The organism is Streptomyces sp. NPDC048479, assembly GCF_040651435.1.
GTDB lineage: Bacteria > Actinomycetota > Actinomycetes > Streptomycetales > Streptomycetaceae > Streptomyces.
In genome coordinates this window covers 1-113755 of sequence record NZ_JBEZKA010000006.1, presented here as the reverse complement: position 1 = coordinate 113755, position 113755 = coordinate 1, and the positions used below count along the sequence as shown (strand labels likewise).

General features: G+C 69.7%; 101 protein-coding genes, 1 tRNA gene and 5 pseudogenes (1 of these 107 cut by a window edge). 56 read left to right on the top strand and 51 right to left on the bottom strand.

What is annotated here, in order from left to right; all coding sequences use genetic code 11:
* Both nrtL and AB0D12_RS11915 read right to left on the bottom strand, forming a co-directional pair.
* Positions 1 to 945 carry the 5' portion of an ArgS-related anticodon-binding protein NrtL gene (nrtL, locus tag AB0D12_RS11920; RefSeq protein ID WP_362680015.1) on the bottom strand. 99 nt of this gene lie to the left of the window's left edge, so the window shows 945 of its 1044 coding nt (coding positions 1-945); its start codon is at positions 943 to 945; the stop codon falls past the left edge of the window.
* Positions 946 to 1001: 56 nt separating this feature from the next.
* Complete coding sequence (locus AB0D12_RS11915) at positions 1002 to 1427, bottom strand: response regulator (protein ID WP_362680562.1); 426 nt, start codon at positions 1425 to 1427, stop codon at positions 1002 to 1004.
* 218 nt (positions 1428 to 1645) lie between these two features.
* Here AB0D12_RS11915 and AB0D12_RS11910 point away from each other — a divergent pair.
* Positions 1646 to 1717: transfer RNA gene (locus AB0D12_RS11910), tRNA-Arg, on the top strand.
* Positions 1718 to 1927: 210 nt separating this feature from the next.
* On the opposite strand, the gene AB0D12_RS11905 is transcribed toward AB0D12_RS11910, so the two are convergent.
* The 12 genes from AB0D12_RS11905 to AB0D12_RS11850 all read right to left on the bottom strand — a co-directional run bounded on the left by AB0D12_RS11905 (position 1928) and on the right by AB0D12_RS11850 (position 10370).
* Positions 1928 to 3301 carry a site-specific integrase gene (locus tag AB0D12_RS11905; protein WP_362680012.1) on the bottom strand — a complete coding sequence of 458 codons (1374 nt, stop codon included), beginning with the start codon at positions 3299 to 3301 and terminating at the stop codon, positions 1928 to 1930.
* Positions 3298 to 3468 (bottom strand): helix-turn-helix domain-containing protein, encoded by a 171-nt coding sequence (locus AB0D12_RS11900; RefSeq protein ID WP_362680559.1) that lies wholly within the window; start codon positions 3466 to 3468, stop codon positions 3298 to 3300. The genes AB0D12_RS11905 and AB0D12_RS11900 overlap by 4 nt, the downstream gene beginning before the upstream one ends.
* A gap of 11 nt (positions 3469 to 3479) precedes the next feature.
* The gene (gene repSA, locus AB0D12_RS11895) at positions 3480 to 4850 is read right to left on the bottom strand and encodes a replication initiator protein RepSA (RefSeq protein ID WP_362680009.1); all 1371 of its coding nucleotides are present in this window, start codon (positions 4848 to 4850) and stop codon (positions 3480 to 3482) included.
* Complete coding sequence (locus AB0D12_RS11890) at positions 4843 to 5280, bottom strand: ASCH domain-containing protein (RefSeq protein WP_362680006.1); 438 nt, start codon at positions 5278 to 5280, stop codon at positions 4843 to 4845. Before AB0D12_RS11890 ends, repSA begins: the two co-directional genes overlap by 8 nt.
* On the bottom strand, positions 5280 to 6791 hold the full coding sequence (locus tag AB0D12_RS11885; RefSeq protein WP_362680004.1) for a DNA cytosine methyltransferase: 1512 nt from the start codon (positions 6789 to 6791) through the stop codon (positions 5280 to 5282). The genes AB0D12_RS11890 and AB0D12_RS11885 overlap by 1 nt, the downstream gene beginning before the upstream one ends.
* The gene (locus AB0D12_RS11880) at positions 6788 to 7024 is read right to left on the bottom strand and encodes a hypothetical protein (protein WP_362680556.1); all 237 of its coding nucleotides are present in this window, start codon (positions 7022 to 7024) and stop codon (positions 6788 to 6790) included. Before AB0D12_RS11880 ends, AB0D12_RS11885 begins: the two co-directional genes overlap by 4 nt.
* Positions 7025 to 7114: 90 nt before the next feature.
* Positions 7115 to 7435 (bottom strand): hypothetical protein, encoded by a 321-nt coding sequence (locus AB0D12_RS11875; RefSeq protein WP_362680001.1) that lies wholly within the window; start codon positions 7433 to 7435, stop codon positions 7115 to 7117.
* A gap of 23 nt (positions 7436 to 7458) precedes the next feature.
* Positions 7459 to 7653: a hypothetical protein gene (locus tag AB0D12_RS11870; protein WP_362679998.1), complete on the bottom strand. Its 195-nt coding sequence runs from the start codon at positions 7651 to 7653 to the stop codon at positions 7459 to 7461.
* 6 nt (positions 7654 to 7659) lie between these two features.
* Positions 7660 to 8325, bottom strand: coding sequence for a DUF2637 domain-containing protein (locus AB0D12_RS11865; RefSeq protein WP_362679996.1), 666 nt, complete (start codon positions 8323 to 8325; stop codon positions 7660 to 7662).
* Positions 8326 to 8408: 83 nt separating this feature from the next.
* Positions 8409 to 8591, bottom strand: a complete 183-nt coding sequence (locus tag AB0D12_RS11860; RefSeq protein WP_362679993.1) for a hypothetical protein — start codon at positions 8589 to 8591, stop codon at positions 8409 to 8411.
* 76 nt (positions 8592 to 8667) lie between these two features.
* The gene (locus tag AB0D12_RS11855; protein WP_362679990.1) at positions 8668 to 10020 is read right to left on the bottom strand and encodes an FtsK/SpoIIIE domain-containing protein; all 1353 of its coding nucleotides are present in this window, start codon (positions 10018 to 10020) and stop codon (positions 8668 to 8670) included.
* A 5-nt stretch (positions 10021 to 10025) separates the two neighbouring features.
* On the bottom strand, positions 10026 to 10370 hold the full coding sequence (locus AB0D12_RS11850) for a hypothetical protein (protein WP_362679987.1): 345 nt from the start codon (positions 10368 to 10370) through the stop codon (positions 10026 to 10028).
* Positions 10371 to 10547: 177 nt separating this feature from the next.
* On the opposite strand from AB0D12_RS11850, the gene AB0D12_RS11845 reads away from it, so the two are divergent.
* From AB0D12_RS11845 to AB0D12_RS11835, 3 genes and pseudogenes are all read left to right on the top strand, one after another.
* The gene (locus AB0D12_RS11845) at positions 10548 to 10910 is read left to right on the top strand and encodes a winged helix-turn-helix domain-containing protein (protein WP_362679984.1); all 363 of its coding nucleotides are present in this window, start codon (positions 10548 to 10550) and stop codon (positions 10908 to 10910) included.
* A 152-nt stretch (positions 10911 to 11062) separates the two neighbouring features.
* Complete coding sequence (locus AB0D12_RS11840) at positions 11063 to 12295, top strand: XRE family transcriptional regulator (protein WP_362679982.1); 1233 nt, start codon at positions 11063 to 11065, stop codon at positions 12293 to 12295.
* A 60-nt stretch (positions 12296 to 12355) separates the two neighbouring features.
* A pseudogene (locus AB0D12_RS11835) lies at positions 12356 to 12547 on the top strand (NUDIX domain-containing protein); the annotation flags it as partial.
* A gap of 70 nt (positions 12548 to 12617) precedes the next feature.
* On the opposite strand, the gene AB0D12_RS11830 reads toward AB0D12_RS11835, so the two are convergent.
* The 3 genes from AB0D12_RS11830 to fxsT all read right to left on the bottom strand — a co-directional run bounded on the left by AB0D12_RS11830 (position 12618) and on the right by fxsT (position 17640).
* A complete protein-coding gene (locus AB0D12_RS11830; protein WP_362679980.1) occupies positions 12618 to 13445 on the bottom strand; it encodes an MBL fold metallo-hydrolase in 828 nt (275 codons plus the stop codon).
* 297 nt (positions 13446 to 13742) lie between these two features.
* A complete protein-coding gene (locus AB0D12_RS11825; RefSeq protein ID WP_362679977.1) occupies positions 13743 to 14270 on the bottom strand; it encodes a hypothetical protein in 528 nt (175 codons plus the stop codon).
* Between the two features lie 946 nt (positions 14271 to 15216).
* Entirely contained in the window at positions 15217 to 17640 is a 2424-nt protein-coding gene (fxsT, locus tag AB0D12_RS11820) for an FxSxx-COOH system tetratricopeptide repeat protein (protein WP_362679974.1), read from the bottom strand.
* A 705-nt stretch (positions 17641 to 18345) separates the two neighbouring features.
* Here fxsT and AB0D12_RS11815 point away from each other — a divergent pair.
* The 5 genes and pseudogenes from AB0D12_RS11815 to AB0D12_RS11795 all read left to right on the top strand — a co-directional run bounded on the left by AB0D12_RS11815 (position 18346) and on the right by AB0D12_RS11795 (position 25019).
* Complete coding sequence (locus AB0D12_RS11815; protein ID WP_362679971.1) at positions 18346 to 19830, top strand: hypothetical protein; 1485 nt, start codon at positions 18346 to 18348, stop codon at positions 19828 to 19830.
* A 2532-nt stretch (positions 19831 to 22362) separates the two neighbouring features.
* Entirely contained in the window at positions 22363 to 23157 is a 795-nt protein-coding gene (locus AB0D12_RS11810) for a hypothetical protein (protein ID WP_362679968.1), read from the top strand.
* A pseudogene (locus AB0D12_RS11805) lies at positions 23150 to 23524 on the top strand (GntR family transcriptional regulator); the annotation flags it as partial. The gene AB0D12_RS11810 and the pseudogene AB0D12_RS11805, both read left to right, overlap by 8 nt.
* Positions 23525 to 23997: 473 nt before the next feature.
* Positions 23998 to 24174 carry a hypothetical protein gene (locus tag AB0D12_RS11800; RefSeq protein WP_362679965.1) on the top strand — a complete coding sequence of 59 codons (177 nt, stop codon included), beginning with the start codon at positions 23998 to 24000 and terminating at the stop codon, positions 24172 to 24174.
* Positions 24175 to 24794: 620 nt separating this feature from the next.
* Positions 24795 to 25019, top strand: a complete 225-nt coding sequence (locus AB0D12_RS11795) for a hypothetical protein (protein ID WP_362679962.1) — start codon at positions 24795 to 24797, stop codon at positions 25017 to 25019.
* 292 nt (positions 25020 to 25311) lie between these two features.
* Here the strand turns inward: AB0D12_RS11795 and AB0D12_RS11790 are convergent, their stop codons facing one another.
* Positions 25312 to 25704, bottom strand: a complete 393-nt coding sequence (locus AB0D12_RS11790; protein ID WP_362679959.1) for a hypothetical protein — start codon at positions 25702 to 25704, stop codon at positions 25312 to 25314.
* Positions 25705 to 25730: 26 nt separating this feature from the next.
* Positions 25731 to 26198, bottom strand: coding sequence for a hypothetical protein (locus AB0D12_RS11785; protein WP_362679956.1), 468 nt, complete (start codon positions 26196 to 26198; stop codon positions 25731 to 25733).
* Positions 26199 to 27276: 1078 nt separating this feature from the next.
* On the opposite strand from AB0D12_RS11785, the pseudogene AB0D12_RS11780 reads away from it, so the two are divergent.
* Together AB0D12_RS11780 and AB0D12_RS11775 are read left to right on the top strand one after the other, a co-directional pair.
* Positions 27277 to 27433 (top strand): annotated as a pseudogene (locus AB0D12_RS11780) (transposase); the annotation flags it as partial.
* A gap of 48 nt (positions 27434 to 27481) precedes the next feature.
* Entirely contained in the window at positions 27482 to 28540 is a 1059-nt protein-coding gene (locus tag AB0D12_RS11775; RefSeq protein WP_362680554.1) for a glycosyltransferase family 2 protein, read from the top strand.
* 27 nt (positions 28541 to 28567) lie between these two features.
* On the opposite strand, the gene AB0D12_RS11770 is transcribed toward AB0D12_RS11775, so the two are convergent.
* Entirely contained in the window at positions 28568 to 30037 is a 1470-nt protein-coding gene (locus tag AB0D12_RS11770; RefSeq protein WP_362679953.1) for a DUF2079 domain-containing protein, read from the bottom strand.
* Positions 30038 to 30574: 537 nt separating this feature from the next.
* Between AB0D12_RS11770 and AB0D12_RS11765 the strand changes: the two genes are divergently transcribed.
* Positions 30575 to 30703 carry a hypothetical protein gene (locus tag AB0D12_RS11765; RefSeq protein WP_362679950.1) on the top strand — a complete coding sequence of 43 codons (129 nt, stop codon included), beginning with the start codon at positions 30575 to 30577 and terminating at the stop codon, positions 30701 to 30703.
* A gap of 243 nt (positions 30704 to 30946) precedes the next feature.
* Here the strand turns inward: AB0D12_RS11765 and AB0D12_RS11760 are convergent, their stop codons facing one another.
* Positions 30947 to 31264 (bottom strand): hypothetical protein, encoded by a 318-nt coding sequence (locus AB0D12_RS11760; protein ID WP_362679947.1) that lies wholly within the window; start codon positions 31262 to 31264, stop codon positions 30947 to 30949.
* Between AB0D12_RS11760 and AB0D12_RS11755 the strand changes: the two genes are divergently transcribed.
* Complete coding sequence (locus AB0D12_RS11755) at positions 31258 to 31434, top strand: hypothetical protein (protein ID WP_362679945.1); 177 nt, start codon at positions 31258 to 31260, stop codon at positions 31432 to 31434. The two genes, AB0D12_RS11760 and AB0D12_RS11755, sit on opposite strands and share 7 nt — an antisense overlap.
* Before the next feature lie 178 nt (positions 31435 to 31612).
* Positions 31613 to 33097: a DUF2079 domain-containing protein gene (locus tag AB0D12_RS11750; protein WP_362679942.1), complete on the top strand. Its 1485-nt coding sequence runs from the start codon at positions 31613 to 31615 to the stop codon at positions 33095 to 33097.
* A gap of 95 nt (positions 33098 to 33192) precedes the next feature.
* Here AB0D12_RS11750 and AB0D12_RS11745 read toward each other — a convergent pair whose 3' ends face one another.
* Positions 33193 to 33852, bottom strand: coding sequence for a peptidylprolyl isomerase (locus tag AB0D12_RS11745; protein ID WP_362679939.1), 660 nt, complete (start codon positions 33850 to 33852; stop codon positions 33193 to 33195).
* Positions 33853 to 34439: 587 nt separating this feature from the next.
* Between AB0D12_RS11745 and AB0D12_RS11740 the strand changes: the two genes are divergently transcribed.
* Both AB0D12_RS11740 and AB0D12_RS11735 read left to right on the top strand, forming a co-directional pair.
* Positions 34440 to 34664 (top strand): DUF6296 family protein, encoded by a 225-nt coding sequence (locus tag AB0D12_RS11740; RefSeq protein ID WP_362679936.1) that lies wholly within the window; start codon positions 34440 to 34442, stop codon positions 34662 to 34664.
* Between the two features lie 163 nt (positions 34665 to 34827).
* Positions 34828 to 35181: a hypothetical protein gene (locus AB0D12_RS11735; protein ID WP_362679934.1), complete on the top strand. Its 354-nt coding sequence runs from the start codon at positions 34828 to 34830 to the stop codon at positions 35179 to 35181.
* A 19-nt stretch (positions 35182 to 35200) separates the two neighbouring features.
* On the opposite strand, the gene AB0D12_RS11730 is transcribed toward AB0D12_RS11735, so the two are convergent.
* Complete coding sequence (locus tag AB0D12_RS11730) at positions 35201 to 36088, bottom strand: DUF2867 domain-containing protein (protein WP_362679931.1); 888 nt, start codon at positions 36086 to 36088, stop codon at positions 35201 to 35203.
* Between the two features lie 51 nt (positions 36089 to 36139).
* Between AB0D12_RS11730 and AB0D12_RS11725 the strand changes: the two genes are divergently transcribed.
* Entirely contained in the window at positions 36140 to 36739 is a 600-nt protein-coding gene (locus AB0D12_RS11725; RefSeq protein WP_362679928.1) for a helix-turn-helix domain-containing protein, read from the top strand.
* Positions 36740 to 36813: 74 nt separating this feature from the next.
* Here the strand turns inward: AB0D12_RS11725 and AB0D12_RS11720 are convergent, their stop codons facing one another.
* Positions 36814 to 37884: a Ku protein gene (locus tag AB0D12_RS11720; RefSeq protein ID WP_362679925.1), complete on the bottom strand. Its 1071-nt coding sequence runs from the start codon at positions 37882 to 37884 to the stop codon at positions 36814 to 36816.
* A gap of 49 nt (positions 37885 to 37933) precedes the next feature.
* Here AB0D12_RS11720 and ligD point away from each other — a divergent pair, with 49 nt between their 5' ends.
* The 3 genes from ligD (at position 37934) to AB0D12_RS11705 (ending at position 40248) form a co-directional block, all read left to right on the top strand.
* Positions 37934 to 38809, top strand: coding sequence for a non-homologous end-joining DNA ligase (gene ligD, locus AB0D12_RS11715; RefSeq protein WP_362679922.1), 876 nt, complete (start codon positions 37934 to 37936; stop codon positions 38807 to 38809).
* Positions 38806 to 39750, top strand: coding sequence for an RNA ligase family protein (locus tag AB0D12_RS11710; RefSeq protein ID WP_362679919.1), 945 nt, complete (start codon positions 38806 to 38808; stop codon positions 39748 to 39750). The genes ligD and AB0D12_RS11710 overlap by 4 nt, the downstream gene beginning before the upstream one ends.
* A 66-nt stretch (positions 39751 to 39816) precedes the next feature.
* The gene (locus AB0D12_RS11705) at positions 39817 to 40248 is read left to right on the top strand and encodes a nuclear transport factor 2 family protein (protein ID WP_362679916.1); all 432 of its coding nucleotides are present in this window, start codon (positions 39817 to 39819) and stop codon (positions 40246 to 40248) included.
* 54 nt (positions 40249 to 40302) lie between these two features.
* Here the strand turns inward: AB0D12_RS11705 and AB0D12_RS11700 are convergent, their stop codons facing one another.
* Positions 40303 to 41103, bottom strand: coding sequence for a nuclease-related domain-containing protein (locus AB0D12_RS11700; RefSeq protein WP_362679913.1), 801 nt, complete (start codon positions 41101 to 41103; stop codon positions 40303 to 40305).
* Between the two features lie 115 nt (positions 41104 to 41218).
* Between AB0D12_RS11700 and AB0D12_RS11695 the strand changes: the two genes are divergently transcribed.
* The 10 genes and pseudogenes from AB0D12_RS11695 to AB0D12_RS11650 all read left to right on the top strand — a co-directional run bounded on the left by AB0D12_RS11695 (position 41219) and on the right by AB0D12_RS11650 (position 51222).
* The gene (locus AB0D12_RS11695) at positions 41219 to 43297 is read left to right on the top strand and encodes a PBS lyase (protein ID WP_362679910.1); all 2079 of its coding nucleotides are present in this window, start codon (positions 41219 to 41221) and stop codon (positions 43295 to 43297) included.
* A complete protein-coding gene (locus AB0D12_RS11690; RefSeq protein WP_362679907.1) occupies positions 43294 to 43596 on the top strand; it encodes a zinc-ribbon domain-containing protein in 303 nt (100 codons plus the stop codon). The genes AB0D12_RS11695 and AB0D12_RS11690 overlap by 4 nt, the downstream gene beginning before the upstream one ends.
* A gap of 322 nt (positions 43597 to 43918) precedes the next feature.
* Complete coding sequence (locus AB0D12_RS11685; protein WP_362679905.1) at positions 43919 to 44641, top strand: hypothetical protein; 723 nt, start codon at positions 43919 to 43921, stop codon at positions 44639 to 44641.
* Positions 44638 to 45927: a HAMP domain-containing sensor histidine kinase gene (locus AB0D12_RS11680; RefSeq protein ID WP_362679902.1), complete on the top strand. Its 1290-nt coding sequence runs from the start codon at positions 44638 to 44640 to the stop codon at positions 45925 to 45927. Before AB0D12_RS11685 ends, AB0D12_RS11680 begins: the two co-directional genes overlap by 4 nt.
* A 133-nt stretch (positions 45928 to 46060) precedes the next feature.
* The gene (locus tag AB0D12_RS11675; protein WP_362679899.1) at positions 46061 to 47440 is read left to right on the top strand and encodes an FtsW/RodA/SpoVE family cell cycle protein; all 1380 of its coding nucleotides are present in this window, start codon (positions 46061 to 46063) and stop codon (positions 47438 to 47440) included.
* Complete coding sequence (locus tag AB0D12_RS11670; RefSeq protein WP_362679896.1) at positions 47437 to 48894, top strand: penicillin-binding transpeptidase domain-containing protein; 1458 nt, start codon at positions 47437 to 47439, stop codon at positions 48892 to 48894. Before AB0D12_RS11675 ends, AB0D12_RS11670 begins: the two co-directional genes overlap by 4 nt.
* A 4-nt stretch (positions 48895 to 48898) precedes the next feature.
* Positions 48899 to 49948: an amidase gene (locus AB0D12_RS11665; RefSeq protein ID WP_362679893.1), complete on the top strand. Its 1050-nt coding sequence runs from the start codon at positions 48899 to 48901 to the stop codon at positions 49946 to 49948.
* Entirely contained in the window at positions 49945 to 50397 is a 453-nt protein-coding gene (locus AB0D12_RS11660; RefSeq protein ID WP_362679891.1) for a DUF3291 domain-containing protein, read from the top strand. The genes AB0D12_RS11665 and AB0D12_RS11660 overlap by 4 nt, the downstream gene beginning before the upstream one ends.
* Before the next feature lie 79 nt (positions 50398 to 50476).
* Positions 50477 to 50743: pseudogene (locus AB0D12_RS11655) on the top strand (alpha/beta fold hydrolase); the annotation flags it as partial.
* The gene (locus AB0D12_RS11650) at positions 50713 to 51222 is read left to right on the top strand and encodes a hypothetical protein (RefSeq protein ID WP_362679888.1); all 510 of its coding nucleotides are present in this window, start codon (positions 50713 to 50715) and stop codon (positions 51220 to 51222) included. The pseudogene AB0D12_RS11655 and the gene AB0D12_RS11650, both read left to right, overlap by 31 nt.
* Here AB0D12_RS11650 and AB0D12_RS11645 read toward each other — a convergent pair.
* Positions 51219 to 52328: a ferritin-like domain-containing protein gene (locus AB0D12_RS11645; RefSeq protein ID WP_362679885.1), complete on the bottom strand. Its 1110-nt coding sequence runs from the start codon at positions 52326 to 52328 to the stop codon at positions 51219 to 51221. The genes AB0D12_RS11650 and AB0D12_RS11645 overlap by 4 nt on opposite strands.
* A gap of 199 nt (positions 52329 to 52527) precedes the next feature.
* On the opposite strand from AB0D12_RS11645, the gene AB0D12_RS11640 reads away from it, so the two are divergent.
* A complete protein-coding gene (locus AB0D12_RS11640; RefSeq protein WP_362679882.1) occupies positions 52528 to 53463 on the top strand; it encodes a diiron oxygenase in 936 nt (311 codons plus the stop codon).
* A gap of 51 nt (positions 53464 to 53514) precedes the next feature.
* The gene (locus AB0D12_RS11635) at positions 53515 to 54243 is read left to right on the top strand and encodes a TetR/AcrR family transcriptional regulator (RefSeq protein WP_362679880.1); all 729 of its coding nucleotides are present in this window, start codon (positions 53515 to 53517) and stop codon (positions 54241 to 54243) included.
* Positions 54244 to 54412: 169 nt separating this feature from the next.
* Here the strand turns inward: AB0D12_RS11635 and AB0D12_RS11630 are convergent, their stop codons facing one another.
* Both AB0D12_RS11630 and AB0D12_RS11625 read right to left on the bottom strand, forming a co-directional pair.
* Complete coding sequence (locus tag AB0D12_RS11630) at positions 54413 to 55489, bottom strand: dipeptide epimerase (RefSeq protein WP_362679877.1); 1077 nt, start codon at positions 55487 to 55489, stop codon at positions 54413 to 54415.
* 42 nt (positions 55490 to 55531) lie between these two features.
* Complete coding sequence (locus tag AB0D12_RS11625; protein WP_362679874.1) at positions 55532 to 56770, bottom strand: hypothetical protein; 1239 nt, start codon at positions 56768 to 56770, stop codon at positions 55532 to 55534.
* Positions 56771 to 56886: 116 nt separating this feature from the next.
* Here AB0D12_RS11625 and AB0D12_RS11620 point away from each other — a divergent pair, with 116 nt between their 5' ends.
* From AB0D12_RS11620 to AB0D12_RS11610, 3 genes are read left to right on the top strand one after another with little or no spacing between them, the layout of a single operon-like run.
* Positions 56887 to 58011, top strand: a complete 1125-nt coding sequence (locus AB0D12_RS11620) for a DegT/DnrJ/EryC1/StrS family aminotransferase (protein WP_362679871.1) — start codon at positions 56887 to 56889, stop codon at positions 58009 to 58011.
* Positions 58008 to 58769, top strand: coding sequence for a hypothetical protein (locus tag AB0D12_RS11615; RefSeq protein WP_362679868.1), 762 nt, complete (start codon positions 58008 to 58010; stop codon positions 58767 to 58769). The genes AB0D12_RS11620 and AB0D12_RS11615 overlap by 4 nt, the downstream gene beginning before the upstream one ends.
* Positions 58769 to 59530 (top strand): amidohydrolase family protein, encoded by a 762-nt coding sequence (locus AB0D12_RS11610; RefSeq protein WP_362679865.1) that lies wholly within the window; start codon positions 58769 to 58771, stop codon positions 59528 to 59530. Before AB0D12_RS11615 ends, AB0D12_RS11610 begins: the two co-directional genes overlap by 1 nt.
* Positions 59531 to 59588: 58 nt before the next feature.
* Here the strand turns inward: AB0D12_RS11610 and AB0D12_RS11605 are convergent, their stop codons facing one another.
* Positions 59589 to 60572: a dihydrodipicolinate synthase family protein gene (locus AB0D12_RS11605; protein ID WP_362679862.1), complete on the bottom strand. Its 984-nt coding sequence runs from the start codon at positions 60570 to 60572 to the stop codon at positions 59589 to 59591.
* Between the two features lie 81 nt (positions 60573 to 60653).
* Between AB0D12_RS11605 and AB0D12_RS11600 the strand changes: the two genes are divergently transcribed.
* Positions 60654 to 61652: an LLM class flavin-dependent oxidoreductase gene (locus AB0D12_RS11600; protein WP_362679859.1), complete on the top strand. Its 999-nt coding sequence runs from the start codon at positions 60654 to 60656 to the stop codon at positions 61650 to 61652.
* Between the two features lie 34 nt (positions 61653 to 61686).
* Here the strand turns inward: AB0D12_RS11600 and AB0D12_RS11595 are convergent, their stop codons facing one another.
* Genes AB0D12_RS11595 through AB0D12_RS11585 form a run of 3 tightly spaced genes read right to left on the bottom strand, consistent with a single transcriptional unit; the run spans position 61687 to position 64804 of the window.
* Complete coding sequence (locus tag AB0D12_RS11595) at positions 61687 to 62490, bottom strand: carbohydrate ABC transporter permease (RefSeq protein ID WP_362679856.1); 804 nt, start codon at positions 62488 to 62490, stop codon at positions 61687 to 61689.
* Positions 62490 to 63548, bottom strand: a complete 1059-nt coding sequence (locus AB0D12_RS11590) for a sugar ABC transporter permease (protein WP_362679853.1) — start codon at positions 63546 to 63548, stop codon at positions 62490 to 62492. The genes AB0D12_RS11595 and AB0D12_RS11590 overlap by 1 nt, the downstream gene beginning before the upstream one ends.
* Positions 63545 to 64804, bottom strand: coding sequence for a sugar ABC transporter substrate-binding protein (locus AB0D12_RS11585; protein WP_362679850.1), 1260 nt, complete (start codon positions 64802 to 64804; stop codon positions 63545 to 63547). Before AB0D12_RS11585 ends, AB0D12_RS11590 begins: the two co-directional genes overlap by 4 nt.
* Positions 64805 to 65022: 218 nt before the next feature.
* Between AB0D12_RS11585 and AB0D12_RS11580 the strand changes: the two genes are divergently transcribed.
* The 3 genes from AB0D12_RS11580 to AB0D12_RS11570 all read left to right on the top strand — a co-directional run bounded on the left by AB0D12_RS11580 (position 65023) and on the right by AB0D12_RS11570 (position 69212).
* Positions 65023 to 65298 carry a hypothetical protein gene (locus AB0D12_RS11580; protein ID WP_362679847.1) on the top strand — a complete coding sequence of 92 codons (276 nt, stop codon included), beginning with the start codon at positions 65023 to 65025 and terminating at the stop codon, positions 65296 to 65298.
* 36 nt (positions 65299 to 65334) lie between these two features.
* Positions 65335 to 67923, top strand: coding sequence for a PQQ-binding-like beta-propeller repeat protein (locus tag AB0D12_RS11575; protein WP_362679844.1), 2589 nt, complete (start codon positions 65335 to 65337; stop codon positions 67921 to 67923).
* Positions 67924 to 68072: 149 nt separating this feature from the next.
* Positions 68073 to 69212: an NlpC/P60 family protein gene (locus AB0D12_RS11570; RefSeq protein WP_362679841.1), complete on the top strand. Its 1140-nt coding sequence runs from the start codon at positions 68073 to 68075 to the stop codon at positions 69210 to 69212.
* 27 nt (positions 69213 to 69239) lie between these two features.
* On the opposite strand, the gene AB0D12_RS11565 is transcribed toward AB0D12_RS11570, so the two are convergent.
* From AB0D12_RS11565 to AB0D12_RS11545, 5 genes are read right to left on the bottom strand one after another with little or no spacing between them, the layout of a single operon-like run.
* Positions 69240 to 70481 carry a styrene monooxygenase/indole monooxygenase family protein gene (locus AB0D12_RS11565; protein WP_362679838.1) on the bottom strand — a complete coding sequence of 414 codons (1242 nt, stop codon included), beginning with the start codon at positions 70479 to 70481 and terminating at the stop codon, positions 69240 to 69242.
* 28 nt (positions 70482 to 70509) lie between these two features.
* Positions 70510 to 71145 carry an ATP/GTP-binding protein gene (locus tag AB0D12_RS11560; RefSeq protein ID WP_362679835.1) on the bottom strand — a complete coding sequence of 212 codons (636 nt, stop codon included), beginning with the start codon at positions 71143 to 71145 and terminating at the stop codon, positions 70510 to 70512.
* Positions 71126 to 71524, bottom strand: coding sequence for a DUF742 domain-containing protein (locus tag AB0D12_RS11555; protein WP_362679832.1), 399 nt, complete (start codon positions 71522 to 71524; stop codon positions 71126 to 71128). Before AB0D12_RS11555 ends, AB0D12_RS11560 begins: the two co-directional genes overlap by 20 nt.
* Positions 71521 to 72003, bottom strand: coding sequence for a roadblock/LC7 domain-containing protein (locus AB0D12_RS11550; RefSeq protein WP_362679830.1), 483 nt, complete (start codon positions 72001 to 72003; stop codon positions 71521 to 71523). The genes AB0D12_RS11555 and AB0D12_RS11550 overlap by 4 nt, the downstream gene beginning before the upstream one ends.
* On the bottom strand, positions 72000 to 74780 hold the full coding sequence (locus AB0D12_RS11545; protein ID WP_362679827.1) for a nitrate- and nitrite sensing domain-containing protein: 2781 nt from the start codon (positions 74778 to 74780) through the stop codon (positions 72000 to 72002). The genes AB0D12_RS11550 and AB0D12_RS11545 overlap by 4 nt, the downstream gene beginning before the upstream one ends.
* A gap of 506 nt (positions 74781 to 75286) precedes the next feature.
* On the opposite strand from AB0D12_RS11545, the gene AB0D12_RS11540 reads away from it, so the two are divergent.
* On the top strand, positions 75287 to 76075 hold the full coding sequence (locus AB0D12_RS11540) for a hypothetical protein (RefSeq protein WP_362679824.1): 789 nt from the start codon (positions 75287 to 75289) through the stop codon (positions 76073 to 76075).
* Positions 76076 to 76091: 16 nt separating this feature from the next.
* On the opposite strand, the gene AB0D12_RS11535 is transcribed toward AB0D12_RS11540, so the two are convergent.
* Positions 76092 to 76523 (bottom strand): MarR family transcriptional regulator, encoded by a 432-nt coding sequence (locus AB0D12_RS11535; protein ID WP_327326045.1) that lies wholly within the window; start codon positions 76521 to 76523, stop codon positions 76092 to 76094.
* A 280-nt stretch (positions 76524 to 76803) separates the two neighbouring features.
* Here AB0D12_RS11535 and AB0D12_RS11530 point away from each other — a divergent pair, with 280 nt between their 5' ends.
* Entirely contained in the window at positions 76804 to 77631 is an 828-nt protein-coding gene (locus AB0D12_RS11530; RefSeq protein WP_362679821.1) for a lysozyme, read from the top strand.
* 35 nt (positions 77632 to 77666) lie between these two features.
* On the opposite strand, the gene AB0D12_RS11525 is transcribed toward AB0D12_RS11530, so the two are convergent.
* Together AB0D12_RS11525 and AB0D12_RS11520 are read right to left on the bottom strand one after the other, a co-directional pair.
* A complete protein-coding gene (locus AB0D12_RS11525) occupies positions 77667 to 78500 on the bottom strand; it encodes a pentapeptide repeat-containing protein (protein ID WP_362679818.1) in 834 nt (277 codons plus the stop codon).
* A gap of 74 nt (positions 78501 to 78574) precedes the next feature.
* Positions 78575 to 81415: a M4 family metallopeptidase gene (locus AB0D12_RS11520; protein ID WP_362679815.1), complete on the bottom strand. Its 2841-nt coding sequence runs from the start codon at positions 81413 to 81415 to the stop codon at positions 78575 to 78577.
* A 149-nt stretch (positions 81416 to 81564) separates the two neighbouring features.
* Between AB0D12_RS11520 and AB0D12_RS11515 the strand changes: the two genes are divergently transcribed.
* Together AB0D12_RS11515 and AB0D12_RS11510 are read left to right on the top strand one after the other, a co-directional pair.
* Complete coding sequence (locus AB0D12_RS11515) at positions 81565 to 82572, top strand: helix-turn-helix domain-containing protein (protein WP_362679812.1); 1008 nt, start codon at positions 81565 to 81567, stop codon at positions 82570 to 82572.
* Between the two features lie 26 nt (positions 82573 to 82598).
* A complete protein-coding gene (locus AB0D12_RS11510; protein WP_362679809.1) occupies positions 82599 to 83411 on the top strand; it encodes a trypsin-like serine protease in 813 nt (270 codons plus the stop codon).
* Between the two features lie 120 nt (positions 83412 to 83531).
* Here AB0D12_RS11510 and lon read toward each other — a convergent pair whose 3' ends face one another.
* Positions 83532 to 85949, bottom strand: coding sequence for an endopeptidase La (lon, locus tag AB0D12_RS11505; protein ID WP_362679806.1), 2418 nt, complete (start codon positions 85947 to 85949; stop codon positions 83532 to 83534).
* Positions 85950 to 86125: 176 nt separating this feature from the next.
* Here lon and AB0D12_RS11500 point away from each other — a divergent pair, with 176 nt between their 5' ends.
* Both AB0D12_RS11500 and AB0D12_RS11495 read left to right on the top strand, forming a co-directional pair.
* A complete protein-coding gene (locus tag AB0D12_RS11500; protein WP_362679803.1) occupies positions 86126 to 86770 on the top strand; it encodes a GNAT family N-acetyltransferase in 645 nt (214 codons plus the stop codon).
* Positions 86771 to 86939: 169 nt separating this feature from the next.
* Positions 86940 to 87422, top strand: coding sequence for a protealysin inhibitor emfourin (locus AB0D12_RS11495; protein WP_362679800.1), 483 nt, complete (start codon positions 86940 to 86942; stop codon positions 87420 to 87422).
* A gap of 19 nt (positions 87423 to 87441) precedes the next feature.
* On the opposite strand, the gene AB0D12_RS11490 is transcribed toward AB0D12_RS11495, so the two are convergent.
* Both AB0D12_RS11490 and AB0D12_RS11485 read right to left on the bottom strand, forming a co-directional pair.
* The gene (locus tag AB0D12_RS11490) at positions 87442 to 87837 is read right to left on the bottom strand and encodes a VOC family protein (protein WP_362679797.1); all 396 of its coding nucleotides are present in this window, start codon (positions 87835 to 87837) and stop codon (positions 87442 to 87444) included.
* 53 nt (positions 87838 to 87890) lie between these two features.
* The gene (locus AB0D12_RS11485; RefSeq protein WP_362679794.1) at positions 87891 to 88673 is read right to left on the bottom strand and encodes a rhomboid-like protein; all 783 of its coding nucleotides are present in this window, start codon (positions 88671 to 88673) and stop codon (positions 87891 to 87893) included.
* A 300-nt stretch (positions 88674 to 88973) separates the two neighbouring features.
* Here AB0D12_RS11485 and AB0D12_RS11480 point away from each other — a divergent pair, with 300 nt between their 5' ends.
* The 4 genes from AB0D12_RS11480 to AB0D12_RS11465 all read left to right on the top strand — a co-directional run bounded on the left by AB0D12_RS11480 (position 88974) and on the right by AB0D12_RS11465 (position 95733).
* Positions 88974 to 89651: a spermidine synthase gene (locus AB0D12_RS11480; RefSeq protein WP_362679791.1), complete on the top strand. Its 678-nt coding sequence runs from the start codon at positions 88974 to 88976 to the stop codon at positions 89649 to 89651.
* Between the two features lie 103 nt (positions 89652 to 89754).
* A complete protein-coding gene (locus AB0D12_RS11475) occupies positions 89755 to 90492 on the top strand; it encodes a response regulator transcription factor (RefSeq protein ID WP_327326033.1) in 738 nt (245 codons plus the stop codon).
* A 10-nt stretch (positions 90493 to 90502) separates the two neighbouring features.
* Positions 90503 to 91612 (top strand): HAMP domain-containing sensor histidine kinase, encoded by a 1110-nt coding sequence (locus tag AB0D12_RS11470; protein WP_362679788.1) that lies wholly within the window; start codon positions 90503 to 90505, stop codon positions 91610 to 91612.
* Positions 91613 to 91902: 290 nt separating this feature from the next.
* Positions 91903 to 95733: a multifunctional oxoglutarate decarboxylase/oxoglutarate dehydrogenase thiamine pyrophosphate-binding subunit/dihydrolipoyllysine-residue succinyltransferase subunit gene (locus AB0D12_RS11465; RefSeq protein ID WP_362679785.1), complete on the top strand. Its 3831-nt coding sequence runs from the start codon at positions 91903 to 91905 to the stop codon at positions 95731 to 95733.
* Positions 95734 to 95867: 134 nt separating this feature from the next.
* Here the strand turns inward: AB0D12_RS11465 and AB0D12_RS11460 are convergent, their stop codons facing one another.
* The 4 genes from AB0D12_RS11460 to AB0D12_RS11445 all read right to left on the bottom strand — a co-directional run bounded on the left by AB0D12_RS11460 (position 95868) and on the right by AB0D12_RS11445 (position 102747).
* Positions 95868 to 99176: an SAV_2336 N-terminal domain-related protein gene (locus AB0D12_RS11460; protein ID WP_362679782.1), complete on the bottom strand. Its 3309-nt coding sequence runs from the start codon at positions 99174 to 99176 to the stop codon at positions 95868 to 95870.
* Positions 99177 to 99180: 4 nt separating this feature from the next.
* Entirely contained in the window at positions 99181 to 100182 is a 1002-nt protein-coding gene (locus tag AB0D12_RS11455; protein ID WP_362679779.1) for a MoxR family ATPase, read from the bottom strand.
* Between the two features lie 106 nt (positions 100183 to 100288).
* Positions 100289 to 102292, bottom strand: coding sequence for a trypsin-like peptidase domain-containing protein (locus AB0D12_RS11450; protein ID WP_362679776.1), 2004 nt, complete (start codon positions 102290 to 102292; stop codon positions 100289 to 100291).
* Complete coding sequence (locus tag AB0D12_RS11445; RefSeq protein ID WP_362679773.1) at positions 102289 to 102747, bottom strand: CU044_2847 family protein; 459 nt, start codon at positions 102745 to 102747, stop codon at positions 102289 to 102291. Before AB0D12_RS11445 ends, AB0D12_RS11450 begins: the two co-directional genes overlap by 4 nt.
* Positions 102748 to 102902: 155 nt before the next feature.
* On the opposite strand from AB0D12_RS11445, the gene AB0D12_RS11440 reads away from it, so the two are divergent.
* Complete coding sequence (locus tag AB0D12_RS11440) at positions 102903 to 103085, top strand: DUF6104 family protein (protein ID WP_003961784.1); 183 nt, start codon at positions 102903 to 102905, stop codon at positions 103083 to 103085.
* A gap of 35 nt (positions 103086 to 103120) precedes the next feature.
* On the opposite strand, the gene AB0D12_RS11435 is transcribed toward AB0D12_RS11440, so the two are convergent.
* On the bottom strand, positions 103121 to 103939 hold the full coding sequence (locus AB0D12_RS11435) for a hypothetical protein (RefSeq protein ID WP_362679770.1): 819 nt from the start codon (positions 103937 to 103939) through the stop codon (positions 103121 to 103123).
* Between the two features lie 181 nt (positions 103940 to 104120).
* Here AB0D12_RS11435 and AB0D12_RS11430 point away from each other — a divergent pair, with 181 nt between their 5' ends.
* From AB0D12_RS11430 to AB0D12_RS11420, 3 genes are all read left to right on the top strand, one after another.
* A complete protein-coding gene (locus AB0D12_RS11430; protein ID WP_362679767.1) occupies positions 104121 to 104972 on the top strand; it encodes a DUF4097 family beta strand repeat-containing protein in 852 nt (283 codons plus the stop codon).
* A gap of 1 nt (position 104973) precedes the next feature.
* Entirely contained in the window at positions 104974 to 105981 is a 1008-nt protein-coding gene (locus AB0D12_RS11425) for a helix-turn-helix transcriptional regulator (RefSeq protein WP_362679764.1), read from the top strand.
* 518 nt (positions 105982 to 106499) lie between these two features.
* Entirely contained in the window at positions 106500 to 107345 is an 846-nt protein-coding gene (locus AB0D12_RS11420) for an MBL fold metallo-hydrolase (RefSeq protein WP_362679761.1), read from the top strand.
* Here AB0D12_RS11420 and AB0D12_RS11415 read toward each other — a convergent pair.
* From AB0D12_RS11415 to AB0D12_RS11405, 3 genes are all read right to left on the bottom strand, one after another.
* Positions 107323 to 108732 carry a cellulase family glycosylhydrolase gene (locus AB0D12_RS11415; RefSeq protein ID WP_362679758.1) on the bottom strand — a complete coding sequence of 470 codons (1410 nt, stop codon included), beginning with the start codon at positions 108730 to 108732 and terminating at the stop codon, positions 107323 to 107325. The genes AB0D12_RS11420 and AB0D12_RS11415 overlap by 23 nt on opposite strands.
* A gap of 32 nt (positions 108733 to 108764) precedes the next feature.
* A complete protein-coding gene (locus AB0D12_RS11410) occupies positions 108765 to 109730 on the bottom strand; it encodes a zinc-binding dehydrogenase (RefSeq protein ID WP_362679755.1) in 966 nt (321 codons plus the stop codon).
* A 213-nt stretch (positions 109731 to 109943) separates the two neighbouring features.
* Positions 109944 to 111155, bottom strand: a complete 1212-nt coding sequence (locus AB0D12_RS11405) for an NADP-dependent malic enzyme (protein ID WP_362679752.1) — start codon at positions 111153 to 111155, stop codon at positions 109944 to 109946.
* Positions 111156 to 111684: 529 nt separating this feature from the next.
* On the opposite strand from AB0D12_RS11405, the gene AB0D12_RS11400 reads away from it, so the two are divergent.
* The 3 genes and pseudogenes from AB0D12_RS11400 to AB0D12_RS11390 all read left to right on the top strand — a co-directional run.
* Entirely contained in the window at positions 111685 to 112644 is a 960-nt protein-coding gene (locus tag AB0D12_RS11400) for an ABC transporter substrate-binding protein (protein WP_362679749.1), read from the top strand.
* Positions 112645 to 112686: 42 nt separating this feature from the next.
* On the top strand, positions 112687 to 113643 hold the full coding sequence (locus AB0D12_RS11395; protein WP_362679746.1) for an amino acid ABC transporter permease: 957 nt from the start codon (positions 112687 to 112689) through the stop codon (positions 113641 to 113643).
* Between the two features lie 5 nt (positions 113644 to 113648).
* Positions 113649 to 113755, top strand: a pseudogene (locus AB0D12_RS11390) (ectoine/hydroxyectoine ABC transporter ATP-binding protein EhuA); the annotation flags it as partial.

Here is a 113755-nt window from a genome sequence, read left to right as displayed (position 1 = left end):
CAGGGGTTTTTCGTCGCCGATGGGCAGCACCGTGTGCTGGAAGGCGAGGAGGGAGTCGGCCGTGCTCTCCAGATGCCGGGCGAGCCGGTCGGGAGCGCGGTGGCGGGCGGCGCCGGCGAGGACGGCGGGGTAGTCGCCGACAGCGGTGGTGAGGACGGCGGCGTCGACGTGCGTCTCGGGGGCGCTGTCGAAGTCGAGCTGTGCGGCGTTACGGGTGAGGGCGCGGCTGCGGGAGCAAGCGTACTGGATCTTGAACAGCGGGTTGCTCTCGTGCTGCGTCAACAGCTCCTCCCCGGCCGAGGGGTGATCGTGCCCGGCGGGTCGCAGCAGCGCCCAGCGCGCGGCATCGGGCCCGAGCCGCTGAAGGAGTTCACGGGGCCCCTCCTCCGCGGGCACGGGGGTCACATCGGCGGGCAGATAGCGGCGTCCCCCTTGCGCCTCGACGCGTACCCGCAACTCGGCCCAGGCCGGGTCGGCCACCCCTTCGCAGCTGGTACGGACGAGGGTGCCCTGCGACACCAGGATCCGGCGCAGGGCATCGGCGGTGACGGCGGCGCGTACGTCGGCGCGGTAGCTGGGTTGCGCGATCGCCCCGGTCGGCGCGATCCACCCGTACTTACTCCCCCGCTCCAGCACCTCCCGTACGAGCGCCTGCTGCGCGCCCACGTCCAGGGTGATGTTGAGGAAGCCGGGCCCGGTGATCTCGATCCCGGCGATCCCGGGGACCTCGGCGATCCGGCGACCCAGCAGTTCGGCGACCGCACGGGGCCGCTGCCCGGCCGGCCCGGCCAGCCGCAGCGCGACATTGGTGGCGTAGTCCCCGCAGCCACCGGGCCGCGGCCGCTCGACGCTGACACTCTCGGGCACGGGCGCCCGCAGCGCACCGTCCTCCACCGCGCGGCACACGGCGTGCAGCACGGTTCGGGAGAGCTCGGCGGGGGTCACGGGGACAAGCGTATGGGAGGGAGGGGGGCCCTTCGCGAACCGGTTTCGCGATGCGGTCAGCCCCGTGTGCTTCCCGCCCGCCCGGCGCCATGCCTGCCGTCGACGGACGGCGGACCCTCCCGACGCATCAACTGCCGTACGAGACGGACCAGCTCGGAGGGCTCGAAGGGCTTCGCGAGAAAGGCGTCCACACCGGCGGCGAGCCCGCTCTCCACCTCGTACTGCGTGCACGCACTGATGATCGCGACCGGCAGATGACTGGTCCGCGGATCGGCCCGCAGCCGGGCGGCGGTGCGCAGTCCGTCGAGGCGGGGCATGACGACATCGAGGGTGACCACATCGGGGCAGACGCGATGCACGACATCCAGACACTCGGCACCATCGGCCGCGGTCACGACCTCGAAGCCCTCCAGCTCGAGGTTGACCCTGATCAGCTGCCGTATGACCCTGTTGTCGTCGACAACGAGCACCCGGCCGGACACGCCTGACACAACTCGAGAGTAGGTCGGGGGGCAGGGCTGCGTCCGGGTTTTGCCCACTTCCACCCTGTGCGGGCGACCGGAGCGGGCGCGCGACGAGGGCGACGGGGCCGGCGCGCGGGGCGCTGCAGGGGCGGCTGGAGGGGGCGGAAATACCTGTTCACGGCGACCCTGTGGGAGCTGGTAGGGTTCTACCCGTCGCCGCAGAAGTGCGGTGGAACGCCCCCGTAGCTCAGGGGATAGAGCAACGGCCTCCGGAGCCGTGTGCGCAGGTTCGAATCCTGCCGGGGGCACCCTGTATGAGGTGCCCAAAGACCCCGCCATCAGCGCTTTAGCTGAAGACGGGGTCTTGGCGTATGTGCAGCCGTATGTCGCTCAGAGTCGCCGTATGACAGAGTCCGCGGCCTATTCGCGGCCTGGACCGTAGCCCGTCGTTCCAGGTCAGTCCCCCGAAATGACGAAGACCCCCGGACGAATCCAGGGGTCTCGGAGCGTATCGCTGCTCACTCGTACTCGCGCAGCAGGTCCTCGATGCGCCGATTCGCCACCTCTTGGCGGCCGTCGAGGCACTTGGCGTATCGACTGAGGAGCACCTCCACACTGTTGCCAGCTCGCTCGGCGACCTCGGTGGCATCCACGCCAGCGTTGAGCCACGTTGAGAGCGCCGAGTGCCGCAGGTCGTACGGCCGTCGAGCGAGGGGGGAGGCCGCCACGGCCGGTGGGAGCGCCAGCGTCCGGGCTTCCTGCCAGGCCCGGTGATAGGTCGAGGAGGAGACCACTCCTCCGTTCTCACTGAAGAACAGACGACCGTCGTCAGCGGTCCCGAAGGTCTCAATGTGCTCGCGGAAGATCATCACGAGCTGGGGAGGAATGGGCACGCGACGTACGCCTTCGTTCGGGCGATTCTTCAGGCCGCGGTCGTCATGGTTCTCCCCCGTGTCGGTCCACTGCTTGCCCACGCTCGGGCGTGTCCGGTGCAGCAGTACAGAGCCCCACCCGGACGCGGGGAGCGTCAGATCCGGCTCGGCCAGGCCCACCACCTCAGCAGGCCGAAAGCCCCCGAAATACATCCCGGCGAACAGGCCCACCAGGCGCCGGCCACGGGCTCGCCGGTAGCCGCCGACGTACGAGGCGGCGTGCAGCAGGGACCGAGCTTGCTCAGGGTTCGCAACGACCCGCGGGTCCACCTCGCTGGAAACCTTGGGCTTCTGCCAGCGCAGGGAAGCGAGCGGATTTTCCGAGAACTCCCCCAGGTCAACGGCGTAATTCAAAGCGTTGACGAGGGTGCGCCGCTTGCGTCGTACCGTCTCGGCAGCCGCCGCAGTGCCATCCAGTTTCAGCTTGAGCGAGTCGAGAACAGCCCGTCCGACCACCGGGTCAGCGAGGTCCGCCAGAGGGAACGAGGCTTTGGCGACCCAATGCAGGATGTTGCCGACCTCGGCAGGGAGTTCCCTGTCGGTGGGTCCGGGAATGACGAAGGCCCACGTTCGCAGAGCCTTGCGAAGCGCTTCATTGGCAGGCCGACCCGGTCGATCGTCCAGAAGCGAGATTGTCACGGACGTAAGCGACTCATTGATGCCGTCGCGCGTGTTCGGCGCCGCGTGCGGCCACTTCATGGCGAGGTACGTCAGCGCGAATTCGTACCAGCTCAGAGTTTCCTTCTTCTCGACCATCGAGTCCGGTAGCCCCGACTCCGTGTCGAACTCCTCGCCCTCCCGTGCAGCCCTCAGGAGCTTGGAGCGGAAGCTATCGGCGAGCGCTTTGGTCTTACGAGTCTGCGAAAAGGGCTCCCCCGCCACCTTCCATCGCACCTGATAAGAGGGACGGGCACCCTGCTTGGTCCGAATCGACCACACCCGCACATCTGTGGTCTTCATGCAGCCTTCTCCAAGCCCCGCAGCCAAGCGTCGAAGTCACTCCGCCAGACGCGCAGCTCGCCGTTCGGCAATTTAAAGGCAACCGGGGCCCGGCCAAGCTCGCGCCACCGGTAGAAAGTCCGCCGAGAGACGTCCTTAAGTTCGTCCAGGATCTGCGCAGTGGTCATCAGCTCGTCTCTCACGTCATCGCTCCTTCCCGGGCGCGTTGGTCTTGCATGGCTTCGCGGGCTGTTTCTCGGTTGATGCGGATGTCTTCGGCGATGGAGGCGGCGAGGGCGGATTCGCCGGGGGTGTGGCCGTGGCCGGCGTAGCGCCAGTCGGCGAGGACGAGGGTGGTTTCCGGCTCGGGGAGGCCGAGCGCTTGGCGTTGCTCGGTGGCGCGGTAGTCGGCGCGGACCTGACGCCGTTCGGCGAACGTCGAGGAGTAGCGGCGGGACTTGGTGAGGAAGTGGCCGCGGAAGCCGAGCATGTGAGCCCAGGCCCACAACTTCCGTTCGGGGTAGAGCGGGTCGAGGTCCCAGCAGGCGCGGATGAGCCGGCGGGCGTGGTCGGGTACGTGGTGTTGGTCGAGTTCGGCGAGTTCGCCGATGCGGCGGTCGAGGGTGCCGGTGGTCTCGGCTGCTTTGGTGGCGTACTTGGCGACGTAGGAGGCCACTGCCCCTTCGCTGATGTCGTCACCGTTGTCGAAGGCTTTGATCGGGCGGATGTCGAGCTGGCTGCCCCAGCGCAGCGAGCGAGCCAGCTGGTCCCCGGCGGCGCGCACCTTCGCGGTGACGTACGGGTGAGCGGCAGCAGCCTTGATGCAGCGGGTGAGGAGTTCCGTCGTCGCCCACCGCGGCGGCAGCGTGTCGGGCCCGTCGGGTCCGTCGATGCGGATGATGGCGTGGAAGTGGATCGCTCCGCGCTTTTGGAATTCGGCGACCTTGTTGAAGGACAGCCGGGCGATCTCTTTGAATGCCTTCTGGGTGAGTCCGGCGGCGGCGGCGATCTCCCGGCGGAGCCGGTTGACGAAGCGGTGCCACAGCTCCCCGGCGTGGTTGTTGAACAGCACCGCCCCGGCGTAGTCGTACGTGGTCGGATCGAGAGCTGTCCCGAGGGTGGAGTCGTCCTCGGAGTGGCGGGTGCCGCAGCGGCAGCGGCCGGTGTCAGGACGGTTGTGGACCGGCCCGAAGGAGGGAGCGGTCAGGGTCGTGAAGACGCGGGGGCGTTCGCGGACGGTGGTCGGGATGTTCATGGTGTCGTCGCCGGCCAAGCCCGCACGCACCAACCGGTAGGCATCCCCGGCGTAGAGGTAGGCGCAGGGCTGGCAGCGGGAGGCGCGGCGGTTGCCGCAGGCGATGCGGAGCCGGCCGCCGGGCTCATCCTGGGTGGAGTACGTGTGCAGAACCTGCCCGGTTGTCCTATCCCGGGTCAGGGACCAGCCGGTCAGGTGGATGGGCTGTGCGCATCCGCCGGTCCTCTTGATCTGATCTTGCCAGCGGTCGAAGTCGGGGGCCGAAGCCACCCTGAGCAGGTCGCCCAGGATGGTCGGATCGAGCGTGTCAGCCACGGGCAGCCCCCAGAGCGTCAGCAACGGGCGGGGAGGCGAGCAGGCCGGAGGCCGGGGTCCACAGTCCACGCGCACCGGGCCACGGCAGCGGCTCGGCGAGCGGGACGACGTCGGTCAGGCGCCAGTGCCAGCGGCCTCGGGCGGACCACAGGGTGCACCAGCCGTCGTCTTCGTGGCAGCTTTCCAGACGGGCGACGGCGACGATCGCGCCTCGGGGGAAGGGTCGGCGCAGGAACGGCCGGGCCAGCGGGGCGTCTTTCGCGTTGGGGTCGGTGGTGCGTCCGGCGTGGATGAGGACCGGGCCGCGGTGGTCGGTGGGCCAGCTGCGGTTTTCGATCCGCTTGGTGCCATAGGCGATGGCGCTTGCCCAGGGCTGCCACACGGTCAGCGCCAAGACCGGGGCGGTGTCGAGTTCGGCACGGTGGGGCATCAGAGCACCTCCAGCAGGGCTGAGGCGATCCATTGGGCGACGTTGGCGGGCACGGCGTTTCCGGCCTGCTTGGTCTGCTCTCCCCCGTGGCCCAGCACGGTGTAGTCGTCGGTGAAGCGCTGGGCACGCAGGTGCTCGCGGGCGGACAGCATCCGGAAGTAGCAGTCCTCCACCTCGATCAGGTCCGGGGCGTGCTCGGTGCCCAGGACGACGCCGGCGGACTCGCGGGTGGCGATGGTGTGCAGCGGTGTCCCGGTCGTGGTCGGTGCGCCCCTGCGGTAGGGGATGACCAGACCGTGGTGGTTGCCTCCGGCGGTGATCGCGGCCAGCGGGTCACCGACTCCCCGGGTGGTGGAGCCGCCGCCGCGGTGCTCGGTGATGAACGGGGCGGGCAGCAGCAGGGCTTCGCTCTCGCGGGTGGTGCGGGTCCGCATGGGCACGGTGACCGCGGTGGTGTCGGTGTTCCAGCTGCCGCCGACGGGGACCAGCAACGGCGGGATGGCGATGCCGTCGCCGATCCGTACTGTGCGGGTGGGCAACGGCGCCGCCAAGGCGGGGAAGGCGCGGCCGTCGCCCTGGTCGCTGTGGTTGACCGTGACCACGGACGGCACCCGGTGCTTGTCCAGGCCGAGGCGAATCTTGCGCAGGGTGGAGGCCGCGAGGGGCTTCATGCCCTTGGTGTGCCGGTCACCGATCCGGATCCCGGGATCGGCCCAGTTGATCGCACCCGCTGCGGGGCGTACGTAGGGTTCGACGATCTGATGGCGGCAGGCGGGGTGGGGGCAGCGGAAGTCGTACTGCTGGCGGTATTTGCCGATCTTGCGGCCGTTGCGCCAGGACTGGACCGCGGGCACGTCCTGTTCGCACACCGGGCACCAGGCGGGCGGGCGGACATCGAGGTTCGGTGCCCGCAGCTGGTGGCGGGTGAAGACGATGAAGATGCGGTCCCGCCACTGCGGGGCGTGCGGGTTGTCGTCCGCGCCGATGTGGGCGGCGGTGACGGACACGATCTGGTGGCGAAAGCCCAGGATCTCCCAGGCGTGCAGCCACCAGGAGAACAGCGGCCAGGCGGTGGCGAAGCGGGGGACGTTCTCGCACACGACGGCGTCGAAGTTGTGGACCTCTGCTGCGCGCAGGATGTCGTAGGCGGTGGCCCTGGTGCGCTCCCACGCGGCGTCCTGGATGGGTCCTTCTTCCAGCAGGTCCAGTTGGCCGGGGGTGGGCGGGGGCTTGGGGCGGCTGATGCCGTCGGCGGGGCTGCCCTCGGTGCAGATCGGGGAGCCGACCAGGACCCGGGCCTTGGGAAGGCGTCGCATGTCGTAGTGGTCCAGGTCCACGCAGAGGTGTTCGGCGTCGGGGAAGTTGGCCGCGTGCGTCTCCACCGCGCGGTCCCAGTGGTTGGCACCGAGCACGACGTCGAAGCCGGCGCGGCGGAACCCGTCGGAGTCCCCACCGGCGCCGCAGAACAGATGGATGGACGTCGGCCGGGAAGTGGCGGATCGGCGCGTCACCGGCCTGCCTCCAGCCCGGACGAGGTCACAGCCAGCTGGTGGGAGTTCACGGTCGGGCGGCGGGTGGTGACGAGCCAGAGGGGGGCGGTGCCAGTGCCGTGGCAGGCCGGGCAGACGACGGGAACGGTGGTGCGGGTGCCGTCCTGGTCGCGGGTGCCGGTGGTGATGGCGACGGTCGGGAAGCCGTCGCAGTCGGGGCAGATCCGCGCAGCACGAGAGGTGTGGTCGGGCATCATGGAGATTCCTTCCGGTTGAGAGATCGGGTAGGGGCGCGGCGCCGGAGCGGGCGGATACTTGGCGGTTGAAGACCGCTCCGGGGCCGGTCAGCGTGTGGTGCGTTTGCGGTCTGCCTTGGGTGTCTTGATGGCGAGGGTGATGAGCCCGCCACCGCCGATGAGGGTGGGCACCGCTGTCTTGATCGCGGCTGCGGTGGTTGCGGCGACCTTCACCAGGGACAGCACGGCCACGGTGGTGATGTAGACCAGGCCGCAGATGCCGACCGTGGCGACCAGGACCAGGACCACCGGCCCGACCCAGGAGCGGGGCGCGGTGTGGACGATGACCACCGAGCGGGGGTCTGTGCCCGGGGGAATCAGTTCAGCCGGGATGTGGCCACTGCGGAGCTGGGCGTCGGGGCGTATCACGAGTGTTCTCCCTTCTGGGCTGGCTACTTGGCGGTGCCGTTGACGACGTCAACACCGGCCTTGGTGCCGGACTCGATCGCCGGGGCAGCGAAGGTGTCGGCGAGGAGAAAGCCGCCGAGGAGGAGCACGACGATCAGCCAGGTCGGCGGGCGCATCAGGCGGATTCCGAAGTAGCCGAAGATGGCGACGACGAGGATCAGCGGCAGTTCGACGTTCACGGCTGGTCAGTCCTTTCCGGTGAGTTGGAGGGCGATGGCTTCGGCGAGTTGCGGGGCGACGCCGAGGCGGGCGCGCAGCGTGCTGGGGTCGATCGGGCTGCCGGTGGCGGTGTGGTGTGCATGGGCGACCTTGCGGGCGTGCGCCAGGAGCGCAGCGGGCACCGGGACGGGGGGCGGCAGGGCCGGAACCGGATCCGCCTCGGGCGCCGGGACCGGAGCAGGTTCGTCACGGGTCACGGCGATGTCCGGGGCAGGTTCAGCAGCATGCGTCGCGGTCGGTGCGGTCTGCGTGCGCGCCTGCGGTGGGGTGTGGACGAGCAGGGTTCCGCCGAGGAACGCGAGGGCGGGCCAGCCGGCTACCAGGATCCGCAGCCAGGCGGGCACGGCATTCAGGTCGAGCAGCCCCGCGGTGGCGATGTTCGCGCCGAGGGATGCGGCAAGGGCGACGGTGAACCAGGTCCACGCGGCGCGGGTCGGGCCGCCATCGGTGCGCAGGATCCGCAGCCGTCGCCAGGCCGCGACCAGGAGCAGGTCCACGCTGATCGGGTAGGCCCAGGCCTTCCAGCCGTCCTGTCCGGCAGCGGCGGCGATGTCGTGCAGGTGGGCGAAGGACAGCGCACCGGCGATCACGGCTTGCACCAGCACGGCGTCCGGGCGGATCGGGCGGGTCACGGGTCTTCACCTCCTTCACAAAGGGGTTGGGGCCGGGGCCGGGCGGGGCTCATACGTCCTGCCGCCCGGCACCCAGCGGGGATCTATTCGGGGGCTTGGCCGGTGCCGAAGCAGGTCAGGCACAGGGCTTCCTGCCGGTCAGAGCTCTCGCGCTTGCTGCGGGCGCCGACCTTGAAGGACTCGGAGACCTGACCGGTCGTGCAGTCCGGACACGGCGTGCGCTTGCTCTTGGCCGGGCGGCGGGCGGTGCGCTTGGGTGCCGTCACGGGCTTCTCCTTTCGGGCATGGCGGGGGTAGGGACCTGGCGCGAGACGGTCACGCCGACCGGAGTGCAACGGGGAGCTACGAGGCGCTGGGTGCACCCATCGGCACGGTCACCGGTACGGGGGCCTCGGTGCGCGGGCGGAACGGTGCCAGGGCCGGGATCTGCGGGGTGAGGTGCCCGAACTTGTGGCACACCGCGGCGACTTGACCCAGCGACGTCTTCGGGGTGCGGATGCGCGACCAGCCGCCCGAGGAGTCGCCCGCGATGGCGGTACCGGCCTGTTCGGGAGCGATGCTGGTCGCTGCGAACACGGCCAGTTCACTGACGTCGCCCAGGCCCATGTCGGCGGTCTGCTTGTCGTTGCAGCGATGCACCACACGGCCGGTGAGCTGGGCACGCAGGGCCGTTGCGCCCTTGCCGAGTTCGGAGCCGAAGCGCTGCCCGCACACCTCCAGGTAGATGCCGACCGCACGGGCCAGCTGCGCGAGACGGACCAGCTGAGTGACCATGCGATCCCGCCGTGCCGTGTCTGCCCTGGAGGTGATCAGGAACAGTTCGGCGATCTCATCGATCAGCACCACGATCGGAACCGGGCGGAGCTTCCTCGGCAGGCCCCAGATGTCGGAGGTGATGTCCTCCAGCGGGGTGCCCGGGGAGATGCCCTGGTGCAGGCACAGCAGGTCGAACCGCTCTTCCATCTCCTCCACGAGCGCATCGAGCAGCGCGTCAGCCTGATCCGGAGTGATGGCCAGGGCCGACAAGCGCGGTGAGAAGGCCGTTTGCTCAACGCCGCGCTTGCAGTCGATGCCCACCAGGGCGACATCAAGGGGCGCGAGGGCTTTGATCAGGCAGCGCTGGTACATCGACTTGCCGGACTTGTTCGCACCCAGAGTGAGGGAGTGCGGGATGTCCTGGTAGTCGCGGACGAACGGCCGGCCGTCCTCCCGCAGCGCGACCGCGACGGACAGCGGTCCCGAGGGCAGGCGGCGCGGCATGCGTACGTGGTCGAGGATGTCGAAGCCGGTCATCCGCAGGTCGACCACACCGGGCTTGATCTCGGCGACGTGCACCGAGTAGACGCCCCAGGCGTGCCGCAGCCGTTCGGCCGACTTGACCACGTCTTCCGGGGCCAGGCCCGCGGCCAGCCGCAGGCGAAGACGGAGACCGGTGCTGGTGGGGCGTATCCCTCGGATCTTCGGGATTCCCGGGCGGCTCACCTTGTCGCCGGCGGACAGCTTGTGGGCGAACACCCGCCACCACGGCGGAGCCACGGTCAGTTCGCAGGCTTCCATCGTCTGGCGGTAGGAGGAGAGCACCCGGTACAGGGCTGCCGGAAGGCCGAACAGAACCCAGTACAGAGCCGGGGCCTTGGCGCGAGTGACCAGCGCGAGTACCGCTATCGCAGCAGCGACTAAGAGCAGGTCGGTCACGGCGATCAGCCCTGGCCGTTCGGGGCGGCCGCAACCTCCGCGGCCATCACCGCAGTTGCCCTGTAGCTGATGCCGTGCCCGTATTCGTTCTCCCACGGAGTGGCCACCAGACCCGGCAGAGCCACCGGCATGCCGGGGAACAGGTCCGGCTGAATCCCGTCCTCAGCGACCACGACGGTCTCAGCGTCGGGACGGCCGTCCACGATCACCGCGACGTTCACGTTGTACAGAACCTTGCCGGACTGCTTGTCGATCGCGACCTCACCGGTCTCCCGGTTCTTGACCTTCTTCTCCGGGACCTGGATGAGCATCACCGTCATGGCCTCGGTTTTCACGGGGATCTTGCGCATGATGGAACTCCCTTTCAGGGGATTGGGAGGGCGGCGAACTACTTGGCGGTTGGGCGTCGCCCTCTCGGCTTCTCACGACTGGAATGCCATGAGCTATGTTGCTCTATAGCAAGCTAGAGCACAAGGGGTAGTGCGCAATACAGTGCGCTAGTTCGGACCGCTCGATACCCTCGATCCATGACCGTTGCTGCCCACGATCCGAGGCCCAAGAAGGTGCAGATCTCCGACGCCCTGCGTACGGAGATCACGACCGCCCCACTTCCATCGGGGCATCGCCTTGCATCGCTTCGAGATCTCGCCGAAAGGTTCGAGGTCACGACAGTCACGATCGGCAATGCACTCCAGATCCTCATGGATGAGGGGCTGGTCACGTCCGTACCGACGCGTGGGTACTTCGTGCAGACGCCTCCTGCTGACACGGTGGAGGCGACGGGCGCTGTTGAGCGGGACGAGATCAACGCAATCCACTCCGAGATCCGAAGACTTGCCGCCCGGGTGGCCGAGTTGGAGAAGCGAGTCGATCACGAGGGCAGCGCCTGACTGGTGACCCACCATGCGCGCTCCGTCATCGGGCAACTAGTGACAGGCTTGGTGTCACTGGGGGACAGCCCTGGTGCCAACCCCCTGTCACCCCCCATGTCACCGGCCTCTGGGATGCCATCCTCGAAGCAGGCACCCCGATGGGAGGGCACATGAGCGACGACCGTCCGGCATGGGCGCGACGCATCGCGGCGGAGCGAGAAGCCCGGCAGTGGTCACAGGCCGAAGCCGTAGCCGCGTTGCGAGCACACTCCCCCAAGCGCCTGCCCGAAGGCGCCAGCATGGTTCGGCAGTGGAAGCGTTGGGAGTCCGGCGAGGTCACGCCGAGCGAGTTCTACCAGCCGATCATTGCTGCAACCTTCGGCACGGTGACACACGCGATCTTCCCTGTCGCCAGTCGACGGGACGGCAACGCCGAAATCGTCGCGGCCAGCGGCATGGAGACGCTGGACATCATCAGCCGCTTGCAGGCTTCCGACGTCGACAGCGCCACCCTCGACGCGTTGAGGATCACCACCGATCGGCTGTGCTCGGAATACCCCCACCTGCCGAGCGCTCAGCTCGCGATGGAAGGGCGCCAGTGGCTCAAGCGTGTGGCCGGCCTCCAGGCGCAGCGGCTCACGCTTGCTCAGCACCGTGAGGTTCTAACGCTCTCCGGCTGGCTGGCCCTGTTGATCGGCTGTGTCGAGTACGACATGGGCGACCGAGCCGCCGCCGAGAGCACGCGCCGGGCTGCCCTGTCCCTCGCCCACGAGGCCGACAACTCCGAGATCACCGGTTGGGCACACGAGATGCGCGCCTGGTTCGCCCTCACAACCAGCGACTACCGCGGCATCCTTGCCGCTTCCCAGGCGGGCACCGAAGCGGCACCGACCCACGGCGTAGCCGTACAGCTCGCAGCGCAAGAAGCCAAAGGTTGGGCCCGACTTGGTGACCGTCGACAGACGGAAGTAGCGCTCGACCGCGGCCGAAAGCTGCTCGAAGGGATGCCGTACCCCGAGAACCTCGATCACCACTTCGTGGTGGACCCAGCCAAGTTCGACTTCTACGCGATGGATTGCTACCGACTACTCGGAGAGGACCGCTTCGCGGAGAACCTTGCTCACGAGGTCATTCGCGCCGGAACGGACTTCGACGGAGCCGAGCGATCGCCCATGCGGATGGCCGAAGCGCGGATCACTCTCGGCGTGGTCGCAGCCCGGCAGGGCGACCTAGATCAGGCCGTGAACTACGGCGCATGGGCGCTCAAGGGGGACCGGCAGTCCTTGCCTTCGCTTCTCATGGTCAGTCGAGAACTCGCCTCGATCGTCAACCGCGACTACGCCAACGAGGCAGCAGGCCGTGAGTACTTGGACCACTTAAACACGCTCGCCCGCGCCCGCTGAGTTGGGCGGACCGAATTTCGTAAAGCCGGACTCCAGGGGTAGGCATGCGACGCTGAAGGCATGGCTCGCGTCGACTACTTCAACGACCCTAAAGCTCCGACGGCAAACAGCATCGTTCCCTCTGTCACCGCGGTGGCCGTGAACGCCAGCGGGGAGGTACTGCTGATCCACAAAAGCGACAACGACCTGTGGGCACTGCCCGGTGGTGGAGTCGACGTAGGTGAGTCCGCGGCGGATTCCGCAGTGCGCGAGACGCTCGTCTCGCATCGTTGGCCGGGTAATCGACGTGCCACGCCGATTCCAGGGGTTTACGCGGCCGAGTTCACGCAAGACCGGTGAGGGGAGCGCTGGGTTGCCAGGAGACGGGCAGGACAACGTCGACGCCGTCACGGCGGGCCAGGGGCAGCAGTCGGCTCATGGTGGTGTCGAGGTCGTCGAGCAGGTAGGGCATGGGGCGCAGTGGCCGGTCGAGGCCGAAGAAGAAGTCGTCCCAGTGCACCAGGATGACCCGCCTGGCCCCGGTCGCGGCCACGACCTCGTCCCAGTAGGTGTGAAGGAACTCGGCGGGCTGTTTGCCCAGCATGCCGACGCCCAGGTAGATGACGTCGGCGTGGTGACCGCGCAGCGCGCCGGGCCGGTAGTTGGCGCTGGCTTGCAGCAGCACGCGGCCGTGGGGGTGGGTGACGAGCACGGAGTAGGCGGTGCCGGTCTTCCAGGCACCGGCGCGGGCCGGCGGGACCAAGGGCTGATCGACGGTACCGGGGTAGTGGTCGCCCGGGCTGTGTACGGAGTCCAGGAAGGTCAGTGTGAAGCTGCCGTAGGTCGCGGTGTCGCCGTCGCCGACCACCCGCAAGGACGACTCGGGGACCCCCAGGCCGCGCCCGATGTTGGCGGTGGACTCCGACCCGACCAGCTCGGCGCCGGTCTCCAGCGCCCACACCGGTGCGTCGAGGGCGTGGTCGTAGTGGGAATGCGCGCACACCACAGCGGCGAGGGTGTCCACCCGCAGGCGCTCGATGGCGGCACGGACCAGCGCTCGGTTCGGGGCGATCTTGCCCATGCCCACTCGCAGCATCCCCGGGCGGGTGACGAACCCGTCGCTGAGCACCGATGTCTGCCCGTCCGACAGCAGTACTGAACTGGTGCCCAAGAAATGAGCACTCAGCCCCTCACGGTGCGCTGCAGTGCGCTGCTGGTAAGGCAGGTAGGGCCGCAGACTCGGGCGACCGATCGGCACCTTCATACGAGCATCCTCGAACCCCAGGGACAGGAGTGCCACCTCACGACCTCGTGTGCCCTCTCACAAACGCTCCATTCTGCAAAGCCCGTTCAGCACTGATGGGGATCAGCGAATTTCCCCAGTTTCAACTGGGTTCCCCACTTGGTTGAGCGGTGGACAAGTGGGCCAGGGCCTCCCGCTCGTGGAGTGTGCGGGCCGTGACGACTCTCAGCCGCCGAGGCTCTCGATGGTCTCCTGCACCAGGTGGTTGCCCGAGCTGGGGAGCCATGCGGTCACCGGCGACAACTTCGCGACGGCCGCGCCTAGCCATTGTGGATCACCCAGACGATCCAGTGCCTTCACCTCGGAAAGCTTGCGAACCAGGGCCTTCAGCAGGAACACATGGCTGCCGGTGTAGTGGCGCTTGTGGTGCGTGTACCGCACCGACCACGGCGCGTACGGATGGCGGAGCAGCCCCTGCAGGGAGCAGCCGTCACGCCCGGTCTCATAAGGGGTGTTGCCGAACGCGCCGACGAAACCTCCGCTACGAGTGGCCTCCCACTTCCAGTAGGTCGCATCCACCCCCAGTTGCACGAACTGGGCCCACTGGACGACGGACTGAGGCGCAGGCTCCGCGCGCCTGTAGTGCTCGATGCCCTCTGGCGTGAGCACCACGCACAAGCCGTCCTTCCGCTTCGGATCCCCGATTATCCACCGGTCCCCGACCAGCTCCAGCGGCCCCAGGTGCTGCGCCACGATGTCCCCCCTCGGTCCTGCCATCCCTCTGGACCGGGAACAGTAACCGGCGCCAGGGGACGGTCCTCCCGGGGGCGTCACGCTGCACAGGCCGTGTGAGGGCCTGCGCGGACAGAGTTTCCCTACATCATCAAGTGCTCGCTTCGCTCGCTGCCCGACCGGGCTTCGGTCAGCGAGCCAGATCATTCGCCAGCCCAGCCGCCGTAACGCAGAACAGCCACAACGGCCCAGCTCCGCCCCATGCTCGCCATCCGTCCGAGTGACCCTCAGAAGGCTGCAAAGACACCAGGGCACCAGCGCACCGGAGAGCAGGCGGAAGCTCGGGAGAACACCACAGTTGACGCTTGAGGCGTCTGCTTTCCCGGCCTCCTGAACTGCGGTAGCAGTCTGATCAGAGATCAGAGGTTGCCGCGCACAGCGCGGCGGCGCCGGCCGGACGCCGACGCGCTTGCCCCTCAATGTCTACGCCACCGGGGCCGCACGTCGTCGCCCGCCCGCGCCCACAAGGGGCGAAAAAAGACCAGGCCGGGGGTGGGGACGGTCGACTCCACGGCTTTACCCACACTCCCCGATTCGGGTCCCGCGTCGAGCAAGACCAGGGGGCCACTCGGACACATTGCGGGCAGGGGTGAAGCCTGCCCGAGTAGCCGGCAAGCGTACGGCCCCCTGATCATGCCCGACCCCAAACCGGGCAGGACACCGGCCAAAGCCGTTCCACCGACCTCACGCACGTCCTCCCCCGACAGGATCCGCTCATGGCCGAAACGCCTGGCTCGACGATCTGTCCCCCGAACAAGCTGATGGCCAGGGCCGTTCACCTGCGGCGGGTGTGGGACATGAGCCAACCGGTGACATCGCTGCTACGACGATGTTCAAGATCGCTTGGCGCTTCTCGCCCTGGCTATCGGACGGCATGTACGCCGCCGTCCGGCGAGCAGGCTGCGAGTCAGGCATCGCCGCGCAGCCCCTTCAGAATCCTTGCGGTGCGCAGGGTGTCGGGGTGGTCTTCGCCCTGCACCCGCCGCCTACGCTCCAGCGTGTCCTCACCCAGCGCCCGGGCAGCCTCCACCTCCCCCAACTCCGCCAGCCAGATGGACAGGTTGGAGGCGGCGGCCAGGGTGTCGGGATGGTCCTCGCCCAGCACCCGCCGCCGCTCCAGCGTGTCCTCACCCAGCACCCGGGCAGCCTCCACCTCCCCCAACTCCGCCAGCCAGATGGACAGGTTGTAGGCGGTGCCCAGGGTGTCGGGGTGGTCCTCGCCCCGCACCCGCCGCTGCCGCTCGAGCGTGTCCTGCCCCAAGGCCCGCGCAGCTTCCACCTCCCCCAACGCCGCCAGCCAGATGGCCAGGTTGGAGGCGGCGGCCAGGGTGTCGGGGTGGTCCTCGCCCAGCACCCGCCGCCTACGCTCCAGCGTGTCCTGCCCCAGCGCCCGGGCAGCCTCCACCTCCCCCAACGCCGCCAGCCGGATCGCCAGGTTGGAGGCGGTGCCCAGGGTGTCGGGGTGATCATCGCCCAGCACCCGACGCCGCCGCTCCAGCGTGTCCTCGTCCAGGGCCCGGGCTTGTGTGTGGTTTTGAGTGTCGTTGTATGCGCGGCCCAGGTAGTTGGCGGCCCAGAGGGTGTGTTGGTGGTCGGGGCCGAGGGTCCGGGTCCAGGTGTGGTGGAGGTGTTGCAGGCGGGGCAGGGCGGTGGGGGCGTTGCCGCGGTCCATGAGGTACCAGCAGGCCTCGCATGCTGCGTACCGGCCGTCGCTGGTGGTGAGGCTGGCGGGGTCGAGGGTGAGGAGGTGGGGGATGAGGTCGGGCCAGGCCGGCCAGGTGGTCGGATCCGCCGCGTCCCCGGGGTGGGCGGAAATCAGGAGGGTTTCCGCGGCGCGGGCGGCGCTGGTGCGCTCGGCCGGGGTGAGCTGATCGTGGACGACTGCCTGGGTGAGCCGGTGCAGCTGCACCGTGCCGTCCTGCACCCGCGCCAAGCCCTGCCGGGCCAGGGCGCCCAGGGCATCGGTGGCTTCGAAGGGGTCGTTCAGGAGCCCGGCCACGTCCGGCGGCGGATCGGCAACGGGACCAGTGCAGGCGTGCAGGGGGAAGGGTTCAGGGGCCAGCAGGGCGCAGGCGTGCAGCAGGGCCAGCGCCGTCGGTTGGGCCTTGGCCAGGTGCTGGGTGCTCAGGCGGATCTGCGCGGCGAGGGACACCGGGTAGCCGTGGGGGCGGCCCTTGTCGAGAACTCTGCCGATGTTCTCGCCGAGGAGGCGCAGGTACTGGGGGAGGGTGAGGCCGTCAGCAAGGAGGGCAGCGGCCTGGACCAGGGCCAGCGGCAGGTCCTCCAACTGGTGCGCCAGCCGGTCCGCATCATGCTCGCCCAGGCCGGGGACGCGGGTTTGGAGTAGTGCGATGGATTCGGTGCGGGCGAAGCCATCCACCTCCACTGGTGCGGCGTGGTCCTGCCAGCGGGGGTTGCGGGAGGTGATCAGCACATGGCCGCTGCCACCGGGCAGGTAAGGGGCCAGGGCGGCGGGGTCTTCGGCGTTGTCGAAGACCAGCAGCCACCGCCCCCGCGTGCGCAACTCCTCCGCCAAAGCCTCCAACGCCTCGGTCGGCGGGGTACCGGCCTGGGCTGCTCCGGTCTTCACCGCCAGGACGGCCAGCTGGTCGGGAATCAGGGCCGGCTCTTCGGAGCGGATCCACCAGGCCAGCTCGTACTCCCCGGCGAACCGATGCCCGTACTCGATCGCCAACTGCGTCTTGCCCACCCCACCCCGGCCCCGCAACGCCTGCACCGCCACCCGCGCATTGGAGGTCAGCGCCTGACGCAGATGCACCAACAGCCCGTCCCTGCCCGTGAACCCGGCATTACGCCCCGGCAGGTTCCACACCCGCGGCAAACTCCCCGGCAACCGCGGACCGGAAGCCCCTAAGGCCCGCAGCCGCCCCCCGCTCCCAGCCCCGGGAAACGCGGGCTTGCCGTCAGGGCGCCGCGGCCCCGACACCGCCTCCAGCAGTACCGCCCGCGCCTCCTCTTCTTCCAGATCCACCAGCGAGGGAGCGAGTAAGGGCCGGAGTATCTGCGGCGCCGGTGCGGTGTCGATGCGCACCGGAATCAACTTCTCCTTCTCCTTCGCCGCCAGAACCGCCGTCCACTCCTCGGTGGTGAACCGGTCCGGGTCGAAGTAGGCCTCGGAGAACACCGCCAGCATCCGCTCCCGGCCCAGCGCGGCGTTCATCTTCAGAATGAAGTTCTCACCCGCGCGCCAGTCCCAGTAATCCAGCTCCACCGCATAGCCGGCGTCTTCCAGCTGCCAGGCCACCCACTCCGCCCACGCCCGGTCCGCCCCCGCATGACTGACGAACACCCGCCCGCCGACCTCGACCATCCGCCCCGCCTGCCCCTACGACGCCGCCCCTGTACGAGACCACCGACAGTAGGCCAAACCACCCCGCACCCGCCCACCCTTCACCACAACCAACCGACCCCACCCGTCGCTGCCCATCGGCGTCCCATCGCCGTGCAGGAACCACCAGGCAAAATCGCGGCCAGCCGAGGGCAGCAACAGAGCCGGACGCGGCTCGTGGCGGCGGTAACACGGAGACAGGATGACGGGGCAGAGATCATTGCCAGGCCTACAAGGCAGTGATCAGCCATGGATTGCTGTACAGCAGCGAAGTACAGCAACCACCGTGACCACAGCCGACCGCCAGCATCCCCAGACGACCGACGGACCAGCCGAACAGACCTCAGAGATCGCCCCGCCGATAGTTCGGGACGAAGAGGTCGTCTCAGACACGTGGGCCTCACAGCGCCGGCCCCTAACACCGGTGTGCCCACGGCCGCGTCGCCACCGCTACTTACGGGAGGGCGGCTGGTGCTCTCAGTGTCCACGAGCCGCTTGACCCCGCTGACTCAGGGGGACGCCTCCCGAAGCCACGAGGCGAGCGATGGAGGCAGAGCATCCAACACAGCCCAGAGCCCGAACGCCGAGCCTCTTTCGGCCAAATCGACGCCATAGAGCGTAGAGAATTCTAGGCGTGGGTAGTGATGCCGTTCCACGGAGGGTCGTTCGGCGAGCCTGGGGGGCGTCATGCGTGTTTCCGAGTACTACAAGCTGGGTCGAACTCAGCCAACTCTCGACTTTGTCGATGTGGACGTAGAAACAGACACCCCAGTCTACATAGACCCCAGCACGCTAAAGAACCTTCCGGACGAGTGGTCGAGCCAGTGCTACACAATGCTTTCGACATTCTTTCACAGTGTCGTCGATGCAATCACCCACGGCGACCCCCATCGACTACGTGAACTTCTTGTCCGCCTCCAAGAGCCCAACGAAACTCACTTCGGATTGTCCAAGGGTAAGTCGCGCGGCCGCGGCCTGGGACCGTACCTTGTGCAACGCATTTCCAAGAACCTCACCGTCAGCAAAGCAGCAGAAACCGGACTACTTGAGGACCTGGAAGACACTGCACTATTCATTGAAGGGATCGGCAAGGACATAATTTCTGATGTCACCACGAACATAATTCGCGGAATGCTGATCTCCTACACCCAATCCATGGCGTCAATGTACGAAATGGAGCTGCGCGAGGGAATTAACAGTGGACTTGTCTGGAACCCTGCGGTCTGCGAGTGGGAAGAGGGGAATACGAGGATGCTCGTCCCCCTAGGCAACCCGCTCCTATTGGTACCCAAGGTGGCCGTCCGCCACGATCTCCACCTAACCAAAGAAGACTACTTCAGAAACCATCTGGCGCCCACACTTCAAGATGAGGAGCTCGACAATCCGGGCAGCAAGCTCGTCCAAACAGCCAAGAACGGGCGAAAGTTCGTGACCAAAATGGACGTTGAAATGGAGTATGGCGGAGGAAAAGAAAAGATGGTCGACCTGAGTGTGACCAGGACTCAGGTATTGCGCGCCTACAAGGAGGAGAAACGGAAAAAGCCGTCTCACCCTCTGGATCACGATGAGCTAAGTCAGGCGACCGGCACTAAACCCGTTAATTACCGGAAGCTACTCAAGGCTGTCCTCGACACACCGTCAGGCGCAGAACACGCCACGGAATATCACCGCAGAGTCCATGGAGTCCTAAGTGCAATCTTCTACCCCTGGCTGACCTACCCCATTGTCGAGCACCCCTTGGACCAAACCAGGAAGCGCGTCGACATCACCTACACGAACAATGCGAAGGACGGATTCTTCGGGTGGGTGATGCGACAAGGCCACCCAAGTTCCCACATATTCGTCGAGTGTAAGAACTACCATTCTGAGCTCGGTAATCCAGAGCTGGATCAGCTGTGCGGAAGATTCTCACCATTGCGCGGAAAGGTTGGGCTATTACTGTGTAGGTCTCTCGCCGAAAAGGAGAGATTTCTGCAGCGTTGCCGAGACACAGCGCTCAGTCGACACGAATTTGTGCTCCTCCTCGACGACGACGATCTTTCAACCCTTGTTGATGAGGTCGTAACAGCCCACACCCCAGTCGATCCGAACGAGCTCGACGAGGAGCAGGAGCGGCCTTACCCAGGTGAGTTCCGACTGCTGTTCGAGCGGTTCCGCAAGCTCGTAAGTTGACTGGCACACCCAGCGTGATCAGCCTGATCACCAAGCTGCGGCCTATTCGTGGACAGGATGACGAAAGCGGATCACCACCAGGGCTGTGACCAGCGCGAATGCCCGGGACTCACGGGGCCTCCGGAGCCGTGTGCGCAGGTTCGAATCCTGCCGGGGGCACTTCATCCGGACCAGCGTGATCAACCTGACCTGCGGAAGTGCCAGACTTCAAGAGCCGGACCCAGTCCCACTGGGTCCGGCTCAGTCGTTGTCTGTCATTGATCGCGAGTGAGTGGCGTGTGGGCCGACAGCCTGCGCGCCGCTCGGAGTGGGTGCCACAGTTCGAACAAGGTCCCCTAGTCCGGCACCCCCAAGCCGAGATGGCTTAGGGGTCGAAGTCATGAGCCCGCTCGGCCCCTGACGTGCCGGGTACACGGCCCCGGGCCGTGATGCGATGGCCGGGACCGTGTCCCCGTTTCTGCGGGTCCTGAGCAATTCCTAGCCGGAGATCACGGCCCCAGGACCGCGATGGACTTAATTGTCGCCCCGGGCTTGGTTTGCCCCCAGTGCTTGGACTTGATATCGACGTGCTTGCCGTAGCACGAGACGTCGCTGTACACCCGGATCGTCCTCTTGGTCTGGTTGGAAACGGTCTTGCGCCCCAGGGGTTGCAGCCCGGCGAGGGATTCAGGCCGCTGGTGCGCTTCGTGCCGTGGAAGTCATTCTGAGACCACGTGCACACCGAACCGGCCCGGCAGGCGGGCGAGGCAGAGGCGGTTTCGGTGGCGAACGGCAGCGTCGCGATGAGCGCGGCGCCGCCGAGCGCGATTAGTTTCGTCCTCAAGGGTGGTGCTCCTGTTCCCCTATAGATCATGGTCGGGGACGACCATTCCAGCGCTTGATCGACACGGTCAACAGCCTTTCGGCAACCTCCACCGCCCCCGCTCGCGTACTCCTCCTGCTCACCATGCTCGGCCAGAGGCCCCCGGGCCGGCTGACTCTGACGCGGCTGAGCTGAGTTGAACTCCAGGGTGTGGGACCCGAGATCGAGATCTCGGGTCCCACACGTGGCGTCCACCGGTTACGGCAGCCGCCTATGCCTCATCTCCCCAGCCGAACTCATTGGCGTACGCCGGTGCATGCCACCAGTGCGCTGTCGTCCCCGGTGGGGAAGAGCATGAAGACCCATGCCCCATCCGCAGCTTTGGTCCGGCCGAGGCGTACCGGTTGGCCATGCCGGCCGAGGAACTGTACGGCGGGTTGGAGCTACGGATCAGATGTCCCCCGTGCCACAACCGCGCCAGATCGGGAGCCGCGGGGAACTGCGGTCGCCGACAGTGCGCACAGAGTCCGGACGCCGGGCGACCAGGATCCGTCTGAGCACGACGCTGACCAACGGAACCGCTACGTCCCTCTCGACTGTCCCCGTCTCAGCGAACGTTGACCGATCTCACTGAAGTTGGCGGCCCCCGCTGCCGTCCACCGCGACTGCCCGCGCCAGGCCCCCGCGAAGCCCGGAGTGACAGGAGAGCCATCGGCCGCAACGTAGCCGATGGCGCGAGGGAACGCCCCAGGCCGGCCTGCGCCATGACCACTTACCCCGCCTTGCCTCGCCCGTCCGGGCCGTCCCTCGTCAGCGACTTCACCAGGGCCTCGATCGCGACGGCAGCGTCCGAGCTGACCAACGGAACCCGGATCGGGGGTCCGCAGCAGCAGCCCGCTCCAGACACGGAAGACGGGACTGCCGTCCGGCCCACCACAGTCGAAGGAGATACACCCCGGCAGGTCCGCGCTGTCGCCCCCTCCGGGCAGCCACAACGGGGGCCGGTCCATGAAGCGGAGGTAGTTGTCACTGGTGAACGGATACCACCGGCTCAGCGCACTCGCCCGCGCTGCCACCACCAGCTCCTCCTCGACGGGCCACCCAGGACTCCGTGTCCCGCACGCTCGCGTCAGCAGCCCGCGCGCACTCCGCCATCCAGTCCCACGCATCATTCGGAGAACACGGCTGTCCTCTCCCATGTCCCGAGTCTGGACGAACCAGCGGATCCGGGTAACTCCGTTACCCCGACTTGGCTGAGACGGCGGCGTAGGAGTCCAGAGATCATGGAGACCGCCCACGCTTCGCAGAGACGGGGCACCGCTCACCTGGGCGATGAAACTTCGGTGAGACGAAACTACGGTCGTCAAACAGCACTGAGATTCGTCAAGTGTCCCGTCTCCGTCGATTTGGTCTGCGTCTCAAGTGGTCTGGTCCGATTCGCCTCTGGTCTCAGGTGATCTGGTACGACGCGCGGGAAGCGGTCATGCACACAACGTGGATCAGCGCACGAGGGAACGCGCGATGCGGAATCCCACGTCGTCACCGTGGGCTGAGCCCGCCCAGGGGCACCGCTGGGCCGGAGGGCGTCCCCTCCTTGCGCCCGAGGGAACCCCCTTGTGCCAGAAGCCGTCTCCCTTTGCATCGCCTTGTATCGAGCGTTTGACACAAGATCCCGGCCAGGGCATCTTGTACCCACCGCTTGATACAAAATGATCTGGGGGGATCTCCATATGCTCGACACCGTCCCGCTCCAGTCCCGGTTCCTCGACCACGCCGACCACTACGCCCGCTGGTCCGGTCTGGCCATTGGCATCGTGGCCGCACAGCAGTTGGTCGCGATGGAGAGCGGCGACATCACGATGCCCCTCGTGTTCGCCATCACCGCTTTCGGCCTGTGCGCGGTGGGCGGTGTTCTGCTCGGCGACGCCCTGACGCTGCATCCCCAGGAAACGGTACGCACCGCGAGTCTCGCCCCGCGCCTGGTCCGAGCCCACGTGCCGCCCCGTATGGCGCCCCTGCTTCTTCTGCAGGCGGCGTCCCTCGTCACCCTGCTGGTGATCGGTGCGGTCACGGCCTCCTCCGCCCCCGACCGGATAGGCGGAGCGGGACGTGTCATGACCGTCACCTGCGAAGGGATGCGCGCTTCCCTCGGTCCCTGGCCGGGCCTGTACTACAGCGGCCCGATGTTCGCCGCCCTCGCGGTCGGAACCCCCGCCTGCGTCTGGGCCCTGCGCCGTATCGCCCACGGCCCTGGCGACGACCAGCAGCGCCGCGACCGCGCGTGGGCGATTACCGGAGCCTGGGGGCTGATGGTGTCGAGCCAGGTGCTGCTCGTCGTTCTGATGATCTTCGTCGCGCTCACGGAGAAGGCCTGCGCCGGTCCGCTGGGCGCCGCCACCATCGTGGTGATCTGTCCCCTGGGCCTGCTGAGCCTGTTCACCTTCGGATGGTCCCTGGTCACCGTGGTGGCACCCCGGGCGGTCGACGACGAGACAGCCGACGATGGGACCTTCGACGATGAGTGACCCCGCCGTCCGCGTCGACACGACCAGCCAGGTACCGCCGTACGAGCAGATCCGCGCCCAGCTGGCCGCGCTGATCCGCACCCGCCGGCTGGCCGAAGGCGAGCGCCTGCCGACCGTGCGCCAGCTCGCCGCCGACCTCGGTCTGGCGCCGGGCACCGTGGCCCGCGCCTACCGCGAGCTGGAGGCCGCCGAGCTGATCCGCACCCGCCGTGGCGCGGGCACCCGGGTCGCGGCGCTCCCGTCCGAGCCGCACGCGCACGATGCCGACCAACTCACCACTCTGGCCCGGCACTTCACCTCCGCCGCCCGTGCGCTCGGCGCCGACACCGAGGACATCCTGACCGCCGTCCGCGACGCCCTGGACCCGGGGTCCGCCTCCTCTTCGGCCACCGCCGACGGCGGAGCGGGTGGCCCCAAGACGGCCGAGGCGTCGGCGCAAGTCACAGGCGTGAGGAACAGGCTTGAGCAGCAGGCGTCGCTACCGATCACAGGCCCGCGCCCTTAAGGGACGGCCGGAGATGCGGGCCGATGGCTCTGCATGCTCATTGCCCGCTGCGGATCTTGTCGAGCTCCTCCTCGAAGGCCTTCGTCTCCGCGATGAGCTGGTCGCGGGCGAACGTAACGAGCCGGGGACGGCGAGTGGTATCGCAAGTTCGATCGTGCCGACGGCCGGATGCCGGAGGCAGGACTCGAACCTGACACGCGGATTATGATCGACGGACCTTGCGTCCACAATGAGCAATTTGCGCATGTTTTCGACCCGCTTGCGCTGGCCACGCACGCTATCAATGCCACACGTCAGCGGGCGGAGTGGCGCTCGTCATTGCTGGCCTGGGAGTCTTGACGAACAAGAGCTGGGGTCGTGGGGCCGCCGCAGCAGCGGCAGGGATCAGCCTGATCACCCAGTTCATGTTCATTCCGTACTACCCGGCGTGGGCCATCTTCGTGATGACACTCGACCTCATGATCGTGTTTGCGCTGACGAGGTTCCATGTCGGAACCAGCGGCGGTCAGTGAACCCGGACGGGACCATTGCCGGTGGGAACCATTGCGGACGAGACCACGGACAACTCGTATCGAGATCGAGGTTGAAGACGGGGACTCACCCCACCAAATGAGATGACCGCATACTTCGAATACGGTCTTGTTGTAGGCGTAGAGCGGCGACCGAGTGCGTTCCACGTAACAGGAGCTGATCCGTGCACGGCCTCGTAGGGCGGGCGAGTTTGCGTGCGTCGACCAGGGCGGCAATCAGGTCGCCCATGACCGAGGCACGGCCGCAATCGGTGCGGCAAGCGGGTCTCAGGGCGAAGGTAGACAACAGCCGGTCTGGGTCGATGCCGACCGCGGCGGCGGTCTTACGCTGTGGCCGCGCGAGCGCTCAGGGATCCGGAAGAAGTAGAGCGCGGCGCCCCACCCGGAGCCAGGAAGCGTGAGGTCAGACTCAGCAGGACCCACCCCTTCAGCGGGCCGGAACCTTCCGAAGTACATCTCGGCGAACAGGCCCACGAGGCGCCGGCCGCCGGCCCGCCGATAGCCACGGAGGCAAGAAACCGCATGCAGCAGAGAGCGGGCGTGCGCACGAAGTCATTCGCGCGGGAACCGACTTTGATGGAGCCGAGCGGTCGCCCATGAGGATGGCAGAAGCCCGAATCACTCTCGGCGTGGTCGCAGCTCGCCGGGGAGACCTCGATCAGGCCGTGAACTACGGCGATTGGGCGCTCAGGGGAGACCGGCAGTCCTTGCCTTCACTCCTCATGGTCAGTCGAAAACTCGCCGCGATCGTCAACCGTGACTACGCCAACGAAGCAGCAGGCCGTGAGTACTTGGACCAGCTGGACGCGCTCACCCCCGCCCGCTGAGTTACGCGGAGAGACTTCCGGCACTACATGAGGAGCTTCGACTACGCCTGGGAATGTGGCACTCCCTCCTGATCCACCAGCCCAAAGGTGATGTGATGCCAGCCGACGAGCGGCCAACGATCAAGTCTCCAGCTGACTGCCTGGACGTCCACGAACTGCCGCTCGTCGCGAGGAAACGGCGCCTGTCCATACCCCTAACGATTCCCATACATAAAGAACATATCGACACGAAAAAGGCGCAAGGTGCGCGTTGCACCTTTGCGCCTTCCTCTCATCCCCGCCAGGGAATGTGTCAGGACCAGACCTTCACCGGCAACGAGCACATGTTCTGCCCACCCCCGATGATGCACACCTCGAAGGAGTGCTGCACGCCCTCCTTGATGTCGCCGCCCTTCCAGTCACTGGCAGGCGCGTTCTTCCCCTTGGTGGACGCGATCCGCAGCCCGTCGATGTCCGCCTGGATGTAGGAGCCGTCCTTTACCGAGTCGAACGCGATCAGCGTGTCCCCAGGAAGGTCCCCCACAGGATCCTGGATCCACTGACCGCGCCCGACGATCCGGTCACCGACCAGCACCTCGAACTCATCCGTGCCGTTGGCGTGCTGGTAGAGGAACCGTGGGACGGGGGCAGCGTGCGCGGCGGAAGAGGTGAAGACCCCTGCGCCGAGCACAGCGCAGGCAGTCACTACCCCGGCCGCCCGCGTAAGCCGCATCACGCCTTCACCGCCAAGCCGGGCGAGCAGATGGTGCCGGAGGAGGAGACCAGGCACAGGTTGATGTGGAGGGACTTGCCCTCGGCGACATCCTTGGTCACGCACCGCTTGGCGGGGGCCGTCAGGCCCTTGGTGCTGACGGTGGTGGGGATGGAGACCTCGGCGCGCACAGAGCGGCCGTCACCCGAGTAGTCACTGGCGCACAGGGTGTCGCCCTTGGGGTTGGCAGTGCCGCCGGGATCGGCCTGCCAGTGAGCCTCTGCGATGACCTCGCCGTTCTCCTTGGCCCAGACGGTTCCGTCGCCGCCGATGTCCCCGCGCGAGCCCCACGTGATGGAGGCGGCTGCGGGCTCGGCAGCATGGATGGACGCACTGGGTGCTGCCTCTGCGGAGGCGGCATTGAGCCCGGTGAAGGCGCCGGCGAGGAGGCCGGTGGCGGCAATGAACGATGCTGCACGAGTACGCATAGTCACGTATGTCCCTTTCATGGGTGTGTGGCGTTACCAGCCCCGTCACACCTACTGAGCTCGGTCAACGCGGCATGGATCGAACCTGCGTACGTCAAGGGTTGCGGGATCTCGCCGGGAAGTCGTTAGCTCTCGGTTCACACATTCCTTAGCCGCGAGTCGACTTCGTGGGTGCGAGGGTCTGCTGCCCCGGCAGTCCTGCGGCGGTATGCCGTAGGCGCTGCAAAGGGTGCGTGTGGCGCGTGAGCTGCAAGCCGGGTCAACGCCAGATCGTCCTGAACGGTCAGCGCAGGAAAGGGACTTGCCGTGGGGCGCGGCGGTGCAGGAGGAGTCGGGCTCGCGAGTGCCAAGTGGTGTGCGCGGAGTTCCATTGCCGCGCTTCGATTCTCCTCGCGCAGGATCGTGACCTTGCCGGTGTCGCGGTCGAGGAAAGCAACGGCCACGTCCCGCGGACCCAAGCGCCATCCCGAGCACCAGGGGCAGAAGTGGCAGCCGCGCGTCTGCAGCACCGCACGTTCGCGCGGCAGGTACTCCAAGGCATCGACCAGGCCTTGCGCAGGAGCACAATTCGGGAACCGCTTGCGGCACGAGAGCCAGCCGACGTTGAGCACTGGCATGCCTCGCCAGGCCCGTGGATGGCTCCTCCGTCATCCGCTCGTTGGCGTACCTGTACGGCGTCAGATCCTCAAAGTAGGTCGCCCACAGCTGACTATCACGCTGATCACCGAGCTGAGGCCTATCCGTGGACAGAATGACGCAAGAGGTTCACCGCCAGGCCTGTGGCCAGCGCGAACGCCCGGGACGCATGGGGCCTCCGAACCCCTGGGCGCCAGGGTCCAACTGTGCCGGGGGTACTTCGGGATGGCTCCTGTGACAGGGCGAGCCTGTTCGGAGGTCGCTTCATATGGCCGCCGGCCCGGCTCGCCCCACGGCCGGCCGAGGAGTGCGGGCGCGGGCTGATCGAAGCGCTCGCCGACCGCTGGGGCGTCGACCCACGGCCGCCGTCCGGGAAGCCGGTCTGGGCCGAGCTCCTTGTCGGGGAACCGATGACAAGATCTTCGAATCGGCCGACGAGCCGCACTTCCTGCCTTCGTACTCGCCCGAGCTGAACCCCGACGAGCTCGTCAACGCCGACCCTCAAACGCAGCCTGCCCATGAGCAGCCGCGCCCGGGATCAGGCCCAACTCGCTGTCGAGACCCGCAGGTTCTTCCACCGCCGCCGGCGCAGACCCCACTTCGCCCGCGGGCCACTTCAATACGCGGGCACGGCGGAAGGGCCGAGTGTGGACGCCACCGACACGCAGGGGGCACATACGGCGATGCGATACCACCAGTTATGTTCCACTATGGGCATGCCGGAGATCGGGATTTCGGTCGTCGTGCCGTGCTACGACGAGAATGAAGTGATCGGTACCTTTCATGCCGCCTTGACCGCTGAACTCGAGCTGGTCGGTGAGCCCTATGAGATCTGCTACGTCGACGACGGCAGCGGCGACGGTACGGCAGAACGGCTGAGGGAATTGGCGGCCACCGCGCCGCAGGTGCGCTACACCTCCTTCAGCCGGAACTTCGGCAAGGAAGCCGCACTGCTCGCCGGCATGCGCATGTCCCGGGGCGCCGTGGTCATCCTCATGGACGCCGATCTGCAGCACCCCCCGGAGCTCATGCACCGCATGCTGGAACTGTTCCGGCGTGGCTACGACCAGGTGGTCGCACGCCGCGACCGCGCCGGGGAGGGCGTCGTGCGGACCGCGGTCAGCCGGGTGTACTACCGTCTCGTGCGCCACTTCATGGACGTCGAGGTCGTGGACGGCGCGGGCGACTTCCGCCTGCTGTCGCGGCGCGCGGTGGACGCCGTCCTGTCGCTCCCGGAGAGCAAGCGCTTCTCGAAGGGGCTCTTCTCATGGGTCGGCTTCGACACGGTCAATTTCACCTACCGCAATGTGCGTCGGGCGGCCGGGCGGTCCAAGTGGGGCGGCCGACGGCTCATCGACTACGGCATCGACGGGCTGCTCTCCTTCAACAGCCGTCCGCTGCGGCTCGCGATCCACTCCGGTATGTGGCTGTTCCTCTCCGCCCTTGTCTACGCGTTCTGGATCGTCGTCAACGCGGCGGTGAACGGCGTCGACACGCCCGGATACGCGACACTCATCACCGCCATCGTCGCGCTCAGCGGCATCCAGCTGGCTGTGCTCGGCATCATCGGGGAGTACGTGGGCCGCATTTACCACGAGGCGAAGCGCCGCCCGCACTACGTGGTGCGTGAGACGAACGAGTCGGCTCCCTTGCGGCCCGCCCGCGTCCTCCCCGTTGCCGGCGCAGCGGCACAGACCAAGCTATGAACCTGCCCGCCCTGCGGATGCTCAGCACTATCCCTGGCGCCAGAGGAGTACGAAGCCGTCCTGCTCGGCGACCGTGCGGTAGCCCCTGCTGCGGACATCATCCAGACTGCTCTCCCTCATCTGCAGCCCATTGACCTTCAGCCGATACGGCGGCGCCAGAGTGTCCACCATGATCCACTGCGGATTGGGGCGGCTCTCCGGCCAGCCGTAGAGGCTGACGCTCGTACGGTTGGCGAGGTGGGGTACCAGCTCGTTGGACACCTGGACCTTCGCGCCGTCAGGGATTTGGTCCATCAGCCTGTGGGCGACAGCGATGCGAGGGGCGGTCCGCCACATGGCCGGCTCGAACAGCCGCCACAGCGCAAACTGCGGCAGCAGCAGCAGGCTGATCGCGGCACAGGCCGCGACGTACCGACGCACGCTTTTCTTGCTCGAGTGCCGACGGACCAGGGCATCGATGAAGGCCACGAAGACGATCGGCATCAGCACGAGCGAGTAGTGGTAGCCGGTGCCCCAGGGCTCGGGGTAGCTCGAAGCGAAGCGCCACAGCAGAGTCGGCAGCGCGACCCACATCAGCGGGGACCGCAAGGCCAGGCACAGGGTCGGCGCCAGCAGGAAAATGAGCGTGATGATCTTGGTCGCGGGGGTGATGAGACCGATCGTGTACTGGTGGAGCAGGCCCCCCGGCCCTCCCCCGCTCCCGCCCGATACCCCCAGCCATTCCAGTCGGCCGAAGCCGCCCGCGGGGTTGAAGGACGGCAGGATCACCAGCACCTCCAGCAGGGTTCCGCCCAGACCGATCGCGGCGGTGGTGATGCCGAGCCTGCGATCGCCGCTCCGTACGATGAGGACTCCGATCACGGCCACCGTCAGCCCCAGGTCTTCCTTCACCAACAGCAGCGGCAGGGCCCAGTACGCCGCCTGCCGCAGCCGGTCGTTCGCGAGGGCAGTCAGCGAGCACACGACGAGGGGTACGGCGAAGGCCACCTCATGGAAGTCGAAGCCGACCCCACTGGCGATGCCCCAGGAGATGCCGTAGCAGATGCCGATGACTGCGGCCGCCCCGGAGCCCAGCGCCCGGCGCGCCCAGAGCGTCAACGGCAGAACACTCGCGGCGATCAATGCGGCTTGCACTGCGAGCAGGGCCTTCGGTGACGGCCAGAGCCAGTAGAGAGGGGCGATGAGGGCGAGAATGGGGGAGAAGTGGTCCCCCAGAACAGGGAAGTCGGGTCCCTTTACCTCGGAGACGGGCAGGTGCCCTCCCGCGTAGGAGCGCACGACCTGCTCGAAGATGGCCAGGTCGAAGCTATTGCTGAGCAGGCGCTCGTGGAGCCGCAGCGACAGCAGCAGATACGTGGCGAACAGCGCTCCGGTCAGAACCCACATCCACCACACGAGGTGGGAACGATCGTAACCAGCGGGGCCGCCGGCCACCGCGCCCTCTGCGGCCGAGTGCTCCGGCCGCCCCGTGAGGGTGGCGGTGGGAAGTGCTTGCATGGCCGTGCCTTCCGCGAGGTGAGGCTGAGGCCATCAAGATGCCAGCAAGGTTCGACCCACGTCTCCGGAGCGCATCGTGCGTTGTCAGATTCCCCCAAACGGCCGCAGGCGCGGAGGCAGCGCCGCGCGGAGGGCAACTCCCCCGACGTCGTCCTGGACGAACCGTCCCGACCCGTGACGTCCGCGTCCGATCGCCGACTCCCGCCAGAAGGACACCCCCTGACCTGGCAAGAGACCCGGGTGCGGACATGCAGTCCCCGGCGGTCCTTGCCGATGCGGAGAGTCTCAGTCGTCGCTGCTGGCTCCCTCACCGACAGAATCTGCCGGGGGCCTGGCCAGAGCCGGGGCAAGCGTCGCACGGGCCTTTGGACGTCTCCATAGGCGCTGCGACTCTTTCCGGTTGTCCGGTGTATTGATGAGTTTCCTCCCTATTTCGCCCTAGTCAATACTTTTGCCCTACTTTCCCTGGGTCGGTATCCGGCCATTCCAGACCGGCGCCCGGACGTGTGGGGCGACGGCATGAACGGGATCGAGATCATGACCACAGCATCGCTCGGTGACACCAGCTATCTCCTCGTCAACGGCGACGAGGCCGCGCTGGTCCGCGCGGCGACCGGCGCCACGGTGGCCGGCCCGGCCCGCGGGCCGTACCGACCTGTCCGGTGACGACCGTACGGAGGAGCTGGCCAGGGCACAGTTCCGTTCGCTGAGGCGACTTTCGCTGCTGCCGGACGCCTCCCGGGTGCTGCCGACGCAACCGAGCGGGCAGCTCCTGCGCGGCCGGACCGGTGTCAGGGGGAAGGACCACCACCATGGGCGCCGAGCGGCGTACCAACCCCACGCTGACCGACAGGACGAGAAGAAGTTCGTCAGCCAACGGTTGTCGGGCCTGCCGCCGTACCCCGCCTATTACCACTGCATGGCACCGATCAACCGGTCCGGACCGGAGGTACTCGGTGGCCCGCCCACGCTCCGGGCGCTCACGCCGAGGGTGGTGCCGAGAGCGCGGCCGACGAGGTGATGATCCAGTTGCTGCGGATCGGATACGAGAACGTGGCGGGATATCTGGCGGGTGGTGTCGATGCCTGGCAGGCAGCCGGCCGCCCGCTGCGTTCCTTCCGTACCGCGGACGTGCTCGAACTGGCCGGGCACATCGCCGAACGGCTGGTGCTCGATGTACGCCGGAGCGCCCCGAAGGCGGAATTCCGGGCACGATCGGCGTGCCACTCGCCGAACTGCCCAGGCGGCTCGGCGAGATGCCCAGGGAGCGCGAGATCTGGACGGTCTGCGGGAGCGGCCGCCGGGCGACCGCCGCGGCCAGTCTGCTCGACCGGGTCGGCATCCCCGTGAGGGCCGTGGTCAGCGGTGGCGTGGGGGACTTGACGGCACACGCCTGAGAACGGCACACACATGGGAGCGGCCGGCGTTCATTGAGTAGCAAATGAGATGGCCTCTTCGGTTCGATGGCGCCCGCGCCAGGGGTGCGGCCATTCGGAGGATTCTGACCACACAGGAGGTAACTCGGAGTCAAGTATTCGAGGTTGCTGGCATCTTGAGGGTCCTCAGCCTCAGCTTTTGGAAGGCACGGTCATGCAAGCACCCCCCGCCGGCACCGCCACGCGCCCACCGCAACAATCAGATTTCGACAATCAGGCGGAAGCGAAGCCGTCTCACAGAAGCCACTCTCAAGTCGAATGGTGGATCTGGGTCATGGCGGGGGCGCTGTTCTTCGCGTACATGGCGTTGTCCCTGCGTATCCATCAACGGCTGCATTCCAACAGTTACGACCTGGGAATCTTTGAACAGGTCGTCCGCTCCTATGCGGATGGGCACCTGCCCGTCTCCGAGCTGAAGGCACCGGACTTTCCCGTCCTGGGGGATCACTTCTCTCCCATTCTGGCTCTTGTGGCACCTCTCTACTGGCTGTGGCGATCGCCGAACGCCTTGCTTGTGGTGCAGGCGGCGCTGGTCGCTGCCAGCGTTGTGCCGCTGGCTGTCTGGGCACGCCGAAAGCTGGGCTCCACGGCCGCCGCGGTTATCGGCATCTGCTACGGCATCTCCTGGGGTCTCGCAAGTGGGGTCGGCTTCGACTTCCATGAAGTGGCCTTCGCCGTACCCCTCCTCGCGTTTTCACTGACCGCTCTCGGGAGTGACCGACTGCGCGCCGCGGCGTATTGGGCTCTGCCCTTGCTGCTGGTGAAGGAGGACCTCGGGCTCACAGTGGCCATGATCGGTCTCGTCATTGCCCGGCGCGGCGACCGCAAGCTCGGGATCATCACCGCTTCAGCCGGTCTGGCCGGCTCCCTGCTGGCGCTGCTGGTGTTTCTGCCGGCCGCCAATCCGAGTGGGTCCTTTGCCTATTGGTACTGGCTGGACAGCCCCGGAGGCAGTGAAGGCGGGCTGACGGATCTGCTGTACAAAAACACGATCGGTCTCATCACCCCCGCTGCCAAGATTTCGACTTTCGTGCTCATGCTGGCCCCAACCCTGTTCCTGGCCTTGCGATCCCCGCTGCTGTGGATTGCCATGCCGACTCTGCTGTGGCGCTTCGCCTCAGGCAACGCATTTCACTGGGGAACCGGCTACCACTATTCGCTGGTGCTGATGCCCATCGTCTTCGCGGCGTTCCTCGACGCCCTGATCCGACGGCGCTCCAGTACAAGCAGTCTGCGTCGTTACCTCGCGGGCTCTGCAGCGATCAGCCTCTTGATTCTTCCGCAGTTTCCGTTGTGGCAACTGGTCCAGCCGGAAACCTGGCGAACCGATCCCCGCATCGCCGTGGCCCACAGGCTGATGGACCAAATCCCCGACGGCGCCACGGTCCAGGCGTCCAGCCAACTGGTACCCCAGCTCACCAACCGTACGAGCGTCAGCCTCTACGGCTATCGCGACAGCCGCCCCAATCCTCAGTGGATCATCGTAGACACCTGGGTGCCGCCGGACAAGCGATGGCCGCTGAATGTCATCGAGGAGAAAATGTCCCTGGACCGCGCCCGCTATCAGGGGTATCGCACCGTGGCTGACCAAAGTGGCTTCGTACTGCTCAACCGCACGGGCTAGTCAGGCATCAAAGGCGGTCAGTGGGGCGCTGGTCGGACTGGCCGGCACCCCACCGGACGTCACCCACTGCTCTCACGCGGGCTTTTGACAGCCGCCTACCGCACCCTTACCGACTTGATGATGACAGCCTCCTTGGGCCTGCCATCGGTGGATCCGTCCCGCGTCCCGTTCTCGGCGATTTTCTTCAATACGTCCAACCCATCGACGACTCTCGCGAACGGAGTCCAACCAGGCTGCATGCGGTATTGGGGATCGGCGTAGGTGATGAAGAACTGGCTGCCATTCCTGCCAGGAACCGCCTTGGACATCGCCACGGTGCCGGCCGAATATTTGGCTCCGTCCAGATTCTCGTCCCGGAAGAAGTACCCTGGATCAGCCTTGCCTTCTCCCGCGGGGTCCCCGCATTCCAATACGAAAATCCCCTGGGTGGTTACGCGGTGGCACTCACTGCCGTCGAAGTACCCCTTCCTGGCAAGGAAGGAGAACGAGTTGGTGGCGCAGGGCGCATTGCCGGTCAAGGCCTCGATGGTGACGGTTCCCATGTTGGTGGCCAGTTTGGCCTCGTACGGCCGGGCCGCCGTTTTGGCGTCGAAGGCGGGGATACCCACGGACTTCTTACCGCCGGTCGGCGTGTAGGAACATGGGGCCGCCGGCGACTTCGCATCGGCGCTGTTGCCGGTCAGGGAGACAGCTGTCCAGACCAGCCCTGAGCAGGACGCGGTGACTGCGAGCGCAATCGCCGCCGCCCTGGCCATGCGCCTCCTGCTCTTTGTGACTTCATTCAGCTTTCCCGGCCAATCTCTGATGGACATTCGAGCCTCGATGTGGGTGGGTGGCGGTGGATGATGCGAAACGGAGCGTATCCAGGCGCCTTTGGATCGGTTACGCCGACACGCGCCGTTCCCGCGTCAACCCGGCGTGCCCGCGAAGGTGGTGTGCAAACCGGCCCGGATTGACCATCCGGCTCCGGCCACAACTGTCATCAGGTTTTAGGAGGATGATCCCGACCGCATTTCTTTCCGCTGCTTACCGACCCGAATACGGCCGGCTGTTTCGACGGCTCGACGGCGAGTGTCCCAGGAGCAGCGGAGTTCTCGAAGACCGCAATCCATCACCGCGCCAGTAGTGCCGCTCGACGGTATTGCCGCGGGGCGCGGCTGCCCGCGGTGTCGCGGGCAGCCTCGCAGGGTGCGGCAGTCGCGGGATCCGGGCTGGTCCGGGCTGGTTCGGGCCGCTCCTGAGGCGCGGTGGGCGGGCGTGGGCGACCATGGAGGGGATCAGATGCAGCGGCGAGACGTGGAGCGACGCTCCAGGCCCCTGCCGAGCCTTGTCGGGAGGCCCTATGGAGTACCCGGAAAGGTACGAGCTGATATTTCAGGCGTCCGCCGTGGAGGACGACGTCGTGATCGTCCGGCGCACCGAGAGAGCGGGAGCGGGCGGATACCCGATCTACGAGGACGAGACGGGGATCGTGCGCGCCGAGATCAGCGACCGAGGAGAGGTACGGATGGTGGCCAGTGGAGGACATCAGGCGCCGGGGATTCCGACGGCGCGGGCACTCGGCTGACGCAATGCGGCCGGACGGTACGCCCGGCAGTGCGGCTGACGTGCGGTCACTCTTTGACGGTCCACTCGGGCGGCAGTGTCGCCGCTCGACTCCCGTCCCGCCCGTCGGCCCGCGCAGGCGGCCGGTCCGACTGACGGGACAGGCTCCCTCTGGAGGTGAGCTCATGAACCCCCGCAAGGTGCCGGCCCGGTGGGCGGAGCCTCTCCAGCCCCCACCCGGCTACTTCGGAGCGGAAGACAGCCCGCCCGACGAGACGCGGCGGCGCCTCGTCCTCGACTGGGCGGTGAATCAGCGGATCGCCAGCGGCTGGCACGTCGAATCCCGCTCGGAGACGCAGGCGGTCATGGTCCGCGGCGAGCCGGTGAACCATGTGCTGCACGCCATCCTCAGCCTCGTCACCTGCTTTTTGTGGGTCGTCGTATGGGCCGTGCTCACCGTGGTGAACAGGGTCGAGCGGGTCGCCCTCACGGTCGATGCGCAAGGGCATGTCGTCGCTGTGCACGCTCCGCGGTCCTGAGCCGTCCCGGCACTCCGAGTCACCTCGCCGGCGCCGTCCGTGCCGGGGCCGGCGGCGCCGCGAAAGCCAGGCGGCGGTGAGCGCGACGGAGCATCAGGCGGGACATGAACGGGTGGAAGCGGCGGACCACCGCGAAGTAGAGCCTGCCACGCCTGTTGTGGGTCTTCACCACTGTGGTGAGCGTGACTTTGTCGTCGGCGATCAGGAGCGAGGCGCGGAAGTCCAAGTGGCTCGCGTCCTCGCCCAGCAGGAGCTCGTTCGACGCGGTCGCCCGGACCGTATAAGGGAGGACGCCGCGCCAGGCCTCGGGGTCGCGGGGCATGCCCGGGTTCAGAGGGAGTTGCCAGGCATCCGCGAAGTCCGGGGCGGCGAAGGCCCGGTGGGCCAGTTCGGCCTCACGCGGCACACCCGTCGCGGTCGGGCGGTCCCAGATCACGCGGCGCATCAGACGTGCTCGCCGGGACCAGCGGTACGGGCGGCGCAGGCCGGACGGGGACGCGGCGCGCTCGATGTTGTCGATGAGCTCCTCGACCATCGTGTCGTGCATCGGGCAGATCACCAGGGTCCAGAGCAGCCATGATCTGAGGCCCTGCTCCTGTTCGAGCACGTGGCGGACGCGGCAGCGGTCCCCCTCCAGCGGTTCTACGGCGAGGGCGTGGAAGCCGTTGGACGGCGGGGCGAAGTCGAAGCGGATGCCACGGCCGGGGTCGTACGCGCTCACCGAGTAGCGGATGAAGCCGTGACCGCCGTTCGCGCCGACAGCGAGCGGGCCGTCGAGGAGGATCGGCGGCCAGACGGGGCTCGGGCTGAGCGGGTCGTCCTGGGAGGAGAGGCGGTCGAGCAGGGCTCCGACCACCTCCGGTGAGGCCTGAATTATGCGTTCATGGACGTTTCGTACCGTGCGCATCCCGCACCTCCGTACGGTGGCGTATGTTTCACCGTACGGTAGCGTATGGACATGGCACGAGCAGAGCAGGCAGGGCAGTCAAGGGGACGGGGACGCAAGAGACTCTCGGCGCGCGACTGGGCCGACGCGGCGCTCGCCGCCATCGGTGAGCGCGGGCTCGCGGCCGTCGCGGTGGAACCACTGGCCGCCCGGCTCGGGACGACCAAGGGCAGCTTCTACTGGCACTTCACCAACCGGGAAGCGCTGATCGAGGCCGCGCTCAGCCGGTGGGAGGAGATCTGCACCGAGGAGATCATCACCGCCATAGAGTGCGAGCCGGACCCCGAGAAGCGGCTGCGCACCCTCTTCGCCCAGGTGACCGCCTCGGCCACCGAGGATCCGCTCGAGGTCTCCCTGCTCGCCACCGTCGACCATCCCCAAGTCGCGCTCGTGCTACGGCGGGTGACGGAGCGTCGGGTCGGCTATGTGGCGCACCTCTTCGAGGAACTGGGCTTCCCGCCGGACCAGGCGCGGCAGCGCGGACTGCTCGCGTACACCAGCTATCTCGGGCACACCCAGCTGAGCCACGCCGTACCGCAGGCCCTCCCCGTCGGGGCCGAGCGCGGCGACTATCTGGAGTCCATGATGGACACCCTGCTGCGCCGCGCATAGAGCTGCGCCGCCTACAGAGCTGCGCCGCGCATGGACGGCTCAGCCCGAGACCCCGGGCCGGGACCGGACCAGGATCAGGCTGAGGCGCGCTTCTTCGCGGTGGCCTTCTTGGCCGTGGTCTTCTTCGCCGCCGACTTGGCCGCCGTGGACTTGGTCGCGGTCGCCTTCTTCGCCGTGGACTTGGTCGCCGTGGACTTGGTGGCACCGGACTTGGTGGCACCGGACGCCGTTTTCTTCGCCGCCGTCTTCTTCGCCGCCGTCGCCGTGGACTTCTTCGCGTCGGCACCGCCCGACTTCGGCGCGGCCGCCGCCCGCTTGCGCCCCTTGATCGGAGTGACCTCGGCGACCTCCCCGCCCTCCTCGCCCCGCGCCTCCTTCGCCGCGCGCACGCTGCTCTCCAGCGCGGCCATCAGGTCGATGACCTTGCCGGGGGCGCGTTCCGTCGACGCCGCCTCGGGCAACACGCCGCCACCCTCCACCTTGGCCGCGATCATGGCCTCGACCGCCTCCCGGTAGTCGTCGTGCAGCGAGTCCAGGTCGACCTCGCCGAGGGTGTTCATCAGCGCGTCGGCCAGGTCGAGTTCGGCTTCACGGACGGTCACCTCGGTGTCCGGCGCGACGTCCTGCGGGCTGCGGATCTCGTCCGGCCAGAGCAGACCGTGCATGGCGATCACATTGTCGACGACGCGCAGCATGCCCAGGCGCTCCCGGCCGCGCAGCGCGAATTTGGCGATGGCGACCTTCTCGCTGCGTTTGAGCGCCTCGCGCAGAAGTGTGTACGGCTTGGCGGCCGGGATGCCGTTGGCCGACAGGTAGTACGCCGCGTCCATCTGGAGCGGGTCGATCGACGACGCCGGCACGAAGGCGACGATCTCGATCGTCTTCGCCGTGGGCAGCGGGAGCGCGGCGAGGTCCTCGTCGGTGATCGGGACGAGTGATCCGTCGGCGGCTTCGTACGCCTTGCCGATCTCGGCGGCCGTCACTTCCTTCTCCTCCAGCTCGCAGACCTTGCGGTAGCGGATCCGGCCGCCGTCGGCGAGGTGGATCTGGCGGAACGAGATGGAGTGGTTCTCTGTGGCGTTGACGAGCTTGATGGGGATGCTGACCAGCCCGAAGGAGATCGCGCCGTTCCATATGGATCGCACGTTTCGTCCCTTTCATCCGAAATCTTGGGATTCATGGGATTCTCATCGTATGACGCCGATCACGGAAGTGGAGGGGCGACGCCTGGCGCTCACCAACCTGGAGAAGGTCATCCACCCCGCCACCGGAACCACCAAGGGCGAGATCCTGCACTACTACGCCACCACGGCGGGCGCGATCCTCGTGCATCTCGCCAACCGTCCGGTGTCCTTCCTCCGGTACCCGGACGGGCCGGACGGGCAGCTGTTCTTCACCAAGAACCCGCCACCCGGTACGCCGTCCTGGGTACGCACCGCCGCCGTACCCCGCTCGGAGGACAAGAACGCGCGGCAGGTCGTCATCCAGGACCTGTCGTCGCTGATGTGGGCGGCGAACCTCGTCGTGGAGTTCCATACGCCCCAGTGGCAGGCGGACGAGCCGGCGGTCGCCGACCGTATGGTCTTCGACCTCGATCCGGGCGCGCCCGCGACGATCGTCGAGTGCTGTGCCGTTGCGCTGTGGCTGCGCGAGCGGCTGGCCGCGGACGGACTGCACGCGTACGCCAAGACCTCGGGCTCCAAGGGGCTGCACGTCCTCGTGCCGCTGGAGCCCACCCCTTCCGAGAAGGTCTCCGCGTACGCGAAGAGCCTGGCCGTCGAGGGCGAGGCCGCGCTGCCGGGGCTGATCCTGCACCGGATGGCCCGCTCCCTGCGGCCCGGGAAGGTCTTCGTCGACCACAGCCAGAACGCCGCCGCGAAGACCACCGCGGCGCCCTACACGCTGCGCGCCCGCGCCGAGCCGACCGTCTCCACGCCGGTGACCTGGGAAGAGGTCGAGGCAGAGCAGAACCTCGACTTCCGGATCGGCGACATCGCGCCACGGCTGGCGCGGTACGGGGATCTGCTCGGCCCGCTCATCAATCTCAACCGGGCCGGGCCACTGCCATGAGCAGCGCGCCGAGGCCCCCGCTGAAGGTGGCGCTCGCCGAATCGGTGAGCGTGCTGCCGCGCGGCCACGGCCTGGCGTACGAGCCGAAGTTCGACGGCCACCGGATGGTGATCTTCCGGGCCGGTGGCAAGGTGGTGCTCCAGGCCCGTTCGGGACGGATCGTCACCTCGGCCTTCCCTGATCTCGAGGATGCGGCACGGCAGTTGCCGGACGGCACGGTTCTGGACGGCGAGGTGGTGGTCTGGACGGAGGGCCGTACGGACTTCGCCGCCGTACAGAAGCGCGCGGCCGCCACACCCGGGCGCGCGCCCATTCTCGCGCGCCGGCTGCCCGCTTCGTACGCGGCCTTCGATCTGCTCGCCGAAGGGGGCGAGGATCTGCGGCGGCTGGCGTACGAGAAACGGCGCGCGCGGCTGGTCGCGCTGCTCGACCCGCTCGGTCCGCCGCTGCAGGCCGTACCGATGACCCTGGACGCCGAGGAGGCGGCCACCTGGTTCGAGACCCTGCCCGCGATCGGCGTCGAGGGGCTGGTGGTCAAGCGCCTCGACCAGACCTATCGGAGCGGCACGCGCGCGTGGCTGAAACTGCGGCACACGTATGCGCGCGATGCGGCGGTCGTCGGCTTCACCGGCACTCCGGCGCGGCCCGCCGCGCTGGCGCTGGCACTCCCGGACGACGACGCCCCGGTGGTGTCGAGTCCGCTCGCTCCGGCACTGCGCGCACAGGCGGCGGTCGCACTGCACGGGCGGGCGACCGGCGGGACCGGGACGGCGATGGCGATCGGGGTGGGCGAGATCGCGTACCGAACCGTTGAGCCGGGAGTGACGGCCGAGGTGGAGCAGGGGACGACGCGGCACACCGTCACCACGGTGCTGCGGCTGCGGCTCCCTCAGGATCAGGATCGGGATCAGGACCTGAGCCAGGATCAGGAAAGGAATTAATCAAGTTTGACTAGTCGACAACCGGGGATACCTTCCTCAAGTAGTCAAACTTGAAGAGGAGACGGCGTGACCGTTCTGCCCGACACCGGATACACCCCCACCCCCGAAGAACTGGCGAGCATCGAGGCGTGGTTCGCCGTGTACGACGCACACAGCGCCAAGCGCGAGGTGGAGCGCATGGCGGACCTCGCCGTCTTCCCGCTCAACCTGGTCAGCGACGACTCGGCGGGCAACGGCGCCTCCGCGCAGTGGGACCGGCAGCAGTTCATCGAGACCATGGGCCAGGTGATGGGTGACGGCAGTGACGACATCACCTTCGAGTCGACGCGTACGCCCGTCTTCCTCTCCCCCGCCATGGCCGTCGTCTTCACGGACTCGACCATGACCATGGACGGACAGACGCAGCAGCTGCGGTACGCCGACATCCTGATCAGGCGGGACGGGACGTGGGCGTTCCAGACCATGCTCCAGGGCGGCTGGGGCGACAACCTCCGCTGACCGCAGACCACTCGATGCCGGCTGCTGACTGCCGACGCGTGATGCGAAGCAGCGTCAGACACGCAGCCAGGCGCGGCGGTCGCGCGCCGTCGCGTACAGCGCCTCGATGTCCGCGGGCTTCAGTACGCCGCCGAGCCTGGTCAGCGCAGGCACCTCGTCGTCCCGCAGAATCCTTACGTCCGGCGGTGCGGGCACCACGTCCAGCCGCGCCGCTCCGACCACCGCGAGCACCGGGCGTACCGCGGCCGTCAGCGCGAGCGCGGCGCGCTCGGCCCGGCGGCGGGCCAGGCGCAGCTGTGGAACCGGCTCGCCGCGGCCGACCCGGACCATGGGGTCCGCGATCCGCACCCGCAGCCGGCGGGCCTGGAGCGTGTGCACGGCCAGCACCCCGGCGGGCCCGATGACGAGATGGTCGATGTGCTCGGTGCCGGGCAGCGGAACCGAGTGCAGGATCCGCCAGCCCGCGCCCTCCAGCCGGTCGAACTCGCCGCCCAGCAGCTGCTGCGCGGCGAGTTCGGCGCGGCGCGGATCCTGGCGGAAACGGTGCCCGGCGGGGAGATGGTCCAGTTCGGCGTGCAGCACCTCGCCGGGGCGGTTGGGGGCCAGGTCGTCGTCGGGGTGCAGAGACAGCCTGGCGAGGTCGGCGGAGGTGGGGACGGGCGGCGGACCGACGGTCACATCGTCGGTGAGATACGGGGCGAGGGCTGCCAGCACATCGGCGCGGTGGCGGTCGGAAACCAGGCTGACCCGGCCGGTGTCCCGGTCGTACCAGGCGACGCTCCGGCCGTTCGGCAGGCTGACGTACAGCCGGTCCCGGCCCTGGCTGCGTGCTGGTGTGACGCGCAGTCCCGTCATGCCACCACCCCCCGACCATGGGAACAGCCCACGTGCCTTCGGGGCAATAACCCCGCGATGTCCGAGCTGTGGTGCACACTCTCCCCAAGCGCACAGTTCTTGGGAGGGGGCAAGCGTGTTCGGGGGGATCGACGAGGTCGAGTGGGCCGCACTGGGGCATGCCTACGGCCCGGCGGACGATGTGCCGCAAATGCTGCGCGGACTGGCTTCCGCGGACCCGGCGGAGCGCGAGACGGCGCTCGACGGGATGTACGGGGCGGTGCACCACCAGGGCGATGTGTACGACTCGACGCTCGCCTGTATCCCGTTCCTTCTCGAGCTCGTGGCGAATCCAGCCGTCCAGGACCGGGGCGGCATCGTCGAGTTGCTGACCAGCATCGGCGGCATCGATCTGGACGGCGACGACGAACTGGACCCGGAGGACGAGGAGTTCGAGTACGCCGCGAACTACGCGATGGCCGCGTCGGCCGTGACCGCCGGCGCCGACGCCTTCCTGGGGCTGGTCGACGCCGACGACCGCGGGGTGCGGCTCGCCGCGCCGCTCGCGCTCGCCACGCTGCACGACGATCCCGAGCTGGTGCTCGGTCTGCTGCGGGACCGGCTGGGCGTGGAGCCGGACGCGGAAGTGCGGTTCGCCTGCGTCGAGGCCGCGGGCCGGATCGCGCTGCGGCACGAGTATCTGGCGCCCGAGGTGGTGCAATGGCTCTCCGGACTGACCCGGGTGTCGTACGGCGCGGGGCTGCGGCTGGCCGCGCTGGCGCAGCTCGCCCGCTGCGCGCCGGGGGCGCTGCCCACCGATGTCGTACCGAGAGTGGCCGGCCTGCTGCGCGAGCTGCGCGCCGAGCCGGTGGTGACGGCGCAGGCCGCCGAGCGCCCGTCGACGCCGACGCTCATCGGGCAGCTGCGCGAGCGCCACGATGCGGATACGGCGGGCCGCCACGCCCCCTGGACCGCGGATCTGCTCCGTACGCTGCACTCCGGTCTCGGCGATCGCGTCGACGACCGGACAGCGCTGCTGACCGATCAACTGTGCAGCCCCGACTGGGGGCAGCGGATCGACGCCGTACGGATGAGCAGCGGGCTGCTGCGGACCTGGCGCGGTGCGTACGAGGAACTGGTCGGTCTGATCGGGGAGCAGCTCGGCGACCCGGAGCCACGGCTGGCCGAGGCGGCTGCCGACGCGCTGGAAGAGCTGTTCTCGCTCGCCGGGCCCGCCGCGGACGCACTGGCGGACCGGGTCGCCGCGGACCCCGCGGCCTGGGTGCGCGAGTGGGCGGGCGGGCCGCCGACCCTCGGCAGCGCGGTCACGGCGCTGGCACGGGCGGGCGACCGGCGCGCGGTGCCGGTGCTCGCGCGGGCGCTGGAGCGCCCCGAGGCGCCGAACGATCTGGGGTACGCGCTCGACCACCTGGGTGCGGCCGCAGCACCACTCGTGCCCGCACTGCGCCACCGCCTCGGCGAGATGGAGCTGGACGCCCGGCTCTACGACCGGGCGGGACCACTGCTGTACGGACTGACCGCGCTGCGGGCCGCCGATGCGGTGCCCGAGGTGCTGCGCATACTGCGGGGAGCGCCGGAGCACCGCAAGGAGTGGGTGACCGAGTCGGCGCTGCGGGCGCTCACCGCCTTCGGACCGGCGGCAGTCGAAGCCGTGCCGGATCTACGCGCGATGCTGGGCTGCGGCGGCTGCTCGGCGGCCCTCTCGGCGCGGACCGCCGGCGCGCTCTGGGCGATCGAGGGTGACGCCGGGGCCGTACTGCCGGTGCTGCGCGCGGCACTGTCGGAGCGGGACTCCGCGGCCCGGCGCTCGGCGGCGACTGTACTCGGCACGCTGGGGACGGCGGCCGCCGAGGCCGCTCCGGCCCTGGGTGAACTGCTGCGGGCGGCCGAGCCATGGACCCGGGTGGACGCGGCGATCGCGCTGTGGCGCGTGACGCGAAATCCGGAGCGCCCGTGGCCGGTGCTGCTGGCGGCCTGGGAGGGGCAGGCGCACACCCGCGTGCCGACGGCCGAATGCCTGGCGGAGCTGGCGGCCGACGGGGCGGAGGGCGCCGAGCGAATACTCCGCGGCGAGCTGGGATCCGCGAGACGTCATAACGCGATCGACGGCGGATACGGCAGTCATGACATCTTTACTGACGAGAAGCTGCTGGCCCTGTGCCGGCAGGCACTGTCCACGGAGGGAACAGCATGATCATCTTTGGCACCAGGGGATACCTCTACCAGCTGGCGATACTGACGCTGGTGTGCGGGCAATGCGGCAACCCGTCCGCGCACACGCTCAGGAAGCGCGTCACGAAATTCACGCTGTTCTTCGTGCCGCTGTTCCCGTTCTCCTCGAAGTACGCGACGCAGTGCACGTTCTGCGGCGCGGAGGCGAGCGTGAGCAAGGAGACGGCGGAGCAGCTGCAGGTCCAGAGCGCGGGCGCGCAGGGCGGTCAGGCGTACGGGCAGCCGCAGCAGCAGCCCGGTCAGCAGCCGTACCAGCACTGACGCCGAGCCGGGAGGGCAGGCAGCGAGATCGGGGCGGACGAGGGCAGCGGCGCACTGGGGCAGCGGCGGACCGGGGCAGCGGCGGACCGGGGCAGCGAGGTTCGGGGCGGACGGGGCGGCAGCCCGGCGTGTGGGGAGGACATCACCACCCGCAGCAACGCCGCGATGCTCACGGCGGGCCGCGGCACCGCGCCCGGCGCCGCCGGGTGGACCGGCCTGAGCAGGCCTGCTGGTCCCCCGGTAGCGTCACCCCGGGCGGGAAAGGGGGTATCCGTCCTGGTGACGCATGACGACACGGCCGAACGCCCCCGCTAGGAGACCCTTGAGCCCGAGCTCGCACCGCCTGAGGTACGCGACGTACGCGGCGCTGCTGACGGCGACCGCGGCCGCGGTGCTGTCCGGCTGCGGCAACGAGGGCCGGATCAAGAGCGCGGGCGCGACCCCCACGGCCATCGGCCCGATCCGCCTCTGGCCCGATCTGCCGCCCGTCACCGCACCTCCCAACGACTTCGGCGAGACGGACACGGAGCGCGTCCCCGGTATCAAGGTGCCGGGCGACGTCGACGGCGTCCGCGCCCTGGACCCGGTCGCCGTGGTGCAGGCCGAGGCCGACGCCTACCCCGACGAGTACGCCGGTATGGACGGGCGTTACCAGGAGACCGTCGCGAAACTCCACACCTGCAAGGACAAGCCGAAGTCCTGCCCGGTGCTCAAGCCGTACTACCGCGATCTGACCGGCGACGGCCGGGAGGAGCTGATCGTCGGCATCAGGATGCCCGAGCAGCAGACGTCGGTGCGCTGCTACATGCCCGCCAAGGGCGGGCTGACCCGGATCATGTCCACCTCGGACCAGCTTGTCAGCGTGAATCTCGCGGGCAATGACGTGATCCTGCGGTCGGTCTCGGCCGGCATCCCTGGATACGAGTACCGGACCGCCTGGTCCTGGGACGGCCAGCAGGGTGCGATGCTTCCCACCAGCGACGAGATCGTACGGGTCAAGCCGCCCCGCTCCCCCGCGCACAAGGCCTCGGCGGGCGCGTCGTGAGACGGCTGCGGCTACCGCGCTGGGCCGCGACCCTCACGTGGAAGGCCGCGGTCTTCATCACCGTGATGTGCTGCGCACTCGCCGCGATGCTGGGTGCGCTGGTGCATGTCGCGGTGACCCGGCAGACGGTGGATCAGGCGCGGGAGAAGGCTCTCGGCCGGCTGGTCGACGTGACACGGGCCTACGAGGCGGGCGAGCCGATGCGCCCGCACGCGGACGTGGATCCGCCGGGCCTGCCCCGGTCGCTGCGTGAGCTCGCCGTCGACGGGAAGCGCGGCACGATGGTCGCCGACTTCCGGGGCCGCCCCACCATGTGGGCGGCGGGGCCCGCCGACGGCCGGGCAATCGCCGTCCGGGTCGACTACACCCTCAGCGCCGACACGATCACCGGCCTCGACCAGGCGATCGTCGGCTCCTCGGTGCTGGCGATCGGCGCGACCTTGCTGGTGGGCGCCTTCGCCGTCACCCGGGTCACGCGGCGGCTGCATCTGACCGCGCAGGTGGCGCGGAGGATCAGCGCCGGCGATCTGGACGCCCGCGTCAACGACCCACGTACCAAGGACCCTTCGCGCCCCCAGGACGAGGTGGCGACGGTCTCCGGCGCCCTGGACACCATGGCATCGTCCCTGCAGGGCAAGCTGCTGAGCGAGCAGCGCTTCACCGCCGATGTGGCGCACGAGCTGCGCACTCCGCTGACCGGACTGTCCGCCGCGGCCGAACTGCTGCCGGAGGGCCGCCCCGCCGAGCTGGTACGGGACCGGGTCCGGGCGATGCGTTCACTGACCGAGGATCTGCTGGAGATCTCCCGGCTGGACGCGGGCAGCGAGACGGTGGACCTGGATGTGCACGAGCTGGCGCATCTGGCCGAGCGGGTGGTGCGGGCCTCCGCGACGGACACGGAGGTACGGGTCGTACGCGATGCGACGGTCGAGACCGACAAGCGGCGTCTCGAGCGGGTACTCGGCAATCTCGTCGCCAACGCCCACAACCACGGGCAGCCGCCGGTGGTGCTGACCGTGGACGGCGGTGTGGTGACGGTCGGCGATCACGGGGCGGGCTATCCGGAGTATCTGCTGGAGCACGGGCCGCAGCGGTTCCGTACGGACGGCAGCAGCAAGGGGCACGGGCTCGGACTGACCATCGCGGTCGGGCAGTCGGCGGTGATCGGCGCGGAGCTGCGCTTCCTGAACGCGCCGGAGGGCGGTGCGGTCGCCCGGCTCACGCTTCCCGAGTACATACAGTTCGCGAGCGACGGCGAAGCCGCCGCTCAGCCGTGCGCGGAGTGACGCGTCGCCAACATCGGCTCTGCGCCCCGCTGGTATCCATACGCTGACGCTCCGTCGACTCTTCCGCACACTCTTCCTCGACGCCCTATGACATAAAGGGACATAAGGCTTGCGTCTTGCTACGTTGCGTGGCATGACCGCAACGACGGCGGACGCTCCCCCGCCCGATCTACGCCTCCCCAAGCGGCGGGGTGTCGAGCTCTCGCTCCTCGTCTGCGCCGTCCTCATCTCCGTCTACGGCTATATCGACGTGGGCCTGACCAAGAGCGGCGCAGTGCCGCCGGACGCCGCGCACTACGGAGCGGGCCTCGGCGTGCTGGCCCTCCTCGCCCACCTCGCCGTCCGCTACCGCGCCCCGTACGCCGACCCGCTGTTCCTGCCCATCGCGGTCCTCCTCAACGGCCTCGGCCTGGCGCTCATCTATCGTCTCGACCTGGAGACCCCGAGCAACGCGGCCGCGCCCACCCAGCTGATCTGGTCCACGCTCGGCGTCGCCCTGTTCATCGCCGTCGTCGTCTTCCTGCGCGACCACAGGATTCTGCGGCGGTACGCGTATCTCTCGGTCGTCGCTGCCCTTGTGCTGATGCTCGTACCGATCCTCTTTCCCGCCGTGAACGGGGCCAAGATCTGGATCCGGATCGGCGGACTCTCCTTCCAGCCGGGCGAGTTCGCCAAGATCCTGCTCGCCGTCTTCTTCGCCGCGTATCTCGCCGCCAACCACAACGCCCTTGCGTACACCGGCCGCAGAATCTGGAAGCTCCAGCTGCCCACCGGCCGTGTGCTCGGCCCCATCGTCGCGATCTGGCTGCTCAGCGTCGGCGTTCTGGTGCTCGAGCGGGACCTCGGCACCTCACTGCTCTTCTTCGGGCTCTTCGTGATCATGCTGTACGTGGCGACGGGCCGGACCGGCTGGATCGCCGTCGGGCTGCTGCTCGCCGCGGCCGGCGCAGTCGCCGTCGGCTCCTTCGAACCGCATGTCCACAGCCGGGTCGAGGACTGGCTCGACCCCTTCGCCTCCATCGACGCCGGCGAGGGCCCGGGCCAGCTCGCCCAGTCGCTCTTCGCCTTCGCCGCCGGCGGGATGCTCGGCGCCGGACTGGGACTCGGCCACTCCATCCTCATCGGCTTCGCCGCCAAGTCCGACTTCATCCTCGCCACCGCGGGCGAGGAGCTCGGCCTGGTCGGCCTGACCGCGGTCTTCATGCTGTACGCGCTGATGGTGGCCCGCGGCTACCGCGCCGGACTGGCACTGCGCGACCTCTTCGGACGGCTGCTCGCCATCGGTTTCGCCTCGATCCTCGCGCTCCAGGTCTTCGTCATCGCGGGCGGCGTGATGGGACTGATCCCGCTCACCGGGATGGCGATGCCCTTCCTCGCGCAGGGCGGTTCGTCCGTGGTCACCAACTGGGTCATCGTGGCGCTGCTCATCCGGGTCAGCGACTCGGCCCGCACGCCGCAGCCCGAGCCGGTCGAAACAGGTGTCGTCGCACCGGTCCTGGAGGGCGAGCGGTGATCCGCTACATCCGGCGGGCCGCCGTCCTGTGTCTGCTGCTCCTGGTCGCGTTGCTGGTCAACGCGGCTCGCGTGCAGGTAATCGAGGCAACATCGCTCGACAAGAATCCGGCCAACCGCCGACTGGTCATCGACCGTTACGACGAGCCGCGCGGCGACATCCTGGCCGGCGGCGGACCGGTCACCGGCTCCCAGGACACCGGCGAGCAGCTGCGCTACGAACGCACCTACCCGCAGGGGCCGTTGTACGCACCTGTCACCGGTTACGCCTCGCAGACGTACGGCACCTCGCTCATCGAGAACGCCGAGGACTCCATCCTCTCCGGTGCGTCCTCGCTGCTCACCCGGATCCCGTTCTGGAACGACCTCAGCCGCACGCAGCACCCCGGCGGCAATGTCGTCACCACCATCAAGCCCTCGATGCAGCAGGCCGCGTTCAGCGGCCTCAACAACAGAAGGGGCGCGGTCGCGGCGATCGAGCCGTCGACCGGCAGGATCCTGGCACTGGTCAGCAGCCCTTCGTACGACCCCGGTCTGCTTTCGGGAACCGGGAAGCAGGTCACCGACGCCTGGACCAGGCTCAACGGTTCGAGCGTCCAGCCGATGCTCAACCGGGCCATCCGGCAGACCTATCCGCCCGGGTCCGCCTTCAAGATCGTGACGGCCGCGGCCGCGCTGGAGGCCGGCGTGGTCACCGACGTCGACGCGCCGACAGGCACGCCCGATCCGTATGTCCTGCCCGGCACCTCGACCACGCTCCCCAATGAGGCGAAGGGCTGCGGCAACGCCTCGCTCGCGTACGCCATCCAGTGGTCGTGCAACACCGTGATGGCACATCTCGGGGTGCAGGTCGGAATGCCCGGAATGCTGGACGTGGTGGACAGGTTCGGCTTCAACGACCGCGGGCTGACGATTCCCTCAGGCGTGGCCGCGTCCAACTTCGACACCCGGATGACCGTCGACCAGCTGGCGCTCTCCTCGATCGGGCAGTTCGACACCGCGGCAACGCCGCTGCAGATGGCGATGGTCGCGGCCGCGGTCGCCAATGGCGGCGACATCAGACGTCCCTTTCTGGTGGACCGGGTGACCACATCGGACGGCCACACCGTCTCCCGGCACAGCCGGAAGTCGTACCACCGGGCGATGAGCCCCTCGACGGCGCAGCAGCTCCAGCAGCTGATGGTCGATGCCGTCGAGGAAGGCACCGGCGCGAAGGCCGGGATCGACGGGGCGAGGGTCGGCGGCAAGACCGGTACGGCACAGCACGGCATGGGCAACTCCGGTACGCCGTACGCCTGGTTCATCTCCTGGGCGCAGGCGGACCGCGCGGCCCGGCCGGCGGTCGCGGTCGCGGTGGTCGTCGAGGAGGCCGCAGCGGTGCGCGGCGAGATCAGCGGCGGTGGCAGCGCGGCGCCGATCGCCCGGGCGGTGATGGAGGCGGCGCTGCGAGACTGATCCCATGACGGTGGTGGAAGCGCTGGAGCGGATCGCGCGGCTGGACCCTGAACTGTGCGCCTTCGTCGAGGTGTGGCCCGAGCAGGCGCTCGCGCGCGAGCTGGACCACGAACTCCCGCTGGCCGGACGCCCGTTCGCGGTCAAGGGACCGTCCGGCATCCATTCGTACGCGGCCCGGCGGCTGATCGCGGCGGGCGCGGTGGCGGTCGGCTCGACGGCGGTGCCGGGCCCCGGCACGTACTGGCAGACCTGGGGTCTCGGCGCCCACGGCCGTACGGTCAACCCGTGGCGTGCGGACCGTACGCCGGGCGGTTCATCGGCGGGCTCGGCCGTGGCGGTCGCGGCGGGGATGGTGGGGCTCGCCACCGGCAGCGACGGGGCCGGGTCGGTGCGGATCCCGGCGGCGTGGTGCGGGGTGTTCGGCCTGAAGACGACGAACGGGCTGCTGCCGTCGCCGGACCGGACGGGTCTGGCCTCGGCGGGCGTGCTGACCCGTTCGGCGACGGACGCGCGGGCGTATCTGCGCTGCGTGCTGGACGGGTACGAGGACGTGCGGCTGGAGTTGCCGGTACGGGCGCGCTGGTCCGCGGACCTGGGCTTCGCGCGGACGGAACCTGAGGCGGAGTCGGTGGCGCGGGCGGCGGCAGAACGACTGGCGGCGGCCGGAATCGTACGCCTCGACGAGCGGCCGCTCGCCCTGCTCGACCCGCGGGAGGCCTGGCAGGCGGTGCGGCGCGGGGAGCCCTCGGCGGGGGCAGCGGTGCGCGGCGAGAACGACCGCCGGCTCGATGCGCTCTTCGCGGACACCGAGCTGCTGCTCACTCCGGCGACCCCGAACCGCCCGCATGGCCACGACGGCCCTGGCGAGCTCTACTCCACCGCATTGACCTGGGCGTTCAATCTCAGCGGCCATCCGGCGGCCAGCATCCCGGCCGGCTTCACGAGTGACGGCTGCCCCGTGGGCCTGCAGCTGGTGGCGGCGCGCGGCGCGGACGTCTCGCTCCTCGAAATGGCGGTGGCGGCGGAGCGGGGCACGACTATCGTGCGCCCATGACCTTCGAACTCGCCCAGGTGAACATAGCCCGACTCAAATTCCCGCTGGATTCCCCGGAGTTGAAGGATTTCGTCGACGGCCTCGATCCGGTGAACGCGGTCGCGGATGCGGCGGACGGCTTCATCTGGCGGCTGAAGAGCGACACCGGCAATGCCACGGACGTGCCGGTGTTCGGGGACGAGTGGCTGATCGTGAACATGTCGGTGTGGCGGGACACCAATGCACTGACGGCCTTCATGTACCAGGGACAGCACCGGGAGCTGCTGGGCCGCCGCCACGAGTGGTTCGAGCGGATGCAGGAGATCATGACCACCCTGTGGTGGGTGGAGCCGGGCCACCGCCCGACGGTGGAGGAGGCGGAGAGGCGCCTGCTGCACATACGCGAGCACGGGCCGACGCCGGAGGCATTCACCCTGCGGACGAGCTTCCCGCCACCGGGAGACGAGTGACCGGCCGGGCTCGGGCCGCGCGCCCCCGGACCCGCACGGCACGGGGCGCTCACACGGCGACTGGGAAGCCGTCGGGCCGGTGCTCACCGCGGAGCACCGCATCCTCGCCGTCGATCTGCCCTCCCATGGCCGCTCCGCGTACCGCACGCCCTGGACCTTCGAGACCGTGCTCCGGGACATCGAGGCCACTCTGCACACCTACGGCGTCCCGGACGCCATCCCCGTCGGGCACTCGCTCGGCGGGATGATCGCCGCGCTGTACGCCGGCGCCCACCCTGGCACCACCCCCGCCGCCGTGAACCTGGACGGGTTCTGGTGGGACGGCCCGGTCAGTACCCGGGCGCCGAGCGGGTCAAGGAGACGGCGCGGTACGCCGCGGGCGCGGTGGTCCCGGCCGGGTATCCGCGCCAACAGGCGGAGTACGCCGGGCAGTTCGGGATCCCGTACGAGCGGGCCGAGGCTGCTGCCCGCGGTGCGGTGCGCGAACTGCCCGACGGGCAGTGGCAGACGCTGCCCGGGCGCGCCGCCGCGCTCGAGATGTACGACGCCATCGACGGCCTCGATGTGTGCGCCCTGCTGCACCGCGTGCCGTGCCCGCAGCTGCTGGTCCGGGCCCGGCGGCCGCAGCCGCCGATGCCCGGCATGGCGTGGTTCGACGAGCTGCTGGAGGCGTATGCGAAGGGCCTCGACCAGGAGCTGGCGCGGCTCGCGGATGAGCGCCCCACGGCGACGGTCGAGGACATCGACGCCACGCACGCCATGCTGCTCGAGGAGCCCACGGCGGTGGCCGCGCTGGTGCGCCGGTTCCTGGGCCCGCCGGCCTAGGCGGGCTGCGCGCCGTCCGCGATCGCCTCCTCGACCTCGGACACCCGTGCCTGCTCCTCCGCCGCGAAGCGCTCGCGGTCGAGCTGTTCGGCGATCTCCTCGTCCTGGGACATCAGCAGGTCGAGGTTGGCGTCGCCCATCTCGAAGACGCCCATGTCCAGATAGGCCTTCTGCAGCCGCTCGCCCCACAGCCCGATGTCCTTGACGCACGGCACGATCCGGCTGAACAGCAGCTTCCGGAACAGCTGCAGGTATTCGGACTGCTCGGACAGCTCGGCCGCCTCCTGCTTGGGGATGCCGAAGTTCTCCAGGACCTCCACTCCGCTCAGCCGGTCGCGCATCAGGTAGCAGCCCTCGATGACGAACTCCTCGCGCTCACGCAGCTCCGCGTCGCTGAGCTCCTTGTAGTAGTCGCGCAGCGCCATCCGCCCGAAGGCCACATGGCGGGCCTCGTCCTGCATGACGTACGCGAGGATCTGCTTGGGCAGCGGCTTGTCCGTGGTGTCGCGCAGCAGGCCGAACGCCGCGAGCGCGAGGCCCTCGATGAGGACCTGCATGCCGAGGTAGGGCATGTCCCAGCGGGAGTCGCGCAGGGTGTCGCCGAGCAGGCCCTGGAGGTTGTCGTTGATCGGGTAGAGCATCCCGATCTTCTCGTGCAGGAAGCGGCTGTAGATCTCGGCGTGCCTGGCCTCGTCCATGGTCTGGGTGGCGGAGTAGAACTTCGCGTCCAGATCCGGGACCGACTCGACGATCCTCGCCGCGCACACCATCGCGCCCTGCTCGCCGTGCAGGAACTGGCTGAACTGCCAGGAGGTGTAGTGCCTGCGCAGCTCGCCCTTGTCCTTCTCGGTGAGCTTCGCCCAGTGGCGGGAGCCGTAGAGCGTGAGCGCCTCGTCGGGGGTGCCCAGCGGATCGTACGGATCGACCTCCAGGTCCCAGTCGATGCGCTTGGCGCCGTCCCACTGCTTGTCCTTGCCCTTCTGGTACAGGGCGAGGAGACGGTCGCGGCCGTCCTCGTACTCCCAGCTGAAGCGGGCCGCGCCTGAGGCCGGGACCTGCCAGAGGAAGTGTTCCGGGGCGCGTGTATAGCGATCGTGCGTCGACACTGACGGCTCCTTCGCCTCATATCCCGTGACAACCAAGGACAGTTGGCAGGCTCACACGTTGGTAGACGAAGAGTCAACAAGTCGCGCGCAAGGGATTGACGACCTTGCTGACATGGAGTCTCATAAGGCGTGCCCCGGGCCTCGGCCTGCCCGGGGGCGATTCCCGGACCCGATGCCGACCCGTGAGGTGCCCTCCGCCATGACGACCGTGACCGAACGCGATGTGCAGCTGCTCCGCGACGCACTCGGCCCGCTCCGGGACCGCGAACAGGTCGCCGAGCGGCTGCTCGAGTCCTCCGCCAAGCACTCCTTCGACCCCGACAAGGAGCTCGACTGGGAGTCTCCCATCGAGGAGGGCAAGTGGTTCTGGCCGCCGGAGCTGCTCTCCCTCTACGACACCCCGCTCTGGCACAAGATGTCCGAAGAACAGCGGCTGGAACTGGCCAGGCACGAGGGCGCGTCGCTCGCCTCGCTCGGCATCTGGTTCGAGATCATCCTGATGCAGCTGCTGGTGCGCCACATCTACGACAAGTCCGTGACCAGCAACCATGTGCGCTACGCGCTCACCGAGATCGCGGACGAGTGCCGGCACTCGATGATGTTCGCCAGGATGATCCAGAAGAGCGGGGCGCCCGCCTATCCGGTGCCGCGGATGTACCACAATCTGGCACGCGTGCTGAAGGCCGTCTCGACCACGCCCGGTTCGTTCGCGGCGACACTGCTCGGCGAGGAGATCCTCGACTGGATGCAGCGGCTGACCTTCCCGGACGAGCGCGTGCAGACGCTGGTGCGCGGCGTCACCCGTATCCATGTGGTGGAGGAGGCACGGCACGTGCGGTACGCCCGCGAGGAGTTGCGGCGCCAGATGGTGACCGCGCCGCGCTGGGAGCAGGAGTTCACCCGGATCAGCAGCGGAGAGGCGGCGCGGGTCTTCTCCGTCTGCTTCGTCAATCCGCAGGTGTACACGAACATCGGCCTGGACCGGCGCGAGGCGGTCGCGCAGGTGAAGGCGAGCGGACACCGGCGCGAGGTGATGCAGTCGGGCGCGAAGCGGCTCACCGACTTCCTGGACGACATCGGGGTGCTGCGGGGGCCCGGCCGACGGCTGTGGAAGGCGTCCGGCCTGCTGGCGTGATACTCGTCGCCGGCCCGTACGGTGGCGAACAGTGCGGTTACGCTGCGGAGCATGACCAGTCCCGCTCCAGCGACCCGTGCGTACCGACGGCTCAGCGTCGAGGAGCGCCGCAAGCAGCTTCTCGCCGCTGCGCTCACGCTCTTCGCGCACCGGCCGCCGGACGAGATCTCGCTCGACGACGTGGCGGAGGCGGCCGGTGTGTCCCGGCCCCTCGTCTACCGCTACTTCCCCGGCGGCAAGCAGCAGTTGTACGAGACGGCACTGCGGTCCGCCGCGGACCAGCTGGAGCAGTGCTTCGCCGAGCTGCCCGCCGGTGCGCCGACCGAGCGGCTCTCCCGGGTGCTCGACCGCTATCTCGTCTTCGTCGACGAGCACGACGCCGGTTTCAGCGCGCTGCTGCGCGGCGGCAGCGTCGCCGAGACGTCCCGTACGACCGCGATCGTCGACGAGGTGCGGCGGGCCGCGGCGGAGCATGTCCTCGTCCATCTCGGGGTGGCCCGTCCCGGACTGAGGCTGCGGCTGATGGTGCGCACCTGGATCGCGGCCGTCGAGGCGGCCTCGCTGATCTGGCTGGACGAGGGCAAGCAGCCGTCGGCCGATGAGCTGCGTCACTGGCTGGTCGACCATCTCATCGCGCTGCTGGTGGCGACGGCGGCGACGGATGAGGAAACGGCGGGAGCAATGCGGGACCTGGTGGCGCTGGAGACGCCGACGGGTCCGGTGGGGACGCTGGCGAGGCGGGTGGGGCCGGTGGTGTCGGCCGCGGACCACCTGCGATAGCAACCGTCGGGGTGGGTCGACGCCTGCGGCGGGCCTGTTCCCCTACCCCCCTTCCCGCTGTGCCGATGTGCGGCTCCGCCGCGCGGGGGCTCCGCCCCGGACCCCGCGCCTCAATCGCCGGCGGGGCTCAAAGTGAGCCCGTCCGGCTGGGGAGAGACCGCCGCAGGCGTTACAGGTCGTGGCCCAGGCCCGGCCCCACCGGCACGTCGATCCACCCCGTGTCCCCCACCCCCGCAAACGCCGTAGGAGCCAGCGGCTCCGCGTCCACCAGCAGCGGCCCCACCAGATCCGCCGGAACCGTGGCATGCGGAAGTGCGGCGGCCAGATGGGCGGCGGCCAGTGTGGCGACACCCAGTTCCGGCATGGTGCCGATCTTCACGGCGAGGCCCGCGGACTCGGCGAGCGCGGCGACCTGCCGGGCCCGGTGGAGCCCGCCCACCTTGAGGATCTTGATGTTGAGGACATCGGCGGCGCCGCCGCGGACGATCGCCAGGGCGTCGTGCAGCGACTGCATGCTCTCGTCGGCCATCACGCGCACACCCCCACTGCTGCGCAGCGCGGCCATGCCGGCCAAGTCCCACCGGGGCAGCGGCTGTTCGACCAGGTCGAGGCCGGCGTCGGCCAGCCGGGCCACCGTCCTGGCCGCGGTGCCGGGGTCGTAGCCCTCGTTGGCGTCCAGGGAGAGCTCGACGGAGTCCGGGACCGCCTTGCGCACGGAACGGACCAGTTGCTCGTCGAGCTCCGGGTCCTCGCCGCCCTTGACCTTGATGTGGGTGAAGCCCTTCGCGGCGTACACGGTCGCCTCCTCCGCCATCTCCTCGACCGTGCCGAGGCCCACCACCCAGGTGGTGGGGACGCGCGGGCGGGCGCAGCCGCCGAGCAGCAGGTGCACGGGCCAGCCCGCCGCCCGCGCCGCCACGTCGTGCAGCGCGATGTCGAGGGCCGCCTTGGCGAGGTGCTGGCCGCGGATGGCGGTGTCCATGGCGGCGTGCGCTCCCGCCAGGTCGCGGGGATCGCGGCCGATGAGCGCGGGTGCGGCGTGCTCGGTGAGGGCCGCTTCGAGTCCGGCGAGGGTCTCGCCGGTGTAGGCGGTCATCGGAGAGGCCTCGCCGAGGCCGTAGTCGCCGTCGGCGGTACGTACTTCGACAACCAGGCTGATGAGTTCGGGGCTGGTTCCGCTGCTGATGACGAACGGGCGCCGGTAAGGGGCCCTGACGACACGGGTGTTGATCGAGGCGATCTTCACGCGCGGCTCCTTCGACTTACGGCCCGGACCGTAAAACCGGGCTCAGATGCGTACGCGGTAGACGATCGGAGGGCGGCCGGTCTGGCCCTGCTGCCGGTCGGCCGTAGGGACGGCCAGGCCCGCCCGTTCGAGACGTTTGAGGATGCGGCGGGCCGTGCGCTGCTGGACGGAGAGGTGCTCGGCCACGCGGTGCGCGGTGATGCCCGACTCCGGGTCCTGGGCGGCCAGTTCGCGCAGCCGGTCCAGCGTCCCCGGGTTCAGTCCGACACGGCGGGCGAGCGTCACCGTGCTCTCCGGGCCCGCCGGCGGTCCGGGCGGCGCGTCCGCGGACCGTTCGCCGTCGATCACGATGTCGACGTCGTCGGTCATCGAGACGACTCCGGCCACCGCGCCCGCCGAACGGGCCCGTCTGACCGCGCGCCTGGCCAGCGACTCGGCCTCCGCGGCGGTACGGCCGAGACCGAAGCCCACATGCGCGGTGCCGTGCCGGGCCGCCAGGTCGTCGAGGAACGGCAGCCGGGTGAACTGCTCGCTCACCGTCTCCAGCACTCCGCGCGTGGTGACGACCAGCCGCTGCCCGTCGGGCAGATCGACGAGGCTGCCGCCCAGCACCCGCAGATCCGCCGCCAGCTCCTGGTCGGCCGCCGGGAGATCGATGATGCCGAGAGCGACCTGCGCGTCTCCGCTGTGCTGTCCCGCGGTGGCGAGCGTCAGGGCCAGGAGCGTGGAGCGTATGGAGTGCCGGGACGGCGCCAGACGTACGGCGTGCATCTCGTGGTCGAGCAGCTGGAAGGCCGAGCCGAGACAGGTGATGGCGACCCGGGTCTCCTTCTCGTCGCGCGCGGCGATGTGGAAGTCGGCCAGGTCCCGCGAGGTCAGTCCCGGCCGGTACGGCAGTACATGCACATGCTCGGTGGGGAGCTTGGCCTCGGTGAGCGTCTCCATGACCTCACTGCGGCGCAGCGTGTCGATGGAGATACGGGAGACGTCATGGCCGAGGCGGAGCAGTTCGACGAGCGCGCGCAGCAGGGTCGCGCCGTTGTACGGCACGTACATCGCGGGCAGGTCGACCAGGCCCGCGGCCGTGGCGAGCGTATGCGGTACGACGCCCGTGAAGAGAAGAGCGTCGACCTCCGACCGCGCTTTGGCGACCACCTCGAGGGTCTCGTCCTCGTGCCGGTACGGAAGGGCCACCAGCCGGACCGCTCCGGCCGGGTCGCCGACCGCGACCACCTTGTGCACGAGGTCGTCGGGGCCGATCACTCCGATCGTGAGAGCCATCGGCCGGTCTCCGTTCTTCTGGAGTGGTTCCGGGGGTGCTTCTTGACGCCTGCCGACGGCCGTCCTAATTTCGGCCCAGGCCATAACTGCAGGCTTGCCGAGAGGATAGTGCCCCGATGCCCGAACGGGAAATGCACCTGCCAACAGTTCTCGGCCCGCGCGGCCGCACCTTCGGCGAGGAGGAACGGGCCGCGGTCCTGCGCGTACTGGACTCGGCGGTGCTGTGCAGCGCCTTCGGCAGTGAAGCACGTTCCCTGGAAGCCGAGATGGCGCAGCTGTACTCCCGCGCCGAGGCGGTGGCTTCCAGCTCGGGGACGGCGGCCCTGCATCTGGCCGTCGCGGCGGCCGGGGTCGGCCCGGGGGACGAGGTGATCACCACGCCGCTCTCCGACTTCGGGACGGTCGCGCCCGTACTGGCGCAGCAGGCACGCGTGGTGTTCGCCGACGTACGCCCCGAGGACGGCAATCTCGACCCGGAGGCCGTCGAGGCCGCCGTCAACCCACATACGAAGGCCGTCATCGCCGTGCATCTCTTCGGCGGAGCCGCGGACGTCGGCGCGCTGCGCGCGATCTGCGACCGGCACGGACTCGTACTCATCGAGGACTGCGCCCAGGCCTGGCTCGGGGAGGACACGGCGGGCCGGCTGCTGGGCACGCGGGGGGACATCGCCTGCTTCAGCCTTCAGCAGTACAAGCACATCACCGCCGGTGACGGCGGTCTCTCCGTCACCGACGACCCCGCCCTCGCCCGCCATATGCGGCTGTTCATGGACAAGGGCTGGGACCGCACAGAGGGCCGGATCCACCGCGAAGCGGGCCTCAACTACCGGATGACCGAACTCACCGCCGCGGTGGCCAGGGTCCAGCTCACCCGTGTCGCCGAGGTCGTCCGGCTGCGGCGGGAGCGGGCCGAGCGGCTGGCCGCCGCGATCGCCGGGCTCGACTGCGCCCGGATGCCGGCGCAGCGCGCGGGTCACGCCTGGTGGGTGGTGCCGCTCCTGGTCGAGGACAACTCCCGCTGGGCGAAGAGCCTCCAGGCCGCGGGCGTACCGGCGCTGCCCGGCTATCTGGAGCGGCCGCTGTACGCCAATCCGGCACTGCCCGGGTATCCGCCGGGCCTGTGTCCCCGCGCGGAGCGGCTGATCGACCATACGCTGCTGGTGCTGCAGTGGAACGAGGCGTACACCGAGGGCGATGTTGACCGGATCGCCCGGGCCCTGGGCGAGGCGGGATCACGATGAGCGCGTATGAGTGGCTGAACGCGTACGAGTGGCTGCATCCGACGCCGGCGGAACAAGTCGGCTGGGACGTGGATGTGCTGTACGGGTCATGGCCGCGGCACCACCTCGATGTCGGGCTCGAGGAGGTCCGGGCCCGGCTGGCCCGCTCTCCCGTCGCCGGCGCGCTGGCGCTGTCCACCCGGGGCCCGCTCTTCGACGACGAGGCCGGCAACGCCGAGACACTGCGCGATCTCGCGGGCTGCCCGGAGCTGCTGCCGGTCGGCACCGTCGACGTACGGGATGCGCTGACCGCGGAGGCCCGGCTGGACGAACTTTCCGCCGCCGGCGTGCGATTCCTGCGGCTGTTCACCGTCGAGCAGGCGGCCGAGCCCGGCTTCCCCGGATACCGGCGGGTGGTCTCACTCGCCCTGGACCGCGGCATGGCGCTGCTGCACGACGGCGACCCGCGCCGCTTCGGACCGCCGCTCGCAGGCCGCGGCGCCGATGTGGTCTTCCTCGATCTGCATGCCTATCTGCTGGCCGACTTCCTGCTGCTGGCCCAGGAGGAGCCCGGCTTCCGGGCCACCACCCGGATGCTGTCCGGGCCCGACTCCATCGAACGCGTGGTGGACTCGGTGGGCCCGCGGCATCTGGTCTTCGGCTCGCGTACGCCCTTCACGGACATCTCGCCGCAGACACTGCGGCTGCGGTACGCGGACATCTCGGACGACGACCGCGCCGCGATCGCCACCAAGAACGTCGAGGAGCTGCTGGCCTGATGCCGATCATCGATGTGCACGCGCATGTGGGCCGCTGGCAGTTCCATCTGACCACCGGGGACGCGGCCACCAATCTGCGGCAGATGGACCGGTACGGCATCGATCTGCAGCTCGTGTCGTCCGCCGAGGCGGTGGTGTACGACGCGGTGGCGGGCAACGCGGCACTGCGCGAGGTGCTGGCGCACCAGCCGCGGCTGTACGGATACGCGGTGGTGAACCCCAACCGGCCCGAGAAGAGCGCTGCGGACCTGCGGCGCTGTCTGGACACCGGGAGGTTCGTGGGAGCGAAGATCCACACCCACTATCCGGGACGGCTGCCGGGGTCACGGGAGATGGCGGAGGCTTTCGACGTGGTCGCGGAGGCCGGTGTGCCGCTGCTGCTGCACACCTGGGGCCGTGAAGTCACGCTGCTTCCCGAGCTGCTGGCGTCCCGTCCCGGACTGCGCGTGATCATGGGCCATGCGGGCGGCGACGCCTGGCGCGAGGCGGCACACGCCGCGGCCGCGTGCGACCGGCTCTACCTGGAGCACTGCCGCACGGCGACGGACGCGGGCCGTGTGGCATACGCGCGCGAGGCCGGGGTGCCGGTGGAGAGGCTGCTGTTCGGGACGGACGCGACGCTGATCGACCCGTGTGTGTCGCTCGGCGTCATCCGCGACGCGGGGTTCACCATGGCGGAGCTGGAGCGGGTGCTGTGGCGCAACGCGGCGGAGCTGTTCGGGTTGGGGGCGGTTCCGTCCCCTGCTCGCCCCTGCCCGTAACGAGAGGCTGCGCCCCGGACTCCCCGTACGCCCGTCGGGGCGTCGAGTCGTCGGGGCCTCAGTCGCCGGACGGGCTGACGTTCTCCTTCGCGAGCGCCTCCAGGCATGAGACGACCGCCTGGCGCTCGCCGGCGGGCAGCGTCGGTCCGTACGGATCGTGCGCCGCCTCCTCCGGGATCAGCCCCTCCCAGACCGCCGCCCACAGCATCCGCTGCACATAGCCCTCGATGGGCGCCAGGAAGGTCGCTTCCGCGAACCGGTCCAGCCGGGCCGACGCCCGTACGAACCCGGTATGGTCACCCGCCCGCCAGCTTTCCAGGACCGCCGTCGTCAGGGACACCCGCGCCGCCGCGATGCCCACCAGCGCGGAGTCCGCGCCCCACATCAGCGAGGGACCGAACATCCGGTCCTCACCGGTGATGACCAGCTTGCCGCTCTCGCCTGCCGCGCGGATCGCGTCCTGGCAGGCCATCGCCCGGTCCAGCGTGGCGAGTTTGACCCCGGCGGCGGACGGCAGCGCGAGCAGCCGGCGGATCAGCTCGGGCGGGTAGGGATAGCCGCCCGCCTCGCCGTGCAGAAAGAAGCCGAGCACCGGCAGCCCGCTCTCCTCGGCCACCCGCTCATGCAGCCGTACCGCCTCCGACTGCCCCCCGGGGCGCTCGGCGAACTGCGCCAGCGGATAGACCATGACCGCGTCCGCGCCGAGACCGGCCGCCTCCACCGCCATCGCGACGGTGGCGTCCCATGCCTCCCGCAGGTTGCTGGGGCGGACCGATCGTGGCACCCCCGCGCCTGCCACGATCGGCCCTTCGACCACGTCCCGCCAGATGCGCAGCACCTGACGACGGTCGGGCCCGGAGAGATGAAGACCGCGGCCGGTGTGTGCCCAGACGGCGACGCCGCCGATCCGCTCGGCCGCGATCCGCTCCGCGTAACCGCGCAGCGCGTCCAGGTCCACGACCCCCCGGGGATCCATGGGAGTGGCCACCGCGGGCAGTACGGTGCCGCGCAGCCCGCGTACCAGGTCCTCCGTCGCAGACATGGGCGATCTCTCCCGTCTGTTGCGGTCGTTGGCGACACGCTAGCCTTTACGGCCCGGACCGTAAAGGAAGGGCAAGCGAGAATGTCACAGCGCTCCATGCGTGTCGGCCTCTACGTCAATCTCTACGCGGACAAGGCCGACCGGCCCCGGCTCGCCGATGCGGTGGAGCAGGTCCGGCTGGCCGAACAGGCCGGATTCGACTGGGTGGTGCTCGGCGAACGCCATCTGCACCGGCCCGGCTACCACGAGGCCCTCACCTCTCTGGCGTATCTCGCCGCGCACACCGAGCGGATCGGGCTCGCCACGGCGGGGCTGATCGCCCCGGTCTACCAGCCGGTGTGGCTGGCCGAGACCCTCGCGCACATCGATGTGCTCTCCGGCGGGCGGCTCACCGCCGGATTCGTACTCGGCTACCGGCCCGAGGAGTTCACGCTGTACGGCACTCAGCCGCGCGAGCGCGTGTCCCGCTTCGAGGAGTGCCTGGAGCTGGTCACCCGGCTGTGGACCGAGGACGAGGTCACCCACCACGGCCGCTGGACGTCGGTGGACCGGGCCTTCCTCGCACCCCGTCCGGTGCAGTCCCCGCGGCCCCGGATCTGGAACGGCGGCCGGGTCTCCGCCGCTCTGGAGCGTACGGCCCGGATGTGTGACGGCTGGACGACGTCCTTCAACGAGCTCGACTCCGAACTGCCCGAGAAGATTGCGGAGTACCGCTCCTACCCACGCGGCGCGGCGAGTCTCGGCGCGGAAGTCATCATCTGCCGCGAGGGCTACGCCGCTGCCACCTCGAAGCAGGCGCGGGCCGCCCTGGAGGGCCCGCTGCGCGGGCTGTACGACGCCTACGGCGACTGGAAGCGGACCTCGGCCGACGCCGCGCGCTATGCCCAGCAATGGGACGACATCGAGGCGCGCTCCGTGATCGGCTCGGTGGACCGGTGTGTGCAGCGGCTCGGCGAGTACGGCGAGATGGGCGCCGATGGCGTAGTGCTGCGCATCCAGCCGCCCGGCATGCCGCAGACGGACGCTCTCAGCGCAATCGAGTTGTTCGGGACCGAGGTGCTGCCGGGCCTCGGCGGCTGAGCGGGCGCCGCCGGATGGCCTATTGCCGACGGTGTCAGTTCTTGAGACCGGTGGTGGCGATCGAGTCGGTCAGATACCGCTGGAGCAGTCCGAAGACGAGCAGGCAGGGCAGCACGGTGATGGTGGCCCCGGCCATGATCTGATTGACGGCCATGTTCTCGCCCTGCAGCGTGGCGAGGCCGACGGTGAGGGTGCGCATCTGCTCGGACTGCCCGATCACCAGCGGCCAGAGGAAGTCGTTCCAGTGCCACAGGAAGACGAACACCCCGAGGGTCGCCAGGATCGGCCGGATGAGCGGAATGACGATGGTGGTGTAGATCCGCCACTCCGACGCCCCGTCGATCTTCGCCGCCTCGAAGAGCTCGTCGGGCAACTGGTACATGAACTGCCGCATCAGGAAAACCGCCTGGGAGTTGGCGAGCGTCGGCACGATCAGCCCCCAGTACGTGTCGACGCCGCCCATCTTCGACACCAGGATGTAGTACGGGATGAGGGTGGCCTGAAAGGGCACCATCAGCGTCGCGAGGAACGCCCAGAACAGGATCTCGCGCCCGGGGAACCGCTTCTTGGCGAAGGCGTATCCGGCCATCGACGAGAACAGCAGGATCAGCACGACCGAAACCAGCGAATACACGAGGGAGTTGAGCGCCCAGCGGCCGATGTCCGCACCGCTGAGGACGTCGGAGAAGTTCTGCCAGGTGGCGCGGGTGAGGTCGAAGGCACCGGGGAGGGTCCGGCCGCCCGGCGGGGCGAAGGCGACCAGCACCATCACCAGGAACGGCGTGACGGTAACGAACGCGACCAGGATCAGCAGCACGGGGAGTCTGAGCCGCGCCATCAGTCGGCCTCCCTTCCGATGAGCCGGCGCTGGATGAGCGAGAAGATCAGGACTACGAGGAAGAGCATCAGGCCGACCGCGCTGGCGTACCCGAAGTCGAAGTACTTGAAGCCCGAGTCGTACAGGAAGTAGACGAGCGAATAGCTGGCCCGGATCGGTCCGCCCGCGGTCATGACATACATCGCGTCGAAGACCTGGAAGGCCTGGATCGCCTCGATGACGAGCACAAAGAAAAGCACGGGCCGCAGCAGCGGCAGCGTCACCCAGCGGAAGCGCTGCCAGGCGCCGGCGCCGTCGATGGTCGCCGCCTCGGTGATCTCGCGGGGGATGGACTGGAGCCCGGCGAGAAGGATCAGCATGGTGTAGCCGAAGCCCTTCCAGGCGGAGGTCGCGGCAATGGAGGGCAGGACAAGGGACTCATCGCCGAGGAAGTCGACCGGGCCGAGGGAGAGGGCGCCGAGTGCGGCGTTGAGGAGCCCGTCGTCGACCTGGTAGATCCACTTCCAGATGACGGCGGCCAGCACGATGCTGGTGACGTACGGCAGGAAGAACAGGCCGCGGAAGAAGCCGCGCAGCCAGATGGTGCGGTGCAGCAGCACGGCCGTGCCGAGAGCGAGCAGCACGGTCATCGGGACATAGACCGCGGTGTAGACGGCGGTGACGCCCAGGCTCCCCCAGAACAGGTCGTCCTCGAACAGGCGGGTGTAGTTCTCGGCCCCGATGAACCGCCATTCGCCGCTGAGCCGGTAGTCGGTGAGTGAGAGGAACACCGCACCGATGGTCGGGCCGAATCGGAAGACGATGAACAGCACCAGCATGGGGGCCACGAACGCGAGGCCCACGAGGGCCTCGCGCCGTCGTGCGGGAGTGCCGGGCCGGCCTTGGTGACGACCCGCCTTGCGAACGGCCCGCTTGCCGGCGGCCTGCACGCGGACGGTGGCCACCTCGCGCGTGGCCGGTTCACCCGTGGCCACCTCATGCGAGGCCACCTCGCGCGTGGCCGGTTCACCTGTGGCCGCCTCGCGCGAGGCCGTTTCGCGTGTGATCTCCTCGCTCAACGCTGCCGCGCCAGCAGGTCGTCGGCCGCCTTGGCCGCCGAGTCGAGCGCTTCCTTGGGACTCTTCTTCCCCGCCAGCGCCGCCTGGATCTCCGGCGCGAGCAGACCCATCAGCTGGCGCGCGGCCGGGTTGGGCTCACCGGGACTGACGTCCGCCAGCGCCGCCTGGTACTGCTTCGCGTACGGAGATGCGTTCGGCACGGTGACGTCCGTACGCGGTGAGAAGTATCCGCTGGCCCTGCCCAGGGACTTGACCTGCTCCGGCTCCGTCATGAAGGCGAGGAACTTCTCCGCGCCCGCCGCATTCCCGGACTTGGCGTTGACGCTGAGCGCACCGGGGATGCCGAACGCGACCTCCTTCGCGGGGCCTCTGAGCGGCGCTCCCACCACGACGTTCTCCGGGCCCCAGGTCTTCGCGGCCAGTTCGGCGTCGGCGAGGACGACGGAGAAGCCCATGGCAGCCTGCTGCTTGCCGAGTGCCTGGTCTGCGAGGAGGTTGGTGTTCGTCATCGACGACCTGGGGACCGAGCCCGCCTGGTAGAGGTCGGTGAGGAAGGTCAGCGCCTCGACACCCTCGGGACTGTTGAAGGCGGCCTTCTTGCCGTCCTCGGTGAAGACGCTGCCGCCGGCCTGCCACAGCAGCGGATAGAAGTTGAGGTTCAGCGAGGCCTCGTTGCTGGCGGAGTAGTCGAGGAGGGCGACGCCGTTCTTCTTGAGCTTGGGGGCGGCGGCCTTGATCTCGTCCCAGGTGCCGGGCGGTGTGGCGACACCGGCTGCGGTCAGCAACTTCTTGTTGTAGACGGTGGTCGTGATGGTCTGATAGATGGGCGCGCCGTAGATCTTGCCCTTCTGTTTCATCGCGTCAAGGGTGGCGGGCAGGAACTTGCCGACGCTGGCCCCCAGCGCCCCGTCCACCGGGCTGATGGCGCCGCTGGCGGAGAACTGCGGAATCTGGTCCGGCGTCAGCAGGACGACGTCCGGCCCCTTGCCGCCGCCGAACGCCGTGGCGATCTTCTGGTCGCGGTTCTCCCACGGCTGCTGCTCGATGGTGAGCGAGGTGCCCGGCGCGGCCTTCTCGAAGTCCGCCTCGATCTGCGCCCAGTAGGCGGAGCTGGCCTTGGGATCGGCGATCACCGGGTACATCCAGACGGTGACCTTCTTCGACCCCGAATCGCTGTCTCCGCCACAGCCGGCGAGCAGGGCGGCGAGCGTGAACAGGGCGAGAGGTGCGGCGGCGCGCTTGAAGCCTGTCTTCATGGGGGCCTCCGGAAGGCCTGAGAAGGGAGCCAGAGCCCGGCTAGTTTCGGCCTGGGCCGAAAGTATCGGGGCGGATTTGGCGTGTCAATGCCACAAGCCGAGCGGATCGGCCGGAAGTGCCGCCAGGACCCTGCCGGGCACGTCGGCAGACGGGTTCTTCCGGACGGCGGGCGCGCCCGGTGCGGACGGCGTGTGGGGCCTGCGTGACACTGGCTCACGTGAGAAGCGAGAACACCCCCTTCGTGGGCGGGCCACTGGACGGGCGTGTGCTGCCGGTCCTGGTCGGGATGACGGGCCATCCGCCGAAGTGGTACGAGATCCCCGTACCGAACGAGGACGGCAGCCCGCCGACGGTGTACGCGTACCGGCGCGTACCGGCCGGTTACACCAAACGGCTGAGGCTGCAGCGCGGCTGGAAGTACGAGTACGCCCCGGAGGGCGTGGAACGCCGCGCGCTGAGGTGGCCCTGGTCGAAGCCGAACGGCGCGCCATAAGATCACGGGACCGTGTCGCCAGGGGGGATGCACTCGATGGAGCCGCTGCAGCAGGACGATCCGCGCCAGATCGGCCCGTTCACCACCCTGGCGCGTCACCGGGATTCGGCGGTCTGCGTCCGCTACCTCGCGCACGGGCCGAACGGCACGATCGCGGTCGTCTCGGTGGCCCGGGCGGAGCTGGCGGCGCTGACGGCGTTCCGGCGCCGCTTCCGGTCGGAGACGCGGCGGACGCAGCGGCTGGCCGGGGGCTGGGTGGCGCCGATCGAGTCCAGTACGGACGGCACGGAAGGCACGGAAAGGACCGAGGGTGCTGAGGCCCGGGACGGGGAGCCGCTGTGGACGGCGAGCCCGTACGTCCCGGCGCTGACGCTGCGCGAGGCCGTCGCGCTGGCCGGCCCACTTCCGGAACGGGCGGTACGCATACTGGGCGCGGCTCTCGCGGAGATCCTGTCGCGCGTGCATGCGACCGGGACGGTGCTGCACGGGCTGGCGCCCGACACGGTCCTGCTCGCGGCGGACGGACCGCGGCTCACCGCGTTCGGGGCGCTGGGCGCGGCCGCCGTCGCGGAGGCGCATCCGGACGGGCAACTGACGGTGAAGCTCGGCTATCTGACCCCGGAACAGGCGACGGGCGCGAAGCCCGGACCGGCGTCGGACATTTTTGTCCTGGGCCTGCTGCTGGCGTACGCGTCGACGGGTACGACCCCACTGGCGGACGCGGACCGTATTGCGCACGGAGAGCCGGAACTGGGCGGAGTGCCGGGTGAGTTGCGCCCCTTGGTGGCCCACTGCCTGTCGAAGTCTCCGGAGGACCGCCCTTCGGCGAGCACGGTGGCGGCGGACCTGGCCCTGGAAGGTGCGGCGGCACTGGCCCGGGAGGGCTGGCTGCCCCCGAGCCTGGTAGCTGCGGTGGAGGCGCAGGCGGTGCGGGTGAGGTCCCTGGGGCAGGGGGCTGCGTGGGAGGCCGGTCCTGGCTCGGGCTTCGGCCAATCGGAGGCAGGCCTCCAACCGGCGGACGCGAAGCCTGCGGATGCGGTGGCGGCACAGCACGCGGGCGCCGTCGGCGCGGGGCCGGGCTCCCTGCGGGACACGGACACCCTGCTCGTGGGCGGCGGTCGCAACGCGCCCGGGGTGGGCGGGCCCGGGGCGGGCGTTGACCGGGTCACCGCCGCGCTCGCCGTACCTGCGGCGCGGAGCGCGCCGACCAGCACCGCAGCCGCAGTCGCTCGGCCGGCCGTCGCTCCTGCGACCGCAGCGCCGCTCCCCACCCCGGCCCGTCCCGCAGCGCCCCTTCCCACCGCGCCCCTCCCCGCAGCGCTGCCCCCAGGCGCGCCCACGCCCGATCGGCGTGCGCTGCTCACCGGCATCGTCGGCGCGGCTGCCGGGCTCGTGGTCGGCGGCACCGCGGTGTACGCCGTCGCCGCCGGGGACTCGGACAAGAAACCCGCCCAAGCCGCCCCCGCTCCGCGCCGCACCCGGATGGCCGGGCTGCCGCCGGAGCCGGTGTGGCGGTACGAGCATCCGGCGACCGCCGCCGAACCGCTGTCCGCCACCGTCTGGCAGGACCGGGTGCTGGTCCTGACCGGCAAGGAGCAGTCCACCGGGGTCGATCTCCGTACCGGACGGCCGCTCTGGCAGCGCAAGGAGGCCGTGTCGGCCTCGCGCGCCGTACCCGTCGACGACGCGCTCTGCTTCGTGGACACCCCCGACGCGTTCCTGTGGATCACGGCACAGGATGGACAGGTCAAGCACCGGATCGCCAAGGCCGCACTGGCCGGTCCCGGCGAGGTCCTGACGCTCACCGGCAGGACCGGCCTGGACGGGACGACGCTCTGGATGACCGGCCAGGTCAAGAAGGGCGCCGCGCTGGAGTCGTACCTGCTCGCGTACGACCTCGTCGCCCGGAAGTGGCTGTGGCGCACCCGGATCCCGGGCGCACCTGCCCCCTATGCGCCGCAGTACCAGCTGATCGGTGTGCGCCCCGCCGAGATCGTCGTACGGCAGTACGCGTCCACCCTGACCCCCGCTCAGCAGAAGGCCGCCAAGGGCGCATCCGTGCTGCTGGCCATCGACCGGAAGACCGGCAAGCAGCTCAAGTCGCTGCGGCTGGCCGGCGTCCATCCCGCCGCCGCGCTGGTGGGCGATGCGTCGGGAAGGCTGTTCGCCCCGGTGGCCGACCGGCTGAACGCGTACACGATCAGCACCGGCGCGCTGCTGTGGCGGCTGGCCCCGGCCGATACGGCTCCGGGCGAGAGCGGAGTCTTCGGTTTCGGCGGCGCGATCCTCCGCAGCCCCATGCTGTACGTCGCCAACCGCCACCAGCAGGTGTCCGCTGTCGACACCGCGAACGGCCGCCGACTGTGGCAGCGCTCCACCGACGCGCCGGTGTCGAACGAGATTCCGGGGACCGGCGTCAGCACGAGCGGCCGGACGGTACTCGCGTACGACAGCGGCCAGCTCACCGCGTTCGCCGCGCGCGACGGAAAGCGGCTGTGGAAGTTCCAGGAGACGGGCGCGCAGGACGGCGGAACCGACACACCCCGCTACGAGCCCCTCGCCGGTGGCGGCCGGAATCTCGTCGTCCGGCGGGACCGGACCTTTTACGCCCTGCCGGTGGACTGACACGCCGACGTATCCCCGTACGCCGCCACAACGAGTGACCGCATTGCGCCGAATCGACCACTCGTGGGGCGGTGCGAGCGGGGCGCTCGCATCATCGGCTGCGAGGTGGACGGCGTGGACGGCCCACCCCCGCAGCCGGAGGTGATGTGGTGTCAGGCAGTCTGCTCCGTGCTGTCTGTACGGCGGCGCTGGCCGTTGCCACGGTGACCGCGGCGGTGCCGGCACCACCGGCCGCCGCCGTGCCGCCCGCGCCCACGACCGTCTCCGGACTGCTGACCGAACTTCAGAAGCTGTACCGGCAGATCGAGGAGGCCGGCGAGACGTACAACGCCACGGAGGCAAAACTCGGGCAGCAGCAGGCCGAGACGGCCAGGCTCGCCCGCGACCTGGCCACAGCGCGCAACGCGATCGACGCCGGCCGCCGCGACGTCGGCCGACTGGCGCGGGAGCAGTACCAGGGGCAGTCCGATCTCTCCTCCTACCTCCAGTTGCTGCTCGCCAAGAACCCGCGGCAAGCCCTCGACCAGGACCATCTGATCGAGCGCGCGGCCAGCGACCGGCTGGCGACGATTTCGCGGCTCGAGGCGGGCGCGAAGCGGGCGGACACGCTGGCGAGCGAGTCCCGCAAGGCCCTGGACAAGGAACAGACGCTCGCGAACAAGCAGAAACAGGCGCGCGACAGGGCCACGGCGCGGCTGAGGGAGGTCGAGAAGCTGCTCGCCTCGCTCTCCCCCGAGGAGATCGCCGAACTGGCCGCGCTGGAGCGGTCCCACACCGCGAAAGCCCAGAAGAAGCTGCTCTCCACGGGCGTGCTCGACGGCAAGCGCACCCCCTCCAAGGAAGGCGACAATGCCCTGGAGTACGCCGTCGGACAGATCGGCAAGCCGTACGTCTGGGGCGCGGAGGGCCCCCAGGCGTACGACTGCTCGGGGCTGACCTCCCAGGCCTGGGCGCGGGCCGGACGCACCATCCCGCGTACGTCGCAGGAGCAGTGGCGGGAGCTCCCGAAGGTGTCACTGCGCCGGCTGCGCCCCGGTGACCTGGTGATCTACTTCCCCAGGGCCACCCATGTGGCGATCTATCTGGGCGAGGGCCTGGTGGTGCAGGCCCCGCACCCCGGCACCCGCGTCAAGGTCTCGCCGATCGCCGCGAACCCGCTGCTGGGCGCGGTCCGTCCGGATCCGGACGGAGCCGCGCTGCGCAGCTACACACGGCCGGAGCTGCCGCCCGGCGCGACGGCGGGCTCGGACGCGGCGTACGGAGCGGAGTCGGCCCCGGGCGCCGGCTGATCCGCACCCGGGGCAACTCCCATTGCGTCAGGCGCCGGCGCCCGCGACCTCGCCGAGGTAGGCGTTGGTCTTGTCCGGGTCGTAGAAGAAGTTCTCGAAGTCCGCCGGGTCGTTGAAGCCGTTCGCGAAACGGTCGGCGACCGGCTGGAGCTGGCCTGCGGCACCGATCAGGTTGAGGACATGCTCGGGCGGCACGCCGAGCATCGCGTTCGTCCACTTGGTGACGTGCTGCGCGGTGTCCCAGTAGCGGTCGAAGGTGGACTGCATCCACGCCTCGTCGAACGGCCGGTCGCCGTGCTCGGTGATCGAGGAGAGGTAGGCGGCCGCGCACTTGGACGCCGAGTTGGAGCCCTGGCCGGTGATCGGGTCGTTGGCGACGACCACATCGGCGACGCCGAGGACCAGTCCGCCGCCGGGGAGGCGGCCGATCGGGTTGCGGACGGTGGGCGCGTACCGGCCCGCGAGGGTGCCGCCCGCGTCGGTCAGCTCGACCTTGGTGGCGCGCGCGTACTCCCAGGGCGTGAACTTCTCCATGAGCTCGAGGGTCAGCGAGAGGTGCTCCGCCGGATCCTTGACGCCCTGGAAGACATCGAGCGGACCGCCCGGGATGCCCTCCCAGAAGAGGATGTCCGCGCGGCCGGTGGTGGTGAAGGTCGGCATCACGAAGAGCTCACCGACGCCCGGCACGAGGTTGCAGCGGACCGCGTCGTACTCGGGGTGCTCGGGGCGCGGGCCCAGGCCGTGGACGTAGGAGACAGCCAGCGCGCGCTGCGGGGCGTCGTACGGCGAGCGGGAGGCGTCCCGGCCGAACATCGAGACCAGTTCGCCCTTGCCGGCCGACACCATCACCAGGTCGTACGTACGGGAGAAGAAGTCCAGGTCGGAGACTGCCGCTCCGTGGATGACGAGCTGCCCGCCGCGCTGGGCGAAGGTCTCCATCCAGCCGGCCATCTTCACGCGCTGGTCGACCGACTGGGCGTAACCCTCCAGCTTGCCGACCCAGTCGATGGGCCGGGAGGCGTCGGGGGCGGCGACGGAGACGCCGAGGCCCTCGATGCGCGGGGCCTGGGACTCCCAGAAGTTGATGCCGAGATCGCGCTCGTGCTGCAGCGCCGTGTCGAACATGCACTGCGTGGACATGACCCGGCCGGACCGGATCTCGTCCGCGGTGCGGTTGGACATCAGGGTGACCTCGTAGCCCTGCGACTGGAGTCCGAGGGCGAGCTGGAGACCGGACTGACCGGCTCCGACTATGAGTATCTTCCGCATCGAAGGAGTCTCTTTCGTCAGTTCAGTGCTATTCGGGGGTGGCTTCGAGAGCGTGGGCGACCAGCGTGAGCAGCGATTCGATCACCGTGATCCGGTTGCGCGCGTCCATGATCACAACGGGCACATGGGGCGGGACGGTCAGGGCCTCGCGCACGTCCCCGGCCTCGAACGCCTCCGTGCCCTCGAAGTGGTTGACGGCGACGATGTACGGCAGCCCGGAGCTCTCGAAGTAGTCGAGCGCCGGAAAGCAGTCCGGCAGCCTGCGGGTGTCGGCCAGCACGATCGCGCCGATCGCGCCGCGCACCAGGTCGTCCCACATGAACCAGAAGCGCTGCTGGCCGGGCGTCCCGAAGACATACAGCACCAGATCGTCGTCGAGCGTGATCCGGCCGAAGTCCATGGCGACGGTCGTGGTGAGCTTGTCCGGCGTCTCGGTGAGATCGTCGGTCTCCTCGCTCGCCTGCGTCATCAACGCCTCGGTCTGCAGCGGCGTGATCTCGGAGACCGCCCCGACAAAGGTCGTCTTGCCGACGCCGAAGCCGCCCGCGACCACGATCTTGGTGGCGATGGGGGCCCGGGTGCGGTCCAACTGCCATGCCTGCAGATCCCCTTCGGGCTGCGGGTGGGGCCGGGCGAGGAGCGTGTCAGAGGCGGCGGAGTCCACTCAGCACCCTTTCGAGCAGCGCGCGGTCGGGCTGGCCGGCGCCGTGCCCGGTCCCGTACACACGGATCTTTCCCTGGTCGGCCAGGTCGCTGAGCAGCACCCGGACAACGCCCAGCGGCATCTTCAGCAGCGCCGATATCTCGGCGACGGTACGCATACGGCGGCAGAGCTCGACGATGGCCCGCAGCTCGGGCATCACCCGCGAGGAGAGGTCGCCGTTCGGCAGCTCCTTGCGCTCGGCCGGTGCTTCGAGCGCGGCCACGAAGGTCTCGACGAGCAGCACATGGCCGAAGCGGGTGCGGCCGCCGGTGAGGGAGTAGGGGCGGACCCGGGCCGGGCGTCGGGCGTCGCCGCGCACCGGCAGTTTGGGGGGCGTCACTGGGCGCTCTCCATTGATTTGCGCAGTTCGCTGCGGAGTTCGGGGGTGAGGACATGTCCGGCACGGCCGACGAAGAGGGCCATGTGGTAGGCGACGACACTCATGTCGCAGTCGGGAGCGGTGTGCACGCCGAGCAGCGAGCCGTCACTGATCGACATGACGAAGACGCTGCCTTCGTCCATCGCGACCATCGTCTGCTTGACGCCGCCGCCGTCCATCAGCTTGGCGGCACCGATGGTGAGGCTGCCGATGCCGGAGACGATCGTGGCGAGGTCCGCGCTGGAGCCTCTGGGGCCTTCCGGGCGGCTCTTGGCGGCCGGGACGGCGTTCTGGGCGGGGTCGGAGGAGAGCAGCAGCAGTCCGTCGGACGAGACAACAGCGACCGAGCGGGCTCCTGGTACCTCCTCCACGAAATTGCTCAACAACCAGTGCAGATTGCGGGCTTCGCTGCTCAGGCCGAATGTGCCGGTCGCAGTCAACTGCGTGCCTCCTCGACTGTGTCCCCCGCTTCTTCTGTTGTTGTCCGTGTATCGGCCGCGGTCTGTTCCGCGAGCTCCGCCTCGACGTCGCGGCGGCCGTCCTTCGCGCCCTGGTGGAAACCGCCGAGTCGGCGCCGCAGGGCTTCGGCGTCGACGCTGCCGGTGCGCTCGGTCGGTGCGCCGGTGGCGGGCTTGACGACCTTCGGGGTGCGCTTGGGCAGGCCCTTGTCGGTGACGCGCTCCCACTTGGGACCGGCTGCCGCCTTTTCGGCCTCGGGTTCCGGCTGCGCGTCGGGCTCGGGTCCGACCGCCGGCTCCGGGACAGGCTCAGGTCCGACCGCCGGCTCCGGGACGGGCTCAGGTCCGACCGCCGGCTCCGGGACGGGCTCAGGTCCGACCGCCGGCTCCGGGACAGGCTCAGGTCCGACCGCCGGCTCCGGGACGGGCTGCGGGTCCGCCTGGGCCACCGGCTCCGGGCCCGCTGGGACCTCCGGCTCCGGCTCCGGCAGACGCATCTCGAACGTCGCCTCGTCGACCCCGGTGCCGGTGGTCTCCGGGTCGCCGTCCGCCGTCCGCTCGTGCGTGTCCGGCTCCGCCGCGCGGATCGCCTGCTCGGCCGCCAGCACCAGTGGGTCGACCCGCCGCGGGCTGCCGGGCAGCGCATTGGAGTTGGCCTCCGCCACCGATCCGGGCAGATGCTGCGTGGGCGCCGCGCCCGCCACCGTCACGGTGTGCGACTCGGCGGCCGGCGGTCCGGCCGGAAGCAGCGACTGCGACAGGACGACGACCGCGGTGATCCCGCCCTGCTTCTGCTCGCGCAGCTGGACCCGTACGCCGTGGCGCGCGGCGAGCAGCGCCGCCACCCGCAGTCCGAGGCCCTCGCCGTCGCTGCCCGCATGCGTCTCGTACGCCTCGGGGTCCTCCAGCCGCGCGTTCAGCTCGGTCATGCGCCCGCTGGTCATCCCTATGCCGGTGTCCTGGACGGAGAGCATCACCTCGCCGCTTTCCAGCAGCCAGCCCGACAGCTCGACCTGGGCGTCCGGCGGCGAGAAGGAGGTGGCGTTCTCGAGGAGTTCGGCGATCAGATGGCTGAGGTCGTCCGCGGCGAACCCGGCGACCTGGGCGTGCGGCGGCAGGGACTGGATGACGACCCGCTCGTACCGCTCGATCTCACTGACGGCGGCGCGCAGTATGTCCACGAGAGGGACGGGTCCCGAGTGCGCGTGCCCGTGCTCGGCGCCCGCGAGGACCAGCAGGTTCTCGCTGTGGCGGCGCATGACGGTGGCCAGGTGGTCGAGCTTGAAGAGGGTGGCGAGCCGCTCCGGGTCCTGCTCGCGCTCCTCCAGCTTCTCGATGACGCCGAGCTGCCGTTCGACGAGGCCGAGCGTGCGCAGCGAGAGGTTGACGAAGGTGTGGTGGACGGTGTGCCGCAGCCGCTCGAGGTCGGCGGTGATCTCGGCGGTGCGCTCCTGGAGTTCGGCACGTCCGGCGGCCAGTTCGGCGGCGAGCGCGTCACGGGCGCCGATCAGGTCGACGCGGTCGTTGTCCAGCCGCTCGACCCGTACACCGAGGTCCCGCAGCTTGCCGTGCAGGGTGTTGAGGGACCGTACGACCTGAGCGAACTCGTCATTGCGGCCGGTGAAGCGGACCTGCTCCTCCACCTCGGGGGCGGCGGCGAGCCGTGCCGCGCCGATCCGCAGGACGGCGAGCGGGCGGGTGAGCGTACGGGCGACGGCGGCGGACACGCCGATGGCGACGATCAGCAGTCCGCCGAGCAGCGCGATCCGCAGCTCCAGCGCGGTGACATCGTCGTCGCGCAGCTGCGCGAAGCCCTCGGTCCGGTCGGCGGCGAGGGAGGACTCGACGCCCCGCATCTGCTCGATACGGGCGGTGAGCGAGGACTCGAGCTTCTCGCGGTTGGACTTGCGGTCGCCGGTGGAGAGCTCGGGCTGGTCGGTGAGGCGGGCGAGATAGAGCTCGGCGGTCTTGACCTCGGGTCCGGTGACGGTGGCGGCCAGCTTGTCGCGGGCATCCTTGCCCGCGGCCTGGTCGAAGTCGGCGAGCGCGGCGAGTTCCCGCACCCGGGACTGCTGGGCGGCGGCGCTGAGCGCGTTGCGCGTACGGTCGGCGGCCCCGTCGTCCTGGCCCTCGTCCTGGACGGGGAGGCCGGTGACCGGGTCGATGCTCTGGGTGCTTCGCTGCCGGGGCACGGAGAGTGCGGCGAGCAGCAGCCCGCGGGTGGCGGAGGCCTGCTCCACGGCGAGGCCGAGGGCGGCGGGCGCGCGGGTGCGGTCGGCGGCGCGCGGCGGGGTCTTCTCGGCGAGCTCGTCGGAGAGGGCCTGGAGGTTCGCCATGACGGCGGAGTAGGCGCGGTGGGCCTCCATCGCCGTGCCCTTGCCGGTGAGGGCGGTACGGCGGACGGAGGGGACGGAGGCAAGGTCGCGGCGCAGCTCGGCGTGGTCGCCGGGGACGCTGCCGCGGATCTCGTCGATCTGCCGGTCGACGCGGGCGCTGCGGCTGCCGGAGATCTCGCGCCGGTCCTTCTTGTCGCCCTTCTGGTCGTCGCGGCCCGCCGCGATGTACGCCGTGACCTCGTCGCGCTCGTCGGCGAGTGAGTGGGCGAGGGTGACGGCCTGGCGGTTGAGCCCGGCGAGGGTGACCAGGCGCTGCGACTCGGTCAGTTCGGCGGAGGTGGCGAGGATGCCGGGGGTGCCTGCGGCGATGACGACAAGGCTGACGGCGGCGACACCGGCGACGAGCCGGCTGCGTACGCGCACGGTGCGCCCGCGCGCGGCAGGGCCGGACGAGGCCTCCTGCGGAGGCTGGATGCCCTGCGGGACCTGAGTGGCCAGGGCCGGGGGGATTCCCGGGGTTTCGGAGGGCCTGCCGCCTTTGCCCCGAGGCCGCTTCTTCTGCACCGGTGCTCGCAATCTTGCTTGACTCGTCCGCCCATGAAGCAGAGGTGACGACCGGTCACACACGAGAGCCCCACCCCTGGCACGGCTTCCGACCATTCCAGCGCTTTTGGGAGGGAGGCGCGCATCGGCCGCTCCGCCACCCGAACGAGTGAACAGCACTCTGGAGTTGGCAAACAACTCGCGGCAGCGGCCGGTCGGCCGACAAGTGGGCCAACGGCTGGATCTTCCGGCCGGGCTTTGGCAGGATGCGCGCCCGCACCTTTCCGGCCCCGCATCCCTCGACCTTGGGATCCCGCTGACCTGCTGGTATGCGCCAAATGTACGGTCATGTGGGCCACGTGAAGGAGTCATGCAGACTGGATCTCATGCGTATCGAACTCGCCACCGCCCCCGGCACTCCCGAACGCCCCAACGAGGACTGGGCGTCCGTGACCCTGCCTGCCTCGGGCCAGGGCGGAACACTGGTCGTGCTGGACGGTGTGACCCCTCCGAAGGGGGATGACGGATGTGTACACGGGGTGCCCTGGTTCACCGCCCGGCTCGGCGGCGCGCTGGTCGAACTGTCTGGTTCGCGACGGGATCTGACGCTGACGGAGATCCTCTCCGCGGCAATCCGGCGCACCGCCGATACCCACCGCGAAACCTGTGACCTTTCTCACGTACGTACGCCTCAGGCAACGGTGGTCATGGCGCGCTGGGGTGCCGCGACGGAGGCGGTGGAGTATCTGGTGCTCTCCGACTCCACGCTGCTGCTGGAGTCACCGGGCGGTGAGGTGCGGGCGGTGCTGGACGACCGGATCGACCGGCTGCCCCCGGCCTCCCTGCGTAAGCACGCCTCGGCGGACGCCCTGCGCAATGCGGAGGGCGGGTTCTTCACCGCCGCGGCCGATCCGGCTGTGGCGGTCCGTGCGGTGACGGGCAGTACGCCGCGCGCCGAGGTACGGGCGGTGGCCGCGCTCACCGACGGTGCGTCCCGCTGGGTCGACATGTTCGCGGAGGGCAGCTGGGCCGAGTGCCTGGGCCTCATCCGCAAGGAAGGGCCGCAGGGGCTGATCGACCGGGTCAGGGCGCTGGAGAAGTCGGCCGAAGAGCGCACGGCCGTGATCCGCTGGAAGTTGCACGACGATGCGGCGGTCGTCTTCGCGGAGCTCTGACCCGCTGCCGACTCCCTCAGCTCTCCGCTCGCGCGTTCAGCTGGTGCAGCAGCCGGGCCAGCTCCGCGATCTCGCCGCGGTCCCAGCCCGCCAGCTTGTTCACATAGCTGTCGCGGCGCGCGTCACGCACCCGGCGGAAGCGGGCCAGGCCCTCGTCGGTGAGCCGGACGAGTGAGGCCCGTCCGTCGGCCGGATCGGGTTCGCGGGTCACCAGACCGAGCTCCTCGAGGGCGCGCAGCTGGCGGCTCATGGTCGCCTTGCCGACGCCGAAGTATCCGGCGAGCGCGGTGGCGCGCTGCTGCCCGACCTCTTCCAGACGTACGAACAAGCCGTAGGCGGCGGGCTCCAGCTCGGGGTGGACCTCGCGCGCCATTTCGCCCGAGGACGCCCGGGCCCGGCGCAGAAAGACGGCCAATTCCCGTTCCAGGGCGAGGAATACGTGGTCCACACCACTCTCACCCTTGGGGTCCGCTTCACTCCCCGTACCGCTTTCGTGCACGTCAGCACCCCTCGCACGCTTTCCGGATCCTGAAAGTTTCTTCCGGCGGCATCCATTGCCGCAGCTCGGCCAGTATTTCGCAGGCGTAGACCAACGGCAGCACTCTGCCCCCCTTCCACTGCGCGGTTCTACGTGCGTAGCTTCATAAATGGCATGTCCACACCATATTCCGCCACGACATGTCGATTCATCGTCAGATCCCCCCCACCGAGGTCTTCGGAGGCACGCCATGCCCGTGCACAGATCCGGAAGGACCGGCCGCTCACGCCTCGCGACAGCCGCCGGCACTCTCCTCGCAGTTCTCACCCTCCTCATCACACTCCCCGTAGCGGCCGGCGCCACGGACACTCCCCCGCGCGGTTCGGCCCACCTGGGTACGGGCGTCGTCGCCCACGACGGTCAGGGCGGCGCCCCGCGCGACAACCGCGCCGACCGGACCGAAGGTGTGGACGTCTCCAGCCACCAGGGCAACGTCGACTGGGCGGCGCTGTGGAACAGCGGTGTGAAGTGGGCCTACGTGAAGGCCACCGAGGGCACGTACTACAAGAACCCGTACTTCGCGCAGCAGTACGGCGGCTCGTACAACATCGGCATGATCCGCGGCGCGTACCACTTCGCCACCCCCGACACCGCGACCGGCACCGCACAGGCCGACTACTTCGTGAACAACGGCGGCGGCTGGTCCCGCGACGGCAAGACCCTCCCCGGCGCGCTGGACATCGAGTGGAACCCGTACGGCGCCGCCTGCTTCGGCAAGACCCAGTCCGGCATGGTCACCTGGATCCGCGACTTCCTGAACCGCTATCGGGCACGCACCGGGCGCGACGCGGTCATCTACACCGCCACCAGCTGGTGGACCCAGTGCACGGGCAACTACAGCGGCTTCGGTGCGACCAACCCGCTGTGGATCGCGCGCTACAACACCACACCGGGCACGCTCCCGGCCGGCTGGATCTACCAAACGATGTGGCAGTACACCTCGTCAGGACCGATCGTCGGCGACCACAACAGGTTCAACGGCGCGTACGACCGCGTCGTGGCGCTGGCCAACGGCTGAGCAGAGCCAATAGGGCCCGCCTCGCGCCCCTCTGGTCACGACCAGTGCGCGGGGCGGGTCAGCCCGGGCGGGAGCCGCGTCGCCGCGTCGCCTTTCGCCGCGTTGAGCTGCGGCTGGGTGAGAAAGAAGCTCCCCGTCAGATCCGCACCCGCGAGATCCGCGTCCCTCAGGTCGGCCCCGATGAGATCGGCCAGTCGCAGATCGGCACCCGTGAGATCGGCGGCGATGAGATACGCGCCCCGCAGACTGGCGCCCCTGAGGTCCGCGCCCCGCAGCCTCGCTCCCATCAGGTCGGCACCCCTGCGGTCCTTCTTCTTGCGTCCGGCCTGACCGACTTCGGCCCGGACCAGCTCGCTCGTGCGGAGCAGCAGCACATTGACGTCCTGCCGGTGCGCCGCCACATCCAGCTTCCCGAGGGCATCGGGACCGAGCTCGGTGAGGCGTTCGGTCTCGCCGAGCAGCCGGCGGATCTCGCCGTGCAGCGAGCGGGCCGGCCGCAGCGTCAGCGCCTCGGTCAGATACCGGAGCAGCTCATGGAGCTGCCGTACGACCGGGAACACCGCGAACATCTCCTGCGCGGTCTCCGGTGCCTGCCGCCAGTCCTTGCCGCCGAAGGTGACCTGGGAGACCTTCTGTCCGGCGCCGAAACAGTCGTACACGGTGCAGCCGGAGAAGCCGCTCTGCCGCAGCCGGGTGTGGATGCCGCAGCGGAAGTCCGTCCGCAGATTGCGGCACGGCGTTCCGGCGTCCTTGTTGACCGCGAAATCGGCCGACGCGGTGAAGGGCAGCGCGACACAGCACAGCCCGAAGCAGCTCTCGCAGTCGGCCTGCAGGGCGCGGTCCTCACTCTGTCCGGGCACGGTGTCCATGGAACCATTCTGAAGGACCCCCGGCGCACGGGCGCCGGGGGTCCGTCTCTCACGGAGAGACCATCACAGAACCGTCAGCCGCACAGACCCGCCGGCCGGTCGCGGATGACCAGATCGGTCCAGCCCGTGGTGCCGTCGATCCAGACCACCTGCCGGCCGGAGACCGCGGCCGGCGAGATCTGCTCGCCACGGTTGCAGGAGACCCGCTCCCGGCGCGAGCCGTCCGTGGTCAGCTGCCACAGCTTCGGCAGTGACTCATTGCGGAGCGCCGTGCCCGGCAGCGCGCCGTTCACGGTGACCGCGTCCTCGGAGGACGTGAGGTCGGAGGAGATCAGCGCGCCCGGCTTGCGCTCGGGGCTGATGTCCACCGTGCCGGTGCCGTCCAGGTCCGAGCGGCGGACCGACATCTGGCCCTCGTCGGCAAGGTTCTCGTCCACGAGCGAGAAGACGTACGACGAGTTGATACCGGTCTGGCCGAGTACCTCCGGCTCACCGAGCTGCTCGGTGAGCGTGGCTTTGCCGGTCTTCAGGTCGTAGACCTCGACGCCGAGCTTGTATCCCGCGCTGGTCGGATAGAGCTTGGCGTACGCGAGCTTCCCGTTCTTGATCGAGGGAAGGGCGGTGAGGATCTCGAAGCCGCCGCCGTCCACGGTGGTGGGCTGACGGTCACCGGGGCGCAGATACTGGACGTGCCGCTCGAAGAACCCGAGTGTCTCGAAGACGACCACGCCGTTCTCGACCCGCAGACCGCTGATGTCGCTGGACGACGTGTACAGCTTCTTGATCGGGCCGCCCGCGATCGGACGGGAGAGGATGTCGAGGCTGGTCGCGCCGTACGCCGCCCACACGACCGTCTTTCCGTCGGTCGCCGGATAGACGTGGTAGCGGCCGTCGTTGGGGCTCATCAGCTTCGGCGCGCCCTTGCCGTCCGTACGGCCGGCATAGACGGAGTACGGCTCCGAGCCGTCGTCGTTCGACTGTGAGACGGTCCACCAGCCGCCGCCCGCCTGGGCTCCGGTGCCGGCGGTGTTCACCTTGCCGAGCAGCTGGTCGGAGTCGACACCGAGCGCGTCCTCCCAGCCCGGCACGATGCCGTGGGCGTTGAAGGAGCGCTTCGCGGCGTTGAGCTGCTGCGCGCTGGCGCCGAGGTCCTTGGCCGCGGCGAGCACGGCGTTGCGCCCGTCGGTGAAGCCGTCGAGCGGCGTCATGTACTCGGACAGCGCCTTGTAGACGATCCGGTCGGCGAGCTCCCCGCCCACGTCCTGGCGCAGGTCCCACAGCGCGCCGGAGAAGATGGTGGAGTTGAGGTGCACGCCGCCGTTGTCGGTGCCGAAGGTGATGCCGAGGAAGTTCTTCGAGGTGCTCGCGCCGTCGTTGAGGTTGCGGAAGGCGCAGGCGCGCGGCTTCGCCGTACGGCAGAGGTCCTCGCCGATCAGGCCGGAGTCCGGGTCGTCCATGGAGATACCGGAAGCGGCGGTGTCGATGGCGTTGCCGAAGTAGTCGGCGAGCGCCTCGTTCATCGCTCCCGACTGGCCTGCGTAGACCAGGTTGGCGGTGTTCTCGACGACACCGTGGGTCATCTCGTGGCCCACCACGTCGAGGTCGGCGGAGAGCGGCTTGTACTCGTCGTCCCCGCTGCCGTAGACCATCTTCTGGCCGTCCCAGAAGGCGTTGACGTACGGCGAGCCGAACTCGGTCACACCGACCAGGGAGTTGATCGTCATGCCGCGGCCGTCGAGGCTGTCGCGGGCGTGATTGTTCCGGTAGTAGTCGTAGACCTTGCCCGCCGCCCAGTGCGCGTCGACCGCGCCCGACTCGGTGGCCCCCTTGCCGAAGTCCGCCGCCGGGTCGGCGAATTCCTTCAGCCCGCCGGGCCAGACGCCCGACACCTCGGAGACGTCGCGGCCGCGCGCGTCCCAGGTGGTGAGGGTGTTCTTGGTGGTGGCCGTCATACGCGACGAGTCGATCATCACGTACTGCTTGGCGGTGGTGTCGAGTTGGACGTCGAGGCCGACCTTGGCGCCGTCCAGCTTGACGCCGGTGCCCTTGACGCCGGCGGCCGGGTCGGCGTCGGCAGCCGCCGCTCCTGCCTTCGGAGCGGCCTCGGCGGCCGCGGAGGACGCCGCCGCCTTCGGCGCGGTGAGGGTCTTGATGCCGCTGAACTGGAGCACCGGGAAGCCGGCGGCGGCGTCGATGTAGACCTGCTGCAGCACCGGTTCGCCGGTGGAGGGGTTCGTGCCGCGTACGGTCACGTGGTACGCGAGCACACCTTCGCCGCGCGGGATCACCACGAGGCCGCCCGCGGTGCCGCTGAGTGCGGCCGCCTTCGCGGACTTGGCCCCCTTGCGGTGTACGGCGTCGGCCTTGCTCAGCGTCTTGCCGCCGAGGCGGGCGGCGGTGGCCGAGACCGCGCGGCGTACCGCCGTGTCCTCGCTGACGCTCGCCCTGGTGCCGGTCTTCAGGCCGGTGAAGTACTTGCCGGAGGTGCCGGTGACGACGCGCTTGCCGCCCTTGGACTCCATCCGTACGACGTACTCTCCGCCGAACACCGGGATGCCGTGGTGCTTCTGCTGAAGCCGTACGGTCTCTTCCGCGCCGTGCTTGACGGTCTGCAGCGGCGTGAGATCGCGCCGGGCGTCGGCGATCCTGTAGCGGCTCTCCTTGGCGGCGAGATGGCCGCGGGCCGCGTCGGCCGGGCTCGCCTTGGCGTCGGCTGCCTCCCGGATGCCGTCGACGAGCGACGGAGTGGCGGTTCGGGCGCCCGGAAGAACGTCGCCGGGCGGTGCGGCGGCCGGCGGGGTTACCGCCTGGGCCGGTATCGCGGTGAGCAGCAATCCTGCCGCTCCGAGCAGTGCGGCGAGACCGGTCCCCCTGGTAATGCCCGGTCTCTGCGTGCGTGAACTGGGCTTGCGCACAGTACGTACCCCTCCCACGTGCTGGTCAGCCGTAAAGGTGGTCATGGCCATGCAACCGGTGGGACGCCGACCGAACAATGTGGTCGGCAGGTTGACAAGTGGACACGCACACTTGTGTGGCCCGTGAAGACAGAGTGAGAATCCGACGCATGAGCGAGGGGGAACTGCACACCCTCGGCCTGGGTAAGGCCGAAGAACGCACCTACGAGGCACTGCTCAAGGAACGGGCCGCCGGGGCGGAGGAGTTGGCGCGCCTGCTGGGGCTGCCACGCGAGCGTCTTGACCGGGCGCTCGGCCATCTCGTCGAGCACGGCATCGCGCTGCCCGCCGACGGGGGCGGACTGCCGCATCCCGCCGCGCCGGCCGCGGCCATCCGTACCCTCATCCACCGCCGTCAGGCCGAACTCCACTTACGTTCGGCCGAGTTGGAGCGATTACGGATGAGCGCGGACCAGCTCGCCGGCCGGCTGATGTCCGGCTCGCCCAGCGCCCCCGAGGGCGGTATCGAGGTGGTGACGGGCCCCAAGGAGATCGGCGAACGGGCGGAGTATCTGCTGGCGTCGGCGGAGCGCGAGGTCGCGATCCTCGACCGTCCGCCGTATGTGAAGGGCCCCCGCGGGGACGCCAACTCCCACACCGCGTGCCTGGACATCGAGGCCCTCCTGGACCGCGGGGTGGAGGTGCGGACCGTCCTGGACCGGGACGGGCTCGGCTACCCGGGCCGGATGCGCTCGCTGACCGGCCTTGTCGAGCAGGGACTGCGGGCACGCGTCGCGACAGCGGTCCCCACCAAACTGATCGCCGTGGACCGCCGGATCACACTGCTCCCACCGACCGACGCCGCCGACCCGACGGCCTCGGCCCTGGTGATCGGCGACGCTCTGCTCGGCAACGCACTGGTGCCGCTCTTCGAGACGGTGTGGGAGCGGGCCACCCCGCTCGGCGGCTCCGCCAGCAGCTGCGGCTCGCTGCCCACGGCGCAGAAGGAACTCCTCGGACTGCTCGCCGCCGGGCTCAAGGACGAGGCGATCGCACGCCGTCTCGGCGTCCATGTCCACACGGCGCGCCGAAGGATCAGCCGCCTGCTGGAGACGCTGGGCGCGGAGACCCGCTTTCAGGCGGGAGCGCAGGCGACCTTGCGAGGGTGGCTGGACTGACAGCCGTAAACAGGCAAGATGGCCGGATGAAGTGGATCGCTCGCCCGATGAGGCTGCTGAGGTGGCCCGCAATAGCCCTGCTCGCCGCCGCTACGGCGTGCGGCGGGCCGGTCTCCGCCGATACGGGCAGCAAGCCCGCCGAGCTGCCGGACCCGCCCGAGCCGCAGTCCTCCGCGACTCCGTTCGCGGGTCTGTCGTCCGCCGGGGTGCTGCTCGACAAGGACGGCGAACACTTCTGTTCCGCGAGCGTCGTGGACAGCCCCAAGGGCAATGTCATCGCCACCGCCGCGCACTGTGTCTTCGAGTACGGCAGCTACCTGGAGAACTTCAGCTTCGCGCCGAGCTTCACCGGGGCGGGTGCGGGCAAGGCGCCGTACGGGCGGTGGAAAGTCCGCGCCATCCAGGTGGACGACCGCTGGCGCAAGGTCACCGACGACTCCGACGCCGTGGACTATGCCTTCCTGACCGTGGAGCCGGATGCCAAGGGCCGCAACGTCCAGGAGGTCGTGGGCGGCACCCCCGTCGACTGGGCCTCTGCCGCGACCCGCCGGGTCACGGTCGTCGGCTACCCCAACCCGGACCACAATCCGGCCAGCAAGCCCATCTCCTGCACCACCGACACCCAGCAGGATCCGGCGCTCGCCGGGTCCGTACGCATGGACTGCTCAGGCTTCTGGGACGGCACGAGCGGCGGCCCCTGGCTCGCCGACTACCGGGATCCCAAGCATCCGGGCCATCTGATCGGGGTGACCAGCGGCGGCGACACGGACAGCGTCACCACCGCGGTCCGCTTCAACGCCAATGCCCGCAAGCTGTACGAGAAGGCTGCGAAGGGGTAGCCCGCGGCGTCGGGCGGACAGCGCTCGGGCCCGGGCGGGGGACGCTGCGCTCGGGCCCGGCAGGCGGACAGCGCTCGGGCCCGGTGGTGTGGCACACCACCGGGCCCTGCCGTCGGACCGTCAGGCCGCGGCCGCCACCCGCACCTCGGCCGGAGACAGCGCGATCTCCAGGACCTGGCGGACATCCGTCACCGGATGCACCTCGAGCCTGTCCAGGATCTCGGCCGGGACATCGTCCAGGTCCGCCTCGTTCCGCTTGGGGATGACAACGGTCGTGATACCGGCTCGGTGCGCGGCAAGGAGCTTCTGCTTCAGACCGCCGATCGGCAGCACCCGTCCGGTCAGCGACACCTCTCCGGTCATCGCCACATCCGTACGCACCTGGCGTCCGGAGAGCAGCGACGCGAGCGCCGTCGTCATCGTGATGCCCGCGCTCGGGCCGTCCTTGGGCACCGCGCCCGCCGGGAAGTGGATATGCGCGCCCCGGTCCTTCAGATCGGCCACCGGAAGCTCCAGTTCCGCGCCGTGCGAGCGCAGGAAGCTCAGTGCGATCTGCGCGGACTCCTTCATCACGTCGCCGAGCTGGCCGGTGAGGGTCAGTCCCGCCGCGCCCGTCTCCGGGTCGGCCAGCGATGCCTCGACGAACAGGACGTCGCCGCCCGCGCCGGTGACCGCGAGGCCGGTGGCCACACCGGGCACGGCCGTACGGCGCTCGGACGGGTCCTGAGCGGACTCGGGCACATGGTGCGGCCGTCCGATCAGACCGCGCAGCTGCTCGGCGCCGATCGTGAACGGCAGCTCCTGCTCGCCCAGTTCGTGCCGGGAAGCCACCTTGCGCAGCAGCCGGGCCACCGAACGCTCCAGGTTTCGCACGCCCGCTTCCCGGGTGTACTCGCCAGCGAGCTTGCGCAGCGCCGAGTCGTCCAGGGTCACCTCGCCGGGCTCCAGTCCCGCCCGCTCCAGCTGGCGCGGCAGCAGGTGGTCCCTCGCGATGACGACCTTCTCGTCCTCGGTGTAGCCGTCGAGCCTGACCAGCTCCATCCGGTCGAGCAGCGCCTCCGGGATGGCTTCCAGGACGTTCGCCGTGGCGAGGAACACCACGTCGGACAGGTCGAGTTCGACCTCCAGGTAGTGGTCGCGGAAGGTGTGGTTCTGCGCCGGGTCCAGGACTTCGAGCAGCGCCGCGGCCGGGTCGCCGCGGAAGTCGGAGCCGACCTTGTCGATCTCGTCGAGCAGGACGACCGGGTTCATCGAGCCGGCCTCCTTGATGGCGCGGACGACACGACCGGGCAGCGCGCCGACGTACGTACGCCGGTGGCCGCGGATCTCCGCCTCGTCCCGTACACCGCCGAGCGCGACCCGGACGAACTTCCGGCCCATCGCATGCGCCACGGACTCGCCGAGTGAGGTCTTGCCGACGCCTGGCGGGCCGACGAGCGCGAGCACCGCGCCCCCGCGCCGCCCGCCGACCACGCCGAGCCCCCGGTCGGCGCGCCGCTTGCGCACCGCCAGGTATTCGGTGATCCGCTCCTTCACGTCCTGCAGGCCCGCGTGCTCGGCGTCCAGGATCGCCTTGGCGCCCTGGATGTTGTGCTCGGCAGTGTCATCGGTTCGCTCGTTCCAGGGCAGCTCCAGCACGGTGTCGAGCCATGTGCGGATCCAGGAGCCCTCGGGGCTCTGGTCACTGGACCGCTCCAGCTTCTCGACCTCCTTGAGGGCGGCTTCCCGCACCTTCTCGGGGAGGTCGGCGGCCTCGACGCGGGTGCGGTAGTCGTCGGACTCGTCCGCGGCGTCGGTGGTCCCGCCGTTGAGCTCGCGCAGCTCCTTGCGTACGGCTTCGAGCTGACGGCGCAGCAGGAATTCACGCTGCTGCTTGTCGACGCCCTCCTGGACGTCCTTGGCGATCGACTCGGCGACGTCCTGCTCGGCGAGGTGTTCGCGCAACTGATCGGTGGCGAGCTTGAGGCGGGCCACCGGGTCGGCGGTCTCGAGCAGTTCGATCTTCTGAGTGGTGGTGAGGAACGGCGAGTAGCCGGAGTTGTCGGCGAGCTGCGAGACATCCTCGATCTGCTGGACCCGGTCCACGACCTGCCATGCGCCGCGCTTCTTCAGCCAGTTGGTGGCGAGCGCCTTGTACTCCTTGACGAGCTCGGCGACCGAGCCCGGCAGGGGGTCGGGCGCGCTCTCGTCGATCTGGGCGCCCTCGACCCAGAGCGCGGCGCCGGGTCCCGTGGTGCCCGCGCCGATCTTCACGCGGCCGCGGCCGCGGATGAGCGCGCCGGGGTCGCCGTCGGAGAGCCTGCCCACCTGCTCGACGGTCCCGAGCACACCGGTCCCGGCGTACGAGCCGTCGACCCGCGGAACAAGCAGCACCTTCGGCTTGCTTTCACCGCTGGAGCGGGCGGCAGCCTGGGCGGCCTCCACCGCGGCGCGCACCTCGGTGTCGGACAGGTCGAGCGGCACCACCATTCCGGGCAGCACGACCTCGTCGTCGAGCGGCAGCACGGGCAGGGTGAGCGGTGTGGACGTCGAAGACATGATCTCCCCTATGGCAGTCAAGTTGAGCTTTATGGACTCAATGCACGGTGCCCTGGAGATGTTCCCCCGGACCTGTTCGCTGTCAGCGATCAGCTCTCGCGAGGCGCGGCTCCTCGCGATGTAATAGCCAATCGTCAAGTGTGTCTATTACGAATTCAGCTGCCCGAGGAGTACGGATGACGTTCGAGTCCACTGCCGAGACCGTCCGGGCCTGGGTACACGGCTGGGTCGCCTCGCGCGGTGCGGCGGATCCCGTCGCCGAACCCTGGGGGTTCAGCGTCGACGTGGGCCAGGTAAAGCACGCCACGCGCCATGTGCTGACCGCCGACGACGAGGCGACCGTCCGCAAGATCGCCGACGCGGTCGCGGCCCCAAGCGTCTGGCTCAAGGTGTTCGCCGACCCCGAGTCCGTCCTCTCCTGGGCCGGGGCGGGCTGGAAGGTCGGCGAACCCGGCTGGCTGATGTGGGCCGAGCTCCGGAGTACCGGGACCGCCGTGCCCGACGGCTACACCCTCAAGACCTGGTCCCGCGGCGGCGTCACCCGGGTCCTGGTGGTCGCCGCGGACGGCTCGTTCGCCGCCCGCGGCCAGATCGCACCGACCGGCGCCACCGCCGTCGCCGACCAGGTGGAGACCTCGCCGGCACACCGGCGCAAGGGGCTCGGCAGCCTGGTGATGCGTACGCTCCACAACGCCGCGGTCGAGCAGGGCGCGGGCATCGGAGTGCTGGGCGCGACGCCGGAGGGGCGGGCACTGTACGAGTCGCTGGGCTGGCGGACGCAGGCCCCGCTGGTCAGCCTCTACTACGACCCGACCGGCTGACCCGTATGCCCGACCGGCCGACCCCATGCGCCCGACCGGTACGCGCGACCGGCTGCCCCGTACGCCCGACCCGTACGCGCGACCGGCTGCCCCGTACGCCTGACCGGTCGGGGCTCCGGAGGCGATACTGCGGACACGTACTGGTGCGGTACGGACGACAGGTGGGCACATGCGACTGATCACACGGGCTCGGCGCGGTACGGCGGGTGTGCTGCTGGCCGCCGCCCTGACGGCAGGGTGCGCGGGAGGCGGCGGCGCCGGGTCGCCGGGCCCGGCGGAATCAGCGAGCGCCTCGCCCGCACCGTCGCCCTCGGCGACCCCCGCTCCGGCGCGGCCGCTGGTCGGGATGACGGTCACCGGCGGCATCGCCGGCGTACATGACACGCTGGCGGTCCGGGACGACGGCACGTACACCACATCCTCGAGGACCGGACCCGCCCGGACCGGCCGGATGACACCCGCCGAGCTGACCGAACTGCGCACGGCGCTGGAGAAGGCGGATTTCGCCCGCCTGCCCCGCAAGGCCACAGGCAGCCCGATCGCGGACGGATTCACCTACCGGCTCACGTACGCCGGTCACACCGTCACCACCGACGACACGACACGGCCGCCGGCCCTGCGGGCGGTGTTCGCCGCACTCCCACAGGACTGAGACCGGTCCCCCGGGGCGGTCAGCTGCGCTCGACGATCCGGAGCGTGTTGCCGTCCGGATCGCGGAAGAGGAACATCGCCGGCACTCCGCCGCCCCAGCGCAGCACCTCGGGGCCGGCGTCCACACCTGCGGCCAGCAGGGCCGCGTGGTCGGCGTCCGCGTTCTCGGTCGTGAGGCGGATGCCCGTCTCGACGCCCGCGGGCAGGTCATCGGTCGCGGCGACGAGTGCGAGCGAGGTCTCCGCCCCGGAGGGCGCGACCTCGATCCAGCGCTCGCCCGCTCCGAAGGGCGTGTCGACGCGCTTCTCGAAGCACAGCGTGCCGACATAGAACTCAAGGGCCCGGTCCTGGTCCGTGACCGGGATCGACACCGTACGCACCTGGGTGACGCGAGTACTTGCGTGGTTGCTGCTCACTTCGGTCTCCTGTTCGCCGGTTTACCCATCAGGACGGTCGGCGCCGGAGAAACTCATCGGCCGTGGAGCACGGGCTCTTGCCGCCGCGCCGACCAGCGGCCCACCGCGGGCCAGCAGGCGATTCCGGCCAGCAGGGCCAGCGGATGGCCCCAGTTGGTGAGCGGATCCTCGAGGGCAAGCAGGTCCTGCACGAGGATCAGGGACACACAGCCGAGGAGCGTGCCGCGAGCCACCGGGCGGAGCAGCCCGGCCAGGGCGCCGATGCTCGCCATCAGACCGAAGCTGATGCCGTAGTCGAGGCGGTGCAGGGAACTGACGGGCAGATGTCCGGTCACCACCGAGACCGCGACCGGTATCTCGGTGGCCAGCGTCGCCGCGACATGGCCGACCAGGAAGACTCCGGCGGCGCGCCAGCCGCCTATGCGGCGTTCCAGCGCGGTGAGCGTGAAGAGGAACGCGATCGCGTACGGGCCCAGCAGACCGCCCGCGACCCACAGCGCGCTGGCGCCGAGAACGAGCAGGGGGGTGTCCACCAAGTGGGCGACATCGGTACTGGAGCCACGGAGCAGCGAGGAGACGGTCGCGGGGTCTCCGTACTGCGCGAAGAGCGACGTGGTGAGCAGTACGAGGACGTAGCAGAAGGTGAACGGCGTCCCGGTCGGCGTGGGCAGCAACTGGAGCGCCTGCCGCCACAGGGGCAGCCGCAGGCACGGGACGGGCCTGGGTGCGGACGGGAGGGCAGGCGTCGCGACCCGCGTCGGCGCCGTGGGCTGGGCCGGGATGCCGCCCAGCAGCTCCTGGCCCTTGACCGGATCGCGCGTCGTCAGCTGTTCCACGCGTGCGGCCCCTCTCGTCAAGCCCCGAACAAACCCCCACCCAACGCGATCACCATCACCCTCGTCTATGACCTGCGCCACACGAGGCAACCTTGATCCCGCCTCGAGCGTCGCGCGCACGTCAGGTCTTGCCGAGCGGGCTGTGATCCCGCTGTGGCCCGGCTGTGAATCGGCGGTGAACCCCACCGGCCCGGAAAGCATTTGTCCCTCTCGCCCCATGGCGCCACTATGGCCACCGCAACGCGTCCGACCGCTCCCCCGGCCCCCCGCGGGGAGACCCATTGCCCGGAGGTCACCGCCATGCCGCTCCATACCGACGGCCCCGTCACCCTGGACCGGCGCGAGGGGCCGTACGGGGAGGTCGTGCTGCGGCAGCGTGGCGAGCATCACGAGATCATCGCCAACGGGTGCTTCCTGATGGACACCTCCGACGGCCGCTCCGAGCGTCTGCTCGTCGACGCGGCCCTCGAGGCGCTCGCCGGCCACCCCGCACCGTCGGTGCTCATCGGCGGTCTCGGCGTCGGCTTCTCGCTGGCCCGGGCCGCGGAAAACCACCGCTGGCGCCGTATCGCCGTCGTCGAGCGCGAGCAGGCGATCATCGACTGGCACCGCACGGGTCCCCTCGCCGCGATCTCCCGCGACGCCCTCGCCGATCCCCGCAGCGTGATCCTTCACACGGACCTCGTCACGTATCTCCGCACCACTACGGACCGCTACGACGCCCTCTGTCTCGACATCGACAACGGACCCGACTGGACGGTCACCGACGACAACGAGAACCTCTACTCACCGTCCGGACTCGCCGCCTGCCAGGGCCGGTTGGAGCCGGGCGGAATCCTCGCCGTGTGGTCCGCGCAGCCCTCCTCCGCATTTGAGGATGCGTTGCGGAATGCCGGATTCACCGGGGTTACTACCGAAGAGATCCGGGTTGCCCGAGGAGTCCCCGACGTGGTCCACCTCGCTGTTCGCCCTGCGTAGCCGGGATGCCGTAACTGCCCTTACGCTGCTCACCTACACACGGCATCTACTTCGGCATCCACATCAGCATGCAGCTCGCGAGAACGCGTACAGGGGCGGGGCGATGGAGCAGACACACACCACGCACAACGGCGTCGCGGCCACGCCCGGCGCCCAGCGCCGGGTGCTGGTCGTCGAGGACGACGCGACGATCGTCGACGCCATCGCCGCCCGTCTACGGGCAGAGGGCTTTCTGGTGCAGACGGCCGTGGACGGCCCGGCAGCCGTCGACGCCGCCGAGGCCTGGCAGCCCGATCTGATGGTTCTCGATGTGATGCTGCCGGGCTTCGACGGCCTCGAGGTCTGCCGCCGGGTCCAGGCGACGCGACCCGTCCCCGTGCTGATGCTCACAGCGCGCGACGACGAGACGGACATGCTGGTCGGCCTCGGTGTCGGCGCGGACGACTACATGACCAAGCCGTTCTCGATGCGGGAGCTCGCGGCCAGGGTGCATGTGCTGCTGCGCCGGGTGGAGCGCGCCGCGCTCGCCGCCGTGACGCCGCGCAGCGGGATCCTCCGCCTCGGCGAGCTGGAGATCGACCACGCCCAGCGCCGGGTCCGGGTGCGCGGCGAGGACGTACATCTCACACCCACCGAGTTCGATCTGCTGGTCTGCCTGGCGAACACGCCGCGCGCGGTCCTCTCCCGCGAGCAGCTGCTCGCGGAGGTGTGGGACTGGGCGGACGCCTCGGGCACCCGGACCGTCGACAGCCACATCAAGGCCCTGCGCCGCAAGATCGGCGCCGAGCGGATCCGTACCGTCCACGGAGTCGGCTACGCGCTGGAGACGCCGGCACCATGAGACGGCGGCCATGAGACGGCGGCGGCCCTGGAACGGGCTGCGCACCTGGCGGAGCCGGCTGCGCTCCGTTTCCATCTCGATCAAGACCAAGCTCGGGACGCTCGTCGTCGTCTCGGTCTTCATCACCACCGGTCTGCTCGTGGTCGCTCTGCGCACCGAGACCGAGCTCCGTTTCATCACGGTGTTCTCGGTGATAGCGACCCTCCTGATCACCCAGTTCGTGGCGCACAGCCTGACCGCGCCGCTGGATGAGATGAACACCGTCGCCAAGGGCATTTCGCACGGCGACTACACCCGCCGGGTGCGCGGTGCCGACCGCCGTGACGAGCTCGGCGACCTGGCCTCCACCATCAACCGCATGGCCGACGATCTGGAGGCCGTGGACCAGCACCGCAAGGAGCTGGTCGCGAACGTCTCGCACGAGCTGCGCACGCCGATCGCCGCGCTGCGCGCCGTGCTCGAGAACGTCGTGGACGGGGTGTCCGCCGCCGACCCGGAGACGATGCGCACCGCGCTCAAGCAGATCGAGCGCCTGGGCCGCCTGGTGGAGACGCTCCTCGATCTGTCCCGGCTCGACAACGGCGTGGTCACGCTGCGGGCCCGCCGCTTCGAGGTCTGGCCGTACCTCTCCGGTGTGCTGAAGGAGGCCAATCTGGCCGCCGCCCAGCGCGGTCTGACCTCCGGGTCGGGCAACCACACGCGTACGGACGTACATCTGCACCTGGATGTGTCGCCGCCCGAGCTGACCGCGCACGCGGACGCCGAGCGACTGCACCAGGTGGTGGCCAATCTGATCGACAACGCCGTCAAGCACTCCCCGCCGCACGGCCGCGTGACAGTACGGGCCAGGCGCGGCCCGCAGCCGGAGTCCCTCGACCTGGAAGTGCTCGACGAGGGCCCCGGTATCCCGGAGCCGGAGCGCCACCGGGTCTTCGAGCGCTTCAACCGCGGCAGCGTCACCTCACCGCACGGACCCGGCAGCGACGGCGGTACGGGCCTCGGCCTGGCGATCGCGCGCTGGGCGGTCGATCTGCACGGCGGGCGCATCGGGGTGGCCGAATCCTCCCGGGGATGCCGGATCCAGGTCACCCTTCCGGGCCTTCGGGCGGCACGCGGTTGACGTAGGGTTCGAACCGGAAGCACGCATTCTGCGTGTACGGAGTGAGGGCGCGGCCAATAGCGGGCCAGTACGTCGTCAGGGGTGCGAGCCGACGGGTCGCAGCCACGGTGTCGCCTACCCGCGGCGAAGCGGAACCGCGCTTGTTTCCCGCCATTCACAGCCCCGAAACCCGCCGTCGGGTGTGACTTCCGCGACGATGGCCCGCCCCGCCTGCACCTCTCGGCCAGGGAGGCGTAGCCTTTATTTCCGCTGTCCATCACCTTGTGAAGCGGAAGAGGGCGGTTACCGCCGTGTCGTCTCAGTCCCCCAGTAACGCGAGCATCTCGACCGATCAAGGCGGGCAGGGTAAGAACCCTGCCGCCGCGTTCGGCCCCAATGAGTGGCTCGTCGACGAGATCTACCAGCAGTACCTCCAGGACCCCAATTCGGTCGACCGTGCCTGGTGGGACTTCTTCGCCGACTACAAGCCGGGTACGTCCGGCACGGCGGACAAGCCCGAGGGTGCCGCAGCCGCGGGGGCTGCGGTGACCACTCCGCAGGCCGCGCCATCGGCCGCCCCGGCCGCGAAGCCGGCAACCCCGGCCCCGGCACCGGCCGCTCCGGCCCCTGCCGCAGCCGCGCCCGCCGCCCCGGCGAAGCCCGCGCCCGCCGCCCCGGCGAAGCCCGCGGCCGCCGCTCCGGCGCCCGCGAAGCCCGCCCCGGCCGCCGCCAAGCCGGCCGAGGCCGCCGCTGCCCCGGCCACCGAGGCCCCGGCCGGCCCCGAGTACGTGACGCTGCGCGGCCCGTCCGCCGCGGTCGCCAAGAACATGAACGCCTCGCTGGAGGTGCCCACGGCCACGTCCGTGCGCGCCGTCCCGGTGAAGCTGCTGTTCGACAACCGCATCGTCATCAACAACCACCTCAAGCGCGCCCGGGGCGGGAAGGTCTCCTTCACCCACCTCATCGGGTACGCGATGGTGCAGGCCATCAAGGCCATGCCGTCGATGAACTGGTCCTTCGCCGAGAAGGACGGCAAGCCGACCCTGGTCAAGCCGGAGCACGTCAACTTCGGCCTGGCCATCGACCTGGTGAAGCCGAACGGCGACCGCCAGCTGGTCGTCGCGGGCATCAAGAAGGCCGAGACCCTGAACTTCTTCGAGTTCTGGCAGGCCTACGAGGACATCGTCCGCCGCGCCCGCAACAACAAGCTGACGATGGACGACTTCACCGGCGTCACCGTCTCGCTGACCAACCCCGGCGGCCTCGGCACCGTGCACTCCGTGCCGCGTCTGATGCCCGGGCAGTCGGTCATCATGGGCGTCGGTTCGATGGACTACCCGGCCGAGTTCCAGGGCACCTCGCAGGACACCCTGAACAAGCTGGGCGTCGCGAAGGTGATGACCCTCACCTCGACGTACGACCACCGTGTCATCCAGGGCGCCGCGTCGGGCGAGTTCCTCCGTATCGTCGCGAACCTGCTGCTCGGCGAGAACGGCTTCTACGACGAGATCTTCGAGGCGCTGCGCATCCCCTACGAGCCGGTCCGCTGGCTCAAGGACATCGACGCCTCGCACGACGACGACGTCACCAAGGCGGCGCGCGTCTTCGAGCTGATCCACTCCTACCGGGTCCGCGGCCATGTCATGGCCGACACCGACCCGCTGGAGTACCGCCAGCGCAAGCACCCCGACCTGGACATCACCGAGCACGGCCTCACGCTGTGGGACCTGGAGCGCGAGTTCGCCGTCGGCGGCTTCGCCGGCAAGTCCCTGATGAAGCTGCGTGATGTGCTGGGCGTGCTGCGCGACTCGTACTGCCGCACCACCGGTATCGAGTTCATGCACATCCAGGACCCGAAGCAGCGCAAGTGGATCCAGGACCGGGTCGAGCGCTCGCACACCAAGCCGGAGCGCGAGGAGCAGCTGCGGATCCTGCGCCGCCTCAACGCCGCCGAGGCCTTCGAGACCTTCCTGCAGACCAAGTACGTCGGTCAGAAGCGGTTCTCGCTGGAGGGCGGCGAGTCCGTCATCCCGCTGCTCGACGCGGTCATCGACTCGGCCGCCGAGTCGCGCCTGGACGAGGTCGTCATCGGCATGGCCCACCGCGGCCGGCTGAACGTCCTCGCGAACATCGTCGGCAAGTCGTACGCGCAGATCTTCCGGGAGTTCGAGGGCAACCTCGACCCGAAGTCGATGCACGGCTCCGGCGACGTGAAGTACCACCTGGGCGCCAACGGCACCTTCACCGGTCTGGACGGCGAGCAGATCAAGGTCTCGCTGGTCGCCAACCCCTCCCACCTCGAGGCCGTCGACCCGGTCCTCGAGGGTGTCGCCCGCGCCAAGCAGGACGTCATCAACAAGGGCGGTACGGACTTCACGGTCCTGCCCGTCGCCCTGCACGGTGACGCGGCCTTCGCCGGTCAGGGTGTCGTCGCCGAGACGCTGAACATGTCTCAGCTGCGCGGCTACCGCACCGGCGGCACGGTCCACATCGTCATCAACAACCAGGTCGGCTTCACCGCCGCCCCGGAATCCTCGCGTTCGTCGATGTACGCGACCGATGTGGCCCGCATGATCGAGGCGCCGATCTTCCATGTGAACGGCGACGACCCGGAGGCCGTGGTCCGCGTGGCGCGGCTCGCCTTCGAGTTCCGCCAGACGTTCAACAAGGACGTCGTGATCGACCTCATCTGCTACCGCCGCCGCGGTCACAACGAGGGCGACAACCCGCAGTTCACCAACCCGCAGATGTACAACCTGATCGACAAGAAGCGCTCGGTGCGCAAGCTCTACACCGAATCGCTGATCGGTCGCGGCGACATCACGCTGGAAGAGGCGGAGCAGGCGCTCCAGGACTTCCAGGGCCAGCTGGAGAAGGTCTTCGCGGAGGTCCGCGAGGCCACCAGCCAACCGGCCCCGACGCAGGTCCCGGACGCCCAGGCCGAGTTCCCGGTGGCCGTCACCACCGCGGTCTCCCAGGAGGTCGTGAAGCGGATCGCCGAGTCCCAGGTCAACATCCCCGAGCGGGTCAAGGTCCACCCCCGTCTGATGCCGCAGATGCAGCGCCGTGCGGCCTCGGTGGACGACGGCACGATCGACTGGGGCATGGGCGAGACGCTCGCCATCGGCTCGCTGCTGATGGAGGGCACCCCGGTCCGGCTGTCCGGCCAGGACACCCGCCGTGGCACCTTCGGCCAGCGCCACGCGGTGCTGGTGGACCAGGAGACCGGCGAGGACTACACCCCGCTGCTGTACCTCTCCGAGGACCAGGCCCGTTACAACGTCTACGACTCGCTGCTGAGCGAGTACGCGGCGATGGGCTTCGAGTACGGCTACTCGCTGGCCCGCCCGGACGCGCTCGTCATGTGGGAGGCGCAGTTCGGTGACTTCGTCAACGGCGCGCAGACCGTCGTGGACGAGTTCATCTCCTCGGCCGAGCAGAAGTGGGGCCAGACCTCCGGCGTCACGCTGCTGCTGCCGCACGGCTACGAGGGCCAGGGCCCGGACCACTCGTCCGCCCGTCCTGAGCGCTTCCTGCAGATGTGCGCGCAGAACAACATGACGGTCGCGATGCCGACCCTGCCGTCGAACTACTTCCACCTGCTGCGCTGGCAGGTCCACAACCCGCACCACAAGCCGCTGATCGTCTTCACGCCGAAGTCGATGCTGCGTCTGAAGGCCGCGGCGTCGAAGGCGGAGGAGTTCATCAACGGCGGCTTCCGCCCGGTGATCGGCGACGACTCGGTCGACCCGAACGCGGTCCGCAAGGTCGTCTTCTGCACCGGCAAGGTCTACTACGACCTGGACGCCGAGCGGGTCAAGCGCGGCAACACGGACACCGCGATCATCCGCCTCGAGCGCCTGTACCCGCTGCCGGGTGCCGAGCTCCAGGCGGAGATCGCCAAGTTCCCGAACGCCGAGAAGTACCTGTGGGCGCAGGAGGAGCCGGCGAACCAGGGTGCGTGGCCGTTCATCGCGCTCAACCTGATCGACCACCTGGACCTGGCAGTCGGCGCGGACATCCCGCACGGCGAGCGCCTGCGCCGTATCTCGCGCGCGCACGGCTCGTCCCCGGCGGTCGGTTCGGCCAAGCGTCACCAGGCGGAGCAGCAGCAGCTGGTCAACGAGGTCTTCGAGGCCTGACCGGTTGGTTGTACGTCACGGAGGGCCCGGCCCCGCGCGCTGAACGCGGGGCCGGGCCCTCCGGCGTGTACGAGAAGTACGAGAAGGCGGTCTGTTCCGGTCCTTCGACGCGACCTGAACCGGGCCTGTCGTGCTCAGGTGCCCCCGGCGCCGAGTCTGGCCAGCTCTTGCCGTACGAGGCTCGCCGCCTCCAGGTCCGCCGCGTCCGCGGCGACCAGCATGCGGAGCACCGCCCGGTGTTCCTCCAGGGCGCGCTCGGGACCCGCGGTGCGTTCCAGGCGGGTGGCCCTCATCCACTGGGCGGTGACGGCCCGTTCGGTGAGGTCGCCGGTCCTCGGTTCGGCGGCGGCGCGGCGGAAGTAGGCGGCGGCGTCACTGAGCCTGGGGGGCGAGTCGGTGCGCTGGGCGAGGAGTGAGGATGCCAGCGCCCGGTACCACCAGGCATAGGCGGCCAGTTCGGGGTCGTCCGCGCCGCGGGCCGTCGCGCCCAGGGCCCAGTCCGCCTCGTGCAGGTCGGCGACCGCTTCCTCGGCACGGAAGCGTTCGATGTACGCATGGCCCAGCAGGGCCCTGCGGCGCGGCAGTTCCGGATCGCCGCCGGGCGTCTCGTCGATCGCGCCGCGCAGTGCCCGTACGGCCGCGTGCACATCGACGGCCGAGTCCTTGTCCACACCCCGCTCGGTCAGCTGCCTGCCGAGCGCGGTGAGGGTCACGGCGCGGCGGGGATCGCCGGGAGGCAGCAGCGGCAGCGCCGAGGTCCAGGCGGCGATCGCCGAGTCGCGGTGCACCCAGCCGCCGGTGGACGCGTACCGCTGGTCCAGCACGCGGGCCATCCGCAGCAGGCAGTCGGCCTCGGCCTCCTCGTCCTTGCCCACGTGCCGGCGCGCCTGGTCCAGGGCCTGGAGAATACGCAGCCTGTCGTCGTCGTCGAGGTCCTCGTGGGCGAACTCGATGGCGTCGGCGTAGTCCAGCCAGGCGCGGCAGAGTTCCGTCTGCGGGACGGCGTCCCAGTCGAGTCCGTCGATGCCGGCGTGCAGATCGTTGTCGGCCCGGTCGGCGAAGGCGCGGGCGGCGACGCGGTCCGCCTCGTCGGCCTCCCTGGCGACCGGGCCCTCGCCCCGGTGGTGGCGGGCCAGTTCGAGCAGCAGTCCGCCCCTGATGAGCAGCGCGGACTCCCGGTGTTCGTCCTCCCAGTGTTCGTCGGCCCGGTGTTCGTCGGCCAGCAGCAGATGGACGACGGAGAGCGCGGTCTGCAGTGTGCCGGTGAACCAGTCCTCGGGCCGGCCGGGGCCGCGCAGCGCGTACGGCGCGCCGGTCACCGCAAGGCGCCGCAGCACCCTGATCCTGGCCACCGCAGCGGTCTGCCGGAGCAGCCGCGCGCCCTCCGACCGTGGAGTGCTGTCGGTCAGCTCGGCGAGGCTGGTGTCCGCGGTCGCCAGCAGGACCGACGCCACCAGGCCCGGGTCATGGGCTTCCGCGGCCGTCTGTACCCGCACCCACTCGGGCATCAGCCGGGAGCTGAGCCGGCCCGCCTCCACCTCGTCCGCCATCGCCTCCAGCACCTGTGCCAGCGTCAGATGCGCCTGCGGCTGTCCGGTGATCGCGTTCTGGGCGGCGTCGAGCGCCTCGCGCAGGTCCTCCGGGAGCGGGCGCACCAGCCAGCGCCGCAGCAGGGCCTCGGCCAGCTCCCCGTACAGCACGGCCCGTTCGGTGGCGCGCCGTTCGGCCTGGGTGGCGGAGCCGAGCAGCTGGATCGCCGCGTCCAGGTCGCGTACGGTCCCGTACTCGCCGAAATGCGCCATACAGGCGCGCGCCTGTGCCACCAGTGCGGCCGGTCCCCCGCCCGGCGGGCCGCCCGGTGGTGCGGTCGGCTCGGCCGCGCCGAGCCGCCGCAGCACCTGCGCCGACACCCGCGCGAAAGCCGAAAGACCGCGGCTGTCCGGACTGCTGAGGACCGCGGGCCTCGGGTCCACCGAGCCCGCGAGGAAGGCCGCGGCCATGGCCGGGAAGTTCCGAACCGTACGCCCGTAGCGCGTCTCGACGTACTCGGAGCAGTGCTTGAGCACCAACGCCGCGCTGCTCGCGCCCAGTTGGCCGAGCAGCTCTTCGCGTACGCCGGTCAGGAAGGTGTACTCGGGGCCGCCCTCGTCCTCGGCCGGGCCGTCGTCGTCACGCCGCAGCATTCCGCTGAGCAGCACCTCCGCCAGTACATCGGGACTGCTGCGGACCAGCATCGCGCGCTGGACGAGCTGCATCACCGGAAGGACGAGCGGCACCGCCGACAGATAGACGGCGAGCTGTGCGGCGGCCGGCGACGCGGTTCTGCGGAAGGCCCGCACCCGCTCGCCCGCATCGATGTCCTGTGCCGCACGGGCCCGGCCCGCGGCCGCCTCGTGACGGCTTCTGACCAGGCCCGCCGCGGCGTTCAGCGACTGGCCGGTGGCGCCGGCCACCAGCCGCGTCCAGGCCTCGAAGGAGGAGCGGCGCAGGGCGAGCACAGGCACCGGAATGCCCCGTTCGGCCCCGCCGTACGGCGCATTGAACTCCAGCCGCCCAGCGGGTCCTTCGCGCCGCCGCAGCAGTCCGGGCCGCGCGGGCAGATGGGTACGCCGCCACATGTGCTGCGGCAGCGGCTGCACCACGGCGACCGGCGCGGTCGACGCCCAGATGTGCAGCAGCCGCTGCATCCGGCCGCTGCGCCACATGGGGCCCGCGCAGTCGCTGAGCACCAGGGTCAGCTGCCGGCCTGTGGGGTCACCGAGCTGGGCCGGGGTGTGCTCGTCCTCACGCAGATGGTGGACGGCGACCTCGCGGAAGGCCCCGGCGCGTTCGCAGATCTGCCGCAGCTCGTCGAGTGCCTTGTTCCACACGACATTCGACGAGGAGACGTCCATGACGAGGGCAAGGCGCGCCTCACGCCGCCGTACCGCGGCGAGCACCGGCACCACCAGTCCGGTGTCGGCGGCCCGGTCGGCCGTCGCGACCTCGTCGAGCTCGCGGCGGACCAGGCGCATGGGCGGCCGGTAGCGCTGCAGTGGCCGCAGGGCACGCTGCAGCGCGAGTGTGTCGGGGAGCACGGCGGCGGCCGGTACGGGAACCCTCCGCAGACTTCCGTCCGGTACGCCGCCGGCCGCGCCCTCCGACTGTGCGGGCCCGAACAGGTCGACACGGGTGCGTGGCACCGGGCCCGGCTTGAACGACAAGGGCGCGGACGTCTCCTTGACGTCCACGGGAGCAGGGTTCACGGGCTGCGGCCCCACGGGCCCGGCGGGCGCGACGCCGGGCCGGCGGGAGGCGGCCGCCGGTACGAAGCGGGCCAGCCACAGGGCGTCGGCCAACTCCTCGGCGGTCGGCTTCAGTTCGGCCTCGCGCAGCCGCGTGACCAGCGCGGTCAGCGCGCCGGGCGGCGGCAGGGCGGCGGGGGCCGGGACGGCGGCGTCCACAGCGTCACCGCTGCCTGGTCTCGAGAGGACGTATCAGCAGCTCGGCAATCTCCTCGCGGCGTCCCGGCTCCTCACGTACCGCATGCTGCGTGAGGAAGATCGCGTTCAGCAGCTGGTCGGTGGGACGCAGTTCGCCGTCGCCGTCCTCCCGGGTGAACTGGCTGATCAGATCGAGGTTCCGCTCGTCGGACCCGGCCCCGAAGTGCGCCTGGACCATGGCGGCCAGCCGCTCGTCGCGGGGCGGGTCGAGATGCAGATGGATGCAGCGGCGCAGCAGCGGGGCCGGGAAGTCGCGCTCGCCATTGCTGGTCATCACCACGAAGGGGAAGGCGTGACAGCGCACCCGGCCGTCCCGCACCGGCACCCGGCGGCCGTCGTCGGTGAGCACCCGCACCTCGTCCTGACCGGGCCGGTCGGCCATCCGCTCCAGCTCCGGGAGCGCGAACTCCCCTTCCTCCACCACATTGAGCAGATCGTTCGGCAGGTCGATATCGCTCTTGTCGAGCTCGTCGATGAGCAGCACGCGCGGCCGCTCGGCGGGCAGCAGCGCGGTGCCCAGCGGCCCGAGCCTGATGTACCGGCCGATGTCGTCGGCCTGGCGCTCGGCGAGCTGGGCGTCCTGGAGCCGGCCGATCGCGTCGTAGGTGTACAGCCCGTCCTTCAGCTCGGTGCGGCTGACGATGGGCCACTGGAGCACCCGGCCGAGGCCGAGTTCGTATGCGACGGAGTGCGCGAGCGTCGACTTGCCGGAGCCCGGCTCACCGGTGACGAGGAGCGGCCGCCTCAAGTACAGGGCGGCATTGATCAGTTCGAGGGCTTCGGCGTCCTGGGCGGGCGGGGCCTCGACACGCGCGCCGAGCCGCCGGGTCGATGAGCTGTCGATCGGCGGCGCCGGGTCGGGCAGCGGCTCTCCGGAGAAGGCGCGCCAGGGCGGCGGCGGCGGAAGGCGCCGGATCCGGTCGGGATCCGGTGCGCCGACGCCACGGTAGATCAGCCAGTCGTCCATCGCTCGCTCCTCGTCGGCGGTCGGTGGGACCCGTGGCGGACCACGTCCGTCACGTATCCACCACCCTGCCGTCCCATTGCTCGTTCCATTGCTCGGCGGCGGCTCCTCATGGGGAGTCCACCGGTCCGCTGTCGTCGGCGGGCAGCGGACGGCTCGGGTCGTCGTAGAGCATGGCCACCCCCTCGGCCCAGTGTGTGCTGTTCCTCGATCCGCTGATGTCGTCCCGGATACGGCGCAGCCGGTCGGGAAGCTCAATCACGCCCGCGGTCTGTGCGAGCAGTACGGCCGCGCCCTGGTGCACGTCCTCGCAGAACTCCGTACAGCCGTGGTCGGGATGGCCGTCGGTGTGCCACAGGGCGATGCCGTGTCCGGCCTGCAGTGCCATGCCGATGGCTCTCCGTCCGACGCCCCTGCCTGCGGGCCGGCACAGGACGGGTACGGCGGACGGCGGCATTTCCTCGAAGTGGCGGGGCCGGGGGACCTGGCGCTGCGGCGGAGTGCGGCAGGCGGTGAGCGCCTCGGCGGCCAGCATCCCCTGCCAGCGGCGCAGCCAAACGGTGTCCGGTTCTCCTCGTCTCGCGAGGTCACGCAGCACCACCATCCGTCGTACGCCGACATACGCCGGATGGTGCAGCCGGGCCATCTCGGTGAGCTGCCAACGGTGCACGGCGGTGTCGAAATGGTCCGCGGGCAGGGCGACTTCGAGCGGAGCCGGGGCACCGGGCGAATCGACCGAGGCGAAGACCTCGTCCAGCGGGCCGCGCAGCTTCTGGACGATCTGCTCCGGCGGGACGCCTTCGCCCGTCTGCTCCTCGTGCAGCGGCTCGTTGACGTCATGGCCGTCGTCGACCCGGATCCGCCAGTAGAAGCGGGCGGGCCGGGCGTCGCAGACCGGCTCCAGCTCGACGATGACGACGGCGGACCCGTCGCCGGGCCGCGGATAGCGGACGACGATCCGGTCCTGGCCGTCGGCGGTGCGCGGGTGCACGAGTCCGGGCGGCAGCGTCGCCTGGGTCACCACGGTGTGCACGATCCGGGGCACTTCCTGAAGCCGCCGGGCCACCCAGTCGGCGAGCGGCGCGACTTCGGCGCCTCGGCTGCGCTCGTACTCCACCACCAGCTGGAGGTAGTGCAGCGCGGCGATGGCGGCGACGGGCTGCCCCGCCTCGTACAGCAGGCCGTGTCCGTCGCGCCAGATGCGGGGCAGCAGCTGCCCGGGCGGCGGGGCGACGCCGCCACGGGCCTTCTTGGCAAGCTCGGCGACGGGGCGGATACCGGCGGGCGGGTGTACGCCGGCGAGCAGGCTCAGTGCCTCGCGCCGGTCCACGGGGCTCCACTGCTCGCCGCTGGTGTGCACGCCGGCGCCGGGTAGTTGGTCCTGGCGCTCGATCCAGTTGTGCCCGGTCACCTTCGGGGACTGGCCGTGCCAGCGGTCGTGCGCGGCCATGACGAGCTGGTACGCGGGGCCGAACCGGCGCAGGGCGGTGGCGGCGATGGCCATGCCGCCGTCCCTGCCGACGCGCCGGGACTTGAGGATGCCGACGACGGCGCCGGTATGGGCGTCGACGACCGGGGAGCCCGAGCCGCCCTTGGGGAACTCCGCCTCTGGCCGGAATCGCATCCCGTAGTCGTCGTCGAAGCCGTTGATCCTGGCGGTGGCCTTCCATCGCACGGCGCGCTTCTCGGCTCCGTCCTCCTGCTGCTCGGGCCGGTAGCCCTGGACCATGCCGCGGCCGCCGGGGTACTCGGTGCGGTCGGTGAGCCATACGCATTCGTGCTCGACATCGGGCTCGACGAGCTGCACCAGGGCGAGATCCTGCTCGACGGGCACCCGCTGCTCGGCACGCGGCTCGCCGTCGAGCAGCCAGCAGGAGAGCTGCGCCTCGAGGGGCTCGCCGCCGTTCACTTCACTGCCGCGGAGGTGGAAGACGCGTGCCTGGTCGCCCTTGAGATGGGGCGCGAGGACGTGTGCGCAGGTCAGCACCCAGCCGGGCGCTACGAAGAAGCCGCTGCCCCACATGGCGGCGGCGTCCGGCCCTTGCCGCGCGGGCGTGAAGTGGACGGTGGCGGCGCGGGTCAGAGCGTCGATGAAGGTGTCGGAATCGCTCATGAGGTACTGGTGCCCGGGACGGGGCCTGTGTCCGGAGCCGGGTCCTGGGCGGGATCCGGGGCCGGGTCCTGGGCGGGATCCGGGGCCGGGCCCTGGGCGGGATCCGGGGCCGGGTCCTGGGCCGGCTGATCTTTCAGCTTCCAGGTGAGGGTGACCTGGACGGATGCTTTGGCCTCCCCCGCGGCGAGCACGGCGAGGGCAACCCCGGACTTGGCGGTGAGCTCGACACCGAAGGTGACGCTGGCCTCGTCCGGCTTGGCGGCGGCCGCGGCCTCGAGGACGGAGGCGCCCACCTCGGTGATCAGCCGGTCGAGCTGCTGGACCTTGGCGGTGACGTTCTCGACGAAGCCGACGTCCTCGTCGTCCTCGCCGTATCCGCCACCGCCGGCCGTGGACAGCCGGGCGAGCACTACGGCTCCCCCGGGTAATTCGATCTGCTGGACGCGTCCGTTCACGGTTCCCCCCGTCTCCACAGCCAACTCGTCCCTGCGATATCGCATTTGGGTTCTGCGGGAATGGCGACGACCTTACGGGCCTGCACGGTTGCAAGGGAGAGTCGGAAGTCGCCGTAGTCTGAAGAGGTAGATCCCGTACGTACCAGGAGCATGTCTTGTACTTCACCGATCGCGGCATCGAGGAGCTGGAGAAGCGACGCGGCGAGGAAGAGGTCACTTTCGAGTGGCTCGCCGAACAGCTGCGTACGTTTGTGGACCTCAACCCGGACTTCGAGGTCCCGGTGGAACGCCTGGCCACGTGGCTGGCGCGGCTGGACGACGAGGACGAGGACGAGTAGCCGGGCGGCGGGGGCCGGTACCGGGGCAGCCTGCCCTAGGTGTTCTGTCCACCTCCGCGGCCTCTCATCCGGTCGTACGCCAGCCCCAGCGCCCCGTGCCCCATCAGCACCACCCCCGCGACCACCCACCCCCCACTGCGCCGCCGCAGCCCCCACGCCGCCAGCGGTGCCCCCGCCGCCAGCTGGGCCGCGCCCAGGACACGGGCCTTCGGGCCACGGAGCCAGGGGCCCAGCGGGCCCTCCTCCACCGCGTCCAGTTCCGCCCGTACCGCATCGCGCCAGCCCGACCACTCCACTGTCTCGGCGCCCTGCGCACGCGCGACCGACCGCAGCCGGTCGGCCGGTTCGCCCGGGCCGATGCCCGTCGGCAGGGCCAGGCCCGACCGGGCCAGGACCGCGATCAGGCCCAGCAGCCGGGCCCGCGCGTCCGCCTCCGGGTCGGGCAGCGTGAGCGGCTCGAGCGCCTGCAGATCCAGCACCGGATCGAGGCCGAGCCGCGCCGCGAACGTCCGCATCGCCTCGTCCTCGCCGACCGGCCTGCCGTCCGCCAGCCACACGTACCCGACCGGCCGGCGGAATCCGGACGCCAGCGTGAACCCGGCCCGGTCGCCGTCCCACCACAGCGCGAGCACCGGCCAGTTCGCACCGACCGCGAGCGCCGCGGCCCAGCCCGCCAGCACTCGGTCCACCGGTTCGCCGCCGTCCAGCCACGGCTTGCCCTCCGGGACCAGCACGCTCCACTCGTCGCCGGCCGCGACGAGGAGCTGCCGCTCGCGCAGCAGGTGGGCCGGGTGGCGTACGGCGGCGGGTGCCGCCCGGCACAGCAGCAGCGCTCCCACGGGTGTCGCGTCCATGGCCCATACGCTAGGCCAATTTGCCCCTATATGGCGCCCAATCGGGCCCATATGGCGCCCGATGGCACTCAATGGCGACCCAAGGGGCCACCCCCACACTTGACACAGCCCAACCGCGATATATCGTGTTCAGCAAGAGACGCGATATGTTGCGTCACGGCCGACCCAGGGAGGTCGCACCATGTCCGAGTGGTCCGTTGCAGAGCCGAAGAAGCTCACCTTCGACGACCCGGTGACGGCACTCAACGTGCGTATCGTCAACGGAACGGTCAACGTCGTGGGCACGGACGAAGGTTCCGCCCGCCTGGAGATCTCGCAGGTCGAAGGACCCCCGCTGATCGTGACCCAGCAGGGCTCCACCCTCACCGTCGCGTACGAGGACCTGCCCTGGAAGGGCTTCCTCAAGTGGCTCGACCGCAAGGGTTGGCACCGCAGCGCCGTCGTCTCCCTCGCCGTCCCGGCCGGCTCGGCCGTCGAGGTCGGCGTCGTCGGCGCCGCGGCCGTTGTCTCCGGCATCCAGGGGCCCACCGCGATACGCGGCGTCAGCGGCGACACCACCCTCGTCGGGGTCTCCGGCGCGGTCCGTGCGGAATCCGTCTCCGGCAACCTGGAGGCCCAGTCCGTCACCGGCGACCTCCGCTACAACTCGGTCTCCGGCGATCTGACCGTGATCGAGGGCGCGGGCTCCTCCGTACGGGCCGAGTCCGTCAGCGGCGACATGGTCATAGACCTCGACCCGGCCGGGAAGCCGACGGACATCCGGCTGACCACCGTCTCCGGCGAGGTCGCGATCCGCCTGCCGCACCCCACGGACGCGCAAGTCGAGGCGAACACCGCGAGCGGCGCGGTCTCCAACGCCTTCGACGACCTGCGGGTCAGCGGCCAGTGGGGCGCGAAGAAGATCACCGGCACGCTGGGCGCGGGCACGGGGACGCTCAGGGCGACGACGGTCTCCGGTTCCATCGCGCTGCTCCGCCGGCCGCCCACGGAGGACGAACCGTACGAAGCAGCCCCCACCGGAAAGGTGCTCTGACATGCCGCCCGTCTTTGCCCATGGCCGACTGCGCCTGTATCTGCTGAAGCTCCTGGACGAGGCCCCGCGCCACGGGTACGAGGTGATCCGCCTGCTGGAGGAGCGCTTCCAGGGCCTGTACGCGCCGAGCGCCGGCACCGTCTACCCGCGGCTCGCCAAGCTGGAGGCCGAGGGGCTGGTCACCCACGCCACCGAGGGCGGCCGCAAGGTCTACTCGATCACCGACGCGGGCCGCGAGGAACTGGCCGGGCGCAGCGGCGAGCTGGCCGACCTCGAGCTGGAGATCCGCGAGTCCGTCTCCGAACTGGCCGCGGAGATCCGTGACGACGTGCGCGGCGCGGCGGGCAAGCTGCGCAGCGAGATGCGCGCGGCGGCGACGGAGACACGTCACGCGCCCGGCGGCGCGAAGGAACGGGCCGCCGACTGGGAGTCCGCCTTCGGCGACAAGGAGTCGTGGCGGGCGGCGAAGGAGGAGCTGCGCCGCGCCAAGCAGGAGTGGAAGGAGCAGGCGCGCCGCGCGAAGGACGAGTCGCGCCGGGCCCGCGAGGACGCGCAGCAGGCGCGTCGGCAGGCCAAAGAGGCCCAGGACGCGGCTCGCCAGGAGATGCAGCGCATCGCCAAGCAGGTCCAGGACCAGGTGCAGGACCACTTTGCGCGGGGCGATTGGCCGACGGGGGTACGGGAGGGGCTGTCGGAGCTCAGCACGCAGCTCGGGGGCCTGGCGCGGGGGACGGCCTGGCCGCCGTTCACCAAGCCGGAACCGTCGAACGCGGACGCTGGCGCTGGCGCTGGCGCGGACGCGGACGCGGCGCCGGAGTGGGCGAGGGACACGACGGACTCGGGTGACCCGGCACGCGACCTCGACCGGCTGCTGGACCGCTTCCGGGACGACATCAGGGATGCGGCGAGGGACCACGGGGTAACGGAGCCCCAACTGGGCGAGGCCCGCCGCCACCTGTCAACGGCGGCGGCCCACATCGGAGCGCTACTGCGCAAACCGGGCGCCTGAGCAACGGGGACGCCGGGTCCCTGGCGGGGGTGCGGGGTTAGGGCGTGTTACAGAAGTAGCGCCGTTCGCCCGTAGGGCGGCCCTGCGGCGTCCGGTGCGTGCAATCGCAAGGCGGAGGATCGCCCTCGTACGGGACGTACTTGGGCGACTCCGACAACAACGCGAGTGTGCGTACCAGGGGTCGCGGGGCAGGCGGGACTTCTCAAACCGGCCCTGGGTGCATGGGCGTGCCCGGTCTCGTGTCGGTGGCCGTCCGGGGTCCGCTCCGGGGCTCGTGTCCGGTACTGCGCCGCATCCGATATGCGGCTCCGCCGCGCGGTCACCGCGCTTCGCGCGAGTTGCGACGCTTCACGTCCAGAGCACGACCCCTGCGTGTCCCCCCGCCAGGGACAGGCCCGGCACCCGTCGGGCGCCCGTCGGCGTTGGGGCTTTGTCGCTCCGGGTTCGCGGCATGAAGCCGCCGGTCGGGGACGAGCCCCCGGACACGGGTTGACGCCGCCCCGTCGTACCGTGGTCCCGTGATCGATTTCCGTGCCGCCGCACCCGTGACCGGCAGCCTCGGCGTCCAGTGGCATGCCGGCTGGCCGTCGCCCAAGCACGACCCGCTGCCGGAGATACAGGTCCATGCGTACTCCGAGCACACCGTGATCCTTCGGCAGAACAAGTCCGTGCACTTCGAAGCTCCGTTCCTCTTCCTGCTGTTCGGGAACGAACGGGCACTGCTGCTGGACACCGGCGCCACGGCCGACCCCGCGCACTTCCCCCTGCGCGCGACCGTGGACGCGCTGATCGACGGGTGGCTCGACCGGAATCCGCGCGCGGAGTACGGACTGGTGGTGGCTCACACCCATGGGCACGGTGACCACATCGCCGGCGACGCCCAGTTCGCGGACCGCCCCCGGACCGAGGTCGTCGGTCCTTCGCTGAAGGAAGTGACGGACTTCTTCGGGTTCAAGGACTGGCCGGAGGGCCAAGGAGAGCTGGATCTCGGCGGGCGGGTGCTGGATCTGCTGCCAGGGCCCGGGCACCAGGACGCCGCCGTTGTCTTCCACGACCGGCACACCGGTCTGCTGCTGACCGGCGACTCCCTCTACCCCGGCCGGCTGTACGTCCAGGACACCGCCGCCTTCACCGCCACCGTCGACCGCCTGCTGGCGTTCTGCGAGACGACACCGGTGACCCACATCCTCGGCTGCCACATAGAGATGACGACCACCGCGGACGTGGACTACCCGCGTGGCACCACGTATCAGCCGGACGAGCCCCCGCTCCAGCTGACAACCGCGCATCTGCGCCGACTGCGCAGCGCCCTGGCCGTGCACGACGGGCCCTGCCGCGACTTCATCGTGGTGTACGAGGAGTGATGGTCGCCGTGATCCGCGCCCCCGGCCGGGCCAGGACGCGCACCACACGCGAAGTACCGGCCGCCACCGTGCGGGTGTCCGTGCGGGCCGGGCCGGCCACGGCGATACGCCAGCCGTACGTGCTCGGCGGAAGCGAGATCTCCGTCGTGTCCGGCCGCGCGGACGCCCGGTACACCAGTCGGTACGTCCCGCTCGCCGGGTCGTACGCGTCCGTGCCCACCCGGCCCGCCACGGCCGCGGCGTACGGGGCGGCGGTCTGCTCCTTGTTCGTACGGAACGCTCCCGTGCCGTCGACCGCGCAGTACCCGCCCCCGTAGCACCACACATAGCCGGCCCAGCCGGAGCTGTAGCGATGAAGGGAGGCGAGCGCCTCACGGTAGAAGCGCGACATGTTCGGAAGGGAGTTGTTGAGCGGGCCCCACTCGCCCACCACGACCGGGATCCCCTGTGCCTCGGGGTACCCGGTGACGGCCGACTCGTACGACTCGATCCAGCCCGCCGCCGGGTCGTAGTCCGCGCCCGCCTCCATCGCCCCGTTGTAGAAGTGCGGGGCGTAGACGACCTTCGGGTCCTTGATCTTCCCGAGGCCCGTGGGGACGCCCTCGCCCACGATCGGGGTCGGCTCGATAAAGATCCAGCTGTCCTCGTCGGCCGAACGGACGGCGTCCGCAAGGCGGTTGTACATCGGCGTCAGCTGGTCGCGCTCGATCCGGCGGGCCGCCGTGGGCAGCTCCTCGCCCGGGTGCATCTCGCCCATCGGCTCATTGATCAGGTCGTAGCCGAGGACGGCCGGGTGGTACTGGAAGCGGTCGGCGAGGACCCGCCACATCCGCGCCTGCGCGCGCCGCAGATCCTCGTCCTCGTAGAGGTGGGTGAACGCGCGCTGCACGGCCGGCTCGAAGTACTCGGAGAACCAGTCGTCCGGGTGCGGCGTGAAGGGCAGCCCGTCGGTCCGGGTCGCCCACTCCGGGATGCCGCGATGCCCGAAGGCGGGGCCGAAGACGTCCTGGTGGGCGTCGATCAGCACCTGGATGTCGTACCTCTCGGCCCAGTCCAGGATCCGCTCGACCTTGCGCAGATACGCGGCGCTGTACTGGCCCCGCCCGGGCTCGATGTCGTCCCAGAAGACCAGCAGCCGGGCGAAGTTGAAGCCCTTGGCGCGCATATCGCGGAAGTGTTTCTCGGTGATGGCGGAGAGGGCCTGCTCGCCACGGTTCGCCTTGTCCTCGACGTTCCAGCCGCGCAGGGTGAGCGTTCGGCCGCGGTCGTCGGTCAGCCCGGGAATGCCACCGGGACCGCCCGGGACGGCGGCGGCCGGGGCCCCCGCGAACAGCAGAAGGGTGCAGCAGACCGCCGCCAGTGCCCGGATCGTTCGGCGCGTACGCATGGGAGGATCCCATCAGCGCACCTGACGGTCCATCAAGAGGGCGTCAGCACGATCTTTCCGAAGAGGTCGCCGCCGGCCATCCGCTCGAAGCCGTCCCTGGCCCGGTCCAGCGGCAACACCTCGTCGATCACCGGCCGCACGCCCGTCGCCGCGCAGAAGGAGAGCAGATCCTCCAACTCGTCCTTCGAACCCATCGTCGAGCCGACGACCTTCAGCTCCAGGAAGAAGATCCGGGTCAGCTCGGCGTGCGAGGGGCGGTCGCCGCTGGTCGCGCCCGAGATCACCAGCGTGCCGCCGGGCCTCAGCGACTTGACCGAGTGCGACCAGGTCGCGGCGCCGACCGTCTCGATGACGGCGTCCACGCGCCGCGGCAGCCGCGCGCCGGGCTCGTACGCCTCCTCCGCGCCCAGTTCGACGGCTCGCTTCCGCTTGGCCTCGTCGCGGCTGGTGGCGTAGACGCGCAGGCCCGCCGCTTTGCCGAGAACGATCGCGGCGGTCGCCACGCCACCGCCCGCGCCCTGTACGAGGACCGAATCCCCGGGCCGCACCCCTGCGTTGGTGAACAGCATCCGGTACGCGGTGAGCCAGGCGGTCGGCAGACAGGCGGCCTCCTCGAAACTGAGCTCCTTCGGCTTCGGCAGGACGTTCCAGGCCGGGACGGTGACCTGCTCGGCGAAGGTGCCCTGGTAGCGCTCGGTGAGGATGGAGCGCGGCTCGTTCGGGCCGACACCGTGCCCGGTCTGACCGATGACGGAATGGACCACGACCTCGTTGCCGTCCGCGTCGATGCCCGCGGCGTCGCAGCCGAGGATCATCGGCAGCTTGTCCTCGCCGAGGCCGACACCCCGAAGCGACCAGAGGTCGTGGTGGTTGAGCGAGGCGGCCTTGACGGTGACGGTGGTCCAGCCGGGGCGGACCTCGGGGGCCGGGCGTTCGCCCAGCTCCAGGCCGTTGAGCGGGGCGTCACGGTCGATGCGGGCGGCGTAGGCGGCGAACATGACCTTGACGATAGGACGGGGACGGGACGCGACGGAACCACTCCGAGGTGTGACACGCACCGCGTTGCGCCGTGGACGCCTGGGGCGTCGCCACCTGTTCGGACGAAGCCCAGGAACGAAGTCCTGCCGGTCCCGCCCACGGAACGGGCCGTGCCGCACCCCTCGGGGGTGCGGCACGGCCCGTTCTCGTACACCGAACGCGTCAGCGACCCGTCAACGCCTCGCGACACCCTCCGCGCGCGCAGCGGCCGCCACCGCAGCGGTGACCGCCGGGGCCACGCGCTCGTCGAACGGGGACGGGATCACATAGTCGGCCGCCAGCGCGTCGCCCACCACGTCCGCCAGCGCGTTCGCCGCCGCGATCTTCATGCCCTCGGTGATCCGGGACGCCCGCACCTGCAGCGCACCCGCGAAGATGCCCGGGAAGGCCAGCACGTTGTTGATCTGGTTCGGGTAGTCGCTGCGACCCGTGGCCACCACCGCCGCGTACCGGTGCGCGACATCGGGGTGCACCTCCGGGTTCGGGTTGGCCATCGCGAAGACGAAGGCGCCCGGCGCCATCGAGGCGACCGCCGGCTCCGGCACCGTACCGCCGGAGACGCCGATGAAGACGTCCGCGCCGGCCAGTGCGGTCTCCAGCGAGCCGCTCAGCCCCGCCCGGTTCGTGATCTCCGCGAGCTCCCGCTTGACCGGCGTCAGGTCCTCGCGGTCGGCGCTGACGATGCCCTTGCGGTCGGCCACCGCCACATCGCCGATGCCCGCCTCCAGCAGGAACTTCGCGATGGCCACACCGGCGGCTCCGGCGCCGGAGATGACGGCGCGCAGGTCACCGAGACCGCGCCCGGTCAGCTTCGCGGCGTTCCGCAGCGCGGCGAGGGTCACCACGGCGGTGCCGTGCTGATCGTCGTGGAAGACGGGGATGTCGAGGCGCTCCTGGAGCTTGCGCTCGATCTCGAAGCACCGCGGTGCCGAGATGTCCTCGAGGTTCACGCCGCCGAAGGACGGCGCGAGCCGCACAACGGTCTCGACGATCTCGTCCGCGTCCGTGGTGGCGAGCGCGATCGGCACCGCGTCCACGCCGCCGAACTGCTTGAAGAGGATGGCTTTCCCCTCCATCACCGGAAGTGACGCCTCCGGACCGATGTCACCGAGACCGAGCACCGCGGTCCCGTCCGTCACGACAGCGACGACCTGCGACTTCCAGGTGTAGTCGTGGACGAGCTCGGGCCGCTCCGCGATCGCGGTGCAGACCTTGGCGACGCCGGGTGTGTACGCGAGGGACAGGTCGTCCTTGTCGCGGATCGGCACGGTGGCCTGGATGGCCATTTTGCCGCCGCGGTGCAGCGCGAAGGCCGGATCGAAGGGCTCCTCGGGAGCACTCTCCGTACCGCTGTCGCTGCGAGGATTGACGATCTCCGCTGCCATTTGGTTGACCCCTTAAGTCTTCATCTGTTGAGGGTGGCCACTCCTGGTTGAGGAGGGGTGGGCGGGCACCGCGTCCGTGCCCCGCCGCAGCGGTTGGCCCGCCTGGCAGGGGGAGGTACGTACGCGCGGGCGCGCCGCACACGCGCCCTGAGCCCCGGATGAGGGGTGTAAACGTCCTTCATACCGGACGGACGGCACCGCGACGAGTCGTTATCCACGCGGTGACACGACTCATGACTGAATATCTGGACACGTCCGCTTTGCGCACTGAAAGCCGTCCGCGAAGCAAGACAGACCGCAGATTTTCCGGTCGGGAGAAGGCATTCCCGTAAGAGGTCCGGCCTTGATGTACCGGCCTCGTGGGGTTCGGGGGTGACCCGTTACCCGATTTTGACATGCGCGGCCCCCTGATTGGGCTAGTCCGAATGGCAAGATGCCGAAAACACTCAAGGTCGCGACACTCGAAGGTGAGTACAACGACCGGAATGTCCAAAAAGGCTGCCACCTCACCCGCCGGAGGATCCTGATCATGACCGCAAGCAACACCTGCCGTACGACCGCCGCCCGTTCCCGGATCGCCGCGGTCGGCGCAATCGCGGTCGCCGGCTCACTCATGCTCACCGCCTGTGGTGACCAGACGAACTCCGGTACCTCGGCGTCCGGGGGCACCAAGGAGAGCAGCGCTGCGCTCTTCGACAAGCTGCCGAAGAAGTACCAGGACGCCGGCGTGATCAAGGTCGGTACGGACGCCACGTATGCCCCGATGGAGTACGAGGAGGGCGGCAAGATCGTCGGCATCGACCCCGACATCGCCGCGGCCCTCGGCACTCAGCTCGGCGTCAAGTTCCAGTTCACGAACGGCACCTTCGACGGCCTGATCTCCTCGCTCAACACCGGCCGCCAGGACGTCGTCATGTCCGCCATGAGCGACACCAAGGCCCGCCAGCAGGGCCTGGACGACAAGGGCAAGAAGGTCGGCCAGGGCGTCGACTTCGTCGACTACTTCACCTCCGGCGTCTCGCTCCTGGTCAAGAAGGGCAACCCGGACAGCATCAAGTCGCTCGACGACCTGTGCGGCAAGAAGGTGGCCGTCCAGCGCGGCACGATCTACGAGGACACTTTCAAGACCCAGGCCACCAAGTGCAGCAAGGACGGCAAGGGCAAGCTCACCATCGAGGCGTTCGACACCGACGCCGAGGCCCAGACCCGCGTGAAGTCCGGCGGCGCTGTCGCCGACCTCAACGACTTCCCGGTCGCCGCGCACATCGCGAAGACCGCGGGCGGCGGCAAGGACTTCGAGGTCGCGGGCGACCAGACCGGCGCCGGTCCGTTCGGCATCGCCGTCGACAAGGACAACGCGCAGCTTCGTGACGCGCTCAAGGAAGCGCTGAACGCGATCATCAAGAACGGCGAGTACGCGAAGGTCCTGGAGAAGTGGGACGTCAAGAACAGCGCCGTGACCGAGGCGACCGTCAACGCCGGCAAGTAATACGGCGTTCTCGCCTCAAGCGTTCACTGAAGGGCAGTCACTGTGACTGACAAGTTCGACAAAACGCCCGCCGACGAGCCACCAGCGGACTCGGCGGTCAGCAAGGGGGCATTCATTCCCCCTGAGAAGATCAAGGCCATCCCGGTACGGCACTGGGGCCGCTGGGTCAGCGGTGTCGTCGTCGTGGCGCTGCTGGGCATGCTGGTTTACTCGTTCTCGCAGGGCGACGTCAACTGGGGCACGGTCGGGGACTTCGTCTTCGACGACCGGATCCTGGCGGGCATGGGCCGCACAGTGCTGATCAGCGTGCTGTCGATGCTGATCGGCCTGATTCTGGGCATTGTTTTCGCGGTCATGCGGCTGTCGAAGAACCCGGTGACGGGTGCGGTGTCCTGGCTGTACATCTGGTTCTTCCGCGGCACACCGGTGTATGTGCAGCTGCTGCTCTGGTTCAACCTCGCGCTGATCTTCCCCGTCCTGAACCTCGGGTTCTACAAGGACGAGATGGTCGACGTCATGACCCCGTTCGTGGTCGCCCTGCTGGGCCTGGGCCTGAACGAGGGCGCCTATATGGCCGAGATCGTCCGGGCCGGCATCCAGTCGGTCGACGAGGGCCAGACCGAGGCCTCCCACGCGCTGGGCATGCCCACCGGCAAGACCATGCGGCGGATCGTGCTCCCACAGGCGATGCGGGTGATCGTGCCGCCGACCGGCAATGAGTTCATCAACCTGCTCAAGACCTCCTCCCTCGTCTCCGCGGTGCAGTACAACGAACTGCTCCGCGCGGCGACGAACATCGGCTCCACGTCGTTCGCGGTCATGGAGATGCTGCTGGTGGCCTCTGTCTGGTACCTGGCTCTGACCAGCGTCTTCAGCGTCGGCCAGTACTACGTCGAGCGCTACTACGCCCGCGGATCGCTGCGGCAGCTGCCGCCCACGCCGTGGCAGAAGGTCAAGGCCAATCTGGCGTTCGGCCGTCCGAAGGGAGGCGTCGCATGAGCGCCATGGTGAAGGCCGAGGGCGTCCACAAGTCCTACGGTTCCGCGCACATCCTCAAGGGCATCGATCTCGAGGTCGCCCCGCGTGAGGTGTTCTGCCTGGTCGGCCCGTC

What these genes read in the sequence shown, in the direction of transcription:
- AB0D12_RS11905 (WP_362680012.1), bottom strand. Translation starts at nt 3,301, where the DNA reads ATGAAGACCACAGATGTGCGGGTGTGGTCGATTCGGACCAAGCAGGGT.
- AB0D12_RS11900 (WP_362680559.1), bottom strand. Translation starts at nt 3,468, where the DNA reads ATGACCACTGCGCAGATCCTGGACGAACTTAAGGACGTCTCTCGGCGG.
- AB0D12_RS11890 (WP_362680006.1), bottom strand. Translation starts at nt 5,280, where the DNA reads ATGCCCCACCGTGCCGAACTCGACACCGCCCCGGTCTTGGCGCTGACC.
- AB0D12_RS11880 (WP_362680556.1), bottom strand. Translation starts at nt 7,024, where the DNA reads ATGCCCGACCACACCTCTCGTGCTGCGCGGATCTGCCCCGACTGCGAC.
- AB0D12_RS11850 (WP_362679987.1), bottom strand. Translation starts at nt 10,370, where the DNA reads ATGCGCAAGATCCCCGTGAAAACCGAGGCCATGACGGTGATGCTCATC.
- AB0D12_RS11845 (WP_362679984.1), top strand. Translation starts at nt 10,548, where the DNA reads ATGACCGTTGCTGCCCACGATCCGAGGCCCAAGAAGGTGCAGATCTCC.
- AB0D12_RS11840 (WP_362679982.1), top strand. Translation starts at nt 11,063, where the DNA reads ATGAGCGACGACCGTCCGGCATGGGCGCGACGCATCGCGGCGGAGCGA.
- fxsT (WP_362679974.1), bottom strand. Translation starts at nt 17,640, where the DNA reads ATGGTCGAGGTCGGCGGGCGGGTGTTCGTCAGTCATGCGGGGGCGGAC.
- AB0D12_RS11815 (WP_362679971.1), top strand. Translation starts at nt 18,346, where the DNA reads ATGCGTGTTTCCGAGTACTACAAGCTGGGTCGAACTCAGCCAACTCTC.
- AB0D12_RS11810 (WP_362679968.1), top strand. Translation starts at nt 22,363, where the DNA reads ATGCTCGACACCGTCCCGCTCCAGTCCCGGTTCCTCGACCACGCCGAC.
- AB0D12_RS11795 (WP_362679962.1), top strand. Translation starts at nt 24,795, where the DNA reads ATGGCAGAAGCCCGAATCACTCTCGGCGTGGTCGCAGCTCGCCGGGGA.
- AB0D12_RS11785 (WP_362679956.1), bottom strand. Translation starts at nt 26,198, where the DNA reads ATGCGTACTCGTGCAGCATCGTTCATTGCCGCCACCGGCCTCCTCGCC.
- AB0D12_RS11770 (WP_362679953.1), bottom strand. Translation starts at nt 30,037, where the DNA reads ATGCAAGCACTTCCCACCGCCACCCTCACGGGGCGGCCGGAGCACTCG.
- AB0D12_RS11765 (WP_362679950.1), top strand. Translation starts at nt 30,575, where the DNA reads ATGACCACAGCATCGCTCGGTGACACCAGCTATCTCCTCGTCAACGGC.
- AB0D12_RS11745 (WP_362679939.1), bottom strand. Translation starts at nt 33,852, where the DNA reads ATGGCCAGGGCGGCGGCGATTGCGCTCGCAGTCACCGCGTCCTGCTCA.
- AB0D12_RS11740 (WP_362679936.1), top strand. Translation starts at nt 34,440, where the DNA reads ATGGAGTACCCGGAAAGGTACGAGCTGATATTTCAGGCGTCCGCCGTG.
- AB0D12_RS11735 (WP_362679934.1), top strand. Translation starts at nt 34,828, where the DNA reads ATGAACCCCCGCAAGGTGCCGGCCCGGTGGGCGGAGCCTCTCCAGCCC.
- AB0D12_RS11730 (WP_362679931.1), bottom strand. Translation starts at nt 36,088, where the DNA reads ATGCGCACGGTACGAAACGTCCATGAACGCATAATTCAGGCCTCACCG.
- AB0D12_RS11725 (WP_362679928.1), top strand. Translation starts at nt 36,140, where the DNA reads ATGGCACGAGCAGAGCAGGCAGGGCAGTCAAGGGGACGGGGACGCAAG.
- ligD (WP_362679922.1), top strand. Translation starts at nt 37,934, where the DNA reads ATGACGCCGATCACGGAAGTGGAGGGGCGACGCCTGGCGCTCACCAAC.
- AB0D12_RS11710 (WP_362679919.1), top strand. Translation starts at nt 38,806, where the DNA reads ATGAGCAGCGCGCCGAGGCCCCCGCTGAAGGTGGCGCTCGCCGAATCG.
- AB0D12_RS11700 (WP_362679913.1), bottom strand. Translation starts at nt 41,103, where the DNA reads ATGACGGGACTGCGCGTCACACCAGCACGCAGCCAGGGCCGGGACCGG.
- AB0D12_RS11690 (WP_362679907.1), top strand. Translation starts at nt 43,294, where the DNA reads ATGATCATCTTTGGCACCAGGGGATACCTCTACCAGCTGGCGATACTG.
- AB0D12_RS11675 (WP_362679899.1), top strand. Translation starts at nt 46,061, where the DNA reads ATGACCGCAACGACGGCGGACGCTCCCCCGCCCGATCTACGCCTCCCC.
- AB0D12_RS11665 (WP_362679893.1), top strand. Translation starts at nt 48,899, where the DNA reads ATGACGGTGGTGGAAGCGCTGGAGCGGATCGCGCGGCTGGACCCTGAA.
- AB0D12_RS11660 (WP_362679891.1), top strand. Translation starts at nt 49,945, where the DNA reads ATGACCTTCGAACTCGCCCAGGTGAACATAGCCCGACTCAAATTCCCG.
- AB0D12_RS11640 (WP_362679882.1), top strand. Translation starts at nt 52,528, where the DNA reads ATGACGACCGTGACCGAACGCGATGTGCAGCTGCTCCGCGACGCACTC.
- AB0D12_RS11635 (WP_362679880.1), top strand. Translation starts at nt 53,515, where the DNA reads ATGACCAGTCCCGCTCCAGCGACCCGTGCGTACCGACGGCTCAGCGTC.
- AB0D12_RS11625 (WP_362679874.1), bottom strand. Translation starts at nt 56,770, where the DNA reads ATGGCTCTCACGATCGGAGTGATCGGCCCCGACGACCTCGTGCACAAG.
- AB0D12_RS11620 (WP_362679871.1), top strand. Translation starts at nt 56,887, where the DNA reads ATGCCCGAACGGGAAATGCACCTGCCAACAGTTCTCGGCCCGCGCGGC.
- AB0D12_RS11615 (WP_362679868.1), top strand. Translation starts at nt 58,008, where the DNA reads ATGAGCGCGTATGAGTGGCTGAACGCGTACGAGTGGCTGCATCCGACG.
- AB0D12_RS11610 (WP_362679865.1), top strand. Translation starts at nt 58,769, where the DNA reads ATGCCGATCATCGATGTGCACGCGCATGTGGGCCGCTGGCAGTTCCAT.
- AB0D12_RS11605 (WP_362679862.1), bottom strand. Translation starts at nt 60,572, where the DNA reads ATGTCTGCGACGGAGGACCTGGTACGCGGGCTGCGCGGCACCGTACTG.
- AB0D12_RS11600 (WP_362679859.1), top strand. Translation starts at nt 60,654, where the DNA reads ATGTCACAGCGCTCCATGCGTGTCGGCCTCTACGTCAATCTCTACGCG.
- AB0D12_RS11595 (WP_362679856.1), bottom strand. Translation starts at nt 62,490, where the DNA reads ATGGCGCGGCTCAGACTCCCCGTGCTGCTGATCCTGGTCGCGTTCGTT.
- AB0D12_RS11585 (WP_362679850.1), bottom strand. Translation starts at nt 64,804, where the DNA reads ATGAAGACAGGCTTCAAGCGCGCCGCCGCACCTCTCGCCCTGTTCACG.
- AB0D12_RS11575 (WP_362679844.1), top strand. Translation starts at nt 65,335, where the DNA reads ATGGAGCCGCTGCAGCAGGACGATCCGCGCCAGATCGGCCCGTTCACC.
- AB0D12_RS11565 (WP_362679838.1), bottom strand. Translation starts at nt 70,481, where the DNA reads ATGCGGAAGATACTCATAGTCGGAGCCGGTCAGTCCGGTCTCCAGCTC.
- AB0D12_RS11540 (WP_362679824.1), top strand. Translation starts at nt 75,287, where the DNA reads ATGCGTATCGAACTCGCCACCGCCCCCGGCACTCCCGAACGCCCCAAC.
- AB0D12_RS11530 (WP_362679821.1), top strand. Translation starts at nt 76,804, where the DNA reads ATGCCCGTGCACAGATCCGGAAGGACCGGCCGCTCACGCCTCGCGACA.
- AB0D12_RS11525 (WP_362679818.1), bottom strand. Translation starts at nt 78,500, where the DNA reads ATGGACACCGTGCCCGGACAGAGTGAGGACCGCGCCCTGCAGGCCGAC.
- AB0D12_RS11515 (WP_362679812.1), top strand. Translation starts at nt 81,565, where the DNA reads ATGAGCGAGGGGGAACTGCACACCCTCGGCCTGGGTAAGGCCGAAGAA.
- AB0D12_RS11510 (WP_362679809.1), top strand. Translation starts at nt 82,599, where the DNA reads ATGAAGTGGATCGCTCGCCCGATGAGGCTGCTGAGGTGGCCCGCAATA.
- lon (WP_362679806.1), bottom strand. Translation starts at nt 85,949, where the DNA reads ATGTCTTCGACGTCCACACCGCTCACCCTGCCCGTGCTGCCGCTCGAC.
- AB0D12_RS11500 (WP_362679803.1), top strand. Translation starts at nt 86,126, where the DNA reads ATGACGTTCGAGTCCACTGCCGAGACCGTCCGGGCCTGGGTACACGGC.
- AB0D12_RS11495 (WP_362679800.1), top strand. Translation starts at nt 86,940, where the DNA reads ATGCGACTGATCACACGGGCTCGGCGCGGTACGGCGGGTGTGCTGCTG.
- AB0D12_RS11480 (WP_362679791.1), top strand. Translation starts at nt 88,974, where the DNA reads ATGCCGCTCCATACCGACGGCCCCGTCACCCTGGACCGGCGCGAGGGG.
- AB0D12_RS11475 (WP_327326033.1), top strand. Translation starts at nt 89,755, where the DNA reads ATGGAGCAGACACACACCACGCACAACGGCGTCGCGGCCACGCCCGGC.
- AB0D12_RS11470 (WP_362679788.1), top strand. Translation starts at nt 90,503, where the DNA reads ATGAGACGGCGGCGGCCCTGGAACGGGCTGCGCACCTGGCGGAGCCGG.
- AB0D12_RS11455 (WP_362679779.1), bottom strand. Translation starts at nt 100,182, where the DNA reads ATGGACGACTGGCTGATCTACCGTGGCGTCGGCGCACCGGATCCCGAC.
- AB0D12_RS11450 (WP_362679776.1), bottom strand. Translation starts at nt 102,292, where the DNA reads ATGAGCGATTCCGACACCTTCATCGACGCTCTGACCCGCGCCGCCACC.
- AB0D12_RS11435 (WP_362679770.1), bottom strand. Translation starts at nt 103,939, where the DNA reads ATGGACGCGACACCCGTGGGAGCGCTGCTGCTGTGCCGGGCGGCACCC.
- AB0D12_RS11430 (WP_362679767.1), top strand. Translation starts at nt 104,121, where the DNA reads ATGTCCGAGTGGTCCGTTGCAGAGCCGAAGAAGCTCACCTTCGACGAC.
- AB0D12_RS11425 (WP_362679764.1), top strand. Translation starts at nt 104,974, where the DNA reads ATGCCGCCCGTCTTTGCCCATGGCCGACTGCGCCTGTATCTGCTGAAG.
- AB0D12_RS11415 (WP_362679758.1), bottom strand. Translation starts at nt 108,732, where the DNA reads ATGCGTACGCGCCGAACGATCCGGGCACTGGCGGCGGTCTGCTGCACC.
- AB0D12_RS11410 (WP_362679755.1), bottom strand. Translation starts at nt 109,730, where the DNA reads ATGTTCGCCGCCTACGCCGCCCGCATCGACCGTGACGCCCCGCTCAAC.
- AB0D12_RS11405 (WP_362679752.1), bottom strand. Translation starts at nt 111,155, where the DNA reads ATGGCAGCGGAGATCGTCAATCCTCGCAGCGACAGCGGTACGGAGAGT.
- AB0D12_RS11400 (WP_362679749.1), top strand. Translation starts at nt 111,685, where the DNA reads ATGACCGCAAGCAACACCTGCCGTACGACCGCCGCCCGTTCCCGGATC.